The organism is Lysinibacillus sp. F12 (assembly GCF_057773605.1).
The window spans coordinates 1-115,343 of the sequence record NZ_JBYMLP010000005.1 but is presented as its reverse complement, the minus strand read 5'-3'; the positions used below and the strand labels follow the sequence as shown (position 1 = coordinate 115,343).

Annotated in this window: 107 protein-coding genes, 8 tRNA genes, 1 rRNA gene, 1 pseudogene and 1 riboswitch (1 of these 118 running past the window's edge); of the genes and pseudogenes, 96 read left to right on the top strand and 21 right to left on the bottom strand. The window is 36.7% G+C overall.

Annotated features, from left to right (window positions below; genetic code table 11):
* Nucleotides 1–540 carry the 3' portion of a c-type cytochrome gene (locus tag AC3CH7_RS19790; RefSeq protein WP_031416576.1) on the top strand. Its footprint begins 411 nt before the window's first position, so only the last 540 of its 951 coding nucleotides appear in the window; its start codon lies off the left edge, out of view; it ends in the stop codon at nt 538–540.
* Nucleotides 541–578: 38 nt separating this feature from the next.
* Here the strand turns inward: AC3CH7_RS19790 and AC3CH7_RS19785 are convergent.
* Nucleotides 579–2,272 (bottom strand): annotated as a pseudogene (locus AC3CH7_RS19785) (FAD-dependent oxidoreductase).
* Between the two features lie 249 nt (nt 2,273–2,521).
* Here AC3CH7_RS19785 and AC3CH7_RS19780 point away from each other — a divergent pair.
* Both AC3CH7_RS19780 and AC3CH7_RS19775 read left to right on the top strand, forming a co-directional pair.
* Nucleotides 2,522–4,510 (top strand): ABC1 kinase family protein, encoded by a 1,989-nt coding sequence (locus AC3CH7_RS19780; protein WP_036162384.1) that lies wholly within the window; start codon nt 2,522–2,524, stop codon nt 4,508–4,510.
* Between the two features lie 348 nt (nt 4,511–4,858).
* Nucleotides 4,859–5,995 (top strand): C40 family peptidase, encoded by a 1,137-nt coding sequence (locus AC3CH7_RS19775; RefSeq protein WP_012295877.1) that lies wholly within the window; start codon nt 4,859–4,861, stop codon nt 5,993–5,995.
* An 83-nt stretch (nt 5,996–6,078) separates the two neighbouring features.
* Here the strand turns inward: AC3CH7_RS19775 and ytvI are convergent, their stop codons facing one another.
* Nucleotides 6,079–7,137 carry a sporulation integral membrane protein YtvI gene (ytvI, locus tag AC3CH7_RS19770; RefSeq protein ID WP_325882049.1) on the bottom strand — a complete coding sequence of 353 codons (1,059 nt, stop codon included), beginning with the start codon at nt 7,135–7,137 and terminating at the stop codon, nt 6,079–6,081.
* Nucleotides 7,138–7,227: 90 nt separating this feature from the next.
* On the opposite strand from ytvI, the gene AC3CH7_RS19765 reads away from it, so the two are divergent.
* The 20 genes from AC3CH7_RS19765 (at nt 7,228) to AC3CH7_RS19670 (ending at nt 26,683) form a co-directional block, all read left to right on the top strand.
* The gene (locus AC3CH7_RS19765; protein WP_012295875.1) at nt 7,228–7,779 is read left to right on the top strand and encodes a hypothetical protein; all 552 of its coding nucleotides are present in this window, start codon (nt 7,228–7,230) and stop codon (nt 7,777–7,779) included.
* An 86-nt stretch (nt 7,780–7,865) separates the two neighbouring features.
* On the top strand, nt 7,866–8,411 hold the full coding sequence (locus AC3CH7_RS19760; RefSeq protein ID WP_289449846.1) for a glutathione peroxidase: 546 nt from the start codon (nt 7,866–7,868) through the stop codon (nt 8,409–8,411).
* A gap of 102 nt (nt 8,412–8,513) precedes the next feature.
* Nucleotides 8,514–8,713, top strand: a riboswitch (cobalamin riboswitch).
* 164 nt (nt 8,714–8,877) lie between these two features.
* Nucleotides 8,878–9,435 carry a hypothetical protein gene (locus AC3CH7_RS19755; protein ID WP_031416569.1) on the top strand — a complete coding sequence of 186 codons (558 nt, stop codon included), beginning with the start codon at nt 8,878–8,880 and terminating at the stop codon, nt 9,433–9,435.
* Complete coding sequence (locus AC3CH7_RS19750; RefSeq protein ID WP_036217649.1) at nt 9,419–10,369, top strand: ABC transporter substrate-binding protein; 951 nt, start codon at nt 9,419–9,421, stop codon at nt 10,367–10,369. Before AC3CH7_RS19755 ends, AC3CH7_RS19750 begins: the two co-directional genes overlap by 17 nt.
* A gap of 135 nt (nt 10,370–10,504) precedes the next feature.
* Entirely contained in the window at nt 10,505–11,269 is a 765-nt protein-coding gene (locus AC3CH7_RS19745) for a tyrosine-protein phosphatase (RefSeq protein WP_031416567.1), read from the top strand.
* A gap of 149 nt (nt 11,270–11,418) precedes the next feature.
* Nucleotides 11,419–12,774, top strand: coding sequence for an MATE family efflux transporter (locus AC3CH7_RS19740; protein WP_488381858.1), 1,356 nt, complete (start codon nt 11,419–11,421; stop codon nt 12,772–12,774).
* Between the two features lie 2 nt (nt 12,775–12,776).
* On the top strand, nt 12,777–13,610 hold the full coding sequence (locus AC3CH7_RS19735) for a putative RNA methyltransferase (protein ID WP_036164822.1): 834 nt from the start codon (nt 12,777–12,779) through the stop codon (nt 13,608–13,610).
* Between the two features lie 79 nt (nt 13,611–13,689).
* Nucleotides 13,690–14,292: a lysophospholipid acyltransferase family protein gene (locus AC3CH7_RS19730; RefSeq protein WP_031416562.1), complete on the top strand. Its 603-nt coding sequence runs from the start codon at nt 13,690–13,692 to the stop codon at nt 14,290–14,292.
* A 61-nt stretch (nt 14,293–14,353) separates the two neighbouring features.
* Nucleotides 14,354–14,815, top strand: coding sequence for a low molecular weight protein-tyrosine-phosphatase (locus AC3CH7_RS19725; RefSeq protein WP_332291030.1), 462 nt, complete (start codon nt 14,354–14,356; stop codon nt 14,813–14,815).
* Nucleotides 14,816–15,016: 201 nt separating this feature from the next.
* On the top strand, nt 15,017–15,736 hold the full coding sequence (locus tag AC3CH7_RS19720) for a YebC/PmpR family DNA-binding transcriptional regulator (RefSeq protein ID WP_031416559.1): 720 nt from the start codon (nt 15,017–15,019) through the stop codon (nt 15,734–15,736).
* A gap of 71 nt (nt 15,737–15,807) precedes the next feature.
* Nucleotides 15,808–17,103, top strand: coding sequence for an arsenic transporter (locus tag AC3CH7_RS19715; RefSeq protein ID WP_036162377.1), 1,296 nt, complete (start codon nt 15,808–15,810; stop codon nt 17,101–17,103).
* Nucleotides 17,104–17,179: 76 nt separating this feature from the next.
* Nucleotides 17,180–18,928, top strand: a complete 1,749-nt coding sequence (locus tag AC3CH7_RS19710) for a methyl-accepting chemotaxis protein (protein ID WP_099805363.1) — start codon at nt 17,180–17,182, stop codon at nt 18,926–18,928.
* A gap of 207 nt (nt 18,929–19,135) precedes the next feature.
* On the top strand, nt 19,136–20,878 hold the full coding sequence (locus AC3CH7_RS19705; RefSeq protein WP_332291026.1) for a methyl-accepting chemotaxis protein: 1,743 nt from the start codon (nt 19,136–19,138) through the stop codon (nt 20,876–20,878).
* A 77-nt stretch (nt 20,879–20,955) separates the two neighbouring features.
* Nucleotides 20,956–21,531 (top strand): YdcF family protein, encoded by a 576-nt coding sequence (locus AC3CH7_RS19700; protein ID WP_036162374.1) that lies wholly within the window; start codon nt 20,956–20,958, stop codon nt 21,529–21,531.
* Nucleotides 21,532–21,608: 77 nt separating this feature from the next.
* Entirely contained in the window at nt 21,609–23,306 is a 1,698-nt protein-coding gene (locus tag AC3CH7_RS19695) for a M3 family oligoendopeptidase (RefSeq protein ID WP_036162372.1), read from the top strand.
* A 210-nt stretch (nt 23,307–23,516) separates the two neighbouring features.
* Nucleotides 23,517–24,614, top strand: a complete 1,098-nt coding sequence (locus AC3CH7_RS19690) for an AI-2E family transporter (RefSeq protein ID WP_012295859.1) — start codon at nt 23,517–23,519, stop codon at nt 24,612–24,614.
* Between the two features lie 11 nt (nt 24,615–24,625).
* Nucleotides 24,626–25,249 carry an NUDIX hydrolase gene (locus AC3CH7_RS19685; RefSeq protein WP_012295858.1) on the top strand — a complete coding sequence of 208 codons (624 nt, stop codon included), beginning with the start codon at nt 24,626–24,628 and terminating at the stop codon, nt 25,247–25,249.
* A gap of 130 nt (nt 25,250–25,379) precedes the next feature.
* The gene (locus AC3CH7_RS19680; RefSeq protein ID WP_012295857.1) at nt 25,380–25,841 is read left to right on the top strand and encodes a hypothetical protein; all 462 of its coding nucleotides are present in this window, start codon (nt 25,380–25,382) and stop codon (nt 25,839–25,841) included.
* Between the two features lie 23 nt (nt 25,842–25,864).
* Nucleotides 25,865–26,056 (top strand): hypothetical protein, encoded by a 192-nt coding sequence (locus AC3CH7_RS19675; RefSeq protein WP_012295856.1) that lies wholly within the window; start codon nt 25,865–25,867, stop codon nt 26,054–26,056.
* 18 nt (nt 26,057–26,074) lie between these two features.
* On the top strand, nt 26,075–26,683 hold the full coding sequence (locus AC3CH7_RS19670) for an alpha/beta hydrolase (protein WP_036217643.1): 609 nt from the start codon (nt 26,075–26,077) through the stop codon (nt 26,681–26,683).
* Between the two features lie 47 nt (nt 26,684–26,730).
* On the opposite strand, the gene AC3CH7_RS19665 is transcribed toward AC3CH7_RS19670, so the two are convergent.
* From AC3CH7_RS19665 to AC3CH7_RS19655, 3 genes are all read right to left on the bottom strand, one after another.
* On the bottom strand, nt 26,731–28,842 hold the full coding sequence (locus tag AC3CH7_RS19665; protein ID WP_036164811.1) for an MMPL family transporter: 2,112 nt from the start codon (nt 28,840–28,842) through the stop codon (nt 26,731–26,733).
* Between the two features lie 107 nt (nt 28,843–28,949).
* Nucleotides 28,950–29,966, bottom strand: a complete 1,017-nt coding sequence (locus tag AC3CH7_RS19660; protein WP_012295853.1) for an inorganic phosphate transporter — start codon at nt 29,964–29,966, stop codon at nt 28,950–28,952.
* Between the two features lie 21 nt (nt 29,967–29,987).
* Nucleotides 29,988–30,608 (bottom strand): DUF47 domain-containing protein, encoded by a 621-nt coding sequence (locus AC3CH7_RS19655; RefSeq protein ID WP_012295852.1) that lies wholly within the window; start codon nt 30,606–30,608, stop codon nt 29,988–29,990.
* A 423-nt stretch (nt 30,609–31,031) separates the two neighbouring features.
* On the opposite strand from AC3CH7_RS19655, the gene AC3CH7_RS19650 reads away from it, so the two are divergent.
* A complete protein-coding gene (locus tag AC3CH7_RS19650) occupies nt 31,032–31,718 on the top strand; it encodes an ABC transporter ATP-binding protein (RefSeq protein WP_012295851.1) in 687 nt (228 codons plus the stop codon).
* 1 nt (nt 31,719) lies between these two features.
* Nucleotides 31,720–33,039 carry an ABC transporter permease gene (locus tag AC3CH7_RS19645; protein WP_012295850.1) on the top strand — a complete coding sequence of 440 codons (1,320 nt, stop codon included), beginning with the start codon at nt 31,720–31,722 and terminating at the stop codon, nt 33,037–33,039.
* Nucleotides 33,040–33,158: 119 nt separating this feature from the next.
* On the opposite strand, the gene AC3CH7_RS19640 is transcribed toward AC3CH7_RS19645, so the two are convergent.
* Nucleotides 33,159–34,319, bottom strand: a complete 1,161-nt coding sequence (locus AC3CH7_RS19640) for a class I SAM-dependent methyltransferase (RefSeq protein WP_012295849.1) — start codon at nt 34,317–34,319, stop codon at nt 33,159–33,161.
* Nucleotides 34,320–34,508: 189 nt separating this feature from the next.
* Between AC3CH7_RS19640 and putP the strand changes: the two genes are divergently transcribed.
* From putP to AC3CH7_RS19580, 12 genes are all read left to right on the top strand, one after another.
* Nucleotides 34,509–35,996, top strand: coding sequence for a sodium/proline symporter PutP (putP, locus tag AC3CH7_RS19635; RefSeq protein ID WP_012295848.1), 1,488 nt, complete (start codon nt 34,509–34,511; stop codon nt 35,994–35,996).
* 137 nt (nt 35,997–36,133) lie between these two features.
* Nucleotides 36,134–37,420 (top strand): GTPase HflX, encoded by a 1,287-nt coding sequence (gene hflX / locus AC3CH7_RS19630; protein WP_488381841.1) that lies wholly within the window; start codon nt 36,134–36,136, stop codon nt 37,418–37,420.
* 415 nt (nt 37,421–37,835) lie between these two features.
* On the top strand, nt 37,836–39,323 hold the full coding sequence (locus tag AC3CH7_RS19625; protein WP_031416549.1) for a peptide MFS transporter: 1,488 nt from the start codon (nt 37,836–37,838) through the stop codon (nt 39,321–39,323).
* Nucleotides 39,324–39,530: 207 nt separating this feature from the next.
* Nucleotides 39,531–40,676, top strand: a complete 1,146-nt coding sequence (locus AC3CH7_RS19620) for a M20 peptidase aminoacylase family protein (RefSeq protein WP_031416547.1) — start codon at nt 39,531–39,533, stop codon at nt 40,674–40,676.
* Entirely contained in the window at nt 40,676–41,500 is an 825-nt protein-coding gene (locus AC3CH7_RS19615) for a GNAT family N-acetyltransferase (protein WP_012295844.1), read from the top strand. The genes AC3CH7_RS19620 and AC3CH7_RS19615 overlap by 1 nt, the downstream gene beginning before the upstream one ends.
* 21 nt (nt 41,501–41,521) lie before the next feature.
* Nucleotides 41,522–42,628: an o-succinylbenzoate synthase gene (gene menC / locus AC3CH7_RS19610; RefSeq protein ID WP_036162369.1), complete on the top strand. Its 1,107-nt coding sequence runs from the start codon at nt 41,522–41,524 to the stop codon at nt 42,626–42,628.
* 51 nt (nt 42,629–42,679) lie between these two features.
* Nucleotides 42,680–43,732 carry a YkvI family membrane protein gene (locus AC3CH7_RS19605; RefSeq protein WP_031416543.1) on the top strand — a complete coding sequence of 351 codons (1,053 nt, stop codon included), beginning with the start codon at nt 42,680–42,682 and terminating at the stop codon, nt 43,730–43,732.
* 286 nt (nt 43,733–44,018) lie between these two features.
* A complete protein-coding gene (locus AC3CH7_RS19600) occupies nt 44,019–44,969 on the top strand; it encodes an ABC transporter permease (protein ID WP_031416542.1) in 951 nt (316 codons plus the stop codon).
* Entirely contained in the window at nt 44,962–45,915 is a 954-nt protein-coding gene (locus tag AC3CH7_RS19595) for an iron chelate uptake ABC transporter family permease subunit (protein ID WP_031416540.1), read from the top strand. Before AC3CH7_RS19600 ends, AC3CH7_RS19595 begins: the two co-directional genes overlap by 8 nt.
* Complete coding sequence (locus AC3CH7_RS19590) at nt 45,912–46,673, top strand: iron ABC transporter ATP-binding protein (RefSeq protein WP_008175175.1); 762 nt, start codon at nt 45,912–45,914, stop codon at nt 46,671–46,673. Before AC3CH7_RS19595 ends, AC3CH7_RS19590 begins: the two co-directional genes overlap by 4 nt.
* Before the next feature lie 64 nt (nt 46,674–46,737).
* The gene (locus AC3CH7_RS19585) at nt 46,738–47,757 is read left to right on the top strand and encodes a siderophore ABC transporter substrate-binding protein (protein ID WP_488381840.1); all 1,020 of its coding nucleotides are present in this window, start codon (nt 46,738–46,740) and stop codon (nt 47,755–47,757) included.
* 1 nt (nt 47,758) lies between these two features.
* Complete coding sequence (locus AC3CH7_RS19580) at nt 47,759–48,073, top strand: antibiotic biosynthesis monooxygenase family protein (RefSeq protein WP_012295839.1); 315 nt, start codon at nt 47,759–47,761, stop codon at nt 48,071–48,073.
* 104 nt (nt 48,074–48,177) lie between these two features.
* Here the strand turns inward: AC3CH7_RS19580 and AC3CH7_RS19575 are convergent, their stop codons facing one another.
* Nucleotides 48,178–48,717 carry a hypothetical protein gene (locus tag AC3CH7_RS19575; RefSeq protein WP_012295838.1) on the bottom strand — a complete coding sequence of 180 codons (540 nt, stop codon included), beginning with the start codon at nt 48,715–48,717 and terminating at the stop codon, nt 48,178–48,180.
* Nucleotides 48,718–49,056: 339 nt separating this feature from the next.
* Here AC3CH7_RS19575 and AC3CH7_RS19570 point away from each other — a divergent pair, with 339 nt between their 5' ends.
* From AC3CH7_RS19570 to zupT, 7 genes are all read left to right on the top strand, one after another.
* Entirely contained in the window at nt 49,057–49,959 is a 903-nt protein-coding gene (locus tag AC3CH7_RS19570) for a polyprenyl synthetase family protein (protein ID WP_099805356.1), read from the top strand.
* 14 nt (nt 49,960–49,973) lie between these two features.
* Nucleotides 49,974–50,138 carry a competence pheromone ComX gene (gene comX / locus AC3CH7_RS19565; RefSeq protein WP_012295836.1) on the top strand — a complete coding sequence of 55 codons (165 nt, stop codon included), beginning with the start codon at nt 49,974–49,976 and terminating at the stop codon, nt 50,136–50,138.
* Between the two features lie 5 nt (nt 50,139–50,143).
* Complete coding sequence (locus AC3CH7_RS19560; RefSeq protein ID WP_031416533.1) at nt 50,144–52,432, top strand: sensor histidine kinase; 2,289 nt, start codon at nt 50,144–50,146, stop codon at nt 52,430–52,432.
* Nucleotides 52,407–53,027 carry a response regulator transcription factor gene (locus AC3CH7_RS19555; RefSeq protein ID WP_031416532.1) on the top strand — a complete coding sequence of 207 codons (621 nt, stop codon included), beginning with the start codon at nt 52,407–52,409 and terminating at the stop codon, nt 53,025–53,027. Before AC3CH7_RS19560 ends, AC3CH7_RS19555 begins: the two co-directional genes overlap by 26 nt.
* Before the next feature lie 439 nt (nt 53,028–53,466).
* Nucleotides 53,467–54,345 (top strand): hypothetical protein, encoded by an 879-nt coding sequence (locus AC3CH7_RS19550; protein WP_206701010.1) that lies wholly within the window; start codon nt 53,467–53,469, stop codon nt 54,343–54,345.
* A 237-nt stretch (nt 54,346–54,582) separates the two neighbouring features.
* Nucleotides 54,583–55,191 (top strand): phosphatase PAP2 family protein, encoded by a 609-nt coding sequence (locus AC3CH7_RS19545; RefSeq protein ID WP_012295832.1) that lies wholly within the window; start codon nt 54,583–54,585, stop codon nt 55,189–55,191.
* 166 nt (nt 55,192–55,357) lie between these two features.
* The gene (gene zupT, locus AC3CH7_RS19540) at nt 55,358–56,167 is read left to right on the top strand and encodes a zinc transporter ZupT (RefSeq protein WP_031416526.1); all 810 of its coding nucleotides are present in this window, start codon (nt 55,358–55,360) and stop codon (nt 56,165–56,167) included.
* Nucleotides 56,168–56,221: 54 nt separating this feature from the next.
* Here the strand turns inward: zupT and AC3CH7_RS19535 are convergent, their stop codons facing one another.
* The 3 genes from AC3CH7_RS19535 to thrC form a co-directional block, all read right to left on the bottom strand.
* Nucleotides 56,222–56,908: an MtnX-like HAD-IB family phosphatase gene (locus tag AC3CH7_RS19535; RefSeq protein WP_031416525.1), complete on the bottom strand. Its 687-nt coding sequence runs from the start codon at nt 56,906–56,908 to the stop codon at nt 56,222–56,224.
* 114 nt (nt 56,909–57,022) lie between these two features.
* Nucleotides 57,023–57,937 (bottom strand): homoserine kinase, encoded by a 915-nt coding sequence (gene thrB, locus AC3CH7_RS19530; protein ID WP_031416522.1) that lies wholly within the window; start codon nt 57,935–57,937, stop codon nt 57,023–57,025.
* The gene (gene thrC, locus AC3CH7_RS19525) at nt 57,934–58,986 is read right to left on the bottom strand and encodes a threonine synthase (RefSeq protein WP_031416520.1); all 1,053 of its coding nucleotides are present in this window, start codon (nt 58,984–58,986) and stop codon (nt 57,934–57,936) included. The genes thrB and thrC overlap by 4 nt, the downstream gene beginning before the upstream one ends.
* 204 nt (nt 58,987–59,190) lie before the next feature.
* Here thrC and AC3CH7_RS19520 point away from each other — a divergent pair, with 204 nt between their 5' ends.
* Nucleotides 59,191–60,420 (top strand): MFS transporter, encoded by a 1,230-nt coding sequence (locus AC3CH7_RS19520; RefSeq protein ID WP_031416519.1) that lies wholly within the window; start codon nt 59,191–59,193, stop codon nt 60,418–60,420.
* Between the two features lie 317 nt (nt 60,421–60,737).
* Nucleotides 60,738–61,604, top strand: a complete 867-nt coding sequence (locus tag AC3CH7_RS19515; RefSeq protein ID WP_031416518.1) for a MurR/RpiR family transcriptional regulator — start codon at nt 60,738–60,740, stop codon at nt 61,602–61,604.
* Between the two features lie 104 nt (nt 61,605–61,708).
* Here the strand turns inward: AC3CH7_RS19515 and AC3CH7_RS19510 are convergent, their stop codons facing one another.
* A complete protein-coding gene (locus AC3CH7_RS19510) occupies nt 61,709–62,512 on the bottom strand; it encodes a GNAT family N-acetyltransferase (protein ID WP_031416517.1) in 804 nt (267 codons plus the stop codon).
* A 395-nt stretch (nt 62,513–62,907) separates the two neighbouring features.
* On the opposite strand from AC3CH7_RS19510, the gene AC3CH7_RS19505 reads away from it, so the two are divergent.
* Nucleotides 62,908–63,834: a manganese-dependent inorganic pyrophosphatase gene (locus AC3CH7_RS19505; RefSeq protein WP_036164801.1), complete on the top strand. Its 927-nt coding sequence runs from the start codon at nt 62,908–62,910 to the stop codon at nt 63,832–63,834.
* A gap of 35 nt (nt 63,835–63,869) precedes the next feature.
* Here AC3CH7_RS19505 and AC3CH7_RS19500 read toward each other — a convergent pair whose 3' ends face one another.
* Nucleotides 63,870–65,249 (bottom strand): FAD-dependent oxidoreductase, encoded by a 1,380-nt coding sequence (locus tag AC3CH7_RS19500; RefSeq protein ID WP_488381839.1) that lies wholly within the window; start codon nt 65,247–65,249, stop codon nt 63,870–63,872.
* Between the two features lie 125 nt (nt 65,250–65,374).
* Here AC3CH7_RS19500 and AC3CH7_RS19495 point away from each other — a divergent pair, with 125 nt between their 5' ends.
* From AC3CH7_RS19495 to AC3CH7_RS19485, 3 genes are all read left to right on the top strand, one after another.
* On the top strand, nt 65,375–66,082 hold the full coding sequence (locus AC3CH7_RS19495; RefSeq protein WP_031416513.1) for a DsbA family oxidoreductase: 708 nt from the start codon (nt 65,375–65,377) through the stop codon (nt 66,080–66,082).
* Nucleotides 66,083–66,278: 196 nt separating this feature from the next.
* Nucleotides 66,279–66,905 carry an FMN-dependent NADH-azoreductase gene (locus tag AC3CH7_RS19490; RefSeq protein WP_012295821.1) on the top strand — a complete coding sequence of 209 codons (627 nt, stop codon included), beginning with the start codon at nt 66,279–66,281 and terminating at the stop codon, nt 66,903–66,905.
* Nucleotides 66,906–67,209: 304 nt separating this feature from the next.
* The gene (locus AC3CH7_RS19485) at nt 67,210–69,570 is read left to right on the top strand and encodes a bifunctional 2',3'-cyclic-nucleotide 2'-phosphodiesterase/3'-nucleotidase (protein ID WP_036162363.1); all 2,361 of its coding nucleotides are present in this window, start codon (nt 67,210–67,212) and stop codon (nt 69,568–69,570) included.
* 21 nt (nt 69,571–69,591) lie between these two features.
* Here AC3CH7_RS19485 and AC3CH7_RS19480 read toward each other — a convergent pair whose 3' ends face one another.
* Nucleotides 69,592–69,963 carry a DUF2500 domain-containing protein gene (locus AC3CH7_RS19480; protein WP_012295819.1) on the bottom strand — a complete coding sequence of 124 codons (372 nt, stop codon included), beginning with the start codon at nt 69,961–69,963 and terminating at the stop codon, nt 69,592–69,594.
* 35 nt (nt 69,964–69,998) lie between these two features.
* Nucleotides 69,999–70,526, bottom strand: coding sequence for a YceI family protein (locus AC3CH7_RS19475; RefSeq protein ID WP_036162362.1), 528 nt, complete (start codon nt 70,524–70,526; stop codon nt 69,999–70,001).
* A gap of 357 nt (nt 70,527–70,883) precedes the next feature.
* On the opposite strand from AC3CH7_RS19475, the gene AC3CH7_RS19470 reads away from it, so the two are divergent.
* From AC3CH7_RS19470 to AC3CH7_RS19415, 12 genes are all read left to right on the top strand, one after another.
* Nucleotides 70,884–71,189 (top strand): winged helix-turn-helix transcriptional regulator, encoded by a 306-nt coding sequence (locus AC3CH7_RS19470; RefSeq protein WP_012295817.1) that lies wholly within the window; start codon nt 70,884–70,886, stop codon nt 71,187–71,189.
* 208 nt (nt 71,190–71,397) lie between these two features.
* Nucleotides 71,398–72,312: a UDP-N-acetylmuramate dehydrogenase gene (murB, locus tag AC3CH7_RS19465; RefSeq protein ID WP_012295816.1), complete on the top strand. Its 915-nt coding sequence runs from the start codon at nt 71,398–71,400 to the stop codon at nt 72,310–72,312.
* 54 nt (nt 72,313–72,366) lie between these two features.
* A complete protein-coding gene (locus AC3CH7_RS19460; RefSeq protein ID WP_012295815.1) occupies nt 72,367–73,122 on the top strand; it encodes an exodeoxyribonuclease III in 756 nt (251 codons plus the stop codon).
* 315 nt (nt 73,123–73,437) lie between these two features.
* On the top strand, nt 73,438–75,807 hold the full coding sequence (locus tag AC3CH7_RS19455) for a penicillin acylase family protein (RefSeq protein ID WP_012295814.1): 2,370 nt from the start codon (nt 73,438–73,440) through the stop codon (nt 75,805–75,807).
* A gap of 144 nt (nt 75,808–75,951) precedes the next feature.
* The gene (locus tag AC3CH7_RS19450) at nt 75,952–76,323 is read left to right on the top strand and encodes an ArsR/SmtB family transcription factor (protein WP_008177117.1); all 372 of its coding nucleotides are present in this window, start codon (nt 75,952–75,954) and stop codon (nt 76,321–76,323) included.
* Complete coding sequence (locus AC3CH7_RS19445; RefSeq protein WP_488381838.1) at nt 76,304–78,427, top strand: heavy metal translocating P-type ATPase; 2,124 nt, start codon at nt 76,304–76,306, stop codon at nt 78,425–78,427. The genes AC3CH7_RS19450 and AC3CH7_RS19445 overlap by 20 nt, the downstream gene beginning before the upstream one ends.
* Before the next feature lie 164 nt (nt 78,428–78,591).
* Nucleotides 78,592–78,894: a late competence development ComFB family protein gene (locus AC3CH7_RS19440; protein WP_031416504.1), complete on the top strand. Its 303-nt coding sequence runs from the start codon at nt 78,592–78,594 to the stop codon at nt 78,892–78,894.
* 122 nt (nt 78,895–79,016) lie between these two features.
* Nucleotides 79,017–79,436: a transcriptional regulator MntR gene (gene mntR / locus AC3CH7_RS19435; protein ID WP_008177112.1), complete on the top strand. Its 420-nt coding sequence runs from the start codon at nt 79,017–79,019 to the stop codon at nt 79,434–79,436.
* 29 nt (nt 79,437–79,465) lie between these two features.
* Entirely contained in the window at nt 79,466–80,323 is an 858-nt protein-coding gene (locus tag AC3CH7_RS19430; protein ID WP_012295811.1) for a CvfB family protein, read from the top strand.
* 137 nt (nt 80,324–80,460) lie between these two features.
* Nucleotides 80,461–81,375, top strand: a complete 915-nt coding sequence (locus AC3CH7_RS19425; RefSeq protein WP_012295810.1) for a DUF1002 domain-containing protein — start codon at nt 80,461–80,463, stop codon at nt 81,373–81,375.
* A 132-nt stretch (nt 81,376–81,507) separates the two neighbouring features.
* On the top strand, nt 81,508–81,789 hold the full coding sequence (locus AC3CH7_RS19420; RefSeq protein ID WP_012295809.1) for a GNAT family N-acetyltransferase: 282 nt from the start codon (nt 81,508–81,510) through the stop codon (nt 81,787–81,789).
* A gap of 440 nt (nt 81,790–82,229) precedes the next feature.
* The gene (locus AC3CH7_RS19415) at nt 82,230–82,538 is read left to right on the top strand and encodes a hypothetical protein (RefSeq protein ID WP_008177106.1); all 309 of its coding nucleotides are present in this window, start codon (nt 82,230–82,232) and stop codon (nt 82,536–82,538) included.
* Nucleotides 82,539–82,555: 17 nt separating this feature from the next.
* Here AC3CH7_RS19415 and AC3CH7_RS19410 read toward each other — a convergent pair whose 3' ends face one another.
* The 3 genes from AC3CH7_RS19410 to AC3CH7_RS19400 form a co-directional block, all read right to left on the bottom strand.
* Entirely contained in the window at nt 82,556–83,698 is a 1,143-nt protein-coding gene (locus tag AC3CH7_RS19410) for an MFS transporter (RefSeq protein ID WP_031416502.1), read from the bottom strand.
* A gap of 121 nt (nt 83,699–83,819) precedes the next feature.
* On the bottom strand, nt 83,820–85,340 hold the full coding sequence (gene scpC / locus AC3CH7_RS19405) for a succinyl-CoA:acetate CoA-transferase ScpC (RefSeq protein ID WP_031416501.1): 1,521 nt from the start codon (nt 85,338–85,340) through the stop codon (nt 83,820–83,822).
* Nucleotides 85,341–85,689: 349 nt separating this feature from the next.
* Complete coding sequence (locus tag AC3CH7_RS19400; RefSeq protein ID WP_008177095.1) at nt 85,690–86,340, bottom strand: LytTR family DNA-binding domain-containing protein; 651 nt, start codon at nt 86,338–86,340, stop codon at nt 85,690–85,692.
* Nucleotides 86,341–86,845: 505 nt separating this feature from the next.
* Here AC3CH7_RS19400 and AC3CH7_RS19395 point away from each other — a divergent pair.
* The 4 genes from AC3CH7_RS19395 to AC3CH7_RS19380 all read left to right on the top strand — a co-directional run bounded on the left by AC3CH7_RS19395 (nt 86,846) and on the right by AC3CH7_RS19380 (nt 89,808).
* Nucleotides 86,846–87,640 carry a helix-turn-helix transcriptional regulator gene (locus AC3CH7_RS19395; RefSeq protein ID WP_031416499.1) on the top strand — a complete coding sequence of 265 codons (795 nt, stop codon included), beginning with the start codon at nt 86,846–86,848 and terminating at the stop codon, nt 87,638–87,640.
* A gap of 168 nt (nt 87,641–87,808) precedes the next feature.
* Nucleotides 87,809–88,567 (top strand): membrane protein insertase YidC, encoded by a 759-nt coding sequence (yidC, locus tag AC3CH7_RS19390; protein ID WP_012295804.1) that lies wholly within the window; start codon nt 87,809–87,811, stop codon nt 88,565–88,567.
* Between the two features lie 51 nt (nt 88,568–88,618).
* A complete protein-coding gene (locus AC3CH7_RS19385) occupies nt 88,619–88,870 on the top strand; it encodes a hypothetical protein (protein ID WP_012295803.1) in 252 nt (83 codons plus the stop codon).
* A 155-nt stretch (nt 88,871–89,025) separates the two neighbouring features.
* A complete protein-coding gene (locus AC3CH7_RS19380; protein WP_488381837.1) occupies nt 89,026–89,808 on the top strand; it encodes a M15 family metallopeptidase in 783 nt (260 codons plus the stop codon).
* Between the two features lie 50 nt (nt 89,809–89,858).
* On the opposite strand, the gene cls is transcribed toward AC3CH7_RS19380, so the two are convergent.
* Together cls and AC3CH7_RS19370 are read right to left on the bottom strand one after the other, a co-directional pair.
* Entirely contained in the window at nt 89,859–91,316 is a 1,458-nt protein-coding gene (gene cls / locus AC3CH7_RS19375) for a cardiolipin synthase (protein ID WP_031416497.1), read from the bottom strand.
* 167 nt (nt 91,317–91,483) lie between these two features.
* Complete coding sequence (locus AC3CH7_RS19370) at nt 91,484–92,644, bottom strand: MFS transporter (RefSeq protein ID WP_488381836.1); 1,161 nt, start codon at nt 92,642–92,644, stop codon at nt 91,484–91,486.
* Between the two features lie 334 nt (nt 92,645–92,978).
* On the opposite strand from AC3CH7_RS19370, the gene AC3CH7_RS19365 reads away from it, so the two are divergent.
* Complete coding sequence (locus AC3CH7_RS19365) at nt 92,979–93,116, top strand: Lmo0850 family protein (RefSeq protein ID WP_164908744.1); 138 nt, start codon at nt 92,979–92,981, stop codon at nt 93,114–93,116.
* A 57-nt stretch (nt 93,117–93,173) separates the two neighbouring features.
* Here AC3CH7_RS19365 and AC3CH7_RS19360 read toward each other — a convergent pair whose 3' ends face one another.
* Nucleotides 93,174–94,361 carry an FtsW/RodA/SpoVE family cell cycle protein gene (locus tag AC3CH7_RS19360; RefSeq protein ID WP_031416494.1) on the bottom strand — a complete coding sequence of 396 codons (1,188 nt, stop codon included), beginning with the start codon at nt 94,359–94,361 and terminating at the stop codon, nt 93,174–93,176.
* Between the two features lie 341 nt (nt 94,362–94,702).
* Between AC3CH7_RS19360 and AC3CH7_RS19355 the strand changes: the two genes are divergently transcribed.
* The 8 genes from AC3CH7_RS19355 (at nt 94,703) to AC3CH7_RS19320 (ending at nt 103,427) form a co-directional block, all read left to right on the top strand.
* The gene (locus tag AC3CH7_RS19355) at nt 94,703–95,455 is read left to right on the top strand and encodes a hypothetical protein (RefSeq protein WP_036162361.1); all 753 of its coding nucleotides are present in this window, start codon (nt 94,703–94,705) and stop codon (nt 95,453–95,455) included.
* A gap of 114 nt (nt 95,456–95,569) precedes the next feature.
* Nucleotides 95,570–96,649 carry a D-alanine--D-alanine ligase gene (locus tag AC3CH7_RS19350; RefSeq protein WP_031416492.1) on the top strand — a complete coding sequence of 360 codons (1,080 nt, stop codon included), beginning with the start codon at nt 95,570–95,572 and terminating at the stop codon, nt 96,647–96,649.
* Between the two features lie 11 nt (nt 96,650–96,660).
* Nucleotides 96,661–98,028, top strand: coding sequence for a UDP-N-acetylmuramoyl-tripeptide--D-alanyl-D-alanine ligase (locus AC3CH7_RS19345; protein WP_036164789.1), 1,368 nt, complete (start codon nt 96,661–96,663; stop codon nt 98,026–98,028).
* 75 nt (nt 98,029–98,103) lie between these two features.
* Nucleotides 98,104–98,796 carry an alpha/beta hydrolase gene (locus tag AC3CH7_RS19340; protein WP_031416489.1) on the top strand — a complete coding sequence of 231 codons (693 nt, stop codon included), beginning with the start codon at nt 98,104–98,106 and terminating at the stop codon, nt 98,794–98,796.
* Between the two features lie 352 nt (nt 98,797–99,148).
* The gene (gene cshA / locus AC3CH7_RS19335; RefSeq protein ID WP_012295794.1) at nt 99,149–100,675 is read left to right on the top strand and encodes a degradosome RNA helicase CshA; all 1,527 of its coding nucleotides are present in this window, start codon (nt 99,149–99,151) and stop codon (nt 100,673–100,675) included.
* 124 nt (nt 100,676–100,799) lie between these two features.
* On the top strand, nt 100,800–101,279 hold the full coding sequence (locus tag AC3CH7_RS19330; RefSeq protein WP_031416488.1) for a PH domain-containing protein: 480 nt from the start codon (nt 100,800–100,802) through the stop codon (nt 101,277–101,279).
* Complete coding sequence (locus AC3CH7_RS19325) at nt 101,272–102,744, top strand: PH domain-containing protein (protein ID WP_012295792.1); 1,473 nt, start codon at nt 101,272–101,274, stop codon at nt 102,742–102,744. Before AC3CH7_RS19330 ends, AC3CH7_RS19325 begins: the two co-directional genes overlap by 8 nt.
* Before the next feature lie 107 nt (nt 102,745–102,851).
* Complete coding sequence (locus AC3CH7_RS19320) at nt 102,852–103,427, top strand: GNAT family N-acetyltransferase (RefSeq protein ID WP_031416486.1); 576 nt, start codon at nt 102,852–102,854, stop codon at nt 103,425–103,427.
* Between the two features lie 71 nt (nt 103,428–103,498).
* Here AC3CH7_RS19320 and AC3CH7_RS19315 read toward each other — a convergent pair whose 3' ends face one another.
* Nucleotides 103,499–104,122 carry a rhomboid family intramembrane serine protease gene (locus tag AC3CH7_RS19315; RefSeq protein WP_031416485.1) on the bottom strand — a complete coding sequence of 208 codons (624 nt, stop codon included), beginning with the start codon at nt 104,120–104,122 and terminating at the stop codon, nt 103,499–103,501.
* Nucleotides 104,123–104,186: 64 nt separating this feature from the next.
* Here AC3CH7_RS19315 and acpS point away from each other — a divergent pair, with 64 nt between their 5' ends.
* From acpS to AC3CH7_RS19210, 21 genes are all read left to right on the top strand, one after another.
* Complete coding sequence (gene acpS / locus AC3CH7_RS19310) at nt 104,187–104,540, top strand: holo-ACP synthase (RefSeq protein ID WP_031416484.1); 354 nt, start codon at nt 104,187–104,189, stop codon at nt 104,538–104,540.
* A gap of 125 nt (nt 104,541–104,665) precedes the next feature.
* Nucleotides 104,666–105,724, top strand: coding sequence for a LolA family protein (locus AC3CH7_RS19305; protein WP_012295787.1), 1,059 nt, complete (start codon nt 104,666–104,668; stop codon nt 105,722–105,724).
* A gap of 195 nt (nt 105,725–105,919) precedes the next feature.
* On the top strand, nt 105,920–107,041 hold the full coding sequence (alr, locus tag AC3CH7_RS19300) for an alanine racemase (RefSeq protein ID WP_488381835.1): 1,122 nt from the start codon (nt 105,920–105,922) through the stop codon (nt 107,039–107,041).
* Nucleotides 107,042–107,336: 295 nt separating this feature from the next.
* Complete coding sequence (locus AC3CH7_RS19295) at nt 107,337–107,600, top strand: hypothetical protein (protein WP_036162355.1); 264 nt, start codon at nt 107,337–107,339, stop codon at nt 107,598–107,600.
* A 4-nt stretch (nt 107,601–107,604) separates the two neighbouring features.
* Nucleotides 107,605–107,955, top strand: coding sequence for a type II toxin-antitoxin system PemK/MazF family toxin (locus tag AC3CH7_RS19290; RefSeq protein WP_008177055.1), 351 nt, complete (start codon nt 107,605–107,607; stop codon nt 107,953–107,955).
* A gap of 352 nt (nt 107,956–108,307) precedes the next feature.
* On the top strand, nt 108,308–108,709 hold the full coding sequence (locus AC3CH7_RS19285; protein WP_012295785.1) for an anti-sigma regulatory factor: 402 nt from the start codon (nt 108,308–108,310) through the stop codon (nt 108,707–108,709).
* Nucleotides 108,710–108,721: 12 nt separating this feature from the next.
* Nucleotides 108,722–109,720 (top strand): PP2C family protein-serine/threonine phosphatase, encoded by a 999-nt coding sequence (locus AC3CH7_RS19280; protein WP_036164783.1) that lies wholly within the window; start codon nt 108,722–108,724, stop codon nt 109,718–109,720.
* A 69-nt stretch (nt 109,721–109,789) separates the two neighbouring features.
* On the top strand, nt 109,790–110,122 hold the full coding sequence (locus AC3CH7_RS19275; protein WP_031416479.1) for an STAS domain-containing protein: 333 nt from the start codon (nt 109,790–109,792) through the stop codon (nt 110,120–110,122).
* Complete coding sequence (gene rsbW / locus AC3CH7_RS19270; RefSeq protein ID WP_008177047.1) at nt 110,122–110,592, top strand: anti-sigma B factor RsbW; 471 nt, start codon at nt 110,122–110,124, stop codon at nt 110,590–110,592. Before AC3CH7_RS19275 ends, rsbW begins: the two co-directional genes overlap by 1 nt.
* Nucleotides 110,570–111,355 (top strand): RNA polymerase sigma factor SigB, encoded by a 786-nt coding sequence (gene sigB, locus AC3CH7_RS19265; RefSeq protein ID WP_488381834.1) that lies wholly within the window; start codon nt 110,570–110,572, stop codon nt 111,353–111,355. The genes rsbW and sigB overlap by 23 nt, the downstream gene beginning before the upstream one ends.
* A 143-nt stretch (nt 111,356–111,498) precedes the next feature.
* The gene (locus AC3CH7_RS19260; protein WP_488381833.1) at nt 111,499–113,670 is read left to right on the top strand and encodes a Tex family protein; all 2,172 of its coding nucleotides are present in this window, start codon (nt 111,499–111,501) and stop codon (nt 113,668–113,670) included.
* Between the two features lie 67 nt (nt 113,671–113,737).
* Nucleotides 113,738–114,196, top strand: coding sequence for a SprT family protein (locus AC3CH7_RS19255; protein ID WP_012295780.1), 459 nt, complete (start codon nt 113,738–113,740; stop codon nt 114,194–114,196).
* A gap of 90 nt (nt 114,197–114,286) precedes the next feature.
* Nucleotides 114,287–114,363 (top strand) — tRNA-Asn (locus tag AC3CH7_RS19250).
* Between the two features lies 1 nt (nt 114,364).
* Nucleotides 114,365–114,436 (top strand) — tRNA-Glu (locus tag AC3CH7_RS19245).
* 28 nt (nt 114,437–114,464) lie between these two features.
* A tRNA-Asp gene (locus AC3CH7_RS19240) sits at nt 114,465–114,540 on the top strand.
* 5 nt (nt 114,541–114,545) lie between these two features.
* Nucleotides 114,546–114,620, top strand: a tRNA-Gln gene (locus tag AC3CH7_RS19235).
* A gap of 15 nt (nt 114,621–114,635) precedes the next feature.
* Nucleotides 114,636–114,708: transfer RNA gene (locus tag AC3CH7_RS19230), tRNA-Lys, on the top strand.
* Between the two features lie 66 nt (nt 114,709–114,774).
* A tRNA-Leu gene (locus tag AC3CH7_RS19225) sits at nt 114,775–114,860 on the top strand.
* A 30-nt stretch (nt 114,861–114,890) separates the two neighbouring features.
* A tRNA-Arg gene (locus AC3CH7_RS19220) sits at nt 114,891–114,967 on the top strand.
* Between the two features lie 16 nt (nt 114,968–114,983).
* A tRNA-Gly gene (locus tag AC3CH7_RS19215) sits at nt 114,984–115,057 on the top strand.
* A 196-nt stretch (nt 115,058–115,253) separates the two neighbouring features.
* Nucleotides 115,254–115,343, top strand: a 16S ribosomal RNA gene (locus tag AC3CH7_RS19210); the annotation flags it as partial.

Genomic DNA, 115,343 nt, shown 5'->3' with positions numbered 1-115,343 from the left:
AACGGCTGTATGGTTCGTAGTATGAATGGTAAAAAATTTGAAATGAATAGTGATGAGCTAGAGGCTATGGTCGCTTATTTTGCATATATTTCTGAAGGTGTTCCAATTGGAGCAAAACGAGAATGGGCAGGTACTAGTGATATGAAGAATGTACCAATTCCAAATGTTGATAATGGTGAGGAGCTTTATGGTCAGTCCTGTATAGCTTGTCATGCGGCTGATGGCTCTGGAACGGGTGCTAATACTGGTCCAGCATTATGGGGAGATAATTCCTTTAACGACGGTGCGGGCATGGCACGTATGTCAAAAATGGCTGGCTATATTCAAAATAATATGCCAGTAGGTGCAGCAGGGACGTTAACAGATCAAGAAGCAGCTGATTTAGCAGCGTTTATTTTATCTCAAGATCGCCCTGAATGGCCAAATCACGATAAAGACTGGCCAAAAGGCGGAAAACCAAATGATATTATGAGTAAAGAAAAACGTGAGCAAGTTAAAAATGGTACTATTGATTGGGAAAAGGTACTATCTACAAACTAACTTAAAAGGGATGCCGTTTTATGGGCATCCCTTTTAAGTTATTTAAAATTATAAGCAGTAACAATTTTATCTCTGTTTGTTGTGATATCTGTAAAATATTCATATAGGCTAATACCGAGAAATGACCCACTTACGTTAAAGACATTAGAGAAACCGCTATTCTGAAGGGCCATAACAGCATTATAGCTACGTTGACCGGATCGGCAATGTACATACACAGGTTGATCCTGCGGTATCTCATGCATTCTTTCTCGAAGTTCACTTAGAGGAATATTGTGTGCATGAAGGAGATGTCCAGATTCAAATTCATTCTTTTCACGTACGTCTAAGAAGTAGGCTTGATTTTCAATAAGTGGTCTCACTTCATCTACTTTTATTTGTTTGAAGTGTCCGTGTAATAGATTTTGAGCTACAAGAGCTGCCAAATTGACAATATCACGGGCAGTGCTAAACATTGGAGAATAGGATAGCTCTAGCTCCTTCAAATCTTCTAAAGTACCACCCATGGAGATGAGGGTTGCTATCACATCAATCCTTTTATCTGCATTGCCTTTACCTATAGCTTGGGCTCCAAGGATTTTACCTGTGGGTGTTTCATAAACGAGCTTAAAATGAAGAGCATGACTATTTGGCATTAAGCCTACTTTATCTGGAGCTATCAAATAAACGCTTTTAGACTGAAAGCCATTTGCTCGAGCTGTTTTTTCGTTCAAGCCAGTTGATGCACATACGAGGTCGAAAATTTGTACACTTGAAGATCCAATAACCCCTTTATTGTGTTGAGCGATGTTAAACATATGATTAGCTGCAGCACGTGCCTGTCGCTGAGCGGGACCAGCCAAAGCGAGGCGCGTCTGTTTATGGGTAAGTTGATGGAATACTTCAATCGCATCTCCCACAGCGTATATGGAAGGATCAGATGTCACATAATTAGCATCAACCAGAATGCCCCCTAGTTCACCGATAGTTAGCCCAGCCTCTTTAGCTAAGTGGATTTCAGGACGAACGCCAATCGCTAACACTACTGCTTGTGCTGTCAATTGTTTTCCAGAATTTAGCGTCACATAATCTGGAGTAACCTTTGCAAGACCGTCATTGACAATGACTTGAACCCCCTTATCAATCATTTCCTTGTGCAATATTTGAGCCATATCAACATCAAAAGGAGCCATAATTTGTTGGCCGAATTCAACTAAAGAGACATTATAGCCTGCTAGCTTCAAATTTTCTGCTACCTCTACACCAATGAAGCCCCGCCGACCACTGCAATGTCCTGTACATGATCTGTTTGTAGATATCGATTTAAACGCTCAATATCAGTCACGTTTCTAATGGTAAAGACGTGCTCAGAATGAATACCCTCTAAGTCGGGGACGATAGGACTTGCTCCTGGAGATAAAATTAACGTATCGTAACTTTCCTCATACTCTCTATTTATTGTTAAATCCTTAATAGTGATGGTTTTTTGCTCTCGGTTAATACGTACAACTTCTTGCTGAACACGAGCCTCGATATTGTATTTTGCTTGAAAGCCTTGAGGCGTCATTAAAATTAATTTGTCACTATTTTCAACAATCCCGCTTAAATGGAAGGGGAGAGAACAATTAGAGAATGAAACATTTGGCCCTTTTTCAAACATAATTATTTCTGCCCTTTCATCGAGACGACGGATACGAGCAGCAGTGGATGCCCCACCTGCAACGCCACCAACTATTAAAAATTTTTTACTCAATTGTAAACACTCCTTTTAAAATTAATACATAATAGGGTATATAAGTGCTTTTAAATAAAGGTTGAAGTTCTCTAAATAGATAAATTATGCAGTATAAACACTACAATTAAATAATATACCCCTAAAGGTATTTTATCAAGTTAATAACTTAACAAATTTCCTTAGGTGTACCTTGTGACAGCAAGTTGATGTATAAATTTGCTATACTTAAAGTAGTAGGAAATGGAACTGATATGGGAGGTGACGCTGTTGATTTTTTTGAAGTTTTTGTTCCAAATCATGATAGTATCGGGTTTGATTTATATTGTGAGCGGACGATTAATTGGCTCAAATATCAATTTTGTGCGAAGAGTGCTTTCAGTCGTTATTAGTGTGACATTAACCTCTTTTGTTTACTGGTACTCTTATTTGCGTCATACAGATTTTTTGTCTGAAACAATGATGCAAACAGTAACAGAGGTCAGCACATTAATTTGGATAGGGAGTATGCTACTCATTTCTATGTTGCTGTATTTGGTTTTTGAGCTCTTTGATCCAAGTGGCATAACAACGGGAGATCGCAGAAATGGCCAAAAATCTTTGCTATTACGACTGCGTAGCTATTGGCGACAGCAGAAACGATTGCGACAAGTTTTAAAAATTGCTGTTACAAACGGTGTCGTACAAACGATTAAATATGCAAGGCAACGTGAAAACGAAAAAGAGCTGGCGATTGCATTGCGAGCAACATTAGAGCAATGTGGTGGGATATTCATTAAATTTGGACAAGTACTATCTACGCGTAAAGAATTATTTTCACCCATTTTTATAGATGAGCTAGAAAGGCTACAGCATCGTGTGAAGCCTTTACCAGTAGAGCAAGTAACAGATATTTTAGAGGGCTCACTTCCTCAACCTATGGATGAAGTATTTAGTCAATTTCAAATGGAGCCCATTGCAGCGGCCTCAATCGGTCAGGTGCACAAGGCCCGACTAAAAAATTATGAAGATGTTGTCGTCAAGCTTCTGCGTCCTGAAGTAAAAGGGATTATGCGCGATGATCTTGAAATATTAGAGGAATTTGCAAATTGGCTTTCATCTAAATCTACGTGGGCAGAGTCACTAGGCTTTCGTGAGCTTGCTGGTGGATTTGCAGATGGGCTACGTGAGGAGATTCATTTAGATATTGAGGTACGTAATACGCTACAGGTAAAGAACGCATTAGCTAAAAGTGATTATAAGGTCCGGATTCCGAAAATTTATACAGCTTACAGTAATGAAAATATTATTGTGATGGAATATATTCGTGGACATAGTGTGGCGGATGGGGGAGCTGAATTCAATCGTCTGTCCATTGATCGCAGACGATTTGCTAGAACGGTATTATATTCTTTTTTCGAACAGATGCTTTTTTCAGGTATTTTTCATGCTGATCCTCATCCTGGAAATATTCACATTGATGAGAAGGATGGTACACCCGTATTGCTCGATTTTGGAGCAGTTGGAAGATTGGGGGCCACACAACAAGAGGGTTTAAAGCTATTCTTGATGGGTATTCAGCTCAACGACTCCAGCGTTTTGTACGATGGCTTAACACTATTAGTGGAAAATGCGGATCATGCGGAACGCGCAAGAATGGAACAAGCAATTGATCAAATTTTACTAAAAATCTCATATGTAGATCGCATACCAACAGAAGAATTAATACATGCTTTATTTACCGTGGTGCGGGATTTTGGACTTGCCTTTTACCCTGCGGTAGGTTTAGCACTCCGCTCATTGGTGACATTAGATGGAACATTAAGGGTAATTGATCCACGTTTTGATATTTTTACGGAAGCTAAAGATTTTTCTGCTACATATATGCGTGCTTCTTTCCTAAAGCCATTTAAAGAACCTATGGCTACAAAAGAACGGTTGCAAGAGGAATTATCCATGCTGATACCAACTTTGCGTAAAATGCCAAGAAGAGTGGATCAACTAATTCAGCGTGTAGAAAGTGGGAAAATTATTTTACATCACGATATATTTTCTGATGAACATAATGCCCGATTCATCACCCATTTGTTTTCACGATTTGTACTGCTTTTAGTAGGGATTACATTTGGAATTATATCTGTTGCCCTTTTGGCAATCTCACAATTTATTCATGATTCTTATGCAGTGTACCTAAACACTGCTGCTTATTTAGGGTTATTTTTATGTGCAATTTTGTTAGTAAGGTTATCAATACAGGCATTGCGTTCCATGAAACAGTAGGTAGGGATCAATTCCCTGCCTCTTTTTTTTGAAACATTTCTGAGTAATATTACAAAAACATTACAAAGTAGATCGTGGGACTAATGTCGAATTAGCTAAAAACAGATGTATGTAGAATAAATAAGTGCGTTGTAGAATAATTGGTATTTTACGTGAATGTTACAGAAATGTTTCGAGTTTTACTAATGTATTAAATAGATAGGAAATAGTATAAAAGTTATGCTGGAAATGCTAAACTTTAAAAGGCTAAAACAAATATATAAGAACAAATGATTAAATATAGAATCGTTCAACAGATTACATAGAGTATTCAGAGCGAAATTGATAAATGAAGGGAAATGAAGGTACGTGGGTAAGCGCAATAAATGGCGTAAGTCGATGGTGCTAGCTTTAGCACTAGCAGGCGGCTTATTATTTAATACAATTCAACCAACAGAAGTACATGCTGAAGAAACTTCTCAACAAATGATTGAGAAAAAGGCTGAAATAGATGCACAGGTTAAAAAATTACAAGAAGAACTAACGAAATTACAACAAGAGATCGACGAAAAAGTAAAAGTATTTAAACAAGTACAAGCGGAAATTAAAGAAGTGGATGCTAGTATTGTTGAAACAAAAAAACGTATTGAGCAACGTTCTAAAATCTTAAGTGAACGTATGGCTGCATACCAAGCACAAGACAACACAGTCGGTGTTTATTTAAATGTAGTTCTTGAAGCAAAAAGCTTTGCCGATTTAATGGACCGTGTCGTAGCGGTTAAAACATTAATGGATGCGGACCAAGAATTAGTGGATCAACAAGAAGCTGACAAAGCGAGCTTAGAGCAACAAAAAGCTACATTAGATGAAAAACAAAAAGAGCTTCAAAAACAATTCCAAGAGCTTCAACAAAAAGAAAGCGAAATGGAAGTGAAAAAGGCTGAAAATGAAGCAAAATCATTAGCCTTAAAAGCTCAAATTGCTACAAAACAGGAAGAAGAGCGTTTAGAAGCAGAACGTAAGGCAGCAGAAGAGGAAGCGGCTCGTTTACGTGCTCTTCAAGCAGCAACACCAGTAGTACAAGCTACTCAAAATAACGGTGATGGTGAACAACCACAAAAAATTATCGTTGGTTCAGGCGCTGGTACTGCCTCTTCAGGTGATGCAATTTCTACAGCAAAACAATTCCTTGGTCGTCCATATGTATGGGGTGGTAATAATCCAACTTCAGGGTTTGACTGTTCTGGTCTTGTACAATGGTCTTACAAACAAGCAGGCGTTTCTTTACCACGTACTGCATCACAACAATATTTAGCAACACAACGTATTTCTGCTGGTGAAGCACGTGTTGGTGACTTAGTATTCTTTAGCTATGGCTCAGGTGTAGCGCATGTAGGTATCTACTTAGGTAACAACACAATGATTGATGCTCAAAATAATGGTGTTGTCATTGAATCACTTGATTGGTGGAATCAATATTTAGTAGGCTTTGGTCGAATTCAATAAGCCACCATATTATATAGACGATTAACTTGATAAAAAGGTCATCTTTGTAAAGAAAAAATACAAAGATGACCTTTTTATTGGGATTAAATTTTAAAGTTCACTTTAATGATGCCTGTTTCCTTCAAGGCGATAAAGAAAATAATGACAAAGGGTCCAATAAGCAAACCGATAATTCCAAATAACTGTAGACCAATAAACATAGCAATTAATGTTGGTAAAGTTGATAAACCGATATGTTCTCCCATCAGTTTAGGCTCGACTACACGACGAATAATGAGTAAAATAGCAGCTAAGATGAATAATTTTACAGCAATAGCTGTGTTTCCCATTAAAAGGTGATAAAACCCCCACGGTGCTAGAATAATGATGGAGCCTAAAAAAGGGACTATATCTATCAGCCAAATAATAATAGTCATCGTTATGGCGTATTTCGGCTGGATTAATAAAAGTCCAACAAGTGTAACGCCTCCAATAATGAAGCTTACAAATAAATGTGCTTTCATATAGCCTAATGTTGCATCCTTTAAACGGTTTAAAATAATTTTTATTTTCTTTGCTGTATTAGGCTTTAAATACTTATAAGTAATGCGCTTCAATTTTGGCAGATCAAGCATAAATAGGAATAGGGCAATCATATAGACGAGAAGACTGATAAATAGCCTTGGAATCTCTGAAAAGAAGGCTGAAACTTTGCTATAATTAAAGAAACTTAAAAAAGTTTCTTCAATTTTCTTTATGAAATCCATTGTGGTTTTTTGAAGCGAAGTACTAACTTCAGGTGGAAAGTCTTCAGTGTATTTAGAAATATTTTCTTGCATATGAAGCCACATATCTGATAGCTTGGAAATATAATAGGGAGCTTGCTTAGACAATAAAATTATTTGCGTCATGATCTGTGTAATTGAAATATAGCAAATAATAGAAATTATAATGACACTCACTATGTATATAAAGGCAACTGCAATTTTTCGAGACATTTTCCAGCGCCTTTTAAAGAACATGACGATCGGTTCAAGGAAAAATGCGCTAATAGCTGCTAATATTAACGGCATAGATACAGGAATAATAAAATAAGCAGCTATAATTAGGGACAGAATCACTAGCAATCGAAAAATCAATTTCCTAGCATTAAATTTATTCATAAACTCACCTTCTTTGCGAAAAAAATTAAGTTAAGTGTACCATAAATAAAGTTTAATGACGTTCTGAAACAATAAAGGTAGGGATAAATTATGGAAAAAGAGATTTTGCAACTTTTTAATAATCTAACAGAGCGTAATCGAGATATACAATATGAATCTTACGAGGAACTGATGAAAATTCTGCAGGAGCCCGTAGATTGGACATATGCAGTGTGGGAACAGCTTGTACAAGCACTTACATATAAAAATGGCCATGCCCGTGCACTTGCTGCGCAAATTTTATGTGCTTTAGCTGCAAACAGTGATCCCGAAGAAAGAGTATTGGAAGATTTTTTAAAGATTTGGGCTGTGACCTATGATGATAAGCCTGTCACGGCAAGGCATACATTACAAGCTATTTGGAAAATTGGTTTAGCAGGCCAAGTACAAAGCGATTTAGTTGTATCTTTTTTAGCCAAGAGATTTCAAACTTGTTTAGATGAGAAGCATCCTACTCTCATTCGCTATGATATTATTGTATCCTTAAAAAAATTATATGATCATACGAGTGATTCTAAATTATTAGACATAGCACATCGATTAATTAATGAAGAGCAAAATGTTAAATATAAAAAGAAATATAAGTCAGCCATCCGTTCCTAGTAACGAGATGGTGTTTTTTGTGCAAACTCTTTGGTTATTGGAGAATAGTCAATTATAATATATAAAAAAACAAAAGGGGTTAGGGAATGAGCATTTATAATTATTTAGTACGAAAGCCGAATGGTGAAATTTTATCAATGGAAACATTTCGCGGTAAAACATTGCTAATAGTTAATACAGCTAATCAGTGCCGATTTACATATCAATTTGAGGACTTACAAAAAATGTACGATAAATATGTAAAAAATAATTTTGTCGTTCTAGGTTTTCCTTGCGATCAATTTGGCCACCAAAATCCAGAAGATGGAGAGGAAACTGCGCATCTTTGTAAAGTAAACTACGGAGTTACGTTCCCCATTTTTGAGCTTATCCAAGTAAATGGTGAGACGACACATCCTTTATTTAATTATTTAAAACATGAAGTCGATTTCCGTGAATTCGGGAAAGCAAGCATGCAGGAGAAAATGCTGGCTGAGGCGATCGTTCAATTTGCTCCAAGTTTCTTAGATGGTCGAAATATTCGCTGGAATTTTACTAAATTTTTAGTAGATGCAAGCGGAAAAACCGTAGCTCGCTTTGAGCCTACAGACTCACAGCTTGATATTGAGCAAGCAATTGAAAAAGTATTATAGTCGAGTAACTTTAATGCTATGATATCGCCTATAAAACGAGTATCCTTTTTGTACGTAACTATTTTTTCCTATCAATCTATGATAAACTGCATTACAAGTGAATTATTCTTGCAGAATAAAGGTGCTTGCTAGCATAATCGGGAATTCGGTAAAAGCCGAAGCTGTTTCCGCAACTGTAAGTACAGCCATTATAAAGATTAGCCACTGTTTCGTAGGAAATGGGAAGGTTCTTTATAGCTATTATATATTTCATATAATAGCATTGTACAAGCCAGGAGACCGACCTTTATTTGAACGTATAACAACTCTTCGGAAGCTAGGAGGATATACGGCAAATACATAGGCAGTGTCGTGTTTGTATGACAATCATTATGTTATTTTCGTCGTTCCTTTGCGTGAGGAGCGACGTTTTTTTATGTACTGAACAAGCGAGAATTTTCATTTGGAAAAATGGGGGGATAGTAGATTGAAAAAAGATGCACGTTATTCTTGTTATCCTTTTATGCGTGAGAGGGCTTCAACTGTCGATTTTGAGATTCGCACAGATAGTTTAACAACGCATATAGGGGTTGCACTAGCTGTAGTGAAGAAAGAGGATGTCCAGGCTGTTGCAGATGATTTAATGCAGATTTTACCTATGGCTTATCATGTTAATGGCTCTGTTCGTGGAAAGCTAGCAGTTACAGATGAAGATCTATCCTGGTTAAGTGCGCGCTATGATTTTTATGTTCGTCATGTGAAGGATGAGATTCAAAATTTTGTTTTACCTCAAGGAACAGAGGCAGCGGCTGCTCTACATCTTTGCCGTAGTGAGGCGAAAAAATCGTATCGAACTTTACACAAGGTTTCAGAAGAACAAGAGGTGCCGTCTATTCTCTTTGATTATTTAGGCTTATTAGCCAATGTATGTTTTGTAATGGCTGTCTATATGAATCAACAAGCCGGAATAGCTGAAATTCCGTTTATGAGTAAATCCTATCCAATGAAAAAGAAAAAGGTGAATAATAATGAAGAAACTATTTAATTTACACTGGCTATCGGTCTTATTGCTAGCGCTCGTTTTAGCAGGTTGTGGTACCGCGGGAGATACAAAAAATAAGGATGTGTCTCAAGATGAACAAAAGATTGAGCAAACAAGTTATAAAGTAACCGATGATCGTGGTGTGGAAATAGAGTTTAAGGAAGTGCCAAAAACAGTTGTGTCTTTACAACCTAGTAACACAGAAATTCTATTTGCACTAGGGGTTGGCGATAAAATTGTAGGTGCCACTGAATATGATACTTATCCAGAAGCAGCTCAAAAAATCGAACGTGTTTCTGATACTGTGAATTATAACAGTGAGCGAATTATAGCGTTAAAGCCAGATGTTGTGATTGCGTATACGATTGGTAAGAAGGATGCACTTAAGCCACTCGAAGATGCAGGAATTAAAGTGTTTGTTATTCAATCAGCGGCTACATTCGATGATGTATATGGAGATATCGAACAAATTGCTGCCGTTATGGATGTGAAGGAAAAAGGAAAGGCATTAAACGAAGAAATTAAAGCAAAAATCGCTGATGTGAAAACAAAGGTTAAAGAAGTAAAAACACCCAAAAATGTTTATTTAGAGATTAGTCCAAAGCCTGAAATATATACAGCAGGCTCTAGCACTTTCCAACAAGAAATATTAAATACGGCAAATGTAAAGAATGTGTTTGCAGATTTAAATGGCTGGAAGCTAGTATCTGAGGAAGATGTTATTGCGAGAAATCCAGACGTCATTTTAACAACAGTCAACTATACAGAAAATCCAATTGGAGAAATCCTTGCTCGTGATGGGTGGAATACGGTATCAGCTATTCAAAATAAGGCAGTTCAACCCCTTGACACAGATATCTCAAATCGCCCAGGTCCGCGTATCGGTGAAGCAGTTGAGCTAGTTGCTAAAGCTGTGTATCCAGAGTTATATAAATAAGATCGTAGAAAATGCTAGTTGTTTATTACAGCTAGCATTTTTTATTTTATTACCTAGTGTGAAAATTGGTATTCATGTAGTTTGTTCGATAGAATAAAGATAAGAACACTTATTAATATAGGGAGGTGTAGTTCAGTGAAGCAAGTACAAAAAAATATTTCGTTTGAGGCCGTTTATAATTTCCGAGATATGGGGGGGTATCAAACGAGAGATGGGCGTGTTATAAGGGAGGGCTTATTTTATCGCTCCGCCGCACTTGGTAAAATGACATCTACAGATAAAGAATTATTTGAAACATTAGGTATTAAAACAATTTTTGATTATCGTGACACGAATGAAGTACAACATAACCCTAATCCTGTATTTCCACAAACTCGATATATTCAAATCCCGGCGAAGGGAAAGCATGCTTTTGAAATGCCAACAAATACAGGTGGTAGAGAGTTTTATAAAGTAGTTAACGCTGATATGTTCAAGGACTTTTATGCACAAATGCCTTTCCATAATCCCTCTTTTAAGGAATTAATGTTGACGATACAAAACCCTGATAATTTAGGACTAGTCCATCATTGCGCAGTTGGAAAAGACCGAACAGGAATTGGCGGAGCTCTTATTCTATTGGCTTTAGATGTACCTGAGGAAACCATTATGGAAGACTATTTAGATACGAATATCCATTTGCGTCCCATGGTAGAAAGAATGGCTCAAACGATTGAGCACCAATATAACGAACAAGAATTACAGCAATTTTATGCTTTAATGTCTGCTCGTGAAGACTACTTACAGGCAGCACTTGACGCTATGGATCATCGTTATGGCTCAAAGACAGCCTTTTTGGAGCAGGAGTTTGGCCTAACAGCCGATAAGCGTGAGCAATTACAGTCCTTTTGCTTAATTTAAATAAAAACCCTTTCACAAATTTAGTGAGAGGGATTTTTTATGTGGAAGCGCTGTCTTCCTATAAATCTCTTTACAGTCTGAAATTTTATGATAAGATACAATAGATTTTTAAGAAAAGTGTAGGAGAAGTGAAGGTATTGGCAGACACAATGAAAGGAACGAATAAGTTAAGTCTATTCCATTTAACATGGCCTATCTTTTTAGAAGTATTTTTATTTATGTTAATGGGACTAGCCGATACTTTTATGCTTAGTGCTCTATCAGATAATGCTGTATCAGGGGTTGGTGCAGCAAATCAATATATTCATATCGCTATTTTAATTCTTGAGGTAGTCGGCAATGGTGCGTCCATCGTTGTATCACAATATTTAGGTTCAAAACGTTTTTTTGAGGCAGCGAAAATATCCGCTCTAGCAGTCACAATGAATTTGGCAGTTGGACTTATAATGAGTGTTCTATTTTTCTTCTTTGCTAGTCATTTAATGTCGATGATGAACTTGCAAGGTGAAGTACTCCATTATGCTCAAAGTTATTTAGTTATTATTGGGAGTTTTATTTTCCTTCAAGCAATCATTAATGCCCTTGCAGCAATTATTCGTGTTCATGGTTGGACGAAGCAGACGATGTATGTATCACTTGGCATGAATGTACTGCATGTTGTACTTAATTACGGCTTAATCTTTGGAAATTTCGGATTACCAGAGCTTGGTGTAAAAGGTGCAGCCATATCCTCAGTGATTAGTAGAGGATTAGCGATGCTCGTATTTTTCTGGTTGCTTTATCAAGTGATGGAAGTACGAGTAAAGCTACATTACTACTTCGAATATTCTAAGGAATATGTAAGAAAAATTTTAAACATTGGTTTACCGTCTGCCTTTGAGCAGGTTCTTTATCAGTTTTGCCAGATCATATTTTTATATTATGCCACATATTTAGGGGCAGAAACTTTGGCGGCGAGACAATATGCTATGAACATATCTATGTTCACCTATTTATTCGCTATTGCCATTGGGACAGGAACGGCCATCATTATCGGCAGGCATGTAGGTGCTGGAGAAAAGGACGAGGCTTATCATCAACTATGGAAAAGTGTCCGAGCAGCATTTATTTTTACCATTATTATGGTTGGTGTAGTGACCATTTTCCGCAAGCAGCTTATGCATATTTTTACAGATAACCCTGAGGTCATAGCTATCGGAGCATCTGTTTTGGCGTTAAGTATAGTGCTAGAGACTGGTCGAACGATGAATATAGTCGTCATTAACTCCTTACGTGCCTCAGGAGACGCAAGGTTCTCTGTTAAAATCGGTTTTTTGTCGATGGTTTGCATGAGCCTCCCATTAGGTTACTTTTTTGTATTCGTCCTCGATTGGGGTTTGGTAGGTATTTGGTTAGCTATCTCTGCAGATGAATGGGTAAGGGCAATTATTGTATACTTTAGATGGAAAAGCCGAAAATGGGAGCGTTTCGCCCTCATTTCACCGAATGAACAGAAGGAGGAGTAGCAATGGGAGCACTATCTAAACGTGCAATAGGAGCAGCATTGATAGATCAATATATCACACTTTTTGCATGCCCTTTATGTCAGCAATCCATGCACGTCTATGAGCAGGGGAGACTCGTTTGTTCTGCCAATCACTCGTTTGATATTGCCAAGCAGGGCTATATCAACATGCTGACACAGGGCTCTACTTCTAAATATAGTAAGGATCTTTTTGAATCTCGTAAGGCTGTTATTGATAGCGGGGTTTATGATATTGTAGAAGCAAAGATTGGGGAGCTTATTAATTCTGCGAATACAGTGCTCGATACAGGTTGTGGAGAGGGATCGCATTTAGCCCGAATTATGAATGAAAAAAAGAATGGAGTAGGCATTGGTATTGATATAGCTAAAGAGGGAATTTTGGCTGCGGCACGTCATTATCCACAGCAAATTTGGTCTGTTGGCGATTTAGCGAAGAGTCCTTTTTCGCAAGGCAGCTTTGACGCTATTTTAAATATTTTATCGCCAGCAAATTATCAAGAATTTAAAAGGCTTCTTGCGCCTAATGGCTGTATTGTAAAGGTGGTGCCACAAAGCGGCTATTTACAGGAGCTGCGTGCTCAATTATATGCAGATTCGAGCAAGGAAACATATTCTAATGAACAAATTGTTGCTCGTTTCCAAGATAGTTTTGGAGAAGTGAATGTAGAACGTGTCACCTACACGTTGCCACTTGCTAAGGAGCTTGTACCTGCACTACTGGAGATGACACCGATGGGCTGGCATAAAAAAAATGAGACAGATATTGTTTTAAATGAAATTACGATTGATGTAGATCTATTGGTCGGAAGGATGTAAGATGGTCACCTACAATTGCAGTATACGGGTCTTTTCGATTACAATGGGAATAACTATTGAATAAGGTAGGAATGTAACAGTGTATAAATTAGTAGCAAATATTGTTAAAGTAATATTAAAACTAATGGGTTCGAAAGCTCGTGTATATGGAGAAGAAAACTTGCCAAAAGAAGGTGGATATATTATAGCTTGTACGCATACAGGCTATGTAGATATTTTAAACCTCGGCGTTGCCATGTACCCTCAGGAAATTCACTTTATGGCAAAGAAGCAATTATTTGAAATGAAGGGTCTTGGCTGGCTTATTGAACATTTAAATGCTTTCCCAGTGGACCGTGATAATCCTGGTCCAAGTGTTATTAAAATTCCTTCACAGTTATTGAAGGAGGGAAAAGTAGTTGGGATATTCCCATCTGGAACACGAAATGCGGAGGGAACGGACTTAAAGCAAGGAGCCATTACAATCGCTCAACTGGCAAAGGCGCAAATTGTTCCAGCTGCTTACGTTGGTGCACGTAATATAGGAGATGTCATGAAGCGTAATAAAGGCTATTTAATTTATGGCGAGCCGTTTTATGTAACAGGTAAAGGAAAAGAAGGGCGCGAGCAATTCACTCAACACCTGGAACGTGAACTGGTTGCTTTAACAGAAGAATTACAAAATCGTATTGCAGTAAAATAAAATGAAATGGCACTCAGAATCACATTGATTTTGGGTGCTTTGTTGTAGGAGGATAATCGTAATGATACAAGTACTTTTTGTTTGCTTAGGCAATATTTGTCGTTCGCCAATGGCGGAGGCAGTTATGCGAGAGCTAGTGAGGAAAGGATGTTTAGACGATATAATCGTTGTGGACTCTGCGGCTACAAGCTCATGGCATATTGATGAACCTCCTCACCAAGGCACACAGGATAAGCTTAGAGAATACGGTATTTCTACAACGGGAATGCTAGGTAGACAGCTACAAAAGTCTGATTTAGAAAAATTCACATACATTATTGGTATGGATGAAAGTAATATTCATAATATCCGGAAGATATTAGGAAATCCTTCTTCACCAAAGGTTTTTCGTTTTTTAGATTTAACAGAACACCGAAAAGATGTTCCTGATCCTTATTACACAGGGGATTTTCAAGAAACCTATGATTTAGTGCTAGAAGGCTGTACGGCATTGCTAGAAAAAATTAAAGAGGAATTGTTATAGAAGGATGCTAAATAGCGTAAATTTTTACAGCAATTGCTACAGAAAAAATAAGCATAAACATTGGTATATCTAGCTTTGTAAGCATCATTATGTTATTATTTGCAGAGTAAAGATACGATAAGTATTTAATTACCATTTTAAGATGTGCAACTGCATATCTATCATTTTTATAAATCTATCCTTTGAAAGAGAGTGGAAACAATGGGTCGTAAGTGGAATAACATTAAAGAAAAGAAAGCGTCTAAAGATCAAAGCACTAGCCGTATCAATGCTAAATTCGGGCGAGAAATTTATGTGGCAGCTAAATCAGGCGAACCAGATCCAGAGTCAAACCGTGCACTTAAAGTGGTGCTTGAACGTGCAAAAACATATAGTGTTCCTAAACATATTATAGAAAAAGCCATCGATAAAGCAAAAGGTGGCGGTGACGAAAATTTTGATGAATTACGTTATGAAGGTTTTGGTCCAGCCGGCACAATGATTATTGTAGATGCTTTAACAAACAATGTAAATCGTACAGCATCTGATGTACGCGCAGCATTTGGTAAGAATAACGGGAATATGGGTGTTAGTGGATCTGTCGCTTATATGTTTGATTCTACTGCAGTTATCGGTATAGAAGGTAAAACAGCTGATGAAGTACTAGAAATTTTAATGGAAGCAGATGTAGATGCTCGTGATATTCTGGAAGAAGAGGAAGCGGTTATTATTTATGCAGAACCGGACCAATTTTTTGCCACACAAGAAGCATTAAAGGCTGCTGGCATACAAGAATTCACTGTAGCTGAGCTTTCTATGCTACCACAAACGGAAGTAACATTAACTGGCGATGATGTTGCAAAATTTGAAAAATTAATCGATGCATTAGAAGATTTAGAAGATGTACAAAATGTCTTCCATAATGCTGATTTAGGCGAATAATCCAATATATTTATTTATCGAGTAAACCAGTAGCACATAAAGCTACTGGTTTTTATTTAGGGGGTAAAACCATGCAGACTGCATTAGCGATTATTTTGTTTTTAGTGACTTTATTTTTTGTTATTGTACAGCCACGTAAAATATCAATTGGTTGGTCAGCCTGTATAGGAGCTGCCATTGCACTGATAATTGGGGTAGTTACATGGCAGGATGTTCTAGAAGTAACAGGAATTGTTTGGAATGCAACATTATCATTCATTGGTATTATTTTAATTTCACTTATTTTAGATGAAATTGGCTTTTTTGAATGGGCTGCACTTCATATGGCACAACTTGCTAAAGGGAGTGGTTTACGTTTATTTGTTTATATTGCTTGCTTAGGTGCAATAGTATCAGCGCTATTCGCGAACGATGGGGCGGCATTAATATTAACACCCATTGTTTTAGCGATGGTTAGAAAACTGAATTTGACTGAAAAAATGATTTTTCCATTTATTATTGCTAGTGGCTTTATAGCAGATACAACATCCTTACCTTTTGTTATTAGTAATTTAACAAATATTGTATCAGCAGATTTTTTTGAGATAGGCTTTAAGGATTATGCAATTCATATGGTGGTACCTAATTTCATTTCTTTAATAGCAAGTATAGCTGTACTTTATTTAGTTTTTCGTCGTTCTATACCACAGTTCTATTCTCTTGAGGCAGTTGAACAACCAAAACAGGCGATTAGAGACACGAAATTATTTTCGATATCTTGGTATGTAATAGTAATTTTACTAGTGGGATTTGTAATCGGCGAAATGTTCCACGTTCCAGTGTCATTTATTTTATGTAGTGTAGCAGCTGTTTTTTTATGGTTGGCAAACCGTAGTGCTTTTGTAGATACAAAGAGAGTTATCAAAGGGGCGCCGTGGAATATAGTGTTCTTTTCCATTGGCATGTATGTGGTAGTCTATGGCCTGAAAAATGTGGGGATGACAGGTATGCTAGCTAGTTTACTAGAACATGCTGTACAGCAAGGATTTGTACTAGCGACAATTACTATGGGTTTTGTAGCAGCCGTTTTATCAGCAGTCATGAACAATCTTCCAACTGTCATGATTAATGCACTAGCGATTTCTGAAACTAGCGCAACAGGCATGATGAAGGAGGGACTCATTTATGCCAATATAATTGGCACTAATTTAGGCCCAAAGATGACGCCAATCGGCTCACTTGCGACATTAATATGGCTTCATATTTTAGCTCAAAAAGGGATTAAAATTAGCTGGGGGCAGTATTTTAAATTCGGCATGATTCTTACCATTCCAACATTATTCGCTGCTTTAATTGCTTTAGTCATTTGGTTATCGTTATTAGCATAGTTTTATTGTCGAAATAGTGAAAATAATAGTACAATAGTAAATAGATTAACTTAGTAGTATGTTAAAGGAGGTAACTATGCGAGCAACAGGTAAATTAAGTAATAGAATTGTGTTAATGTCATTTGTGATGTTAGTAGCTTTGTTAGCATTTTTTATTGTCACAACAATCTATACAGCGAAATCATCTGTCAATAAAACAATGGGGGCACAGGCTGTCGCAGTAGCAGAAAACATTGCGAAACATTTAAACCCAGAGGAGTACGAACAATTATCTAAGGACCCAAGGGAATCCAAATTATATTGGCAGCTAAGAGAAGAACTAAATGAATTACGTGAAGTAAATGGGGTCCTGTATGCCTATACTTTCGCTGTTCCACAGGAAGATAAAAAAGTTCGATTTTTAGTCGATGGTATGCCAGCGGACGACGAAGAAAATGCGGGGGTTATAGGAGAGGAGTCTGCTTCTACATTATATAAAGATATTGAAAAAGTAATGGATGCAGGGAGTTATTATTCTGATATTTTACATAGCGGTTTTGGGGATTATTTGTCTGGTACAGTACCATTAAAGGATGCATCAGGAAACATTGTGGCGTTTATAGGGGTAGATATAGAGGCTAACGAGGTAAGTGGTGTAGCAAATGCTGTACTGACAGCCATTTTGCCAGCATTAATTATAGTAATTTTAATTTTAACCGGAATTGTCATGCTTATAATGTACCGTTACATAAATCGAGCGCTTAAGCCATTAGCGAAATTAGGAGACGCAGTGACAAGTTTTGCACAAGGAGATATAGCGAAGGCAACAATGGAGGTTGAAAAAATCCAACTCAAAGGGAAAAATGAAATCTCTATTTTTGCCCAAGCCTTTCAGGAGGCCTTGCAAAAATTAAAAGAAACATTCCAAACCATTCAGCAACAAACATTCACCTTACAAAATGTGGTGAAAAAGATTGATGAAACTACACAACATGTTGAAACATCAAATGCTCAAATTGCTGATCGTATTGTTGAAATCGCTGCTGGCAGTGAGCAACAACAGCAAAATAATCAAGAAGTTGTATTAACGATGAATGAAATGTCGATTGGTATACAACGACTGGCCGATACAACTTCTGAGATTGCTGAGTCATCTTCAACAATGACAGGTCTAGTGGAAACAAGCGTGAATCATTCTCAAGAGGTCGTATCTCAAATTCAAAATGTGGAATCCTCTGTTTTACGAACGGCTAAACATGTTGAGGAAATGGGGGATAGATTCGGTTCAATTGAAGAGATGGTAACGATTATTACAAGCATTGCAGACCAAACCAACTTATTGGCATTAAATGCGGCGATAGAAGCGGCAAGAGCTGGAGAAGCGGGTAAGGGGTTTGCAGTTGTTGCAGATGAAGTGCGTAAGCTAGCTGAACTGTCTAAAGCATCTGCGGATGAAATACATACACATTTGAACAGCTTTAAGACCATTACAGAACGAGCATTACATGAAATGTCTGGAAGTTCCATAGATGTACAAGCAGGTAATAGGGCTGTACAACGTATCGGTGAAAGCCTAGAAAAAATATTAAAATCAGTTGTTGAGGTAAACAATAAAATTCAAGATGATTCTGCTGTTATTGAAGAAATGTCGGCAGGCTCTGAAGAAATATTAGCTACTACAGAGCAGATGAATGATATCGCTCAGCATAGTGTGCAAGGAACAAAAGAAGTAGCAATGGCTTCCGACTTACAAGTAACAATGGTTTCCGAACTAAATGAGGTTGTAGCAATGTTAGATCAAACATTTAAAGAGGTTACTAAAACAATTAATACGTTCAAATTATGATTATTATAAACTATTTTTCTATGAGGAAAAGTCTTGTAGATAAATAGTTTTTTTATGGTATTTAATAGAAGAATAAAAAAATATAAAGACGAAATAAACCAAATAACAAGAACTAATTTGCGTTTTATCCATTGCGGAAACTTCCAAATCATAACATAATATAAGTTAATATACTCTTTGGAGGAGAAGAATTTGGGGGTCTAAAGTATGAAGTTTTTACGTTCAATACAGGGGAAACTAGTCGCTATTTCATTGGCACTACTAATTATTCCAAGTTTAATAATTGGCGTTGTTAGTTATAGTAAGGCGAAGAATGGTATGGAGGATATTGGGGAGCAGGTCATTTATAATAGTGTTCAATCTGCTTTGCAAATAATCGAACTCGCCAATGAAAGTGTTGAAAAGGGAGATATACCTTTAGATGTAGCACAGGAACGGGTACGCGAGGCTTTCTTGGGCCCGAAGGATAGTGAAGGGAAGCGGCCCATCAATTATCCAGGTGACTTGGGGGAATATGGTTATATCTATGTATTAGATAATAAGGGAACACTAACAACACACCCTACTCGGGAAGGTGATAATCTGTGGAACGATCAAGATAGTAGTGGAAATTACTTTATTCGAGAAGTAACTGATAGAGCATTGGATGGTGGTGGTTTTACGGAATACGAATTTGAGCTACCAGGTCAGAATGTATTGGCGGATAAAATAATTTATTCAGCAAAAGATCCACATTGGGGATGGATTATTGCATCAGGTACATATATGCAGGATTTTAATGCCGAGGCAAACTCGTTACTATTAGTCATTGGATTGACGTTAGCGGGTGCCGTTATCATAGGTGTCATTGTTGTCATCTTAGTATCTAGGCATTTGGCATTACCAGTCAAAAAATTATCGCAGCGCGTTCGCGAAGTAGCCAAAGGGAATTTAACTGTAGATATTGAACATTTACAGCGTTCGGATGAAATTGGTCAGTTAAATGAGGGCTTCAATGAAATGGTTGATCAACTAAAAACACTAATTTCAGATGTAGAAGAAGCAATAGTAGAAATTCAATCGACATCTGCGAATTTAACAGCAGTTGCTGAAGAAACAAATGCTTATGGCGATGAAATCGTTAAAGCTATTAATGAAGTTTCGATTGGCGCCGTAAAACAAGCATCAGAGGCGGAAGATACAAATCGAACAGCTACTGAGTTTGCTCAGCAAATTGAAGGATTACATGATAAAAATGAATTAATATTAGATGCATCACAACATATGCAAAAGTCAAATGAAGAGGGTATCGTTAATATTGCTAGCTTAAAAGATAAATCACAGGAATCTTCAATGCTTATTCAGAATATTCGATCTGTTTTTGCGAGTTTAATAGTGAAGGTACGAGAAATTGAAGGGATTGTAGGGACCATTACGGAGATTTCTGAACAAACCAATCTACTGGCTTTAAATGCATCTATTGAGGCCGCTCGAGCAGGTGAACATGGCAAAGGATTTGCTGTGGTTGCCGAGGAAGTACGAAAGCTAGCTGATCAAACATCCGTAGCAACAGAGCTAGTTCGTACTACCCTGAAGGGGATTGAAAGTGAAACAAACTTAGTCAATGATGAAATGCAAAAAACTCACGTCATTGTAGGTCAACAAAATGATTCTGTCATGGTAACAGAATCATCCTTCAAAGAAATCAAATTGGCTGTCGAAAAAATCATTTCAATTATTGGAGACATGACTGATGGCGTAGAATATGTAAACAGCGCTAAGAATGATATGATGAAATCCATTGAGAGTATTGCTATGATCAGTGAAAAAAATGCGGCTGCTTCTGAAGAGGTGACAGCGTCGGTAGATGAGCAGCAACGCGCGATTCAGCTTGTTAGTGAATCTTCCAATGATTTAACAGATGAGATTACTGCGCTGCAGGAATCTATTAAACGCTTTATTTTAAGATAAAATTATGGAGGGTGCTTGATATGCGAGCATCCTTTTTTCTGTATTCACGTTAATAAAAGGTAAGGGAGGGTTTATTTGTGAAGAAATGGATAATTAGAGTGAGTGTTGTTCTAATCGTGATAGCCATTGTCCTCTATATTTGGTTGGGGAAAGAAATCGAACGTGGAGTGGAAGCAAATGCAGATGGCTCTGCGAATTATATGATTATACTGGGAGCAAAAGTAAAACCAGGAGGTATACCATCACTTTCATTAAAAAGTAGACTAGAGGTAGCTGTTCAATATTTAACAAAGTATCCGCAAGTGAAGGTCGTTGTGTCAGGGGGACAAGGACCAGATGAAGATCGAACGGAGGCATCTGTTATGAGGGATTATCTCGAGCAAAATGGCATTGATGCTTCGAGAATCATCATGGAGGATCAATCTACTTCCACTTATGAAAATTTAGTATTCTCTAAAGAACTTTTACCAAAGGAAACAAAGAAGATTACGATTGTTTCTAATGACTTCCATTTAAAACGTGCGAAATATCTAGCTGAATCTTTAGATTTTGAGGTAGATGTAGTGTCAGCTAAGACACCAAAGTCAGTAGAAGCTAAACTAAAAATAAGAGAGCGAGCGGCATTGCTAAAAACATATATTATAGGTTATTAAAAAATTGTTTCTTAATAGCTAAGATTTGACATATAATAGAAATATCACGGGGTATATGACAGAAAGAGGGGACTTCAATGAAAACATTTAAAGACTATGAGTACAACCGTCCAAATGTTGCAGGGATGAAAGAGCAACAATTAGCACTCGTCGACCAATTTCAGAAGGCGCAATCGATGGACGAACAAAGTAGCATCATTGAAAAATTAAATGGTATCAGTAATGACTTTGCTACAATGGCTAACCTAGTGTATATTAGGGCATCTATCGATACAAACGATGAATTTTATCAAGCAGAGCGCGACTATTTTGATGAAGTTAGTCCTGAGCTAGAAGAAGTAACAACAGAATATTATAAAGCATTGATTGCCTCACCTTTCCGTGAGCAACTAGAAGACAAATGGGGTCAACAATTATTCGATCTAGCTAACTATCAAATTAAAGGGTTCTCACCAGAAGTCATTGATTTGATGCAAAAGGAAAATAAGCTAGCTTCTGAGTATAATAAGCTTGTAGCATCTGCACAAATTGAATTTAATGGTGAGACTTTAACACTTGCTCAGCTTGGACCATTTGCGGAATCTACTGATAGAGCTACGCGTAAAGAAGCAACAAATGCACGATTTGGTTTCTTTGCCGAGCATGAAGGTGAATTTGATCGCTTATATGATGAACTTGTAAAAGTACGTCATGAAATTGCTGTAAAACTTGGCTATAAAAACTATGTTGAGCTTGGTTATATTCGAATGAATCGTATTGATTACAACGCAGAAATGGTAAAGAAATTCCGTGATCAAGTTCGCGATTTAATTGTTCCTGTTGCGACAAAGCTTTATGAGCGTCAGGCGAAGCGTATTGGGATTGACGATTTAAAATTCTATGATGAAGCGCTGAACTTTTTATCAGGTAATGCAACGCCAAAGGGTGATCCAGAATGGATTGTGGCGAATGGTAAAAAGATGTATGAGGAGCTATCGCCTGAAACGGGAGAGTTTTTCAATTTCATGATCGATCATGACCTTATGGACCTAGTGGCGAAGAAAGGGAAAGAAAGTGGCGGGTATTGTACATTTATCGAAAACTATCATTCACCGTACATTTTCTCGAACTTTAACGGTACTTCAGGAGATATCGATGTGTTAACACATGAGGCTGGACATGCCTTCCAAGTGTATTCAAGCCGTAACATCGGCATTCCTGAATACTTATGGCCAACTTACGAATCTTGTGAAATCCACTCGATGAGTATGGAATTTTTCACATGGCCATGGATGGAGCTATTCTTTAAAGAAGATACAGAAAAATATAAATTTACACATTTAAGTAGTGGTCTTTTATTCTTACCATATGGTGTTGCAGTTGATGAATTCCAACATGTTATTTATGAAAATCCTACAATGACACCAGCAGAGCGTAAGGCAGCATGGAAGAAAATTGAGGAAACATATCTGCCACATCGTGACTATGATCACAATAGCTACCTCGAAGCAGGGGGCATTTGGCAACGTCAGGGTCATATTTATGCTAGTCCGTTCTACTATATTGATTACACGCTAGCACAAATTTGTGCCTTCCAGTTCTGGAAGCGTTCACGTGAAGAGTTTGAAGCGGCTTGGAAAGACTATATTCATCTATGTGGTTTAGGTGGCTCCATGTCATTTACAAAGCTTGTGAAAGAGGCAGGCTTAATTTCACCATTTGAAGATGGCTGTGTTGAATCAGTTATTGGGGAGATTGAGGCATACCTCAATTCTGTAGATGATTCGTCGTTATAACAGATACTGAAATTCGCTACACTTCCACGATTAGTATAGTGGAAGTGAGCGAATTTTTTAGTTTGTCTGAAGGCGGCTTTTTAAATAAACGCAAAAAATCTGATGATAAATTCGCTCAGAGAAAATTGATTGAGTCAAAACATACTAGGATACTTGCGAAATGGTTAATATATCAGTAGTATCTTGAGTAACGGCGATAAAAGGAAGTGAATGAAAGTGACGAGAAAGGTTTGGTTTCAGGTAGGTGTAGGGATACTGCTTACACTATTAATCATTAAATATTTTATAGAGATTCATTGGATTTTTTCACCACTAGTCATCATATTAAAAGCCATTTTTATCCCTTTATTACTGGGAGGGGTCTTTTATTATGTGACTGAACCGATTCAGAGATTTTTAGAAAAACGTAAATTTCCTAGATGGGCAAGTATATTGACAATTGTGTTTGGCCTAATAGGAATTGCAGGGATTTTTGGCTGGATTATTGGCAACCCGATTGCTGAACAGGTCAATAAATTAGTGAAGAATGCCCCGATGATTAGTTCTAGTATTAGTACGAGTATTCAGCAATTAACCGACTATGTACTGCTCAATAAAGATAACTTCCCACAGCAGGTAAATGATGTAATCGAAAAAATGGCGAATTCAGTGCAAGATGTTGCGATGGTGGCGAGTAAAGGGTTTATATCCTTTTTACAATCCATTGTATCAGTATCATTATTAGCTGTTTTAATACCATTCTTCTTTATTTTTATGTTGAAGGACCATGAGAAATTTGCACCATCTATTTATAAATATTTCAGTGGCGAACGTCAGCAATGGGTAAAGAAAACATTAAGTGAAATTGATGATGTATTACGTAGTTATATTCAGGGTCAACTGCAAATTAGCTTTTTATTAGCACTTATTATGTATGTTGGTTATTTAATTATTGGATTAGAGTATTCATTACTATTAGTAATCTTTGCGTTCTTTATGAATATGATTCCATTTATTGGGCCTTGGATTGCATTTACGCCAGCCCTAATCGTAGCGGTTATTCAGGATCCTATTTTAGTTGTTTGGGTATCCGTCGTGACGCTTGTTGCGCAGCAAATTGATAGTAATTTTATTACACCTAATGTTATGGGGAAATCGCTCGATATCCATCCACTAACTGTTATTACAATTATTCTAGCAGCAGGTAATATAGCAGGCTTTATAGGAATTATTATTGCTGTACCATTTTATGCAGTATTGAAAGTTATCGTATCCAATATTTATGATCAACGTAATGCGATTAAGAAAAAAGCAACGAAATCAGTATAGGAGTCGAAACAATGGAACAAGAAATTGTAAAGGTATTTAATGAACGGCATGAGGAAATTGGGACAGCTACAAGGTCGGAGGTGCATGAAAAAGGTCTTTGGCATGAGACATTTCATTGCTGGCTAGTTAACGAGGACTATATTTATTTTCAAGTACGAAGCTCTCAGAAAAAGGATTATCCAGGTTTACTCGATATTACAGCAGCAGGCCATCTTTTAGCTGTTGAAACAGTGGAGTCAGGTATACGGGAAGTAAAAGAAGAATTAGGGCTCCAAATAGATGTTGAAGATGTTGTCAAAATGGGCATGACCTCTTGCAGTATTGTTTCTGAAAATATGATTGATAATGAATTTTGCCATGTCTACATATATCCTTTCGAGCACGATTGGAATTCCTTTACTTTACAATATGAGGAAGTATCAGGTGTAGTGAGAGCAAGACTAAATGAGGCCGAAGCTTTCTTCTTGGGTAAAACGACGACACTTAATATTGAAGGATACGAATATTTCCCTGATGGTCAACGTGTCAAAATCGTCAGACCAGTTGGAACGGCACAATTTGTTCCTTATCGAGAACTATATGTCGCACATGTTATCAAATTTGCACGTGAAAAAATATTTAATCAAACATCCTAATTTGGGTAGGATAAGCTAGAACATAGCTTATCCTATTTTCTTTGTAAAAATGATGAGAATGTACACAATATAACAGGAAAAAATAAGTTATACTGTTAGATAGATTGTAAAGAAAAGGAGCATTTTTTATATGCTAACATTTGAACAAAAACAAGCAATTATTGAATCATTTTCTGAACTAACGAAAAAGGAAATATCATTAAAACGCTTAAATTATCACTTTATGGACAGTCTTTATGAAAAGACAATTGTAGTTGAAAAGCTCCATCCGAATGGCAATGGCTTTATCTTTGTTGGAGATTTATTGCGCTATGAGCAAGAGGCTAACAAAGGATTAGTAAATATCCGTGATTATGATGAGCAACAACTTCGTGAGATTATTGCGGATGCTATTCAATATCTATCTGAAGAGATAGAGACGGAAGAACCGATTATCGAGATTTGGCATAGTCGAGAGGGTGATCAATTACAGCTAGTATTTGAACAACGTTCTTGGAATGTCTACCATGGGGAAAATCTTGAAGAGGCGTTTGGTACGTATGATACAGCAAAAGAATATTTGCTAGAAGAAGGCTTTCGTAAAAAGAAATAATAAATACGGGGGATTATCATAAAATGAACGGGAAAAAACTAGTGGGAATTGTTATTGTTGTTGTGATTGTGGCGTGTTTACTATCAGTTTTTACTATAACTAATTTTTATAAAAACCATGAGGAACAACCAAATCGTGAAAATCGCGAAATTAATAAGTCGAAGAGCTTGAATTTAATTTTGCCACAGGCTACAATTATCTCGAATTCAAGATAATTGAGAGGTGGACTGTTAATGAAGCATATTTTTTATAAAGGTACAGATGAAACTAAACCCACTCTATTGTTGTTACACGGCACGGGCGGTAATGAAGAAAGCTTAATTGGACTTGCCAAGGAAATTGATGATACAGCCAATATATTAAGTGTACGAGGCAATGTACTAGAGCATGGAATGCCAAGGTTTTTCCGCCGATTAGCGGAAGGTGTCTTTGATATAGAGGATTTAATCATTCGTACAAAGGAACTGAACGATTTTTTGCACGAGGCATCACAGCAATATGGCTTTGATCGTCAACGAATTGTAGCTATCGGTTATTCAAATGGTGCTAATATTGCGGCTAGCCTATTATTCCACTACGAGGATGTTTTAGCAGGGGCAATATTACACCATCCAATGGTGCCAAGACGTGGGATTGAGCTACCGAAGCTTTCTGCAACCCCTGTTTTTATAGGGGCAGGTACGAATGATCCGATGTGTACAGCACAAGAATCAGAGGAGTTAGAGGTCCTTTTAAGTTCGGCCGGTGCGATGGTGACGACGAAGTGGTTTGATTTTGGACATCAGCTAACGATTCCTGAAGTACACGCAGCGAAAGAGTGGTATAACAGTATTTATGCATAGTGGAAAAATCCGCTTCCTTAAACAAGGAGGCGGATTTTTTTTATTATTTATTTTTCTTTCTTTGAGAAAGGAAGCCACCAATTCCAATCACCAAATAGTTTCATGAGACTTGGTACAAGCATAAGACGAATGATAGTGGCATCAATAGCAACAGCAATGGCTATACCTACACCAATTTGTTTTACAGGCATAACATCTGTGAAGGCAAAAGCTCCTGTAATAACAATCATAATGAGCGCTGCTGATGTAATAATCCTACTTGTGGATGTCAGTCCTTCTATTGTAGCGTGAGTATTGTTGGCACCTTTTAAATATTCCTCTTGGATACGAGAAATTAAAAATACTTCGTAATCCATACTCAAACCAAAAACAAGACAGAAAACAATAACTGGGATAATCAAGACAATGGATCCTGCTTCAATTCCAAAATGTCCATATTGGAAAATATAGACGAGTATTCCGAAGGCAGAGGAAAGTCCAATAATGTTCATAATAATGGCTTTTAACGGAATTAAAACTGAACGGAATGCCAGCATTAAAATAAAGAATGTAGACACGATGATAATGGCTATCGCTAAAACAATTTTATTAGCGATTTCATCAAATATCTCTTGGTTAAATTTTGCTGGTCCTCCGAGTGCAAAGTTAACACCTAAATCTTTATCCATCCAAGTTCTTGCAAATTTTTGAGCAATAGTGGAAGAGCCTGCTGCATCAATGGTTATGGGGATGAATAGCTTTGTATCTTTTGAAAAAGTTTGAATAACCGGTTTTAATTGTTCTGCCACCTGTGGGATTGCTAAAGAAGCAGAGAGTTCCTTAGGTGTTGGAATGTTTGCGGCTGTGTATATAGTTGAAACATTCGTAACGAGTGGATCCTTTAATAGTTTTTCTTGCATAGTGTAAATCAGTTCTCTAGCCTCAGCATCCTCCCAGCCTTCTTTCCGCTCAGCCAATAAATATAAAGTAGATGTTTCACCGAGTCCAAAGGTGTCATCTAATTTATCGTACGCTACACGTGCATCATATTTTGCTGGTAGGGAATCTACCTGAGGAATTTTTAATTGGATATCCTTTAATGGGAGCATGCCAATACCAAGTAATAATAATGCAGCAATGACGATAGCTACAGGATGTTTCATGACAAAACCTGCAAAGCTGCGCCAGCGATTTGCTCCACCTGGTTTAACGCGTAGTAGACGCCATTTATTGAGTCGATCGCCTAAAAGCATCATGGTAGCAGGGAGTAAGGTTAAGCCGGAAAGAACAGCCAACAGGACTACTATTGTGCCTCCTAGGGCGATATTATGGAATATTTCAACATTAATAACGATCATTGCACCTAAACCAATCATGACACATACGGCAGAAAAAACGATGGAACGTCCTGCTGTCTGGATAGCAATCTGAATAGCTTCTGCAATAGATGTTTGAGCACGCTCTTCACGGTAACGATTAATAAACAATAGTGCAAAATCAATACTTAAAGCAAGACCAAGCATTGGAACAATATTTAAAACGAAAATGGATAAATTTACACTACCGCTGAGTAATGTCATAATACCGAAGGCAGTTACGACTGTAACAACCCCGATGATAATTGGCAAAATAGAAGCAATGACTGTACCAAAAGCCAATAATAGGACGATAATGGCGATAGGTAATCCAATGGCCTCAGCAGATGCCAAATCCTTTTGACTGGCTGTATTAATGTCAGCAGAAATAACTGGGCCACCTGTAATATGAACGCCGTCTTCTTCAATTAATAAACGGACATCCTCAACGATTTCTGATAGGTTATCAGCATCATTTCTTAGATGGACCATCGCATAGGCAATCCCGTCTTTACGCAAAGAAGAGTCATCTAATGGTGACTGGATAGAATGTATGTCTTTGATGTCATTCAGCTTATTTAAAGTTTCTTCAATTTTCTTATCCTGAGCAGGATCGAAAACAACCAAGATTGTATTGGTTGGAATATCGAATGTTTTTGCTAGCTCTTTTGTGACATAATTATGATCAGCTTCAACAAAAAATCCATCTCCCTGAAGTTTATCAGGAAGTTGTAAAGCAAAATAAGCCATTGCTAGAAAAATAATAATCCACAGGGCTACGATTGCTTTTGCATGTGTGGTAATAAAAGTTGAAAAAGTTTTCATAGTTATTTATGTATCCCCCTTTTTCAATTAGTTTAAAGGATGCGTCACATTTTGTCGTGTGACAAAGTAAAGACTCCTGTCCATTTATTAGACAGGAGCCTTTGTTATTAGAAGAATAATGATAGGACAAAATAAATAACGGAAGCCATTACAGCTGAAATAGGCATTGTAATAACCCAAGTAGTAACAATCTTACGGGCCATTCCCCAGTTAACGCCACGTACACGCTGTGCAGAACCAACACCCATAATAGATGAAGAAATAACATGTGTGGTAGATACCGGCAGGTGGATTAGCGTTGCACCAAAAATAACTGTTGCTGACGCTAAATCCGCCGCTACACCATTAACAGGACGGATTTTCATGATCTTACCGCCGACGGTTTTAATAATTTTATAACCACCAATAGATGTACCTAGACCCATAGCTGCGGCTGCTGCAGCACGTACCCAGAAAGGTATGTCATCACCGCTATGCAACCCTCCAGCAATTAATGCCATTGTCATAATCCCCATTGCTTTTTGCGCATCGTTTGTACCATGCGTGAACGATTGAATGGCTGCGGTGAAAATTTGCATCGTACGGAACCCTTTATTGGTACGATATAAATTAAGATTTTTAAACCATAATTTAAAAAGTGTCATCATAATAAAACCAGCACAAATAGCCAATATTGGTGAAAACACTAACGCCATAATGATTTTAGTAAAGCCACCATAATTTAACACATTAAAGCCAGCAGATGCGACAGCAGCACCTGCGATAGAGCCAATCAACGTGTGGGAAGAACTTGATGGAATACCGAAATACCATGTAAGTAAATTCCAAATGATAGCTGAAATAAGTGCGGCCAAAATAACGACTGAGCCAGTTGTGTCTCCTTCAAAAGCATTTAAAGAAAACGGATCTACAATGTCTTTTGTTAAAGCTTTAGCAACCCCTACAAAAGTGATAGCACCGATAAAATTCATGGTTGCGGCCATGATGATCGCTACACGAGGTGGCAATGCTCGAGTGGAAACCGAAGTTGCAATAGCATTTGCTGTATCATGAAAGCCATTGATAAAGTCAAATGTTAGGGCAAAGATGACGACCAGTACGGTTAGTATAATGATTGTATTCATTGTAAAGTGCCCATCTCCTAATTATGCGTTACGCATGATGATTGTTTCCATAGTATTAGCTACGTTTTGACAATGATCAGCGATATCTTCAAGTTGTTCATATATATCTTTAAATTTAATGAGGCGAATCGGATCTTTTTCGTTTAAAAACAGTTGTTTAATGGAAGAACGTTGTACTTCATCACATTCACGTTCATAGTCTTTAATTAGAATGGCATGTGGACGCATACCAATTAGATTCTTTTTCTTTAACTCTTCGGTTGCTTTAACAATTTCATCAGCACTTTTAGAAATATAGCCTAGAAAAGTGCGCATGGATTCATCAATCTCTGTGAGTGAAAACATTTCAAAATGGGCAATACAATGTTCAGTACCATCTAAAATATCATCCATACGAATGGCAAACTCTAAAATATCTTCACGCTCTATAGGTGTCATAAATGATTTGTTTAGCATTACGATCAGTTCGTGAATGAGCTTATCGCCAGCAGTTTCGTAATTTTTCATTGTAATGCTAATCTCTTTCAGGTCAGCTACACTGTTAATACGAAAATCATTTGCGTAATGCACAGCCTCTCTCATATTTTCAGCAATTTTATGCAATGCAATAAAGAAAGGGTCTTGTTTTTTTGAGTTAAGCATGTAAATCGAATCCTCCTGGATATAAATAAATTAATCGACCTCTAAACTTTACTATCATAACAAAATCTTTAATTTATCTACATAAAAATTTTATATTCGACATAAAAATTTACATTGCTGTAATATACAATTCGTTCACAAAATAAAGGGAGAACAAACTGTATTTGTTTTTAATAGTACAGATAAATTCCTTTATTCCTCAATTTATGTCATATCGTTAACAGTGTTTAGCACAGATATACGTGTGATTTACAATGAAAATGAGTAATAAAGCTACTTGAATTGTAAAGGGAATGTAAATTCAAATTGTTTGAGCAGGAGTCTCTCCTTATTCTTAAGAATATCTTCATTTTTATCCTTCCTCTTTATTAAGAATTGTTTTCTATAATGGGCAATGAGTGAGAAAGGAGTGTTTATTATCAAATGATTCAAGTTGAAAACTTACAACATACATTTTTAATCGGAAAAAAAGGGAAGGAAAAGAAGGTTCCTGTTTTAAAAGGTGTGAACTTTGAGGTTAATAAAGGAGAAATCGTTGCCATTGTCGGAAAAAGTGGCTCTGGAAAGTCAACTTTATTACAAGTTTTAGCTGGATTTATGAAGGTTGAGCATGGATCTATTAGGGTGAATGGTAAAGAAACGGCACAACTAAATGAAACAGAAAGTGCAGCATTTCGTTTGAGACAATTCGGTTTTATCTTTCAAAACTTTCAACTAATGCCTGGCTTGACAGCATTCGAAAATATTGAATTACCTTTAAAGCTACAGGGGTTGCGCAAAGCAATGAGAAAAGAAAAAGTAAAAAAAATAATGGACAAGGTTGGTCTAACAGAAGTGGCCGATCACTATCCAAATGAATTATCAGGTGGGCAGCAACAGCGTGTCAGTATTGCACGAGCGCTCATCACGAATCCTCCTATTTTGCTGGCAGATGAGCCTACAGGAAGTTTGGATTCAGAAACAGAGCAAGATATTTTGATGCTTATTCAAAGTTTAAACCGTGAGTTTGGGTTAACCTTTGTCATTATTACTCATGATGAAGAAGTGGCGACAATCGCACATAGGCGCTTCCGTATGTATGATGGCGAACTGGTAAAGGAGGAAGCTTAATATGTTATTTAAGGATCAATTAGACTTTGTCACACAGCACATAAAGAAAAATAAATTGCGTGTTTTTATGACGGTTCTAGCTGCTACAATGGGTTGTGCTTTCCTCATCGTACTAGCATCCGTAGGTTTTGGATTACAGGAATCATTACGTAATGAAATCCTTTCCAATGAAACAGTTACGAAAATTCAAGTATATGGGGATAAACAATTTACAGAGGATCAGATTCAAGAAATTAAAAAGATAGATCATGTGGAAACAGTACTTGAAACGGTAAGCGTGAATGCCTCTGCACATTCTTTTTTAGGTGATCGAGATACAACTTCTAGTTTAGTTTTAAATGATATGAAGGATTTTGAACAGGTGAATGGCAAGCTTGCAGAAGGTGCTTATCCAGCAAAGCCAAATGAAATAGTGGTAGGCTATCATTTTGCACAAACACTATTGAATGAGGCCGACCGCAATGTAATTAAAGAAAAAAGTAAAAAGGCTGAGGCAGAAGGCACCTATTATAATGGAAGCGATGAAGGCTATAAAAAATCATTAATAGGACAAACCATTGACATGTCACTATTGCCTAACACTGGTAACAATGAAGAATCGGCAAAAATGACCTATACAATTGTTGGCGTAATGGAGAAACCATCGTATGATTGGATGATTGATAATACGATTCATATGGATACAGCACAAAAACCAGCATTAGTTGAGAATCTGTCCGCTCTCGAAGATACAACCGCAGAGGAAATGTTTTACTCAGAATTTAATATTTTTGCTGATACATTGGAAAACGTAAAGCCCATTTTAGAGAAACTAAAAGATAGTGGCTACAGTGTCTATTCGGTGACGGAGCAATTAGATCAAATGAATGTATTTTTCTTAGTCTTAAAGATTGGCTTGATTTTTGTTGGTACAATTGCTGTGCTCATTGCTTCCATCGGTATTTTCAATACGATGACAATGGCTGTGACAGAACGAACTCGTGAAATAGGTGTCTTAAAAGCGATTGGTGCAAGTCCAAAATTAATCCAACGCTTATTTTTAATGGAAAGTACGTTTATTGGGCTTTTAGGTACCTTCATTGCGGTAATCATTTCATACGCCATTAGTTTTGCTGCCAATGCAGTGCTGCCTCTGATTCTAAAAGCAGCCACGGGAGAAGATGCATTTGCAACAAATGATATTACATTTTCTCTTATTCCATGGCAGTTAGTCGTTATTGCAGCAGCTATTAGTATTGGAGTAGCGATGATCTCCGGTTATCGTCCTGCTCGTAAGGCGACGAAAATTGATGTCATCCATGCTTTACGACAAGAGCTATAATGAAAGAGATTCAATAAGGATTGAATCGTCTTTGACTGTAGACAAAACCATCGAGACGTTTTCGCGCTCGATGGTTTATTGTATTGTAAAGAGATGGTTCGGATTGCCTTTTTAGTCTGTTATAAATACTCGTTTAACTCTGTTTGTAAAAATGGTGTTGCATGTAATAAATTTAAGAAAGCATCATAGTTGGCACGTTGCTCTGTACTTGCTTTTTTGCCTGTTCGGTATGCTCGAATTAAAATATTTTTGGGCGTATTTTCCATATCAATAAATTCAAGAAGCTGTGCCTCATAGCCAACAAGGGACAAGATTTCAGCCCGAATGGAATCTGTAGCAAGGGCGGCGAAACGCTCTCGTACAAGACCGTGTTGTAACATTATATCCAATGATGGCGTATTTAGTTGACGATTTAATTCATGTTGACAACAAGGAACACTTAATATGACGCTTGCGCCCCATTTCACGGCACGCGCTAAAGCCATATCTGTGGCAACATCGCAAGCATGCAGTGTTACGACCATATCTACAGAGGTTTCCTCATTATAATCATTAATATCTCCTACAAGAAATTCAAGCTGGTCATAGCCTAAATCTTGTGCTATTCTTGAACACTCTTCAATAATCTCCTTTTTCAAATCTAAGCCTGTTACACGTATATCTAAACCTTTTTCAATTTTTAAATAGTGGTATAAAGCAAAAGTTAAATAGGATTTGCCTGATCCAAAATCTAATATACGAACTTGCCGGTTTTTAGGTAAGTAGGATAAAGCATCATCAATAAATTCAATAAAGCGGTTAATTTGCTTAAATTTATCGTATTTTTGTTTTTTAACTTTTCCATCCTCTGTTTGCACCCCAAGTCGGATTAAAAATGGGTAAGGTTGATCGTCCGAGAGTAAATAATTTTTTTTACGATTATGTGCTAGATTTACCTGCTTTGGTGTAGACGATTGATCGGATTTCCAAAGTACTTTATTCTTTTTTGATAATTGCACTTGTACTTTTTCATCAATAAAATCAACATGGGCTTGACGATAATCTTCGAAAATATCCTCCAGCTTAGCGGGAAATTCGGTCAATTGAATATTTTCATGTTTTAAAATTCGCTCATATTGGTATTCAATTTGTATATGATAACTATTCTTTAACATTAATGGCTTTAACTTAATGCGTTTAACTTCATTAGATTTCATGCGGGGTTGACTGATTGTAGCAGTAACTAGCTGTTGCTGTAAAATTCTTTCAATGAGATGAGCTTTCATTTCTTCAAATATCATACATTTTCGCCTACTTTGTTGTGTAATAGATGGCACTAGTTTAACACATTTTATAACGAACAATGTTTTTGAAAAAATTTTCACAAAAATTCTGAGTAATTATAGGTGGAGTTGTATATTCATGGTATCTTTATGTATAGTAATTCTTTATGAATTGGTGATACTAAAGACTGAATAGGAGGAAAAAGTATGTCAGATAATATGTATCAATTATTAGCAATTATTATTTATATGGTCGCCATGCTGGTGATCGGCTGGTATGCATTCGTTAAAACTTCCAATTTAACGGACTATATGCTTGGTGGTCGTTCCTTAGGTCCGGCTGTAACGGCACTAAGTGCGGGTGCGGCGGATATGTCTGGCTGGCTTTTAATGGGCTTACCTGGTGCTATTTTTTTATCAGGTCTTGTGGAAGCCTGGATTGCCATTGGGTTAACGGTAGGCGCATATTTAAACTGGTTATTGGTAGCTCCACGGTTACGTGTTTATACACAGGTTACCAATGATTCCATTACTATACCGAGTTATTTGGATAATCGATTACGTGATCATACGAAGTTAATCAGAATTGCTTCAGGTATTATTATTTTAATATTTTTTACATTTTATGTATCTTCTGGGATGGTAGCAGGAGGAAAATTTTTCGATAGTTCGTTTGGTTATGAGTATCATACAGGTTTGTTAATCGTTTCGGCAGTAGTGGTAGCCTATACATTGTTCGGCGGATTTTTAGCAGTAAGTTATACTGATTTTTTACAAGGACTTATCATGTTTCTAGCACTTATTGCTGTACCACTATTTGGTCTTTTTGTAACAGGTGGAATAGGGGAAACAATTACTTCTATTAAAGCGGTTAGCCCAGATCTTTTAAACATGTTACCTGCCACTGCAACAGCAGCCGGTATTATCTCCTCACTTGCCTGGGGATTAGGCTATTTTGGGCAGCCACATATTATTGTGCGCTTTATGGCCATCAGCTCTGTAAAAGAAACAAAGCAGGCCCGTCGTATTGGTATTGGGTGGATGATGTTAAGTTTATTTGGTGCAATTGGGACGGCGTTGGTAGGGGTAGCCTATTATGAACAAAATGCAGGTGAGCTAAAAGACGCTGAAACAGTATTTATTGTTCTGGGACAAATTTTATTCCATCCATTTATAGCTGGAGTTATGCTAGCAGCAATTTTAGCTGCTGTAATGAGTACTATTTCATCGCAATTAATCGTTACCTCTTCGGCGCTTGTAGAGGATATTTATAAAGCGTTGTTTAACAAAACAGCAACTGATAAACATTATGTTTTTGTAGGACGTATCGCTGTTCTAGTTGTTGCGATTATTGCAGCGGTTTTAGCTTGGAATCCAGATAGCTCCATCTTAAGTCTAGTTGGTTTTGCATGGGCAGGATTTGGTGCAGCATTTGGACCAGTCATTTTGCTTTCTTTATATTGGAGGAAGTTAACGAATTACGGTGCTTTAAGCGGAATGGTAACTGGTGCTGCAACAGCATTTATTTGGGGGAAAGTTGAATCGTTATCAAGTGCCTTATATGAAATTGTGCCAGGCTTCTTTGTATGTTTAATTGTTGCGGTTGTCGTTAGTATATTGACGTATAGACCTAATGAAGAAATTGAAGAAGAGTTTAGCCGTTCGGAAGAATTATTAAAAGAAGAAAGAAAATAAGGGAAATGCGCCTTTACAGAGAGGCGCATTTTTTGAAATGTTTTTCGTAAAGTTCTGAACATACGTAAAGCTGTAATTTATGGTAAGATGAAGAAAATTTGTCGTAGGGACACCGAGGTTTTGGTGGGAGGTTTCTAATGGATAGAATTAAGGAAGTTGATGTATTAATTGAAAAGGCCATACTCGTTGGCGTAAATTTACGTAATGATGCGCACTTTAATTACTCGATGGAAGAGCTTCGAAATTTAGCAGAGGCACTAAATGTGGAGGTCGTAGGGGTAGTTACGCAAAATTTAGAGCGTGTGACACCTTCCCATTATGTTGGTACAGGTAAAATAGAAGAAATCAAAAATTTCTATGAAGAAGCACAAGCAAATCTCATCATTTTTAATGATGAGCTGTCTCCTTCGCAAATCCGTAATTTAGAGCGTGATCTAGCAACGAAAGTTATTGATCGAACAATGCTTATTTTGGATATTTTTGGCAGAAGGGCAAAAACACGAGAGGCGCAAATGCAGGTAGAATTAGCACAGCTACAATATATGCTCCCGCGCTTAGTGGGCTTACATGCTTCTTTAAGCCGTCAGGGTGGAGGGACAGGCGGTGGCTTCAAAAACCGAGGTGCTGGGGAAACAAAGCTTGAATTGGATCGTCGGAAAATAGAAGATCAAATAGCGAAAATCAAAAAGGATCTAGAGCAGGTCAAGGATCAACGTGAAACGCAGCGTAAACAGCGTCGAAAAAATGCCCTTCCGGTAGTGTCTATAGTTGGCTACACTAATGCTGGCAAGTCAACGATTATGAATCAATTGTTGGCTGAGATAGGCCAAGAAGAGCATAAACAAGTCTTTGAGAAGGATATGCTTTTTGCTACACTTGAAACATCAGTTCGACAGATTGAGCTACCTGATAACAAGACATTTTTATTAACAGATACAGTTGGGTTTGTCAGCAAATTGCCCCACCATTTAGTAAAGGCGTTCCGCTCCACATTGGAAGAAGCAAGAGATGCAGATCTTTTATTACACGTCGTAGATGTTTCCAATTCAGAGCATGGTTTTATGATGGATGTTACAAATGAAACGTTAAAAGCGGTTGGTGTTGAAGGTATTCCAACCATTTATGTTTACAATAAAGCTGATCTTGCTCAAGTGCCTTACCCTGTTGTAAGTGGCGATAATATATGGGTATCAGCAAAGGAAGCGGTAGGGCTAGAAGAGTTAATTCAATTAATTCGTCAACATATTTTCTCCAATTATGTGACATGTGAAATGCTCATACCTTATGACCAAGGAAATATTGTTTCTTATTTAAATGAACATGCCTCTGTTTCTAATACAGCATACGAAGAGGGTGGTACATTATTATCCCTTGAAGCTAAAGAAGCGGATTATGCAAAATATCAGCAATACGTCGTAAATTAAAAAATGAAAAAATAACCCGAAGCATGCCAAAAGATTTTGGCATGCTTTTTGTGATTAAGGGGAATATAGAATCTAGATCAACAGCCTGTAGCATTTTAATAATTGTTAGAAAAAATAGTTTAAAATTGTATAAAAAGTTATAAATCTGAATTATAAATATTTTAGAATAATTTAATGTTCAGAAAACAAGTGTGGGCTATTGAAGTGTGAGAAAACTTAGATATATCAAAGGATTTAATAATTATCAAAATAAACAATCAGAATTTAAAGAAAAATGATAAATTTTCAACATTTTTTAAAACTCTTGCTAAAGTTAAAAAAACGCTTTAGTATGATGAAACACAGTTTTTTAATCCTTATTTTAGGGTAATAATGTTTTTTAAAGAGAATATTTTTAATTGGGAGAGGGTATTGTATGTCTAGTAAAGATGAAGTTGTAAAATCTGTCCCTCAAAATGGTTTTGTTGGACACCCTAAAGGGCTCTTTACTTTGTTTTTCACAGAATTTTGGGAACGTTTCTCATATTATGGTATGCGAGCAATTCTCATTTTCTTTATGTATTACGAATTGAATCAGGGTGGATTAGGTCTAGACCGCGGAACAGCGAACTCTATTATGGCCATTTATGGTTCACTCGTTTATATGTCAGGTATTATAGGTGGATGGATTGCTGACCGAGTATTAGGAACACGTAGAACTATTTTTTACGGTGGCGTGTTAATAATGATTGGCCATTTATTACTAGCACTGCCTGGCGGTGTAACGATGCTATTTGCTTCAATGGCATTTATCGTAATGGGAACTGGGTTATTAAAACCAAACGTTTCAAGTATTGTTGGGGATATTTATGCTGAAACAGATAGCCGCCGTGATGCAGGCTTCTCTATTTTCTATATGGGTATTAATATGGGGGCATTCATTGCACCATTTATTGTCGGAACAATTGGACAAAAGTATAGCTTCCACTTAGGCTTTGGTTTAGCCGGTTTAGGGATGCTTGTTGGGTTAATTGTTTATAAATTGACGGAGAAAAAATACTTAGGCCTAGCGGGTTTACAAGTTAATAACCCATTAAAGCCTGAAGAACGCAAAAAAGTCTTTGCGCAATTTGGTATTGTTGCTTTACTTATTATCATTCTAGGTGCCATTGGTATTAAAACTGGTACTTTAACGATGAATGTATTCAGTTTAATCATTACAGCTCTTGGTGTATTAATTCCAACAGTCTTCTTTATTTATATGTATCGTAGTAAAAAGACAACAAAAGATGAAAAATCTCGACTTCTTGCATATATTCCATTATTTTTGTCAGCCGTTATGTTCTGGGCAATTCAAGAACAAGGGGCAACAATTCTGGCTACGTATGCAGATGAGCGTACACAATTAAGTATTGGTAGCATTCAGCTTCAATCTTCTTGGTTCCAGTCATTAAACCCGTTATTTGTTATAACAATGGCACCATTATTTGCGATGTTATGGCTTAAATGGGGAGACAAGCAGCCTACTACACCACGTAAATTTTCATACGCCTTATTCTTTGCAGGTTTATCATTCCTTGTCATGATGATTCCAGCACACTTATCTGGCGGAGAAACATTAGTTAGTCCTTGGTGGTTAGTACTGTCATTCTTTTTAGTAGTTGTAGGTGAATTATTATTATCACCTGTTGGTTTATCGGCTACGACGAAATTGGCACCACAAGCATTTGCGGCACAAACCATGTCTTTATGGTTTTTAACAAGTGCGGCAGCACAAGCAATTAATGCACAGTTAGTAAAGGTTTATGAAGTTGTAAGCGAATTCACATACTTCGGCTTCTTGGGGTCGCTTTCAATCGTCATTGGTATATTATTGTTAATTTTATCGCCGATTATTTCAAAGGCAATGAAAGGTATTAACTAATTGGAAGATGTAAGTACAGTCCGGCTAATGGGCTGTATTTACATCTTTTTTTGTTATCTAAATAAATGTCTATTTATGAAGTCTAGCGCGAAATATATTATCTTAAGTAGTAATTTTATGGAGCAAGAGTATAAGTTTCTATGTGGAAGATCATTATTTTCGCTATAATAATCATAATTATAAGAAAATTTTAAGGGGTTGGATGGTATGAAAGAAGAATTGGACCGTTTGAGGTCAAGATTAATGGAGATTTTTACGTATTTACACGCCAATCCAGAAATTAGCTGGCATGAGATAGAAACAACTAATTATATAGTAGATTTATTAACGGAAGAAGGGTTTTCGCCAATTCGCTTTAAAAATTCTACAGGTCTTTATGTTGATGTGGGTCATGGTAGTCCTAAAGTGGGTTTACGAACAGATATAGACGCATTATGGCAGGAGGTTGATGGCCATTTCCGTGCAAACCACTCCTGTGGGCATGATGGACATATGACAATGGCTATTGGTACTCTCTTACTATTAAAAGAACAACAGCCATCATTTAATGGTACAATCCGTGTTATTTTCCAACCTGCTGAAGAAAAAGGGACGGGAGCATTAGCAGTCTTAGAAGAAGGTGTAATTGATGAGCTTGACTATTTATTTGGTGTGCATGTAAGACCCGTTCATGAGCTAGAGGATGGTACATACTGTGCAGCCTTGTATCACGGAGCCTCTCGTTTACTAGAAGGGGAGATTATTGGAGAGGATGCCCATGCTGCAAGGCCACATCTTGGCGTTAATGCAATCGAAGTAGGGGCTACCATCATTGAAGATTTACGAACCATTCATACCGATCCAATGGTACCTGTATCAGTTAAGATGACAAAGTTCCATGCAGGGGGAGAATCAGGCAATATCATACCTGGTAATGCCTCATTTACGATAGACATTCGTGCTCAGCAAAATAATGTTATGGATGATTTAGCGCAAGGGGTCAAACGTGTTATTGATTCCACTAAGCTATTGCATAAGGTGCAGATTGAATTACGTACTGTTGCCAATATTGTAGCTGCGGAAGTTGATACAAGTGCACAATATATTATGGAACAAGCAATTATACAGGCTGCCGGATTATCAAATTTAAGAAAGCCGGTACACACACCTGGTGGAGAGGATTTTCATCATTATGCGGTAAAAAGGCCACACTTAAAAACAACCATGTTGGGCTTAGGATGTGGATTAACACCAGGATTACACCATCCGAAAATGAAGTTTAAACAAGCACGACTTGTTACTGGCGTGGAGATTCTTACGAGAGCAGTCTTATTAGCATTGGAGTCAACAGATACAAAGGAGGCGTCAGCATAATGTTAGAGCAAGTGCAAATTCACAAAGTCATGACACCTATAGAACTGGCAGAGGTCCAAAAGTTGAATGCTGAAATATGGGGAAGCCAAGCAATTCCCACTCACCAATTACTAGCAGTTGTACAAAATGGCGGATTAGTTTTAGGTGCTTATTTAGAAGAAAGGCTAATTGGCTTTAACTATTGCTTTGTGGGCTATCATGATAGAGAAATATACTTACATTCACACATGATTGGCGTAAAGAAAGCATATCGTGAACAAGGTGTAGGTGAGTTATTAAAGCACGCTCAGCAAGAATATGCGAAAGAAAATGGGTTTCAACTGGTTCGTTGGTTATTTGAACCTCTGGAGGTGAGCTTAGCTAATTTGGCATTTTTAAAGCTAAATGCTATTAGTTATCGATACGAAAATGATTATTACGGCGCTCTTGAAGATGACTTTAATGAAGGATTACCTTCAGACAGGCTGATTGTTGAGTGGTGGATAGAACGTGAACAAATGGCTGATAGCATTGATGAACTAGAAGAAATCGCACAGGAAATCGTACCATGGACATTAACTGTCGATGGCTTGCCTGTCCTAGACGTAGATAATACATTTCAAATGGAACATTCCTTTCATCAGGAGGCCTATCTATTACCGATTCCTCAATATTTGCAGAAAGTGAAAGTTGAAAGTCCTAAACTTGCAGAGGACTGGCGCTATAAAATTAGAAAGATCTTAACAGCATTATTCAATCAAGGCTATGCAATTGTACGTGTCAAGAAGCACCCAGAATATGTCCATAGCTATCTGTTAGTCAGACGCTCCTTATTAGCCTTATAATAATTAGAGGGAGTGAAGTTTGTGAAAGTAGAAAAGATTACTTTAAGACATATTAAAATGCCGATGAAAGCACCGTTTTCAACGAGCTTTGGTACAGTCGACGAAAAAGAACTGTTATTAATAGAAGCAAAAGATGAATCTGGGATTACTGGATGGGGAGAGACGGTTGCTTTTGTAGCGCCTTGGTATACAGAGGAAACTTTAAAGACGACATGGCATATGCTGAAAGATTTTCTAATACCCATCTTGCTAAATAAAGAGATCGGGCATCCTGATGAGGTGACTACATTGTTTGCTTCTATTCGCAGAAATTGCATGGCGAAAGCTTCGATAGAAGGTGCTATATGGGATATTTATTCCCAACAAACAAAACAATCTCTCGCACGGGCTTTAGGTGGGCAAAAAACATGTATTGAAGTTGGGGTCAGTGTAGGTATTCAAGCTACAATAGCTCAATTAATAGAAGTAATAAAAAGCCATTTGGAAAAGGGTTACAAAAGGGTAAAAGTGAAAATTAAGCCTGGTTATGATGTAGAAGTGGTACGTGCAATCCGTGCAGAGCTACCAAATTTACCTTTAATGGTCGATGCGAACTCAGCTTATACATTAAATGATATCGCCATATTACAGCAGCTTGATGATTACAACTTACTAATGATCGAACAACCTTTGGCTCCTGATGATATTGTGGATCATGCAACCTTGCAGAAAAACATAAAAACGCCAATATGTTTAGATGAAAGTATCACATCGTATGAAGATGCTCGAAAAGCAATTGAGCTAGGAAGCTGTGGTGTAATCAATATTAAAATTGGACGAGTTGGCGGTCTAACCGAAGCTAAACGAATTCATGACCTCTGCAAGGAGAATCAAATTCCTGTTTGGTGTGGAGGAATGTTAGAGGCAGGAATCGGACGAGCACATAATATTGCCTTAACCTCGCTTAGTCATTTTGTATTGCCTGGAGATACCGCGGGCTCTAGTCATTATTGGTATGAGGATATTATTAATCCAGAAGTCATCGTCAAAGATGGATATATTGATGTACCACAAGAAATCGGTATTGGCTATACACCGAATATGGCAGTTATCGATAAGCTGACAATAAGCAAAGAGGTCTATCAATAAAAATGGAATGAAAATCATTTGCTCTAAAGGAAAAAACGAGGAGAGAACTGATTGAAAAAGAGCTTGCAAATCGGCGGTGCCTATGTAGGAATTATCGTTGGTGCAGGATTTGCATCTGGACAGGAAATTGTCCTCTATTTTACAAGCTATGGCTTTAAAGGGGTTTATGGTGCCCTCTTAGCTATGGTTGGTTTTTCTATTGTTGGTATGTGTGTAGCCCAGGTTAGCTCAAGATTACGCACTGCATCCCACAAGGATTTGATTTATCAGATTTCTGGTCATTCTGTCGGTCTTGTATTGGATTATTTATTATCGCTGTTTTTATTTGGCGTGGCTGTTATTATGTTTGCGGGTGCAGGTGCAACATTACAGCAAATGTTTGGGCTACCTATTTGGCTAGGGAGTATATGTATGATTCTGCTAACCATAGCCACTGTGATGATGGATGTTAAAAGCATTATTAATATTATTGCATTAGCAACTCCTTACTTATTAGCAATTGTTTCTATTATTGCTATCTATGCCATTGCAACAATGGATCTTACCTTTGTTGAACAAGCAGTAATTGCGCAGCAGGCACAAATAAGCTCAAAAAGCTGGTGGTTGACTGCATTGTTGTATATGTCATTCAATATTGGGGTAAGTTTCTCATTATTAACGGTGATGTGCGGCTCGGTGCGCAATGATAAAGTAGCTGGAATGGGGGGCATTATTGGCGGAATTCTATTAGGTGCTTTAATTTTGCTTATTAATTTTTCTCTTCTTGCAAAAATGAACGTTGTAATAGGACTAGATATTCCTATGCTAGCATTAGCAAATGAAATTCATCCATTGATCGGGCTATTAATGACATTCTCTTTATTAGGGATGATTTATAATACTGCAGTAGGGATGCTTTATTCTTTTATGGTAAGATTCTTTAAGCCTGATAGACCTAGCTTTAAGGTAGCGGTTGTTTTTATAGGAAGCTTAGGCTTTTTAGCCAGTCTAGCTGGATTTACGACGCTTGTAGCTAAGCTCTATGCAGTAATGGGATATGTAGGTTTAGTCTTAATCATATTTATTATTTCAGCATGGTTAAGAAAAGTAAGACGAATAATATAATGAATAAGAATGGTAATTGAGACGAAGGGATGTTCTCAATTACCATTTTGTTTGGATAAAAAAGTTGTAGAAATAGTGAATTATGTAAGGTAGAAAGTTTGGCGAAAATACTAATATTTCGTTAATTAGACACGTTTTTTAGTTCCTTTTAAATAAAACGAGAATAATTCTCATTTACAGGTTGACTGAGAATAAAAACATGACTATAATGGAAATCGTGAGTAATGATAATCATTTTCACTAAACGTAACATTACACACAAAATTGAAATCTACCGGGGATTACTATGAAAATAAGATATCTTTTAACAGCAACTGTTGTGTTGTCTATAGTATCGCTATTTATCGGAGTAGTAGATATTAAACCAAGTGATCTATTAGACTTCCAATCAGAAGAAACTAGACTATTTTTAATTAGTCGTGTACCCAGACTTGTTGCCATTTTGCTAGCAGGCGCAGGTATGAGTATTGCTGGTTTAATTATGCAAAGCTTAAGTAGGAATAAGTTCGTATCACCAACGACAGCAGGTACTTTAGATGCCACTCGACTGGGTATATTGATTTCCATGATGTTTTTCACAAATGTCACGTATTTCCAAAAAATTTCCTTCGCTTTCATATTTGCTCTAGCCGGCACATTATTATTTATGCAAATATTAAATCGAATTAAGTTTAAAGATGCGATTTTTATACCGCTTATTGGCTTAATGTATGGTAATATCTTGTCTTCCGTGACAACGTTCTTTGCCTATAAGGCAAATATTATCCAAAACATTTCTGCATGGTTACAAGGAGATTTCTCGTTAATCATGAAAGGCCGTTATGAACTGTTATACATAAGTGTACCAGTACTTATCTTAGCTTATATTTATGCCAATCGTTTTACAGTAGCAGGTATGGGTGAGGATTTTGCTAAAAATCTTGGCCTATCCTATAAGTTTGTGGTGAATTTAGGCTTAGTATTGGTGGCTCTTATCTCCACAACAGTGGTGCTAACAGTAGGTGTCATTCCATTCCTTGGTTTGATTATACCGAATATTATTTCACTGTTTAAAGGTGATAATTTGGCAAAAACATTGCCACATACAGCATTACTTGGTATGTCCTTCTTATTATTCTGCGATATTTTAGGACGCGTACTGATATTCCCTTATGAGATACCAATTAGTATGACTGTTGGTGTAATTGGAAGTGCTATCTTCCTAGTTATGTTGTTTAGGGGGAGAGCATATGCGTAATCGTACAAGAATGTTCATTTTACTAGGACTTGCCGTGTTAGCTATCTTATTGTATCTATTTTGGGGATTAAATGGTAATTATCATTATGCTTTTCCGAGACGTGTCATAAAAGTTATAGCGATGGCATTAACGGGTATAGCTATTGCCTATTCAACAGTTGTTTTCCAAACCATTACCCATAATCGGATTTTAACGCCAAGTGTTATGGGGTTAGATGCTTTGTATATGTTGATTCAAACATTCATCTACTTTTTCTTTGGCTCTACATCTATTTTAGTTATCAATATTTACTATAATTTTACTCTTGCTATCGTATCAATGATTGTTTTCGCTTTAGTTTTTTATCGAGTATTGTTTAAAGAAGGAAAGCGACCTATTTATTTTTTACTACTAGTGGGTATGATTGTTGGTACGTTTTTAGGGAGCATTACAACATTCTTCCAAGTATTAATCGATCCTAATGAATTTTTAGGTTTACAAAGTAAAATGTTTGCAAGTTTTAATAATGTTAATTCAGATTTAGTTTGGCTAGCTGGTGTAATCATTTTGATAACATTTATATATGGTTGGCGTCATATGAATCAATTAGACGTCATGTCGTTAGGACGTGATACAGCAATTAATTTAGGTGTACCATACGATAAGCTGGTACAACGTATGTTAATTTTAGCTTCTATCTTGATTTCCATTTCAACAGCATTAGTTGGGCCTATTACATTCTTTGGTTTAATTGTTGCGAATTTATCGTATCAGTATTTTAAAACATACAAGCATTCCATCTTAATTGCTGGTTCTTGTGTAATGAGTATTATTGCTTTAATCGGTGGGCAGTGGATGGTTGAGCGAGTATTCACTTTCAGTACTACACTAAGTGTCATTATTAATTTTGTGGGTGGGGTATACTTCATCTACTTATTATTAAGAGAAAGTAGGTCAGCAGGATGATACAAGTGAAAGAAATTACGAAGTTTTTCGGAAAAAAACCTGTCGTTCAAGATGTAAGTGTCGATATTGTTTCAGGGAAAATTACGTCTTTTATTGGACCAAATGGTGCAGGGAAGTCCACGCTACTTTCAATGGTAAGCCGTTTACTGAATGCAGATACTGGAGAAGTTCTACTCGATAAAGCAGATGTAAGGCGCTGGAAATCGGATGATTTTGCCAAGCGAGTATCCATATTAAAACAGTCTAACTTTATGAATGTCCGCTTAACGATTCGTGAGCTTGTATCCTTTGGACGTTTCCCTTATTCAAAAGGAAATTTAAAACCAGAAGATGAAGAAAAAGTGGATGAAGCTATTCAATATATGAATTTAGAAGATATTCAACATAATTACTTAGATGAATTATCAGGTGGTCAACGTCAGCGTGCTTTTATCGCAATGGTTATTGCTCAGGATACAGAATATATCCTATTGGACGAGCCATTGAATAATCTAGATATGAAACATTCTGTTCAGATTATGAAGATTTTGCGTAAGCTAGTGGATGAGTTAGGGAAAACAGTTGTAATTGTACTACATGACATTAATTTTGCTTCCGTTTACTCAGATAATATTGTTGCATTAAAAGATGGTCGTGTTGTGAAAAATGGTTCTACCAACGATATCATTAACTCAGACGCACTCAAGGAAATCTATGATATGGATATTCCTGTTCAAGAGCAGGATGGCTGCAGAATTTGTGTTTATTTTAATTCTTAGAAATAGTAGCAGATGGTTTAACCATCCATTAACTATAAAATAAATTTAAAGGAGAAATTTCAAAATGAAAAAATGGAAATTACTAACAATATTAATGGCGATGATGCTATTAGTTTTAGCTGCTTGCGGTTCAAAAGACGAAGCAAAAGAAGAAGATAAAGGTACGTCAACTGACAAACCAGCAGAAGAACAAAACGAGGCATCTGCAGCATACCCAATAACAATTCCAGGTAGCACAATCGAAGGTCGCGATGGTAAGACTACATTTGAAGAAGTAAAGCTTGATAAGATCCCAGAAAAGGTTGTTGTTTTTGATAATGGTTTCCTAGATACTTTAGATGCATTAGGGGTTAATCCTACTGCAGTAGTACAAGATTCATTACCATCTTACTTAAGCAAATATAAAGATAGCACTTATGTAAATGCTGGTACTTTATTTGAGCCTGATTATGAAAAATTATCTGAAATCAACCCAGATATTATTTTCATCTCTGGTCGTGCGTCAGCAGCTTATGCTGAGTTATCTAAAATTGCTCCAACAGTTTACATTGGAGTAGATAATAAAAACTTCCTAGAGTCATTCAAAGCTAATACAGAATTAGCTGGTAAAATTTTCGGTAAAGAAAAAGAAGCGGCAGATGCAATCGCTGCATATGAAGCTAAAGTTGAAGAAGTAAAAGGCAAAGCAACAGCATCAGAAGAGAAAGCTTTGATCGTATTAGGTAGTGAAGGCGCATTATCAGCGTATGGTTCAGGTTCACGTTTCGGTGTTATCCACGATGTATTTGGTGTGAAAGCTGCTGATAAGAATGTTAAAGTTGGAACACATGGTGATAATGTAAGTTTTGAATATGTACGTGATACAAATCCTGATATTCTATTTGTAGTTGACCGTGACGCAGTTGTAAACGAAAACGGCGAGTCTGGTACTAAAGGCGCGATTGAAAACGAAATCGTAAGTGCAACGAATGCTGTGAAGAACGGTAAAGTGTTCTACTTAGACCCAGAAGTTTGGTATCTTTCAGGTGGCGGTTTACAATCTGAAACACTAAAAGTTGAAGATGTATTAAAGGCGTTTAACTAATATGTTTGTACAAATTAAACGTATCGTTGTGACGGAAGGGAATTCGGATAAAGTGGTGGAACGTTTTGGCGCAAAGCCAAACAGTCCATCATTACTTGAACAACAACCTGGTTTCATTGATAAGCAGGTGCTGGTCAAGAAAGTTCGCCGTGGTGATGAGGAAGTGCTAGTGATGGTTCGTTGGGAATCAGAAGAAGCATGGAAAAATTGGGAGAAGAGCCCTGAGCATATTGCCGGTCATAAGGCAAGTGCAGGTAAGCCAAAGCCTGAGCATATCGTTGAAAGCGGACAAGAAGTTTATTATGTAAAAGGTTAATAGCCTAGAGGTGTCTCAAGCGATTGAGGCACCTTTTTGTTGTATATAAAAGCAGATAACGATGGAATCAGAGAAGGGACACCAATGCTATCTGCTTATTTATATTAATGGGTAATCGGTGTTTTTATGGAACTACAAAATGTAGCATCCATATTAAAGGAAATAGTGCTTTCATTAATGGACAATCCCGAGATATTTATATTTTCATCTAATTTATGAGTAATAGATGAGTCTGTCACTGCTGCTAGCCCTCTAGCATTAATAATCGTGTAATTCGCTGTCATGTAAGTGGTAGGTGATTCTATATTTAATCCAAAGGTTAATGGATTGACGGATGGCATACTAAATAAATTGTCATTCGGTACTTTTATAATGCCATATTGCTGAATATAGTAATCTCTTTTTTGCTGAAAAGAATCTTCAAATCCAGGAACATCACTAATTAAGTTTGAGAAGGTTGAAAGCTTTTTATAGACCGTTAAAGTTTCTTGATAAGCTTTTAATTCAGATTGAGTAATAATCCTTTCAATTCGTAGTTGCTCCTCTGTAGGCTTTTTAATTATAATCTCTTCAGCTGAGACAGAGATATTACATGAAAAAGTAGCCGTAAGTATGAAAACAGTTTCGTTAAATCCATTTTTCATTTTTAAAACACTCCCAGTACATAAAAATTCATGTTCATCAATCTATCAGGACAATGAGAAAATCAAATGTTATTACTATAAGCGTAACATCTGTCATAACGCCATTTCAATGGTGAGTTTACGCCAATTTTATGGCGGTACATCGTTCTCTACCGCCATTTTATCCTTATCAATTAGGTAAAAAATGGCGTGGTTTAAGTAATTAACGCCACTTTTTGGCGCTCTTCAACTTTATATAGTGATTTATGGAATTATATGTATATATTATTGGTGCTGCTAGTATTAATTCCCACTAATCTATATAATATCTATTAATATATCGGAGAGGAGAGAGGACTATTGAACGGGTTGGATGAGTGTATTAATAAATCATTGGACATTCTCATTGAAAGTGAAACATTTCTTAGTCATGAGCTAAAACATTTGTTTAAAAGCTTTAAAGAAGAAAAAATAGATGCAGGTTTTTCTTTTGGTAAATTATGCTGTTTGCATTTTGAGGCGTTTTCAAATAGTAGAAATAACGACATATACAAAATTGCTGCAGCAGTTGAACTCTTAATATTGTCATTTGATATTATCGATGATCTTCAAGATAAGGATTCAGATAATAGTTGGAGCAGGACACCAGAGCTTTCTTTAAATGTTGCTCTAGCTATGCTGATTATGGCTTCAAAAACAATTGATGAAACGTCTTTTGAGCATAAAAGAGCTGCTATAAAAATACTTGAAGAATGCGCATTAAAAAGTATAAGTGGTCAACAATTAGACTTATTAAATAATTGCCGCGATGAAGATTCTTATGTACAAATGATTACGCTTAAATCAGGTTCCTTAACAGCGATGAGTTGCTTAATTGGAGAGGTTCTTGCCAAAGGGGAAGTATCCCAAGAAGTAGAGGCTTATGGAAAGTACATAGGCATTATTCAGCAAATTAAAAACGATATCCAAAGTTTGAAAGCATGGGGACCGAAAAATGACCTACTAAACAAAAGATTCTCCCTGCCGATTATTTATCTTTTATCCCAGAAAAATGATGTTTCAAAATCTGTAGCTGACTATTATAATGATGATATAGTTACAATTTTGGATCATAAAGAAGCAGAAAATGAGTTGACAAATGGCGGGGCAATACGCTATGCACTTACTGTGAAAAATGTCTATAAATTGAAGGCAATAAGTTATCTTGAAAATGTAGAATTAAATGATTTAGCTAAAGACTACCTACAAAAATTAATAAAATGATGAGGAGCGATAGGATGATTAATGTAATTCAGTACTTAGAACAAAACCCAAGCCTAGTTGCATTATTAAAAGAACAGAGAGCCTCATTAATTGGAATTTCATCTATAGAACAAGTAGCAATTTTAGAAGCTTTTATTGATGAAATGCAAATGCCTATAGAAAGTGATATTTGGAACTAAATACGTTGCGTTCAAATTTTTTTTGGCCCGCTATAGTCCTTTATTTAGCGTTAGGTTTATATTTAAATTTTGTGAATTATAGCGCGCCATATATTCAAATTGGGGTAGAAGAAAAAGATGGTAAATGGCTAGTATCTCAACTATATTATAAAGATTGGGCTAAGGGGCAGAATATAACCATTGGTGATGCAGTTTTAAACGTAGATAATGGCCCGATTGCCGAGCTAAATCAATTGAAATATAAATCAAAAATATTATCTGCCAATGATCTTACAATTATGAAGCCAGATGGAAAAATAATAAATATACATATTAAACATTTAGATATTCCTCAGCAGTTCTTTTATGTATTAATTGTTCCGGCTTGCTATTATTTATTAACGTTATTTGTTGCTTTTTATTTATATTACAAACAAAGAAATACTAGGTTAACAGATTTACTAATTCTTTTTATATTAACTGTTTCGCTAGCTTATGTAAGTAGTGGAGTCTCCGGTAGGCTGGATGGGATAGGAATTATTGTAAATCGTACTACTATGTTATTATGTTTAGTGATTTTATTACATTTTTTAAGAAATTATTTTTCATTTATGAAAACAACATGGATGTTTACGAATAATATCCGGTTCTTTTATTTAATGCCTTTCATTGGTTTTGTATTGGCTTGTATTGGAACTGCTTTCCCTGCTTCAAATGATGGACTTTCAAATATTGTATTATTGTTATTTCTTATTCTGCTTATAATTATCTTAGGTATTTTATTAGTAAGCTATTTCAAATATAACTCACCTCAGTTGAAGATTTTATTGAGTAGTATAATGATTCCATTTTTACCATTTCTATTTTTGTATGTACTTCCAAAAATCCTTTTTCATACGTATATCCTTTCATCTGAGATTAGCTCCTTATTTTTATTACTGATACCTTTTAGCTTTATCTTTACACAATTAGCAGAACGACTATTTGACATCGAGTATCATATTACTAGATTGCGCTACTATATTATTTTTTCTTTAATATTTACCCTATGGTTCACAGTTGGATTGTACTTCATTGCGGGTCAATATTTAAAAATCAGTGTTATGTCAGGTGTGTCCTTCTTTACATTTTCTTCGTTAGTCATACTCTTTTATGTAAAAGAAAAAGTTGATTATCGTAAGCGGAAAATACTATTTTCAACAAAAGGTGATTATATTCATCAGCTGTACACGGCTGTAGATAAAATTGGGAAAACCGTTAAAATTGATGAGCTTTTAGAGAAATTCGCTTATGAGGTTTCTGTTCATCTGGAGCTAGAGGATGTTTTTGTCTTAACGTATAGCTATGGTACGAATGAATTCCTTACAAATAGTGGGGAAAGAATTTTGTTACAAGCTGACACAATGGATGATATTAGATTAGGAGAAATACGTAAGATTGATAAAATTTATTTAGCATTTCTCCATCAGGATGCACATTATAAAAGAGCTTTAGTGCTGGGACATAACAATACCATTCATTTAAAAGACGAGGAGCTACTATGGCTCGAATTGCTCCTATTGTATGTAAATAATTTTATTGAAAATACAAAGATGGTGGAAGAACTATTAGATGAATTAAAGCATATGAAACAAGCTGACGACGGTCAATTGCCGTGGCTTAATAAGCTATTATGGTTGAGATTTGAAGAAGAAAAATATCAGTTAGCTCAAGAGTTACACGACACTAATTTGCAGGAACAACTTCATATTGCCAGAGAGGTAGATGTCCTTGTTAACGCAAAGGATACATCAGACATGCAGGAGAAGCTTGCTCAAATTCATAAGCAAATGGTTGACTCTCTATATGAATTACGAGCATACTGTGAGAATTTAAAGCCTCCATTACTGGATACATTAGGTTTAAATGCGGCATTAGAAAAGTTAATTAGGAAGGTTCAAGAGAGAGCTAACTTTGTGTTAATCTATTCAATAGACCGTTTATATTTAGAAGATGAGCGTATGAATTTAATGATTTATCGATTATTCCAAGAGCTATTGAATAATGCCTTAAAACATTCCTATGCAACAGCTGTTGAAATCCATCTAAAGGAAATGAATGATGGTTTTGAAATTATTTATTATGACGATGGTGTAGGGTGTAATGTAGAGGATATTATCGTAGCAGAGTCAATGGGTATCCGAGGTATGCAGGAGCGAGTAAAAGCCTTTAATGGTTATTTTTATGTTGACTCACAACTAAACCAAGGGATGTCTATTAGAATAGCAGTTAAAGAAGGGAGTGAAACACATGATTACCATGCTCATAGTGGATGATCACCCTATAGTTTTAGAGGGAACTAAAAACTTATTTCAAGAAAATGAAGATATCATTATTGATACGGAAAGTGATGCCACTTGTGTCATTCAAAGAATAAAAAATAAGCCATATGCTATTTACTTGATTGATATTAACATGCCGTTGGAAAATGGCATTAATTTAGCCCGTAATATTAAAGCCATTCAGTCGGATGCTTCCGTTATCCTTTATACAGGAGACGATATAACAGATTATTATCCCCTAATTTTAGAGAGAAAAATAGAAGGTATTTTAGCAAAAACAGCCTCTAAGGAGCAGATCATACGAACAGTTAGGGCGATTGCAAATGGTGAATTTGTTTTACCGAAAAATTTCTTAGATTTTCTCGATGATAAATTTAAACTTCAAAATGCTAAAGATATTCATTTAAATGAAAAAGAAAAGAAAATTTTAAGACTTATTGCAGAAGGTCATACAAATAAAGCAATTGCGATTGAACTCAATATTCCTCAGCGAACTACTGAGAGATATTTAACACAGCTGTTTTCTTTGCTAAATGTAGATTCAAGAACAGAGGCTGTCAATCTTGCTGAAAGAATGAATTTACTCTAAGGAATTTCCATGTTATACTTTTGATGTATTTTCCTACAAAAGGTACTTTCTTACAAAAATTCTTCTCTTATAATACTGTGTAAAAAAATACCTTATTTATATGCTGAAGTTACTATAATCTTTTTAAAACACCGCCAAAAAAATGGCGGTGTTTTTTGAGAACCGCCAAATCACGCCATAATTTTGCATGAATCACGCCAAAAAATTGGCGTAAACCCGAAGTTGAAATATCGGTATAAGTACTGGTACGCTTAAATTACCGTGGTTAAGTAGATTTGCTATAGTGAGTAGTAATACAAATGATTTTCTTCAACAAAAAGTAACCCTAACTATGTATGTAAACGGTAGATTATAGAATGGTAACTAGCAGTCAATATACTTCACCATAAAACTTTATAAAGGTAGGCGTGTATTGTGAAAGAAAGTAGAACTCGAAAATTTGTTTTCTATAGATGAATCTAGTCAAGATCAAGTGATTAACGTTTATAATCGTCATGGTATTGCTATTGGTGCGCCTGAAATTAGAAAGAGAAATTTAAAAACAAAATTTAATCCTATTTTTACATTAAACGAAGATGTAACATACGAGAAAGTAGCTGCTTTATATGAGTCATTAGAACGTGAATTTGGTATTGTCTCAATTGGAGAACGATTCTACTTTGAATTTTCTGATTTGGAGTATGAACGAGCACCGTTGTTTACTTTAAATTCAACAGGAAATTCACCTGAAATGTTTCTAGAGGATAAAGGGACATTATTTACTTTGAGTACTCATTGTAAGAATTGCGGACTTATGGATAAAGAGCAATTATCTCCTATAGTTATTGACACTTCACACATGAATGGACGTCATTTAGTGCATGTAAGTGGATATTGGGTAGCTTCTGAGGAACTGGTAGCACTACTGAAAAGGGAAAAACTAGAAGGGTTTGAATTTTTAGAGGTAATCCATCAGGGACCTGAGCAAGGAAAACAGCCAGCTTATCAAATTATTCCTACACAAATCCTACCCGCATGTAGTCATGATAGAGTAAAATTATACTTTGCAACTGAACAACCTCCATGTAGCTGTGGTTTGAATGGAGTTATCAAAGGGCCAGATATGTATTATCAGGAAGATTTAGCAGCGTTGAAAGGCGACGTCTTTTACTCAGCTGAATGGAGTCATGATGGAAGATATCTTTATAAAAAAACCTTATTTAGTAAAAGGTTTAGAGAAGTTATTATCAAACATGGAATCTCCCGTGAAGTAAGAGGAGAAAAAGATCCAAACTTTGGTCCAACGGATTGGCTATTTGATCCAGTGCTCATCAAATAATAGCTGTAGAACAGGAGTGTGTGGATGATATTTAGAAAAATACTACCTATCGTGGCTATTTTATTCATTGTTGCATTGGTTGTCTCTAATTACTTTAACAAACCTAATGAACAGTCCACGATGATCACTCAAGAATGCAACGATGTATTTAATAAAATTAATGCTTCTCTCCCTCTAGTTCGGACATAATTATGTTATGATGTGAAGATCATAGCAATATGTTTTTGAGGTGAAAGTATGAAAAAATGGGCCTATCCTTTGGCAATCATTACACTAATTATATTTATTTTTTTAAGTTTAACTTTTCAAAGTGATTGGATGAATAAGTTTGATACAAAAATGGCACATGTCTTTTTTGGGAATCAATTTCTTGAAGTCTTTCATTATATAGGAGAACCTATATTTGTTGTTATTGTAGCAGTAATTTTGATTGTGTATTTAGCGTGGAAGACAAAAAATTATCGAGGTATGCTATTTATTGTTTTAACATTTGCGGCAGGGAATGTGTTAAATCAAGTATTAAAAAAATGGATTCAACGAGCACGACCTGAAATTGAAGATCAATTAACATCTTATAGCTTTCCATCTGGACATGCGATGACCGGTATTCTGTATTTATTTGCAACCGCATATATATTAGCTGAAAATAATAGTAAAGGTCGTAAAATCCTATTGTGGCTTGGAGCTACGATCCTGATGGTGCTTATAGGATTATCCCGTATAGCTGGCGCAAGACATTTTGCTACTGATGTACTCGCAGGCTGGAGTATGGGATATACTTGGTTCATTATTTGTGTCATCTGGTATGAACGTCGTAAAAGAATATTCCAATCGGATCATAAATAGATAGTGAGAGCAGTATCAAAATTCATATGAATTGATACTGCTTTTTTGTGCGCAAACGGATGAAGCAAGGTCAATGGACCAAATTTACCTTGTAAAAAAGAATTGCTCTTAGGAAACTTCTGCGTTAAGATGAGTACAATAAAAAAAAGGGAAAAGGAAGAAGGGTATGGACGGAAACGTTTTACTAGCATTTGGACTGACTCTATTTGCAGGGCTTGCAACTGGAGTAGGTAGTTTAATAGCTTTTTTTACATCAAGAACAAATACAAAATTTCTATCGCTAGCATTGGGTTTTTCAGCAGGCGTTATGATTTATGTCTCACTTGTTGAGATTTTCGTTAAGGCTAAAGATGCTTTAACGAATGCATTAGGTAATACGAATGGTTATTGGATGACAATTGCCGGATTTTTCGGTGGTATGTTATTCATTGCCTTAATCGATAAATTCATTCCAAAATCAACAAATCCTCATGAAGTAAAGCTAGTAGAAGATGTGAATGCAATAAAGCCACAGGTGAATGAAGATCATTTGATGAAGATGGGTATTTTTACAGCTATGGCTATTGGAATCCATAACTTTCCTGAGGGTATCGCTACGTTTATGTCAGCTATTAACGATCCCAATGTAGGAATTGCCATTGCCATAGCAGTAGCGATTCATAATATTCCTGAGGGGATAGCAGTGTCTGTTCCAATTTTCTTTGCAACGGGCAACCGTCGAAAGGCTTTTAAATTATCATTTTTATCAGGGTTAGCAGAGCCAGTTGGTGCATTAGTTGCCTTCTTGCTCCTTATGCCATTTTTAACAGACGTTATGTTTGGCATCATTTTTGCTGGAGTTGCAGGTATAATGGTCTTTATTTCATTGGACGAATTATTACCGGCAGCGCAGAGGTATGATGAAACCCATTTATCAATGTATGGCTTGGTAGGGGGAATGGCTGTTATGGCCATCAGCCTAGTATTATTAGTATAAGTCAATATGAAAAGGGAGCCATTTATAAAATGGTTCCCTTTTTTTAGGCATGCATTAAGTTGTTGGTACAGCATGGTTGGTTTCCATAAGTTCTTGCACAATTTTTAGACAGTCATGGAATGTGATAAATGGTTTATATGAAACATGAAGCTCTTCACAGCGCTGAATGAGATGGTCTCTAGCCAGAACAATATCAGCTTGTTTAGCAGCTTCAAAATCTGAAAGAGAATCACCGATAACAATTTTAAAATGCTCTTCTTTTGCGACTTTCCGCATAACGCTAGGCTTACAGCAGCCGCATCCTTGAGTACTATATTTTGCACATTCCTCATCACAGCTATTTGAATAAATTAGTTTAATTTGTTCACCAGAAAAATCCGCTTTATTGCAGTAGATACCTGAGAAAGGGCCGTATTTTTCTACTAAAGGCTCAATAAAAAAATCGACTCCTCCACTTACAATATAAAACGGAATGTCATGATTTTGGGCATATCGAACAAAATCTTCGAATCCTTCACGTATGACGGCTGTATCCATAAGATATTGAATGACTTCATCTTTTTGTTCAGTAGAAAGTAAATGAAACATAGCAGAGAGTCCATCTTTAAATGAAATTGTTTGCTCCATCATAGCTTTCGCAATCTTCTCAGATTCTTGCGGAACAAATTCTGTCATCAGGGAAAAAATATTATCAGTTTCTGTTATCGTGCCATCGAAATCACAGAATATAATTGGCTTCAAGATAGTTCCTCCTTAGAAAAGCGCGTATCTCAATAATAGGTGTTTCAGGTCATACCCTATACTTCTATAATATTAGTTTTATCCTCCCTTGCTTTCAAGAAAAAACGCCTACTATTAAAGTAGACGTTTCATATATTCACGTACTTGTATACCTTGCTCATCAGCTTTTGTTACAATCACTTGATGTTCAGGAAATTGTTTTTTCATAGTTTGAACAAAATCACCAGCAATAGTAGAAGGAATAATAGAAATCAATGTAGGACCAGCCCCGCTTAAAGCAGTCCCGTAAGCACCATTCCTCTTAGCGGCTGTACGAATTTCACTATACTCGGGAATTAACTTTGCACGAAACGGTTCATGAAATAAATCTTCTTCCATATAACGACCCGCACGCTGGAAATCACGTGCCATTAGTGAAGCAGCTAGCATATTAGCATTTGCTGAAGCATGAACAGCATAAGCTCTGTCAAATTGCTCTGGTAATACAGATCGAGATTCGCTCGTTTTTAATTCAATATTCGGTATATATACCACAAAGGAAGCATCAATTTTATTGATATGGAAAGTATCAACATTCCCTTTTTCATCCATAGATGAAATGGTTAACCCCCCTAAGACTGACGCGGTTGCGTTATCTGGGTGTCCTTCAATTTGAGATGATAAGTTGAGTTTATCTTGTACCGATAAGCCAAGCCCACATACTTGATTGGCTAGTTCAATACCTGCAACTATCACAGCCGCACTGCTTCCAAGCCCACGTGCTAATGGTAGCTCACTAGCCATTTCCACACGACATGCAGGTAATTGTTGCCCATATTGCTCAGCAACTTTTTTTGCAATGACGTATAGTAAATGTTCTTCAAGCTCAAACTCTTTAGGACCGTTATCATCAAGATGGATGATAGCCCATGTATCCTGTAAAGTAACTGTTAATTGTAAGTATAGAGACAAGCCGAGTCCTATGGAATCAAAGCCAGGCCCTAGATTGGCTGTGCTTCCTGGAACTGAGATTTGCCACGTTTTATTCATAGTATTCCCTCGATATATTCTCGAATTTCATTTTCATCATTTTTAAGGGATACTACTTCTACTGTGGATACATCCATGGCTGTATCAGGATCTTTTAGTCCATTACCTGTGAAGATTGTCACTACTTTTGAACCCATTGGAATTTTTCCGCTTTCCACCGATTTAATAACACCTGCTAATGATGCAGCAGACCCTGGTTCAACGAAAATACCTTCTGTATTTGCGATTAACTTATAAGCTGCAATAATTTCTTGATCCGTTACGGAGTCAATTATACCTCCAGATTCATCTCGAGCTGCTTCTGCCAATTTCCAGCTAGCTGGATTACCAATTCGAATAGCAGTGGCAACTGTCTCTGGATTGGCAATAGGCTCTCCTTTGACGATTGCTGCTGCACCTTCAGCTTCAAAGCCATACATCTTGGGTAGACCAGAATCTTTAGCAGCATGATATTCTTTAAAGCCCTTCCAGTAAGCAGTAATATTCCCTGCATTTCCAACTGGGATGCATAGATAATCAGGAGCTGAGCCTAAGGCATCTACAATCTCAAATGATGCAGTTTTTTGACCTTCAATGCGGTATGGATTGACGGAGTTGACAAGAGCGACAGGAGTTGTTTCACTTACTTGGCGAACAATACTTAAAGCATCATCAAAGTTACCGTCAATCTCAATGATTTTTGCACCATACATAGTTGCTTGTGCAAGCTTACCAAGGGCAACTTTTCCTTTAGGAATTACAACGATGGATTGAATACCAGCTCTTGTAGCATAAGCAGCTGCAGCAGCAGATGTATTTCCTGTTGAGGCACAAATAACACATTTACTACCATCTTCAATAGCTTTGGCCACTGCAAATACCATACCACGGTCTTTAAAAGAGCCGGTTGGGTTTGCACCCTCAATTTTACCGTAAAGCTCAATGCCTAATTTCTTGGATAAATTCACTAAATGTATAAGAGGCGTATTGCCTTCGTTTAAAGTTAATGCAGGTGTATTTTCTGTTACAGGTAAAAATTGTTTATATTCTTCAATAAGGCCTTTCCACATAAAGATATGATCTCCTTTTGTTCTCATAGAAAGAACAGTTGTTTTTGTATAAAAGACATTTTAACGCAAATCACACTATTATTTCAATAGCATTTCATAAATTGTCGAAACAATTCGGTAATTTGAATTTTGCTTGTCACTTTCTTGAAACAACTGTATAGTAATCTTGTAATGTAAAGTCAAGTGTAAAGACAGGTGGTTGAAATGACGACAAATACTGTAGGAACAAATAAATCGAAGCAAACAATTTCTAGAAATAGACTGTTGGGTATTGCGGGTATTGGGTGGCTTTTTGATGCAATGGATGTTGGGATATTATCGTTTGTCATTGCAGCATTGGCAGCAGATTGGGGACTGACACCAAGTCAATCTGGTTGGATTGGTAGTATTAATTCAATTGGAATGGCTGTAGGAGCCCTTGTATTTGGTGTTTTTGCCGACAAGGTAGGGCGAAAGCAAATTTTTATGTGGACACTTGTCCTATTTTCCATTGCGAGCGGTTTGTCTGCTTTTACGACTACATTAACAGCATTTTTAATGCTACGATTTTTAGTAGGAATGGGCCTGGGCGGAGAATTACCTGTTGCATCCACATTAGTGTCTGAAAGTGTGGCAGCAAAAGAAAGAGGGCGCGTAGTTGTTTTATTGGAAAGCTTTTGGGCAGCGGGATGGCTAATTGCCGCATTAATATCCTATTTTGTTATTCCAACGTGGGGATGGCGAGTAGCGTTAGTCTTAACAGCACTCCCTGCATTTTATGCTATTTATCTTCGATGGCATCTCCCAGATTCACCGCAGTTTATGGTGAAAAAAGAGGCCAAAGCGCGTAGTATCCTTCAAAATATAAAAGAAGTTTGGTCAAAAAAATATGCACGTTCCACATTGATGCTTTGGGTGCTGTGGTTTACAGTTGTATTTTCGTATTACGGTATGTTCCTATGGCTTCCAAGTGTCATGGTTGGTAAGGGCTTTGATATGATTACAAGTTTTAAGTACGTTCTCATTATGACATTAGCTCAATTACCTGGTTATTTTACTGCCGCATGGTTTATTGAAAAATTTGGGCGGAAATTTGTGCTTGTTTCCTATCTAATTGGTACAGCAGTGAGTGCTTTCATTTTTGGGAATGCTGATACACTTGTCGTACTAGTATTATCTGGCATGTTTTTATCTTTCTTTAACTTAGGTGCATGGGGGGCGTTATATGCTTATACACCTGAGCAATACCCTTCTATTATTCGTGGTACTGGTGCAGGAATGGCAGCTGCTGCAGGGCGAATTGGTGGGATTTTTGGGCCCTTACTAGTAGGTTCTTTATTAACAGCTGGCTATGATATAGGCTTCATTTTTGCCATTTTCTGTGGAGCAATAATTATAGGTGTTGTGGGCGTCATATTTCTTGGGAAGGAAACCAAGCAGCTAGAATTAGAATAATAAATAAAATAATGTCCTGGATAAGAGTAATCGATCCAGGACATTTTTGTCTTTATTCGCTAGTGTAATACATAATAATTAGGAATTATTAATTTTTATTCAAAGCAATTAATAATTTTGATAAAATGAGAAGTCATCATTGAAAAGGAAAAAAGTATAAAAAATCGACATATTAGCAGGTTAATGCGCTGAAGATTTTTCAGAAAAGTCATTGTATTCAAATTGCAATCGTGATACTGTATTTTTAATCGAATTTTGAGTAAGTAGGAAACAATCTCCCATTCGTGATAAGGTCATTGAAAGAAAGGTTGTTAGGAATGAGCATTCGTGAGGATATAAAGAAAAGGTTTGTAAGACTCTCAAAGGGGCAGCGTAAAGTAGCACAATTTGTAATGGATAATCCCAATACAGTGATTGCTAATGGAGCAGCAGAAGTAGGCAGACTGGCTAATGTAAGTGAATCAACGGTTATTCGCTTTTGCTATGCCATGGATTTATCGGGATATGTGGAGCTGCAAGAAGAAATAAGAGGCTATATTATGTCCCAAGATGTAGGAACAAATCTACAATCTACCTATACGGGTAATAAGCTAGTTAATTCTAGCTTTGGGAAGGTAATGCAGCGGGATAGCCGAAACATTCAGGAAACAATTCAATTAATTAATGATCAGCAAATTCAAACAAGTTCAAAATGGATGCATGAAGCAGAAAATATCTATATTCTAGGGACTCGTGAGGCTGTATCTATAGCAAATTGGTTATCCAACACATTAAAAACACTACGTTCTAATATTAAGCAGCTTCGAATAGATTCGGATGAAATTATGAATCAAATTAATAACATGGGAGAGCGTACAACATTAATAGTTTTATCGTTTGATCAACAGTTAAAGGATATTCAAACGATTGTTGAAATTGCAAAGATGAAGAAAGTAAAAATTATTGCGATTACCGGAACTGCATTTTCACCGGTTCGTGAATATGCTAATATTTTGTTTGCACTTGGAACCAACAAGCATTCCTCGTTAGATATAGTGCCCGTTTTGTTTTCTTTCTTACACGCTTTATTAGAGGAAATGATTAACCAAGACAAGGGGCAGTATGAAAAATATCAAAAATCCAATGAGCAAGTAGATAGTAATATATTATTCCTGAATGCTGCTAGAGAGAAAAAGGTATTTTAATGTTATGCATAGAAAAGTATTATTTTACTTTTCTATGCGTTTTTTTATAGGGAACATATATAAAAAGATGTCCAAATACGCTTTAGACATCTAGGTAAAGTGAATTATAAAATTTTACTCAAGTTGTACTCGTTAATGTAAGTATCATTTAATTTAATAGCATTTTGTCGAATGCCCTCTTGTTTAAATCCTAATTTTGTAAAGAGATGTAAAGCAACATTGTTATGTTCCATGACTGATAATTCTAAACGAGATATGTCACGTTGTTTTGACCAACCTTCCACAGCCTTCATTAGGGCGGAGCCGATGCCTTTTTGTTGGTACTCTTCCTTCACAGCTAAGCGAACAGAGGCAACATGTCTAGCTTTCGTTTGTTTATACCCATGTATAACTGCATAGCCTGCAAAAATACCATTTAATACGCAAAGTAATATAGTACGATTTTTAAGCTGCTTCCAATAGGTTAAATTTTTACGAAGTTGTTGGACAGTTAGATCTAATTCATTTTGAACATTGTACATGAAGTCGGTTTGTTGAAAAATTTCCTCCTGTAAAAGAATAAATGATCTAGCATCAGATGCTTCAATCCCTCGAATTATGTATGCAGAAGGGTCCTCTTCCCTTTTTGAAAGATTGTTTTCAGTTGTCTTTGTTTGCGTGCATGAGAAAGTTACACTAGTACCTAGTCTAATATCAATGACATGATAACCTGCATTTGTCCATGACAAATAGTGCGATAGAGGGGGCTTTGTTTTTTTCCACCAGCTCTTATTTAAGTAGGCGGCATTCGGTAAGGCTTGTCCCATAATGTTTTCTAATTCACTAAAGGATAAAGTGATTTCTTGTTGTAAAGCTACTTCAAAATAATTAGCTAAAGGAATATACTTTTTTTCCATCTTCTTTGTCATTGTAATCCCCATTTCCTAAAATCCAAAAATATAGACTATCTGATAATAGCATAAAATTATGCTTACATAAATATGAAAATACGACTAAATATCTATATAAAATAAATAATATTAGAAAAAGATGCACTTTTACTATAGAATGTTAAAAAAAGGATGGTAAAAAAAGAAAATAGAAATGAAGAGGGTAGGTGTACAAAATATATGTATATGACAGCTTGAAGGTCTTATATACTTAATTCATATTTGTAAAGTTGGTTATTGGTAGTGGAAAATTATTATTGTATATTAAATGAATGAGCTTAGTTTACTTAATGTTTCAATTTATCATTTGTTAGTCCATAAGATATGATAAAATAAAAGATAAATGTAAGGTCATTTTAGGAGGAATAAATTCAATGAGTAAAGTATTAGTTTTTGGACATAAAAACCCAGATACAGACACGATCACATCTGCAATCGTATATGCTTATTTAAAACAACAAATTGGAGAAGAAGCAGAGGCAGTACGTCTAGGAGATGTTAATAATGAAACTCAATTTGCTTTAGATAAATTTGGCTTTGAAGCGCCACGTTTAATCTCTTCTGTTGTTGATGAAGCGGACAAAGTTATTCTAGTAGACCACAATGAATTCCAACAATCGGCTGACGGTATTGAGGAAGTGCAAATTGCAGAGGTAATTGATCACCACCGCATCGCCAACTTCCAAACAGCTGATCCACTATATTATCGTGCAGAACCAGTAGGCTGTACGGCTACTATTCTTAAGAAAATTTTTAACGAAAACGGTTTAGACATACCTGCGAACATTGCTGGTTTAATGTTATCTGCAATTGTTTCAGATACATTATTATTCAAATCACCGACTTGCACAGAGCAAGATGTAAAAGCGGGCGAAGAGCTAGCTAAAATTGCTAATGTGGACGTTGCAGAATATGGTTTAGCTATGCTAAAAGCAGGTGCAGACCTATCTGATAAATCTTTAGAGGATTTATTATCATTAGATGCTAAGGAATTCCAATTTGGTGAGTACAAATCTGTTGTTGCACAGGTTAATGCTGTGGATATTAATGATGTACTTAATCGTCAAGAGGAATTAGAGATTTTATTAAATAAAAATGTTGCTGAAAATGGTTTAGATTTATTCTTCTTCGTTGTGACAGATATTTTAAACAACGATTCTACAGCTGTAGCAATTGGACAAGTAGCACAAGCTGCAGCAAAAGGATTCAGTGCTGAGCTTATCAACAACCGTGTTGTGTTACCAGGTGTTGTTTCTCGTAAAAAACAAATTGTGCCAGTATTAACAGAAGCTCTAAAATAATTTAAAAGAGGCTGTCTATGAGGACAGCCTCTTTTTTAATCTAGTTTCAAAGGTTGTACGGCAGGTCCTTCTAGTACTTCTCCTTGAGCGTTGAAGCGGGAGCCATGGCAAGGACAATCCCAAGTTTCATCAGCCTCATTCCATTTCGTCTTACAGCCTAAGTGCGTGCATGTTGGGGCACTGGCATGTCTCATATACCCAGTAATAAACTCTTTTGCGACAAAGCCGCCAACTTTAAGCATTTGCATAAATTGTGCACCGAATTTTGTACGTGAGGGTGAATAGAGTGCAATGGCACCATCTTCACTTCTCGATCCAGTGATTAGGCTGGATAAAATGTCACCAGCAACAAAGGAATTAGAAATGCCCCACTTTCTATAGCCAGTAGCAATGAATACGTTCGGCAATGAGTTTGTAATTCTTCCTACATAAGGAACGATGTCAGGAGTCTCGATATCCTGAGCTGACCATCGATAAATGGGCTCTTGCTCAAAATGTTCTTTCATTTCATTTGAAATGGCATCATAGTACGGTTCTGTATTGACTGTTTCCCCAGCGATATGATTCGCTCCACCAAGTACTAAAAAATGCTCGTTCTTAATTGTAGCTGTGCGAATGGAACGGGATGGGAAATCAACGGATAAATATTGACCCTGCATAGTTTCAGCAATTTTACTAGCCACCATATAAGAACGACTATTTGATAGTTTGAACAGCTTTAGTCCCTTAAAAGCCTCAATGGGATAATGTGAGCACAAAATAAGCTTCTTATATTGAACCGACATATTCTTTTCGGTATGTAAGTTATTTTGAGCTATGTTTAATTGTTGAACCCGTGTATTTGTATAAAGCTTTGCACCCATCGCCTGTGCTTCTTTGGCAAGAAAATTACTTACCTCTACAGGGTTTATTTGAGCTTGCTGGGACATGCATAAGGCCTTTTTAATGGGGAAGGGAAGCTCCGTTTCTGTGGTGATTTTTGATTGGATATTTAAAACTTTATAAGCATTCCATTCTTTTAATAATTGCGCATACCCATCCTTTGTTTGAGCATACAATAGTGAATCTACTTGCTTAACACTGCCTTTTGGAAGTAATTGTGTTACCTTTTCAATGGCTTGTTGATTGAGTTGGTAGTAAAGCTGTGCTTCATCAACAGATAGTTTTTCTAAAAGGTTTGCATAAACGATATTATGCTGGGCAGTTAATTTACCTGTGGAGTGGCCCGTGGTACCATGACCAAAATGGGTGTTCGCCTCAAGTAAAAGGACATCAACACCTGCTTTTGCCAAGACATAGGCTGTATAAAGACCGGTTAAGCCTCCTCCGACTATACATACATCACAAGTTGTCGATGAAGTAAGTGAAGATAGTGAGACAGATTCGGACGTAGCGAGCCAAAGAGATTGAATCATAGATAAACCTCACAATGTTTTTATGTTCAGTATGTAGATGTACTGGTGAATTTATGCAATGAAGCATAAAAATTGCCTTGTTATTTAGTCTATCGCTACAATGTAGCAAAAGGAGAGTGTAAGTAATGAAAATTGAAATTTGGTCTGACTATGTATGTCCGTTTTGTTATATTGGTAAAAAACAATTAGAGCAAGCTATTGAAGATACTGGCCTTGGTGGGCAAGTGGAGCTGGTTTATAAAAGTTATCAACTTGATCCAAATACCCCAGTAGATTCGAATATTACGGTGTATGAATCATTAGCAAAAAAATATGGCATGTCTTTAGAAAAGGCCAAAGAAATGACATTGGGCGTTACTGCGCGTGCGAAAGAAGTAGGATTAAACTATGATTTTAGCAATCTAATGGAGGAGAATACGTTAAAGGCACATCGACTTGTTAAATGGGCAGAGCAGCAGGGAGATGTTACGGCATTAGTGGAAGCACTATTGCATAGTCATTTTATTGAAGGAAAACGTATTGGACAAGAGGAAGTATTATTAGATATAGCAGAACAAGTAGGGTTACAACGCGAGCAAGTGGCTAAAATTCTTGCTGTGGATGAATTTAAAAATGAGGTAGAAGCGGATATTCAAGAAGGGTTGCAGCTTGGAGTTCGTGGGGTTCCATTCTTTGTCTTAAACCGCAAATATGGTATTTCTGGAGCACAGCCACAAGAAGTATTCGAAGATACATTACGTAAAGTGGCTGAGGAAGAGGGCTTACAACCTGGTCTGAAAATGGCTGGTACAGGTAACGCTGGTGTTTGTACAGATGATAACTGTAAATTATAGCGCTAAAATTACTATTATGACTGAGAGGCTTGACATATCAAGCCTCTCTTATTCGTTTAGTGAAAAATCTTATCTAATTATTTCAGTCAAAAGTCTGAGGAAAGTATCGTTGACTTTTTAAAAGAATTTTTTTAAGATAAGTATATATCTTGAATTCGAGATAATAGACTATGTGATTTAAGGGAGATTTTATATAATGAACGTTTTAGTAGTAAAAGCAAACAACCGTCCAGACGGTATTTCAACAAAAATGTACGATACATTTATGGAAAACGTACAAGGTGTAAACGTTACAACTTTTGACGTATTTGCAGAAGATATGCCATACTTTGGGCAAGATCTTTTCAATGCGTTTGGTAAAGTACAAAATGGTGGAGAGTTAACAGACATCGAATCACGTCTTTTAGCTGCTAAACAAAAAGCGATGGATGCATTAACAGCAGCTGATTTAGTCGTATTTGCGTTCCCACTTTGGAATTTAACTATTCCAGCACCTTTACAAACATTTATTGACTATGTATACCAAGCAGGTTTCACATTCAAATACGGTGAAGATGGCCAAATGGTTAGCCTAATGACTGATAAAAAAGCGATTATCTTAAATGCTCGTGGTGGCTACTACTCACTACCAGAAACACAGCCTATGGAAATGTCCGTAAACTACATTAAAAATGTAGCAGGCGGTGTATTCGGTATGGAAATTATCGAAGAAGTAATTATTGAAGGTCACAATGCATCACCTGATAAAGCACAAGAAATTATTGCAAATGGCCTAGAAGAAGTGAAAAAAGTAGCTCAATCACTTCAAGCGGTAAACGCGTAAAAAATATTTTTTAATAAAAGACCTTTCAAATTTGAGAGGTCTTTTTTTATTTTGTGAACAGAGGTATGGTGTGGCACTGAGGTCGGATATATTGGTATTAACTATATATTCGGAATTTACATTTCCTAACATTCTATTGGATGTGCGAAAATAAAAATGATAGAAAAATGCGATTTTATAGGAAAGTAATAATCCATTCTTTTAAAAATACATATAATTAGGACTAATTATTCAGTAAAAAATACAGTTAGTTTAATATAATAGTATTTGTAGGAAAATACTAGATGAATAAGGAGGTTGTTGTATGAACAAGAAATTAATAACTAAATTCTTAGCCATGCTACTAGTTTTATTCGCGTTGATACCATTTGGATGGACTGCTAATGCTGCTTCCAATGAAGTTACACGCGCTGATTATGTAAAAGAATTAGTAGAAAGCTTAGATGTCGAGATAGGTGATGGTTCTTCCCTTACTTTTACTGATGTCTCTAAGGATTTAGCGCCATATGTAGAAAAAGCTGTACAGTTAAAACTTATAAAAGGAAAAACGGCAACTACATTTGGTCCAAACGATAAATTAACACGTCAACAAGCATTTGTTATATCTGCTCGTGGACTTGTTAGTGAAAATGCTTCCCTTACGGTCTTAGATCAATTTAAGGATGCTGATCAAATTGCTGAAGCTTATAAACAAGATTTAGCTAATGCTGTTGTAGCAAATATTCTTCAAGCGTTCGAGGATAATACGATTCGTCCTCGTGACTATGTAACACATGAGCAAATGGGAAGTATTGTGGAGCGCTTTGTAGCTGAATACAAGGCACCATCTCATGGAGTCTCAGTAGATCTTCAAATTTTAGGAACTACAGATATTCATACAAATTTAGCTAATTATAATTACTATTTAGATGCTCCGTCATCTGAGGTAGGTTTAGCTAATACAGCTACATTAATTGAACAAGCTCGTGCGAAAAATCCTAACACACTATTATTCGATAATGGGGATTTAATTCAAGGTACGCCACTTGGCTCTTATAAAGCGTTAGAAAGTGTATTAAAGCCAGGGGAAGTACACCCAGCTATTGCAGCGCTTAACGCTTTAAAATACGATGGCGGAACTTTAGGGAATCATGAATTCAACTATGGTCTAGACTTCTTAGATGAAGTATTAAATGATGCAAAATATCCAGTCGTAAATGCTAATACTTACGATGCCAAAACAAAAAAGCGTATGTTTACACCTTATGTCATTCTTGATAAAGAAGTAGTGGACAATGCAGGTAAGAAACATACACTGAAAGTTGGTGTGACTGGAATTGTACCAACGAAAATTGTTGAATGGGATGCCATTCATTTAGCTGGTAAAGTTAACATGCAAGAGCCTGTTGAAGCCGTAAAAGAAGTAGTACCTGAAATGCAGAAGGCTGGAGCAGACGTAATAGTTGTTCTTTCCCATTCAGGTATTGGTGAGGATACTTATGTGAAAGGCGCTGAAAATGTTGGTTATCAACTAGCTGGAATTGATGGAATTGATGCTTTGATTACAGGGCACTCTCACTTAACATTCCCAGGTGACTACAAAGATTTGAAAGATGTAGATCAAGAGAAGGGAACTATTCATGGTGTTCCAACTGTTATGGCAGGTAGCTATGGTAGCCATCTTGGTGTCATTGACCTAAAAATTGAACAACAAGGATCAGAGTGGGTTGTAGTTGATGGTAGTGGGTCATTACAATCAATCAAGCAAGAAGGTTTACAACCTTCCACTACGGTGTTAAAGGCTGTGAAACAAGCACATGAAGGCACTTTAACATATATTCGTCAGCCTGTTGGTGAAACAACTGCGCCAATCCATAGTTATTTCTCAATGGTGCAAGATGATTCTTCTATTCAAATCGTAACACAAGCACAAAAATGGTTTATTGAACAAGAATTAAAGGGAACGAAGGATGAGAAAACGCCGCTTCTTTCTGCTGGGGCTCCTTTTAAAGCGGGTTCACGAAATAATCCATTAGATTATACAAACATTCCAGTTGGTCCACTTGCCATTAAAAATATGGCGGATATTTATCATTACGATAATACTGTAGCAACCATTAAAGTGACAGGTGCACAAGCAGTAGAGTGGTTAGAGATGGCTGCAGGTATTTTTGCAACAATTGATCCGAATAAGTCAGAAGAGCAAAATATCATTGATCCAGAAGCACGCTCTTATAATTTTGATGTGTTAGATGGCTTAACCTATCAAATTGATGTAACATCTCCATCTAAATATGACCGTCGTGGTAATCTTGTTGATGAAAAGGCAAACCGTATTAAAAATGTACAGTATAATGGTAAACCAATTGATTTAAATCAAGAATTTATTATCATTACAAATAATTACCGTGTTGGTGGTTCGTATGGAGCGACATTTAAAAATACGGACGGCTCCAATATAACAAACTATGCTTATGAAAATCGTCAAGCTGTAGTTGATTATATTATGGCAAATAAAACAATTAACCCTGCTGCGGATAATAACTGGTCATTTGTACCATTCCCAGCTAAGACAAAAGTTGTTTATCTATCTGCAAAAGATGCACAAAAATTTATCTCAGCAAATAGTGGCATTGAATATTTAGAGGATACAGAGGCAGGATTTGCTAAATATTTAATTAAATAAAACAAAAAGAGAGAGTGCGATTTAATCGCTACTCTCCCTTTTTTGTCTTTCAAATGTATGAAAGCGAGTGCCCTGATATGTTAAAAGGCCAGTGTCACCCTCAACTAGCTGTCCAAAATCGCGACCATTCACTTTTAATTCCTGACGCTCCCCATTTCGTTCTTCAAACGTGATGAAATAAGAAGTATATGCCGCAGAATGATTGGAACCTCCCCGAATATTCGTACGTTTTGTCACAACCTTAACGGGTATAGTAAAGGTTTGTGATTGATTATTGGTAGACCAGGTGACAGTAGCTTTAATAAGGCTGAAAGCGATGCTACCAAAAACGATAAAAAAGACGATTGTAATAAAGCTCGATTCAAATGTAATCCCGTTATGAAACCATAGCATTTATAGTTCCCTCTTTCCTTAAGGTAAATCTATAACTAAAGGGGGCTTAACTCGACATCTACCACTATGTCAATCTCATCACTGATTAATATGCCGCCTGTTTCTAAAATCGTATTATAGACTAAATTAAAATCACGGCGATCAATTTGTGCCTTTGCCTGAAAGCCATATACTTCTTGTGCCCAAGGATTAACACCGTTTCCTGTATATACTGTTGTAAATACGATAGGCCTTGTTATATTTTTAATCGTTAAATCCCCATGTATTAAAAAATTATTATCATTTTGTTTATCAATATATGTAGAGGTAAAGACTATTTTTGGATAAACGTCTGCATCAAAAAAGTCTGGAGACACAAGGTGTATATCACGGTCATGATTTTTTGTGGAGACACTAGCCACTGCAATGGTAATAGAAATACTTGCATCCTGCATTTTCTCAATATTGACTGCAGCAATTTCAGCGTTGTACGATTCGAATGTACCGTGAATTTTAGATATCATCATATGTCGTACAGAAAAGCTAAGTGTGGAATGACTGACATCAATAGTGTATTTTTTCATATAAAAACCCCCTAAAACAGCATTCTACAACGAATAATAAAGTAAACAAATACCATATTCAATGTATTTTTCATAAATAGGAAAGGATAACCTTCCATAAAAGTGTAAACTGTGAACATTTACAATACGTAAATAAATAGTTAGTCACATTACTGATATCTATGGCATTTTATGATTAGGAGGACAGATGTTTTAACGATGGTAAGTTCCGCCGTGATTATGAAAAGACGAAAATTCAAAAGTTACTTTTTGTAATTAAGTATATAAAAGTGTATAAATTATGTTATGTAAATAAGTTACTCTAAATTTACATTTCCTTTAATAATCGTTACAATAGGTACATAGAGGTGAAGAAATATGAATGAGACAACTTTATGTCCTCGTTTAGCTAAAGCAATGGATTTAATTGGAAAACGATGGACGGGTTTAATATTATATCAATTATTAGATGGATCGCAGCGTTTTAATGAAATAGAGTCAGCATTACCTGTTAGTGGGCGTTTATTATCAGAACGCTTAAAGGAACTGGAAAAAGAAGGGCTTGTTGAACGTAAAGTGTATTCTGAGGTTCCAGTACGAGTTGAATATTCATTAACAGATAAAGGGCAAGCATTAGAAGGGGCTATCCGCAATATTGAAACATGGGCAAGTAGCTGGCTCTAAAATAAGTCCTTTGTCCTTTAGGTAATATTGTGCCAAAAACGACACTTGGAATGACTGTCAATTTTCTTTATAATATTCATCATCTCTGCACAAGACCTACCTGTCTTTTTATGTGAGATAAAAATACCCTTCATTTTACTTGTCAAATTGGGGTTCTAAATCCATACTGGTGTAGAGTAAGAAGGACGTTAGAAAGGAATTAGCTCTCATGACAAAACAACAATGGGCAAAGGATTTAGCGAAGAGCATTAGTCCTGCCAATATTAAGTTAGATGAATCTTTACAACAATATACAATGACAAAATTAGGTGGCAAAGCAGATGTTTTTGTTCTTCCTGATACAGAAGAAGAAGCAGCATTTGTAATTCGCTATGCATATATAAATAATATTCCTTTATTAATGTTAGGTAACGGATCTAATATGGTTGTTCGTGATGGTGGTCATAGAGGAATCGTTGTTACATTTTCAAATTTAGATGAAATTCGGATTAATGGTGAACATGTTTATGCCCAAAGTGGTGCGCTGATTAAAGATGTGTCAAAACTATCCGCAAAAGCAACCTTAACAGGCTTTGAATTTGCCTGCGGTATCCCTGGATCAATAGGCGGTGCAATGGCTATGAACGCAGGAGCTTATGGCGGTGAGATTAAAGATATTATTGTTTCATCTAAGGTGTTAACAAAAGAGGGAGAAGTTTTAACCTTGTCAAAGGAAGAGCTTGAACTTGGCTATCGTAAAAGCATTATTGCGAAGAAAGGCTATTATGTGTTATCCTCAGAGTTCCAATTAGCTACTGGCAAACAAGATGAAATTGATGCGAAGATTGCCGACTTAACATTTCAGCGAGAATCAAAGCAACCATTAGAATATCCATCTGCTGGAAGTGTTTTTAAACGTCCACCAGGTCATTTTGCAGGTAAGCTTATTCAAGATAGTGGCTTACAAGGCAAAGGGGTAGGCGGTGCAGAAGTCTCTACAAAGCATGCAGGTTTTATTGTCAATAAAGGCAATGCTACTGCTTCTGATTATATAGCAACTATTCAAATGGTACAGCGTATTGTGAAGGAAAAATTTGGTGTCGAATTAGAAACAGAAGTTAAAATTGTTGGTGATGATCTATAATGGGACGCTCTTCGCTTGAGTCGAAGGGCGTTTTTTTTAAGGAGTGAGGATAAGATGAAATTTATTTCATGGAATGTCAATGGGATTAGGGCTTGTCTGGGGAAAGGCTTTCTAGATTTCTTTCATCAAATAGAGGCAGATTTTTTTTGTATCCAAGAAACTAAATGTCAGGCTGGACAAGTGGAGCTTGCGCTAGATGGATATGAGCAATATTGGAACTATGCTCAAAAGAAAGGCTACTCTGGTACGGCTATATTTACAAAGCATACACCGTTGTCCGTTAAGTATGGAGTTGGAGATGAAGATTCTCAGGATGAGGGTAGGATTATTACTTTAGAATATGAAGATTTTTATTTAGTAAATGTTTATACACCCAATGCACAGCGTGATTTAGCGAGATTACCACTTCGCCTAACTTGGGAAGAGCATTTAGCGAGCTATTTACAAGACCTGAATAGCAAGAAGCCAGTTGTCTATTGCGGAGACCTAAATGTTGCACACACTGAAATAGATTTGAAAAATGCTAAATCGAATATAGGTAATTCAGGATTTACATATGAGGAGCGTGCAAAATTTTCGGAGCTTTTAGCAAGCGGTTTTGTAGATTCTTTCAGATACAAGCATCCAAATGAAACTGACCATTTTACATGGTGGTCCTATATGAATAAAGTACGTGAACGAAATATCGGTTGGCGCATCGACTACTTTATTGTTTCGGAGCAATTAAAAAACCAAATAAACCAAGCAACTATTCACCCGCACATCATGGGCAGCGATCATTGTCCCATTGAATTACAACTACATGTCTAGCATTTAAAATCGTATTTTCTATATGGAAATACGGTTTTTCTTTGTAAGAATAATAGAATTATAGTAGTTCATTCAAAAAAAGAGACTAATGAAAGGAAGCTAATATACAGATAGATATGTTTTTTAACAATGCTCTGTAGCCTAGGTATATCCAATTGTTTATACTAGTCTAATAGTGGGTGTTGACAGAAAATTGTATTTATAGAGTGAATTACTTACATGAAAAACAAATATCCACCTGCTATAATCTTTTGGACATTATTTTAAGGATTTTGAGAGGTAGTAAGGAATATAGTGCACAGAGGGGGTAATAAGGTGGAAAAGAGAAAGTTCAAATGGAGAAAGTGGCTCATCGTCATTGCAGGAATCGTAGCGACTTTAGCAATCGTAGCTTTTATCGGATTTACATGGTTTATGAATAAATCTAAGCCGATAATTGATGGTGAGTTAGCAGTCAATATTTTAGATCAGGATGTGAAGGTTACAAGGGATGACAAAGGGATTCCTCATATTTTTGCAAAGACAGATGCTGATTTGTATCGCGCGCAAGGTTATGTTCAAGCACAAGATCGATTGTTTCAAATGGATTTAGCAAGAAGACAGGCGAGTGGCCGATTATCAGAGATTATTGGAGAAGCGACGATAAATACGGACAAACATTTTCGTACTTTTAGCTTACGCAATGCCGCTGAGAAATCACTCGCGGCTTATGATGAGGAAAGCAAGCAAGTATTAAAGTGGTATGCAGAAGGGGTAAATGCATTTATTGAACAGGCTAAGGAAAATAAAACTTTAAGCTATGAATTTTCTTTATTGGGCTACGAGCCAGAGGAATGGTCCGTCGTGGATTCTTTAACGATTGGGAAGTATATGGCTTATGATCTGGGGGGGAATTGGAATACACTTGCCTTCCGACACTGGGCTTTACAAAATTTTGATGAAGATAAGGCGAAAGAATTATTTATTAAATATCCTGAGAATGCCTCATCTATTATTGAGGCAAATATTCAAAATCCTGTTGCGGTAGTAGGGCAATTTAATCCAAATCTATTGCCTAATGAATTTAATGGCAGTAATAACTGGGTTGTTTCTGGAGAGAAAACTAAATCTGGCACACCTATTTTGGCGGATGACCCTCACCTAGGTTTAAGTACTCCATCTATTTGGTATCAGATGCATCTGCAGTCCCCGCAACAAAATGTTAGTGGTGTCATTTTTGCAGGAATTCCAGGTATTATTTTAGGTCATAACGATGATATAGCATGGGGTGTAACAAATGTTGGCCCAGATGTGCAGGATTTATATATTGAAATACCAAATCCTAATAATTCCACACAATTCCGCTACGATGGGAAGTGGGAGCAGGCCGAGATACGTGATGAATCTATTAAAGTGAAGGAAGGAGAAACTGTAGACTTTGAAGTGGTTGTGACACGCCATGGTCCAATTATGACGGATCTGGCATTCAAAGATACCAAGCCAACTGCACAATTTTCAATGCAGTGGACAGCACTTCAGCCGACTGCGGAATTACGTGCAGTAATTGGTTTTAATAAAGCGAAATCCTGGGATGACTTTGAAAAAGCTTTAGAAGACTTTAAGGCCCCTGCGCAGAACTTCGTTTTTGCCTCGAAGGATGGCACAATTGCTTATAAAGCAAATGGTCAAATCCCTATTCGTAAGATAGGCGATGGTCAATTGCCAGTTCCAGGTGATTCTAGTGACTATGGTTGGGAGGGTTTTATTCCATGGGATGAGCTGCCAACAGTAGTGAATCCAAAGGAAGGCTTTATTGCGACCGCTAATAATCAAGTGGTAGGAGAGGAATATCCTTATCACATTACAGATTTCTGGGCTCAGCCTTACCGTTTTGAACGGATTAAAGAAGTACTTGAGGCGAATGATTCGATAACGGTTGAGGATATGATGAACTTGCAAATGGATCAACATAATCTCTATGCAAGGGAATTCCTTCCTAGTTTATTAACATCGATAAAAGCGCAAGATCAGGATGGTAAGTACGCAGAGGTTATCGCTATGCTAGAGGATTGGGATATGGTTGATGCTAAGGAATCAGGAGCACCACTCGTATTCCATACACTGATGACCAAATTACAGGAAGTATTGTTTAAAGATCAAATGCCTGTAGATATGTACAACATCATGCATGGGAAATTTAATATTACAGATCAGCTTTTACGGACGGCCTATGCAGGTGGTAAGAGTATTTGGATAGAGGAGCAAGGTGGGGTTGATGCAACCGTTTACAAGGCACTTGAGCTTACTATTACACAATTAGAAGATCAATTTGGTAAAAATGTTTCTAAGTGGACATGGGGCGATTTTCACCAGCTCACTTTTAATCATACTTTAGGAGGTGCTTCGCCAATTTTAGCTGCCTATTTTAATGCTAAAAAGGTGCCAATTGGCGGCTCCAAGGTGACGGTACAGGCTGCAGATAATGATCTTTCTGGTAATGTGGATCATGGTGCTTCTTGGCGTTTTGTTGTGGATGTGGGTGATTTAGGCTCAGCCTATCATATTGTTGGACCTGGTCAAAGTGGTCATATAAAGTCGGATTGGTACCAAGACCAAGTAATTGATTGGGCAAATGGTGATTATCATCAAACTTTTGTAAAACAGGAAGATATTAAAGGTAAAACATTAAATTTAAAAGCGCAGTAACAAAAAAGATTAGCGTACTTATAAAGTACGTTAATTTTTTTTACTAGGATATAAATCACAACATTCAAACATTCATTTGAATAAGATGGAATAATATGTTACATTGAATACAATCAAACGAATATTTGAATGAGGTGAAAGACTATGCCGAAAGAAATTTGTGAGGTGACGCAAGTACATGAAGAAGCTGTCACCAAGGTACAACAACAAATGCCTGATTTATCAGGGGTAGCAAAGTTTCTAAAAGCATTATCTGATGAAACAAGACTTAAAATTGCCTTTGCTTTAACGGTGGAGGATGAATTATGTGTTTGTGATGTAGCATCGATTATTGGCTCGTCAGTCGCAACAGCATCACATCATTTACGTTATTTAAAAGATAATAATTTAGCAAAGTCACACCGCAAAGGGAAGCAAATGTATTACTCTTTAGCGGATGAGCATGTATTTCAAATTGTAACAATTGCCTATGAACATGCGAAAGAGGGGATTGCGAATGGTAGCGACGCCAACTAAACAAGAATACAGATTGCAAAATCTTTCCTGTGCCAGCTGTGCTGCGAAGTTTGAGAAAAATGTAAAGGCCATACCAGAAGTGGAGGATGCACAAGTCAATTTCGGTGCTTCTAAAATAACAGTAGTCGGTAACATTAGTGTGAATCAAATTGAAGAAGCAGGTGCTTTTGATGGGATCAAGGTGTCCCAATCAGCAGTGAGAGCAGTTGAAAAATCTATACCTTTTTACCGTAAGAAAGAAAATATTTTGGCAGGGGTATCTTTGTTCTTTGTCATACTAGGATATTTATTTGTTTCTATTCAGGGAGAGACCAACCCAATCCCGATAGCCATGTTCATCATAGCGATTCTTGTAGGGGGAATGGGTATTTTTAAAACGGGCTTCCGTAATTTAGCTCGCTTTGAATTTGATATGAAGACCCTTATGACTATCGCTATTATTGGCGCTGCTATTATTGGGGAGTGGGAAGAGGCGGCAGTTGTAGTCTTTCTATTTGCTGTAAGTGAAGCACTTGAAGCCTATTCCATGGATAAGGCAAGACAATCTATACGAGGGTTGATGGATATCGCTCCACCAACAGCTATCATCAAAAGAGCACATGGTGAACATTTTCATGAGCTTGAACTGCGGACGGAAGACATTGAGATAGGAGATATTTTAATTGTAAAGCCTGGGAAAAAGATTGCGATGGATGGTATTGTCATTAGCGGGTTATCTGCAGTGAATCAAGCAGCTATAACAGGTGAGTCTATTCCGGTGAATAAAACAGTGAATGATGAAGTATTCGCAGGTACATTAAATGAAGAGGGCGCGCTTGAGGTTCGTGTGACAAAGCGAGTAGAAGACACAACAATTGCTAAGATTATTCATCTTGTAGAAGAGGCACAGGCAGAGAAAGCCCCTTCTCAGCAATTTGTTGATCGATTTGCCAAGTATTATACACCAGCTATTATAATTATTGCTTTTTTAGTAGCTATCATTCCACCTTTATTTATGGGTGATTGGCAGCACTGGATTTACCAAGGTTTAGCGGTGTTAGTAGTAGGATGTCCTTGTGCACTCGTTGTTTCTACACCTGTGGCTATTGTCACTGCGATTGGCAACGCAGCAAGACAGGGTGTCCTTATTAAGGGCGGTATTCATTTAGAACAATTAGGACATATTGAAGCGGTAGCCTTTGATAAAACAGGTACATTAACCGAAGGACAGCCAGCAGTCACAGATATAGTGACAATGGAAGGTTGGTCAGAGGACTATGTACTACAGCTTGTAGCTGCAGTAGAAAAACAATCTCAACACCCTTTGGCAAAAGCCATATTAAATAGATTACATGATAAGAATTTATCTGAGCTAGTGCCTACTGATTTCCAATCAGTCACAGGCAAAGGAGCCTTTGCAACGGTTGATCAGCAGATTATTTATGTAGGTAGCATGAAATGGGCTTCGACACTAGGTTCTATCGATAAAAATATAGAAAATCAGGTTAAAAAACTGCAGGAACAGGGTAAGACAGTAGTAGCAGCGGTTTCGAAAAGCCAACTCATTGGATTAATTGGGATTGCTGATCAATTACGTCATGAAAGTAAGGATGTATTGCTAAAATTAAAAGCCCTAAAAGTTAAGCATATGGTGATGCTAACAGGTGATGCAGAGCCTACTGCCCAAGCTATTGCTACATCATTACAGGTAACAGATGTGCGTGCTGGTTTATTACCAGAGGAAAAATTAATGGCGATTAAAGATTTACGTGCACAGTTTGGAGCCGTAGCAATGGTTGGAGATGGTGTAAATGATGCGCCAGCATTGGCAACTGCAAATGTAGGAATTGCAATGGGGGGAGCAGGTACAGATGCAGCTCTCGAGACAGCGGATATTGCCTTAATGGGTGACGATTTAACAAAGCTCCCATACACCATTGGCTTAAGCAGAAAAACACTACGTATTATCAAAGAAAATATTATTTTTGCCCTAGCCTTAAAATTAATTGCGTTGCTGCTAGTTATCCCCGGATGGCTAACGTTATGGATTGCAATTTTTGCAGATATGGGCGCAACCTTATTAGTTGTTTTTAATTCATTAAGACTAATAAAAGCAAAAAAGTAGTAGGTAAGATGTGATTTAACAGGAAAAAGCAGGAGATTAATCTTACTTTGACACTACTAATTTTGTGCGAATAGATGCTACTAGTGATTCTTGAAAAAGAACTTTTTAAAGGCTATTATAGTTTCAGGAGTAATGTAAGCATTCAATATAAATGAGGCGAAAGTTTGAATAAGTCAGATCCTATTTTAGTAAATGTTACAGAAGAGATTGTGCGTGGTTTAGTAAGCTTTTTACTACGAGGACCGGAATATCAAACATTTTGTAAATGCGAAACCTGTGAACTCGACACGGTGGCACTTACACTAAATGCATTGCCGAGTAAGTATGTTACATCAATGGAAGCTAGAGACGAGGCATTTAAGGAAATGAATACTCCTGAAAGTATTGAGCGCATTAACAAAGAGATTATTCACGCGTTACATGTGGTAAATAAGTATCCTCGACACAAAGTGGAGCCTACTTCTTAAATGAAGAGGCTCTTTTTAAGTTGTACAGGTAGTGATTTTCTGGCATATGTATTTTCAGTTAACTTTTAAGCCAAGCTTGTAGTAAACTAGAGAGTAAGAAAAGGAAAGAGAGGGAAAAAGATATGCCAACACCTAGTATGGAGGACCATATCGAACAAATTTATTTACTCATCGCTAACAAAGGATATGCGCGAGTGTCTGACATTGCTGAAGCATTATCTGTTCTTCCTTCTTCTGTTACAAAAATGGTTCAAAAATTAGATAAAGATGGTTATTTAGTTTATGAAAAATACCGTGGACTGACATTGACGCCGAAAGGTGAAAAGCTTGGTAAGCGTCTTGTGCAGCGTCATGAATTGCTCGAGCAGTTCTTACGAATGATTGGTGTGGATGAAGAGCGTATATATAATGATGTTGAAGGAATAGAGCATCATTTAAGTTGGAATTCAATCGATCGTATAGCAGATCTTGTGCAAGTAATGGAAGAGAATCCAGACATCGTGAAAAAATTAGAGGCATCAAAGACACAGCACAATCTATAAAAAGATGGTGTGAGGGAAAGGGAGACAATATGGACGCATTAAAATCAGGTGAAGTCGTTACATTAACGGTATTAGAGCAACAAACATCCAAATGGATTTTAACAAATGGAGTTGAAGAACTACCTTTAAATGCTTCAGAGGTAACAGAGCCGCTAACAGTAGGTGATCGCCTTGAAGTATTTTTATTTGTAGATCGACGAGGAGACCTAGCCGCTACAACAGCTATTCCAGCTTTTACACAAGGGGAATATGGTTGGGCAAGAGTGCTAAAAGTAGTAGAACGTGAAGGGGCTTATGTAGATATTGGTTCCTCCCGTGAAGTATTAGTAAAAGCAGAGGATTTACCACCATTAAAAGAGGTGTGGCCGGTTCCAGGTGATCATTTATTTATGACACTACGAACAGACCGGAACGGTGATTTATTTGGGCGATTAGCAACGGAAGAGAAGATTTCTGAGCTATATGAAGGTGCATTTGAAGATTTGCATAATAAAAACATTCAGGCACGTCCATATCGTTTGTTACCAGTTGGCTCGTTTTTACTAGGTGTAGAACATCCATATCGTATTTTTGTACATGAATCAGAGCGCAGTGCGGAGCCACGCTTGGGACAAGATGTAGTAGTTCGAATTATTGATGTAAAAGAAGATGGCTCCATGAACGGTTCTCTTTTGCCACGAAAACATGAGCGTCTTTCCGATGATGCACAGCAAATTTTGAGCTATCTACAGGATGTTGGGGGCAAAATGCCATTTGGTGATAAGTCTTCTCCTGAAGAAATTCAAGAAATGTTTCATATGAGTAAGGGTGCCTTTAAACGTGCATTAGGAACATTGATGAAAGCTGGTAAAGTGAAGCAACAGGACGGCTGGACGGAAGAAGCCTAGTGGACGATTGATAAACCAAAGACAAGCGATAAGAGACATCCTTGAAACCTTCTCTTCTTTTTTACGTACTAATAACTGTATAGTGGTATACATTATACGGGCTAATTATGAGGTTTTATCGAAAGGGGTCACACGATTTGAAAAAAGCTTGGATTAAAATTCTAACAGCTACTATGTTAGTATTCGGTGTGATGGCACCAGCAACAGGGTTTGCAGCTGATAATACGCCTCCGAAAGCAATTGATGAAAAGTTAGGCGTACCGATCGTTGTATATGGGGCAAATTTATCTGAAGCTGAAAAAGAATCAGTAAAGAAATCATTAAAAGTAAGTGAAGAGCCTGAAATCGAAGAAATAACGGTATCAGGTCAGGATTTAGTTAAATACATTAAAGATAGTAATTCAAGTTCCCGCATGTATTCTTCTGCTAAAATTACGCGTAGAGATGCAGGGGACGGTCTAGTAATAGAAATTGTCACACCCACAAATATTACACAGGTGACATCTGAAATGTACGCGAATGCCATGTTAACGGCGGGGATTGAAGATGCCACAGTACAGGTGGCTGCACCTAAGGCGGTAACAGGGCATTCAGCGTTAGTAGGTATTTACAAGGCCTACGAGGTCACTACAGGTGAAACGCTTGATATTGAACGAACAGATGTAGCAAATGAAGAGTTATCAGTTGCAACATCTATTGCTGAATCTGCAGGTGTGGATGATGCAAAGGTTGCTGAATTACTAACCGAAATTAAAAAGCAAATTGCTGAAACAAAGCCAGCTACACGTGAAGACGTTGAAAAGATCGTTCAAGAACAATTAAACAAGCTGGAAATTAATTTAAGTGAAAAGGACCGTCAATTGCTCGTAGATTTGATGGATAAAATCAGTAAACTGGATATTGATTTTAGTAAATGGTCTGAACAGTTAAACGATATTAGTAATACGATTCAGGAGAAGTTTGGCTCTCTCATGGAGGATAAAGGATTCTGGGAAAGTGTGAAAACCTTCTTTGCTAATCTAAAAGATACTATATCTTCTTGGTTTAACTAACAATGAAAAATAAAAGAATCTGTCATACTCATTTACTAGAATGAGTGGACAGATTCTTTTTATTTAGAAGAGTCGCAAGCTTTGTGAAAAAACAAAAAGCTATGGTACTATGAATAAAAGGAGTGGTGAGAAATGGAATTCCAATTACAGCAATTAGCAGGAAATAAATTTGCATTTTTGAATGAGCAAGCAGGGGAAAGGCTTGCCGAAATTACTTGGCAGCAAAATGGGCAAGTAATGGTAATGGATCACACATATGTATCAGATAAGCTCCGCGGTCAAGGGGTGGCCAAACAATTGCTTGATCAGGCAGCCCAATATGCACGTCAACACGACTACAAGATGGAAGCTGTTTGTTCCTATGTAGTAGCTGCCTTTGCCAAATCAGATGCATATAATGATGTAAAACGATAAAATAAAGGCAATCTGCTTATAGGTAAGCGGATTGCCTTTTAATTACTAAAGTAAATCATTTAAGCAGCTCCTTACAAAAGAATGACACCATAAATTAGTATGGTTAAAAGGCCTGCCCCACCTACTAATGAAGCCATATCTACCCAATCGTACGCTAAATCGAATTCCTTCATTATAATCACGCTCCTATTTTAAGTATTAATTCATTAATTCCCATTACTTGCTTTTTGTAATCATAAATAATTATATAATTATGATAAATGTCGAAAATTATACTGAATTTTAATAGAAGAATGATAAGTACGGCGGATATTAAGCAAGTATACTTCTTATTTATATATATATGCAGATAGAGATAAAAAAATAAATGTTTATTCTTCTAAGAATAGGGAAAAACTATAGTACAGAGCTAGTTTCTATATTTTTAGGAGGTAATAAATATGGCTAAACGAAAAGGAACAGGTGTTGTCATTGCAGGATTAGCGGGATTAGCAGCATCTTATTTAAGTAAAAAAGAGAACCGTGATAAAGCACTATCGATGTTTAATAATATGAAATCAAGATTAGAATCTTATCTGACAACAGGGCCGGATATGCATGACAATATTGCAGAACGCGTATCAACAGAGGTGGCAACAGAGGCTGGTACTTCTCCAACGAAGATTGCCTCAAATGAGATGGTAGCTGAAGGTGGAGGACATACTGGTGTCCACTTCTATAATGAGGAAATTCAAGACAAGGAAAAATAACCAAAAAACCTTCTCATCTATGTATGAGAAGGTCTTTTGTGTGGGAGTAGGATTGCTATTGCAAATATTAATAATATAATTCCCGTAAAGATAAAGCCGCTAATCACTCCAAGTGATAGCCATCCTAACAAGGAAGACCCTATTACTACACCAAGAGAGAAAAATGCATAGAAATAACCATATGCTTTTCCTCGTATTTCAGCGGTTGTGGAATCTATTAAGAGTGAATTTATGGAAGGGAAAAGGAATCCAAACCCTACTCCATAACATGCCATTGCTAAGTAAAGTAAAGAGCTAGAATCCGCTTGGCTAATTAATAATTGGCTTAATCCCATTAATCCAATACCAAGTGACAATGTTTTTAGGGGATTTACTTTATCAAAAATACGATTAGTTGGTAATAGAAAAACGAGTACAGCGATAATACCAAATGTGCTCATCAATGTGCCACTTAAACGGGAGTCAAAGCCTAAAGATTGGACTTTGAGCGGTAGAAGATAGGCGATTACACCTTGTGAAAACATTAAGAAGAAGGCTCCTGAAAATGCCTTTAATGTTCCTGGATTATTAAAGAATACACTTATCGGAATATATGTACTTGGTGCCGATTTCTCTTTTTTTACTTGATTTGCTCTTAGTAAAAAGAAAGAAAGGATCCCTAATATAAGCATAAAGCTTGCAGTGATGTTAAAAACGAATGGGACACTTGTTCGGCTTGCTAGAATGCCACTAAAAGCAGGGCCAATAATGGCAGCAATACCAACAAATGCGCCAGATATAGCACTGCCCTTACCTCTTTTTTCGTGTTCGGTAGCGTTTGCTAGAAAGGTAAAGGCGGCAGGTACAATGAAGCCTGCAACAAGTCCATGAATAAATCGGACTCCTAAAAGCGCAATAGGCTCCTCTATTAAGTTATAAAGTGTTAACGATAAACCTGTTGTTAAGAGACCAACAATGAGTATGATAAAAGGTCCTTTGCGATCCGTTAAAAAGCCTGAAATGATATTACCAAATGTATTGGATAACGAATACATACCTACTGCAAGGCCTGTAAGGAATGCTGATGCTCCTAAAGACTCTGCATATGTACTCATAACAGGTAGCTGGGTAAATAGGTCGAAAAAAGAAAAGAAAATAATGACATAAATAAATTTTTTCATAGCTCCTCCCATGAATTAGAACAAATTAGTAAGTTAGTTGCATATATTCCTATTATAACATTTCCAATAAAAAAGAACGCCCAATAAGTTTTCACTTAGTAGGCGTCCTGAAAATTGAAGATTAAGCTTTTGAAACTTCTTTTTTCATTGTTTTGTTTTTAGCAAGGTTTACATGCCAAGAAAGTGCTTCCTCTAAAAGGTGAGGTGTTTGATGGCTACCAGTTGCTTCGACAGCACGGTTGTAGTAATCCCATAATTGCTCTTTATAATCTGGGTGTGCACAGTTTTCAATAATTAAAGGTACACGTTCTTTTGGTGCAAGACCACGTAAGTCAGCGATACCTTGTTCTGTTACGATAACATCTACATCATGCTCAGTATGGTCAACGTGAGATACCATTGGTACGATAGAAGAAATTGCTCCACCTTTTGCGTATGATTTTGTAACAAAAATACCAAGGCGTGCGTTACGAGCGAAGTCTCCTGAACCACCGATACCGTTCATCATACGAGTACCAGAGACATGCGTTGAGTTTACGTTACCATAGATATCTAACTCAAGAGCTGTGTTGATTGAGATTAGACCCAAACGACGGATAAGCTCAGGGTGGTTAGAAATTTCTTGTGGACGTAAGCAAATTTTATCAGCATATTTTTCTAAATTGCCATATACTTTTTGCTGTAATTCTTCAGTCAGTGTAATTGAAGTGGCAGCGGCAAATTTAACTTTACCTGCATCGATTAAGTTAAATACTGCATCTTGAAGTACTTCTGATGCCACGATTAAATCTTCAAATTCTGAATCTGCAAAGCCATCAAGTACAGCGTTTGCAACAGAACCAACACCAGATTGTAATGGCATTAATTGTTTTGTTAAACGACCTGCTTTAATTTCATCGCTGAAGAAGTCTAATAAAATGTTTGCCATAGTTTGTGTTTCTTCATCTGGAGGTACGATTAATGAAGGAGCATCTGGCTCTTCAGAAATAACAATTGCTTTAATTTTAGCTGGATCCACTTTAATACCGATATCACCAATGCGTTGCATAGCGTCTGTCATTGGAATAGCTTCACGCTTACCTTGTTCACCAGGTACATAAATATCATGGATGCCGATTAAGGCTTCTGGGTGTGAAATGTTTAACTCGATAATAATATTTTCTGCATATTCTGCAAAGATAGGTGAGTTACCTACAGAGTTTGTTGGAATAATTAATCCATCTTCAGTAATAGCAACCGCTTCAAGAATTAAATACTTGATTGGTCCGATAATTCCTTGGCGCACTAGCTCAGCATTATGAGAAAGGTGAGCATCTACATATAAAACATCCCCAGAGTTAATTAAATTACGGATACCAGCGTCTCCTTGGAATGGTCCACGTTTACGAATGGCACCAGCTTCTGCTAAGTACTTATCCACTTCTGGTCCTAATGATGCACCTGTATATACATCAATTTTGAATTCTTCATTTTTAGCTCGCTCAACTAAAGCCATTGGCACAACTTTTGCGTCCCCAGCACGAGTAAAACCACTCATCCCAACTACATCACCGTTAGAAATAAGTGCTGCTGCTTCTTCAGCAGTGACAATTTTACTCTCAAGTTCTTTTAAACCTAGGCGTTTTTGAACATTTGCATCCATAAAAAAATCCTCCCCTAAATAATTTTGATGGAAACCGATTACAAAACTAGAAAAAACATTTGAGAATTTTCTGTTTATTCAGTTGTAGTATGACTCCAACCATTTGAATAATACTATCACCAAATTGTCACAATTACTTTATGAATAGCATTAAATTGAGTAAAAAAAGGAAAATCGAGCATTAAGATGATTTTTCGACAGAGAAAACGTTTTATTGTAGAGCTGTATAAATATAGGTGATTTACACATTAAAACTATGCGAAAATTGTTAATAGGGGACAAAAGGAGGTTTCATAGGCATCAAAAAATACAGCGAACAATCCACATACATTGCTCGCTGTACTTATAATTAGAAACCTAAAGAACGACGGAAGTAGCTTGCATAGCGTTGGCTAACAGGGATACGAGTACCATCTTTCATAATTAATAAAAACGTTGAGTGAGAATCTGGTTGAATTTCATCGATGTAGTCAATGTTAACGATGTAAGAGCGGTGACAACGAATAAATGAATCAGGTGCTAAAAATAGCTCTAGATCACTTAGGTTTAAACGGTGATAACCTTCACGAGACATTGTTTTAACAAATGTTTTACGGAGCTGTGTTTCTAAATAAATTACTTGATCGTGCTTAATTGGGTACCAGCAGTCATCGATTTTAATTGTAATGTAGTTTGTTAAGAATGCTGATGGTTTTTGCGGGAAGATAGCAGTAATAGCTCCTTTAGTTTCGCCTTCCTCCATTAAAGGAATACTCATACCGTAATAGGCTACACCGAAAACATCAGGTTCGATGTAAGAGCTAATTTTTTGACCATAGCTTAGGGCTTTGTGAGCCGCTGAACCTTCTTTAATAGGATCGCCTGGTTTAATCTTTAAATCAACTTTTTTACTTGGCTGGTAATACAAATACTCATTGGTATCAGAGATAGCAATGGAAGTATTCTCTGGGAAGAATTCCTTAATGATCTCCATAATTTCTTCTATTTGTTTTGGTTCCACTTTAAACACCTCGTCTAAACTTTTAAAAATAGTATTATCATCTATTTTACTACATAATCGTATAAATTATATAGAGAAGATTTAGGAATAAAATAGAAAAATGTCGATTGACTCATTATAATGGTGTAATTTGTCTTGTATAATTTGTAAATAAATTTATATAATGACTAATTTATTTTGATAGGTATATGGTAAAATTTAATTGTTAGGATTAAGTTTACAAGGTTTCTACTATGTCTATGTGATAAATTAGAACTAGAGTAGCAATTAAAATGTGGTTGAAAGGAAATCGCAGAATATGGTAAAATTCACTGTATAGTCTATTTTCTTGTGTTCTGGTGTTTAAGTTAGGTTATTTATAAGGTTGTTTTTTTGAAAAAATGTGAAATAGGACTCAGTTCTTAAGATAAATTAATAAATACTATTTTCTTATTTTTATTCAATTGGGATTGATGTCAAATATTGTAATGCAGTTCGTGCACTCTGAGGAAAGATGGGGAAGATTATGCAACTACATCAACATTCTATGTCAGAAACGATTTCCAAAAGATACTTCCAAGAAATCGATAATATAAATCAATATATCGGCGTCGAAGAATTTTTTAATATTGAGTCGAAATTAATTTTTGAAATTTACCATTTAGAATCCGCCAAAGCGAAGAAATCTTTACATGAGTTAATTGATATTCTTTCAATTCGTTTTGGTAAACAGGTCATAAAAATTGTTCGAGGTTATTTTTCTGTTTTGTCTTCGATTGTTGCTCGAAAATTGCTAGACAATCAAGTACCTTCGAAAAAGGCATTTGCTTTCAATATTGCTTGTAATGACATGATTGAAAACCAAATGAAAGACGCAGAATTTTTGCAATTTGCCGATGATTTAATTGATTTCTTTGTTTATTTTATTGCAGATCGCAAACAACCGACTTTCCGACATCAAACTGTCAACAAGGTGATCATGTTTATAAATGATGAATTGGAGAATGATTTAACCGTGGAAAGTATAGCTAACAACTTCCATATAAGTACTAGTCATTTATCGCGTATTTTTAGAGAACATGTAGGTATTACACTAGTTGAATACTTAAATGTTCGACGTGTAGAAGAGTCACAATATTATTTACGACATACAAACAAAAGTATTACATCTATATCTGATCAATTCCATTTCTGTAACCAAAGTTATTTTACACGAATCTTCAAAAAATATACGGGTGTTACGCCAAAGCATTTTAGAGATGAACTTCATCATGAATTTTATCGATTTGAAATGGCTGAGACAGAATTACAAAATGCATAGCTTTTGAATAAAAAAATAAGAGGTGCGGAGATGTTTAGTCATATTGCTAAAGCTCGCACCTTTTTTTTATGAAAATAACAAACATAAATAGTAGCACTTGCTATTTGATAAAGACAGACCCTATAAGGTATACTTCACAGTAGTTGATAAATTATAGTAGGTGGAAAAATGAAAAATTTGAAACTATTTTCAATGCTTGGGCTAGCTGTTTTTGTTCTTAGTGGCTGTCAAGCAGTGCAAAACAAAGAAGGTATTTTCTATAGTATTTTTGTAAAACCTATGGAATTTTTACTGGAATTTTTCGGGAACGATATCTTTGCAGGTAGTTATGGTTTAGCAATCATTGCGATTACCGTACTCATCCGTTTAGTCTTAATGCCGATTATGTTGAAAAATTATCGTCAACAACAATTGATGAAAACAAAAATGGATGCGTTTAAGCCTGAGATGGAAGCAGTTCAGAAAAAAATGAAAGAAGCTAAGACAAAAGAAGAGCAAACGCAATATCAACAAGAAATGATGGCTCTCTATCAAAAGCATGGCATTAATCCATTAAATATGGGATGCTTACCAATGTTAATCCAAATGCCAATTATTATGGGTCTTTATTTCTCGATTTTATATTCAACAGATGTGAAGTCACATGAATTTTTATGGTTTAGCTTAGGGTCACCTGATATCGTCATGACGATTGTAGCGGGTGTTGTATATCTCGTTCAGGCACGAGTATCATTATGGACTGTACCTGAGCAGCAAAAAGCCCAAATGAAAATGTTTATTTATATTTCACCAATTATGATTGTCTTTATTTCAATGTCATCAATGGCAGCATTACCTTTATATTGGTCAGTCAGTGGTGCGTTGTTAATTCTTCAAACATATATTGGCCGTAAATATTATTCGCAACATCCAGAAAAAGCAAAATAATTCATTCATGTCGAGGCGCCTTTGTTGCCTCGATTTTTTTAGGGGGACAACATGATGAACAGAAAATGGCTATCATCAATTTTAGTCGCTATATTTAGTATTGCGGCACTTGTATTTATTATTATAGGGAAATTTAATTTCGCTGTACTTGCAATGACGATTATGTTTGCCTTGTCCAATGGCTTTAGAGCAAAAAGTTTTGAAGAACAAGGTTATGGAAAAGAAGCAAAATGGATGAAATATATGGCGATCTTTTTTGCGGTAGCTTCAATCATCGTATTCATCATTATTCTTACAGACTAATATTGACAAAATATCAAAAGAATTTCACACCTGAAAATGTGAACAGTGCTAAAATGAGATTATATCAATCAAGTAATAAAATAAGATAAGATAAGTATTTACAGAGGGAGGACTTACTCTTTTCGTATGTGCTATTTTTAAAAGGGGCATAAATAGTGAAAAACAATCGTCTTTTGCTCATCATGGGTGCTTTGATTTCTGTGGCGTTAATCGTATCTATTTTTGTAGTTTACAACTATAAAAATAATCAAGTAAATAATGCATCTGATGAGCAACCAACATCTACTGAAACAAACAAATCAACAGAGCAAGATTCTTCTAAAACAGAGAAGACAGACATTACACCGGGAAAACCTGAAAAGCCAGAGCAGCAACCAGACGAAAATGGCTATCTACCTAATCAAACTTTACCTACCGAACCAACTTATATAAAAGGCATTCTGCTAGCAAATAAAATTTATCCGCTTCCATCTACCTTTGCACCTGAGGAAAATCCAGAAGCAAGACAAGCACTAAATCAAATGCTAGAGGCTGCCAAGCAACAAGGGTTTGATTTAGTTGCTTTTAGCGGTTATCGTTCTTTCGAATATCAAACAACACTGTATAACAACTATGTTAATCGTGATGGACAAGCAGCTGCAGATCGATACAGTGCTCGTCCAGGCTATTCTGAGCATCAAACAGGCTTAGCGTTTGATATAGGAGAGCGTGGAAAAGAAGATGTATGGCTGACAGAGGAATTTGGTGAAACACCAGCTGGGCAGTGGCTATTTGCGCACGCTCAAGAGTATGGGTTTATACTGCGATTCCCTCAAAACAAAGAGGAAATTACCGGCTATATGTATGAGTCTTGGCATTATCGTTATGTTGGTAAGGATATAGCTCAAGAAATTGCTACGCAAAGCATTACACTAGAAGAATATTTAGGTGTGAAATAAAGAAAGGAAGAGAGGCGGTTCTGCGCGAACAAGCTCTCTTCCTTTTTAGTTTATAGGATAGGGGTTAATAAACGAGATATTGATTCTTTAAATTTGATTAATGATGAACGGTTTTGGTACATCTCCCACGTCAATTCTGTACAATCAAAAATATCCTTTTCAAACAGCTCTGCCAGCTGATGTGAAATATTGGCATCATAAATAAAGGCATTGACCTCGAAATTTAAGCTAAAGCTTCGTACATCGATATTAGCTGTACCAACAGAGGAAGCTTCATCATCGATAATAATTGCTTTGGCATGAATAAAGCCCTTTTCATAGATATACACTTTTGCTCCTGCTCGAAGTAATTGCCCAACATAGGAATATGTAGCCCAATAAACAAACATGTGATCTGGCTTGTTAGGGATCATAATTCGTACATCGATACCTGACAATGTTGCAATTTTTATGGCATCTAAAAAGCTTACATCCGGAATAAAATAAGGCGTTTGAATATAGATATACTTTTGGGCCATGTTGATCAACTTTAAGTAACCAATCTTAATTTGCTCCCAATCTGAGTCTGGTCCGCTTGATACAATTTGTAAACCAACATCACCTTTTTTGGGGATAGCAGGGAAGTAGCGATCTGAGTAACCCATTTTTTGCTGGGAGCTTGCTTGATTCCAATCTAATAAAAAGCGTGTTTGGAGTGGATGTACAGCACTACCTTCAATGCGTAAGTGTGTATCTCTCCAATACCCAAACTTTTTTTGTAAGCCTAAATATTCATCCCCAACATTAAAACCTCCGATATAGCCAATGCGGCCATCAATGACAACAATTTTCCGGTGATTTCTAAAATTTAAACGGGGATTAAGGAGTGGGAAGATGGAAGGAAAGAACACTTCTACCTCGCCTCCGGCATTAAGCAATTCTTTAAAATGACGCTTCTTCACATTACGTGAGCCCATCTCATCATAGAGGAGGCGTACCTTGACACCTTGCTGCGCCTTTTTAATTAGCGCATGAACGATTCGTGTTCCTAAATCATCAAGGCGGAAGATATAGTATTGAATATGGATATGGTCCTTAGCTGCTTCAATATCTTTAAGGAGCTGTTCAAATTTATTGGCCCCATCATCAAAAATATCTAGATGGTTGTCCTGGGTTAAAACGGCATTGTTTGTTCTAAGGTGCATGTAAATCATCTCTTGATAATTTTCGGCATTTGAAATGCGAAACTCAAATGTTTCATCACGAATGGCATTCATTTGATAACTGATGAGCGTATCAATACCGATATCTTTACGCCCTTCCCAACGGAATAAATGTTTTTTTCGTAACTGTCTTCCAAGTAATAGATACAAAATAAATCCAACTAATGGTATGAAAAATAGCACGAGAATCCATGCCCATGTAGATGTAGCATCTTTACGTTCTAAAAAAATGATAGTCATGGCTAATAAAATATTAAAAAATAAAGTTAAAGGAACTAAATATTCTATATCTGTAAAAATGCTCATTCCTACACCTGCCTTTACTATTGATAATAACATACTTAGTATAGCCTACTTCAAATGAGGAAAGAAGATTTTAAGTAGCTAGTTAGCATAGAAAAGGATTATCTCTATGACTTTTTAGAGATAATCCGAATTGCTTGTTAATAATTCTCTCGAACCATTTATGAATGTTAATCAAAACGCAATGATTTTTTAGAGGCTTTAAAGATGAAAATTAAGCTAATAGAAAGAATGGCGATTACTGCTGATGTATAGTAACCGAGACTTCCATGCATTGTAAATAACCAGGTAAAAAATAGCGGGCCAAGTATGCGCCCTAGATTATCCATGGAATATGACAGTCCAGCAGCTGTTCCATATTGCCCGCCAGATTCTTTAGAGGACAGTGATACAACACATGTTCTAGCAAGTGCATTTCCTGCTGTAAAGACACATAGTGCTAGCCCTGCGATAAATAAGTTAGCGGTTAATGTGAATAAAAGCATCCCCACGGCTGTTACAATTTGTGCACCGATTAACCAAGTTGTCTCACTGCCATTTTTGATACGGCGAACGACACCACCCTGTATCGCGGCATCAACAAAGCCACTAAACATAAATAAATAACCAATTTGTAATGGTGTAATTTGAATTTTTTCGATTTGGAACAATTGGAATGTTGCTTCTACACCGGCCAACATAAAAGTTACTAAAAATGAAAACATAAATAAGTAACGCACACGATATTGAAGCATTTTCCCAGCGCCTTTTGGCACAATAGCACGTTTATTTGAATCTTTTCGTTTTTCAGGTTCTTTTAAGACGAAACTTGCATAAATAAATAATAGTCCAATTAATATAGCTGATGCGATAAACGGTAATTGCAAGCTAATATGCCCTAACATTCCACCAATTGCTGGACCAAAAATAAAACCTAGACCGATGGACATACCCATAAAGCCCATATATTTATTACGTGTCTCCTCGCTAGACATATCTGCAATAAATCCTGTTACAGCCGTATATAATGCTCCTGAAAATAATCCTCCTACGATACGGGAAACATATAAAATAGCTAAGTTATCAATAAATAATGAAAAAATAACAAAGCTTAGGCTAAAACCAATTAGTCCCGTTAAGATTAGCTGTTTACGTCCTACCTTATCTGATAACATGCCCCAAAGGGGTGCAGTGAAAAAGCTAGCTAACGAATAGACGGTCAGTAAGCCACCGACGTGGAGATTATCCCAATTTTGCTGCACAATAACCTCTGGTAAGACAGGAATAATAATGCCAAAACCTAGGTAAACGAGGAATTGAACAGACATTAATAATAAAATTGCCTTTTTCATAAAGTTCCCTGCTTTCATACAATATTTCAATATGTATATTCTAACCCCGTTGTTCTTGCTATTACAAGAAAACGGAAGGAGAAACATGGATAGACGACATTTCTGTTGTTGAGAAAAAAAGTAAATGAATAAAATAAGAGGGTTTAGGTTAGTTTATAAATGTTTGGTGGTGCATAGGGCAGGGTATAAAAAATTACACTGTCACAAAAAAGAAAAATTTTAAAGTAAAGTTAAATGGTATGATAAACTTGTCAGACATCATACTCATAGAAAAATGAAACTTTTTTGGCAATTAAACGTTATATAAAATCGAGGAAAGATTGAGGTGGAATGTATGAGGAAAGAAGTAGATTTGAAAAAGATTGTTTCGAATTTATCTAAGTTGGGTGTAACAGCCACTGTAACAAAGTCTCGACTAGAACTTTTAAAAGTGCTAACACCACCAACGCAGACACCGCAAGTTCAAGCTTAACTCGTTTAAAATAGAAAAAGGGAAGTCTCCGTAATAGAGGCTTCCCTTTTTCTATTTTTAATCATCTTCATCATGTGTAGTAAACATGTACGTCCGATAGTGGAACCTCATACTAAAGACTAGTCCAATAGCTAAAGCATTCCCCATTAATGAACTACCACCATAGCTTATGAATGGAAGTGGAATACCCGTAATCGGTAATAGTTGAATCGTCATTCCTATATTCTCGAACACATGGAATGTAATCATAGCAATAATACCAGCACAAACATATGTTGAGAATGGATCTTTCAATAAGAGAGTAGTTTTTGTTAAATGATAAATTAACAGGAAGAAAATGCAAATAACAATACTTGCCCCAATAAAGCCCCATTCCTCACCGATTACAGTGAAAATGAAATCGGTATGGTTCTCTGCAACATAAACTTCTCGATTTCGAAAGCCCTTACCGAAAATTTCACCTGATCCAATAGCGTTGAGTGATGTGATTAAATGGTATCCATCACTGGAAGAATAGGAGTAGGGATCTAACCAAGAATATATTCGAGCAAACTGATACGTTTTAAAACCGAATGTTTTCTCTAAGAAATCTTGCATATAGAGAGCCATCCATAGTAATGAACCACCTGCTACAACGCCACCTAAAAATGTAGGTAATATTATTTTCCATGAAATACCTGCTACAATAATAAGGGCAGCGGTAATGGCGAAAAATACAAGTGCTGATCCAAGGTCTGGTTGTTTCATAATAATAGCTAATGGCACGAAAAGGGTTAAAGCAATTTTTCCTAATAATAAGAAATCTGTTTTTAATGATTTTAGTGAATAGACTTCGTGGTGCTTACTAATTAATCGTGCCAATGCTAAGATGTAAAATGTTTTCATAAACTCAGAAGGTTGAATATTTCCAAGCGGTGTATGGTACCAGCTTTTTGCACCATTAACCGGTGCGCCAATTTGACCTTCTCCTTCAGGCATAAAAATAAGCAGTACCAATAAGGCAATCCCTGCTCCATACATATACCATGACATTTTTTTATATTGATCTGGCTCAAAAAACATCACTATACCAATAATTACTGCACCAATTACATACCATTGCATTTGTTTTGGAACGTAGTTAATGCCATATTGACCGGATGTTTGGGCAGATGCAATAGCTAACAAACTAATGACTAGAAACGTGAAAAGAATAAAAGCAAGGGTCCAGTCAAAACGATTTGCGAAATTTCGTTTATTTTCCATAAAATCCACCTAAATTAAAATAGTATCTCAATATGAGTAAATATAATGCGTTTCTTCCATTTTCGTTTATAATGTTGAAAGAATAGAACAAATTCAAAATCAGAAAAAACTAACGTCTACTGATTAAGCTTGCAATTTGCTTCGAACGTTGTCAATGGAACTTTTAAGCAAATATTTTAACTCATTGAGTAATCGAAAACCTGTATGCAAATGCATGTTTAACATTCCTATTATAACGCAAAAAACACTTTTATGCCTGCGTATATAGTTGTGACGACAATTAACATAAAATGTTTCAAAAAAACCGAGTTTAGTCTTATAATGTAGTGAAGAATGGGGTGATGGTTGTGGCTAAAAAATTAAAGTCAGCTGATGATTTTATGTATCATATTTATGTTCATATGAATGACGTTGATAAATTTGTCATTTTTAGCGGGTTGAAATTCTCGCAATTTGCGGCTGCGCTTGAACCACTGCATCACTTACTTTTATTAAAACATTCCTATGAAGAAGGTTCTTTTAATATGCATACGCAATTTGAATATGTATTGGATGAAGAGGTACCCCATTTTGTAAAGAAATCGGCTGAGTCCAAGGAATTATGTTGGATCGATTTTATGGATGAGAAGAGGCTAGACCATCTAACACCCATGGAACAAGGGGAATTGCTTTACATAAGTCATAAAAAAGAACCGATTACATCTGCATTTTTTAACAAATTGCAAAATAGATTCGTCTATTACTCTTCAGATTTAGAAAAAATGACAAAAATTTACTTCCGACATTTAAGTGATTCGGATTTATTGGTAGCAAATGTTTTTAATAGTTTAATTCGAGAAAAGGAACGTAGCTCTGGATTTTGGCGTCGAAAAGTAAAATCGAGTATCCCTACTATTTCACCTGATTTCTTGCGTTCTTATCGATCATTTGCTAAAGACGGTGCATTATTATCGTTGTACCGTATTGAAAAACCAAAAGTTGCATATGGGATAGAAGTTCGCAACCTGTCAGAATATTCTTTTCCTGATGAAGTTTGGGACGATTTAAATACCATTTTGAAAACAGAGCACGATGAATTGATTTATATTATTTAACGAAATATACACTCAAATCTCACCGTCGAACATTACGGTGGGATTTTTATGTCATTTGTCAAGACGTTTCGTGATAAACTAATAGTACTCAAGAAGTATGTGGAGGGCACAAAAATGAAAAAAAGAATCGGTTTATTATACGGCGGAAAGTCAGCTGAGCATGAGGTATCATTATCAACAGCTCGTGCAGTCACTGGTGCTTTGAATTTCGAGGAGTATGAAGTATATCCGATTTTCATAACATCTGAAGGAGAATGGCGACGCGGAAATCGTTTAGAAAAGCCTGTAAGTACTATCGAAGAACTACAATTCGGTGATAATACTACAATTTTAGAAAATAATATTACTGATTTTTTAATCGATGAACATGGCAATGCAGTGCAGTTCGATGTTGTTTTCCCATTACTACATGGAACAAATGGTGAGGATGGAACTGTGCAAGGTTTATTAGAAGTTCTAAATCTACCCTATGTAGGAAATGGGGTTTTAGCATCTTCTGCTGGAATGGATAAAGTAGTTATGAAGCAATTATTCGAGATTGCTGGTTTACCACAAGTGCCCTATACGTACTTTATTCGCAGTGAGTGGAAGAATGAACAACAGACTATCATTGAACGCTGTGAAAAAAGATTGACTTGGCCAATGTTTGTGAAACCTGCAAATTTAGGGTCAAGTGTTGGGATTAGCAGAGCAACAAACCGTGATGAATTAATAAAAGCAATTGAGGTTGCCTTACAATACGATCGTAAAATTGTGGTCGAGCAAGGTATCATCGCTCGTGAAATAGAACTTGCCGTATTAGGAAATGATTATCCGGAAGTTTCGGTACCAGGTGAAATTAAACCGGTTACAGAATTTTATGATTATGATTCTAAGTACAAGGATGGCTCCACAGCACTTATTATTCCAGCTGAGTTACCAGAGGAAACTGAATCGAGCTTAAAAGAACTGGCAAAACGGGCTTTTAAGGCGATTGATGGTAGCGGTTTAGTGCGTGCCGACTTCTTTGTAACAGCTGATAATAGTGTTTACATTAATGAAGTAAATACATTGCCTGGTTTCACGCCAGTAAGTATGTATCCATTACTTTGGCAACATACAAATGTAAGCTACCCAGAGCTGATTAATCGTTTGATTACATTAGCCATTGAACGTTTTGAAGAAAAACAACAGCTTCACTATAAAAAAGACTGAGTGGGATTATTGTGAAAAAAACATTAAAACAATTAGCTGCATGGTTAAATGAGGATATGTCGGCTTACGATGATACTGTTGTATCAGGAATTTCCATTGATACAAGAACAATTCAACAGGGAGATTTATTTGTACCATTTCGTGGTGAGCATACGAATGGACACCGGTACGTGACTCAGGCATTTGAAAAAGGTGCGGGTGCTTCACTTTGGCAAAAAGATGAACCTAATCCGCCAGACGGTATACCTTTATTGTTTGTGGATGACCCAGAGATAGCCTTGCAGGAAATGGCACGAGCTTATCGACTTGAACATAAAGCTAAATTTATTGGTATTACTGGCTCTAACGGTAAAACATCAACAAAAGATATTTTAGCGGGTACGCTCGCACCATTTTTTAAAGTTCAAAAGACCATTGGTAATTTTAATAATCAACTAGGTTTACCGATTACCATTTTACAGCTTGATGAAGATACAGAGGTAGCAGTCCTTGAAATGGGAATGAGTGGATTTGGCGAAATTGAATTTTTAACGAAGCTTGCTCAGCCGCATATGACGGTTATTACAAATATTGGTGAGGCGCATATGCAGGACTTAGGCTCCCGCGCGGGTATCGCACAGGCAAAGTTTGAGATTATTCAAGGAATGCAGCCAGAGGGTCTATTATTCTATGATGGAGATGAACCATTGCTACAGGAGTTAGTGGCTAAAGAACAGCATTTAAATGCAGTAGCGTTTGGACTAGAGCCAGATAACCTTTTATATGCGGATCATATTCATGCTAATGCTAATGGTAGTAGCTTTACTACCCACGGAATGATAGAGGGTGATTTCTTTATTTCTGTACTTGGAAAGCATCAAGTAAAAAATACTTTGATAGCGATGTTAATTTCTAACCAACTAGGTTTAAATAATGAGCAAATTCGTACATCCTTAGAGCATGTCGTATTAACAGATATGAGGATGCAACAAGTCCAAGGAACAAATGGTGCGTTATTTATTAACGATGCTTATAATGCTGCCCCAACCTCTGTAAAAGCAGCAATTCAATTTATCGCTACATCAACAATTCGACCTGAGAAATGGCTTGTATTAGGGGATATGTTAGAACTTGGGCCAGATGAACAGCGTTTCCATGAAGGGCTAGCGGAGTATATAAATGAGCAAGAAATCGATTACGTTTGTCTATTTGGAGCTCGAATGACTCATCTTTATGAAGTATTAAAAGAGGACTTTGAAGCAGATCGATTGTTATATACCGAAGATGATTACACAGCTATTATTGAAAAACTAGAACTTGCTAATGAGTCATCTATCGTTTTACTAAAGGGTTCTCGTGGTATGAAATTAGAGAAAATTTTACAAGCTTTTACGTCATAGTTTTTATTGAATCGGTGGGATAAAATGCTCACCGATTCATTCGTGAAAGAGGTTTTTGTTAAACGAGGTGAGGATTTGTCAATAGGTGTACTATGCATACATGGGTTTTCAGGTGGTCCCTATGAGATAGAGCCGTTTACAACATACTTACGGACACATACAGATTGGCTCATAGTAGAACCAACATTATCGGGGCATGGTGAAGCTTTGCACATGGATGGATTTACGGCAAAGCACTGGTTAATGGATGCAGAGCTAGCCATACGGTCATTAGCTAAAAAGGTAGAAGAGATCATCGTTGTAGGATTTTCAATGGGGGGCATCATAGCTTTATACTTAGCAAAACGTTATAAGGTAAAAAAGCTAGTATTATTAAGTGCTGCTGCAAAATATGTCAGCCCTAAGCAACTGGTAAAGGATTTCAAACTGCTTGCTACAGATGCTTATCATCATAATTTAACGAATAATGAGCTGTTCTTACGTTATCGGCATAAGTTTAATAATGTCCCATTAGCTTCAACAATTGAATTTATGAAATTGGTTAAAATAGTGGAACCGTATTATCAGCATATCCAAATTCCAGTGTTTATTGTGCAAGGGAAACAGGATGGAATTGTACCATTTAACACAGCGCAATTTCTTTATGATGAATTAGCGTCTAATCATAAAATTTTGTATTTTTCTGATAATGGAAGGCATCATATATGTCTTGAGGAAGATTGCTCAGAATGGTTTCCGCGGGTTTTGCTATTTTTAAAAGGCACATGAAGTAGTCAGATTATTACGACTCATGCGTTATCGTTGCATACGTATTAAAGCCATGTTAGACTAGTGTAAGCAATGGATACATTTTGTGCGAAGACTCTTCATATTTGGTTGAAGAGTACTTTTTTTTGAACACAACGGTTTTATTCTAAAGTGAATAATTACGACAGAATCGAACCGCTCGGTAAAGACCGGGCTTTCCTTTTCATATAAGAGAGCTCTATATGAACAATCATGTAGAGAGAATTTTTAAGTAACGGAAACGTTCCACTACACAGGCTCGAATTTGCCGACAACTTCATCTGAAAATGTAACCATTTGTCAACTTAAAAGGAAAAAAAGGAGATTGAGAAGTTTGACAAATTTTTCAGAATTAAATATTAGCGAATCTACATTACGCTCTGTAAAGCGTATGGGATTTGAAGAAGCAACACCAATCCAAGAAGGTACTATTCGTTTTGCAATTGAAGGCCGCGATGTATTAGGTCAAGCGCAAACGGGTACTGGTAAAACTGCCGCTTTCGGGATTCCACTAATTGAAAAAATTGACCCAAAAAACCCTAATATCCAAGCATTGGTTATTGCTCCAACTCGTGAACTAGCTATTCAAGTATCTGAAGAGCTTTACAAGATTGGCTATGATAAACGTGTGAAATTATTATCAGTTTACGGTGGGCAAGAAATTGGCCGTCAAATCCGTGCACTGAAAAATAGACCTCAAATCATTGTTGGTACGCCAGGACGTATTATTGACCATATTAATCGTCGTACGTTAAAATTAGAAGATGTGCAAACATTAGTACTGGATGAAGCTGATGAAATGTTAAATATGGGCTTTATCGATGATATTAATGCCATCCTAGAAAACGTTCCTTCAGAGCGTCAAACATTACTGTTCTCAGCAACAATGCCGCCAGCAATCCGTAAAATTGCTGAAACATTTATGCGTGATCCAGAAATCGTAAAAATTAAAGCAAAAGAATTAACTGTTGATAATATTGATCAATATTTCGTTAAATCGGCTGAACGTGAAAAATTCGATGTTTTATCTCGTTTATTAAATGTTCACCAACCAGAACTTGCTATTATCTTTGGTCGTACAAAACGTCGTGTAGATGAGCTAGCACAAGCTTTATCAATTCGTGGCTACCTTGCTGAAGGGATTCATGGTGATTTAAGCCAAGCTAAGCGAATTTCTGTATTGCGTCAATTTAAAGAAAATAAAATTGATATCCTTGTTGCAACGGATGTAGCGGCACGTGGTCTTGATATTTCTGGTGTCACACACGTATACAACTTCGATATTCCACAAGACCCTGAATCTTATGTTCACCGTATTGGTCGTACTGGTCGTGCAGGTAAGTCAGGTCTTGCTGTTACGTTTGTAACGCCACGTGAAATGGGTTACTTACGTATCGTAGAAGAAACTACGAAGAAACGTATGACTCCACTTCGTCCGCCAACATCAGATGAAGCATTAGTAGGTCAACAACGATTAGCTCTAGATACTCTTGAGGGTCTTATTGCTAATAACAACTTAGGTGATTACCGTACACTTGCGTCAGAAATACTTGAAAATCATGATGCAATTGATGTTGTAGCAGCTGCTCTTCGCTCATTAACAAAAGAGCCAGATGATACACCGGTAACAATTTCAGAAGAACGTCCATTACCAATGCGTCGTGAACGCTCTAGCAGTAATCGCGGCGGTGGAGATCGTGGTCGCGGTGGTAATCGTAACTACGGAGGACGTCGTGACTCTCGTGGTGGAGATCGCCGTAATAGTAGTAGCAGTAGCCGTCGTGAAGGTGGTCGCCGTGAAGGAGGCCGTCGTGAAGGTGGACAAGGTCGTTCTCGTTCTCCTCGACGCCACGAAGATTAATTCTCGTAAGTGGATATTTAAACCTTGCAGTCATACTGGCTGTAAGGTTTTTTTTCGTATATAGTTGAAACAAAACAGTTATTTATTCCGTATAACCTAATATAGAAAAAGAGGAGGAACGACAATGAGAGCTCAACCAGTGCATCAAATTTCCCGTAAAGGGTTAACTGTATGGCGTTTATATGGGGTCATACAAACAGTGGTGCTATTAATAGCAGCAGGGATCGTGGGCTATGGTACTTATTATTTTGAATGGCCGACGTTTATTTACTACATAGCTGGGGCAATTGTAATATTAAGTGCCATACTGTCAATATTTATTTTTCCTAAAATTAGATGGGAACGTTGGAGATATGAGGTGAGGGAACATGAAATTGAAGTTCAACATGGCTTATTTGTAGTAAAACGTACACTCATACCAATGGTTCGCGTCCAACATGTTGATACGACACAGGGACCGATTTTAAAGAAATATGATTTAGGTAACATATCAATATCAACGGCAGCAACCGTACATACAATTCCTGCACTTATCATGGACGAAGCAGATTCACTTCGTGCTCGTATCTCTGAATTAGCAAGGGTGGCGGAAGATGATGTCTAAGGAGATTAATCGTTTACACCCTATATCAGCAGTAATTACGAGCGTCAAAGCATTAAAAAGTATGATTTTACCTATTGCAATCATTATCATAACTAACGGTTTTAATTTCTCGCTAAATTTCCGTAGTGATCATTTTTTTGATACCATTTTACTCTTCGGTGTTTGGGGTGTAGCCGCACTCCTTGCATTGATTGGAGGCATTATAAAATGGCGGACATTTGTTTATTGGTTTGAGGATGGAGAACTCCGCATCAAATATGGATTGTTTGTTAAAAAGAAGCGTTATATTCCCTTTGAACGTATTCAAAGTTTGAACTACAATGAAGGGATTTTCCACCGCATTTTTGGGTTGGTCAAAGTTCAAGTTGAAACAGCGGGTAGTAAAGGTGGCAAGCCTGAAGTAGAGCTTACCGCAATTCGTAAAGAAGCAGCAGATGTTATTGAATTAGAAATGCGTCGTGCCAAAAATGAAATAGTAAATCAACAACATGAAGAACAGACGGAGGTCGTAGATCATTCGATTTCTACGCCAGCTATTTACCATATGTCCATGCGAGACTTACTAGTGTTGGCCACAACCTCTGGTGGGATTGGTGTTGTGTTATCTGGTCTTGCTGCTATCGCCTCGCAGTTTTCAGATATTATTCCTTATGAAACTGTTTTCCATGAGTTGGCTGATTTTATCAAAGTCGGGGCCTTTTTAGTAGCGATATCGATTATGTTAATTTTAATAGTTGCCTGGGTTGTTTCTGTCCTCATTACCCTTATTAATTACTTTGACTATACAGTCCGTATCGAAGAAGATAAGCTGATTATTACTAAAGGACTTTTAGAGAAAAAGCGTATAACTTTGCCTTTAAATCGTATTCAAGCTATTCGTATTGTTGAGAATCCATTACGCCAATTAACAGGCTTTGCAACGGTTGTTGTTGAGAGTGCGGGGGGGAACGGTGAAGAAGGGAAGGATAAAAAAATTACCTTGTTCCCACTCATTAAGAAACATGATTGTATGCAGACATTAGAGGATCTTTTCCCAGATATGAATTGGAATCCTTCCTTCATTCGATCACCTAAAAAGGCAAGACCTTTCTTTTATCGCATAGATTTTATTTGGCTTGTCCCTATTATTGGAGCTTGTAGTTATTTCTTCTATCCGTATGGTCTATTGTCATTGTTACTGATTCCATTAACGATAGTACTCGGGATTTGGCAGCATAAAACGGCAGGCTATCAAATCGATGGAAAGCAGCTGGCTTTACAATATAGAGTATTCAGTCGAATAACATTGATAGTGGAGAAAAAACGTATACAATCTATGGGGAGTACACAATCGTATTTTCAAAAGAGAAAAAATGTTATGTCTATAAAAGCGACAGTCATGTCGGGAGCATCAGGTACAACTGGCAGTGTTTCAAGCCTGGAACAACAAGATGCTGAAACGATATTATCGTGGTATGAACATTAAATGGAAAGCTAATCCTTTTAAATTTTATAAAGGATTAGCTTTTTTACATACAAATATTTGGAAATAGTGTTTATAATAAAATAAATAGAACAAAAGGGGTGGGGACTATGTTTAAATATGATTTGAATGAAGACGCTTATTTGAAATTATTGGATTTAAGTGATGTTCATGATTTATTTGCATTGACTGATCGTTCAAGAGATACATTACGCGAATGGTTACCTTTTGTAGATAGTGTTCAAACAATTAAAGATACAGAGGTGTTTGTAAAAAAGGCTATGCGACAATATGCTGATAACAATGGTATACAGGCTGGAATTTATTATAATGGACAGCTGGCGGGTGTCATTGGTTATCATCAGATCAATTGGCAGCATAAATGGACAAGCATTGGTTATTGGTTAGGGAATGAGTTTGTTGGCAAAGGGCTCGTAACAAATTCAATGAAAGCATTCATTGACTATGCCTTTCATTATTTGAGGCTACATCGTATTGAAGTAAGGGTAGCGGTTGGGAACATTCGTAGCCGTACGATTCCAAAAGTGTTGGGTTTTCATGAAGAAGGTCGATTGAGGGATGCGGAGTGGCTGTATGATCATCATGTAGACCAAGTCGTTTATGGTTTAACGGCAGCTGAATGGAAGAAAATTAAGATGACCAATGAAGCTACGGTTGTCCTATAAAAGGGGATTCATATCAAAAGGAGCAGTACCATGGAATCTAATGATCGTTCATGGTGCTGCTCCTCTTTTCATTATGATCTACCAGCCATTTTTTGTTTGCGCCAGCTTAAAATTCTTTTTGGGTGCAAATAGATAAGCCCTAGAATAAATCCAGTGACTAGCCCACCTAAATGTGCAAAAACGTTTACATTCGGTTGAAGAAAAGTCATAATGACACTGATGATGATGATTGGTAAAATAAGCTTACGAAGCATTGGCATTGTTTTACGAGTATAATACACTAATGCTCCAAAAGCACCGAAAATTCCAAAAATAGCCCCACTTGCACCAAGACTCGCATAGCTACTATCGTAGAATATGTAGGTTGCCATGTTGCCTACAATACCCGATACTAAATAAATTGTAATAAAACGGGCTTTACCTGCAATTTTTTCAAGCTCTGGTCCAAAGAGATATAAGGAAAACATATTAAAAAACATATGCATAAATCCTGCATGTAAAAACATAGCAGAGAATACACGCCACCACTCACCTTTTTGAATCAGGAAATTCGCTTGAATTCCGTAATTCCACAAAAGAGTTCCTACACCGGGTAAAAGAGACAATACATAAAGAATTAAATTGATTGCTATTAACGTTGACACAACAGGGTAATACTTTGTATATTGCTTAAAATTTTCTGTTCTACTAAACATGGCTCCACCTCAATTTACAATTATTATACATGCCTTGTTGGAAATAGGTAAAGGAGAAGGTCACATGATTAAGGGAATTGGTCTTGATATTGTAGAAATAGACCGTATTGAAAAAGCGATGAAGCGTACAGATAAATTTAAAGACCGCATTTTAACAACAAGGGAAAAAATTTTATTTGATAGTTACTCAGAAACTCGTAAGGTAGAATTTTTAGCAGGGCGATTTGCTGCCAAAGAAGCGTTTTCGAAAGCGATGGGTACTGGGATAGGGGAACAATGTAAACTACATGATATGGAAATATTACGCGGAGAGGCTGGAAATCCTGTTTTATATTTTAAGGAAGAGCTTGCCCATGGTTTTGTTAGTATTACGCATTCCAAGCAATATGCAGCTGCTCAAGTAATCTTATTAGAATAGGGATGAAGTTGTCTAAAAAGGTTGGTCAGTAAATTTAAATATATTGCCTTTTCTACAAATGACATAACTGACAAATATGGTTCATATATTGTCGTAGTGGATTTGAAAGAAGAAAGGGTGAAAGCGTGGGCAACCGAATAGTTAAATGGCTCGTCTTATTTTGTACAATATTACTTCTGTCGGCATGTGGTACAGCCTCACAGGAAAAAGTGTTGAAGAAAGTGAATGGTAAATGGGGAGAGACAAATGGCTATGAATTAAATGCTACGATGGAGATTAAATCTGGTGGTGAGCCTAGAAATTATAATGTAACAGTTTGGCATACTAAACCTGATTTCTATCGAGTAGAAGTCATGGAAAGTGGAAAAGATGTTTCTCAAATGATTGTGCGTAATGCGGATGGCGTATTTGTTGTGACACCAACATTAAACAAAATGTATAAATTCCAAAGTGATTGGCCTAAGAAAAATAGTCAAGCTTATCTGATAGGAGCTCTAGCAGAAGATTTAGCAGAAGATAAAAATCTTGTCATGAAAGAGGAAGAAAAAGCATATATATTTGAAGCGGCTACTAGAAATAGCTATAAAAATAGTATGCCTCATCAGGTCATTACAGTAGATAAGAAAACATTATTACCAACTTCTGTTGTTATTATGAATGATGTGAAAGAAGAACAAATTCGAATTACATTTAAGAAAATCAAATTAGGTGTGCAACATGCTGCCAAAGAGTATGCAGTTGAGCAATTTACAGATAAAGATAACACGAAAGGTGAACAAGCTACACCAGCTGAAAAAGATGGTAAAGAAGAAAAAGAAGACAAAGAAGCAGTTGGTGCAGATGTAGAGTACCAAGAGTTCCAAACTAGCTACCCAGTATTGAATTGGGCCCAATTGGCGAATGAAAAAGTGGTTCAAGAAAGTGGGATGGAACGCGTTATCTTAACATTTGAGGGTGAAAAAGCCTTTACAGTTATGCAGCAGCCAGTGACAAAGGAAAACTCTATGCTACCAGTATCTTCACCAGGTGATCCAGTTGATTTAGGTTTTACAATAGGTGCGATCACAGATACTTCAATTAGTTGGGAAAAAGATGGTGTTGAATTCTTTGTAGCGTCCAGTAAATTAACGCGTGAAGAAATGATTGAAGTTGCTACATCCATGACGATAAGTAGTATGAAGTAACTTTACTAGCTACAGCTTTCTAGTTGAAGAAAGCTGTAGCTTATTGACAATATAAAAGTTTGTGGTTTAGAAAATGTTAAGTGATTGCCTTTAAAGTAAAAGTCTCACGACTAATAAACGTAAAATTGTACAAGCTATATAAAAAATATGTATGTAATACATAATGTTTTAATAAAAAATAAAGAGGGTATTCTTATGAAGACACAGCAATATTTTCGACCAACGAAAGCAATGATTGATTTACAAGCAATCCAACAAAACATTAAAAACTTAAAAAAATTTATACGACCTAATGTTCAAATAATTGCAGTAGTAAAGGCGAATGCATATGGTCATGGAGATGTAGCCGTAGCACAGGCAGCTCTTGAGGCTGGTGCCACAATACTTGCAGTGGCCACGCCTGATGAAGCATTACATATTCGAGCACATTTTGAAGAACCAGACATACTAATATTAGGTGCATCTCCAGTTTCCTTTGCTCCTATCGCAGCTCAACAGCGTATTATGCTTACTGTATATGCAAGTGAGTGGGTACAGCAAGCAGCACCACTATTAGCAAAGGAAGCGGAACCTTTGCAACTACATATAAAAGTAGATAGTGGTATGGGTAGAATTGGCATTCGCTCTGAGCAGGATTTGTTAGCATTGTATCAAACAATTGAGTCTATTGATAATGTAGAGCTAAATGGAATATTTACGCATTTTGCAACAGCGGATGAGAAAGATTCAACTTATTTTGATGAACAAGTACAATTTTTTGAAAGTTGTTTAGCGGTGATGCCGAAAAAGCCACTACTTGTGCATGCATCTAATACAGCAGCTTCATTAGTTAAGGATTCTAACTTGCAGTACGATGCTGTTAGATACGGGATTTCAATGTATGGTTTATCACCTTCCTCCTATGTAGAAAGTATCCTACCCTTTGCCTTACAACCTGCATTTTCACTTGAAAGTGAACTTGTTCATGTAAAGGAAATAAAAAAAGGTGAATCTGTAGGCTATGGTGCAACATATGTTGCGCCATCAAATATGTGGATTGGAACTATTCCAATAGGCTATGCAGACGGTGTTATCCGTAAGTTAGGAGGACAAGAAGTTTTAATTGATGGACAGAGAATGCCGATTGTTGGACGAATTTGTATGGACCAATGTATGGTTGCCCTTCCAAAAGCATATGCTATAGGTGAGAAGGTAACACTTATTGGCCAACAAGGACAGAACAGGATTTCGATCGATGAATGGGCAACTAAGCTTGAAACCATTAACTATGAAATACCATGCATTATCACAGCAAGAGTTCCTAGAATATACTTTTAATGAACACACTTATGCCAATATATTATAGCTTTCAATTTTTGCCAGTATGAAGAATTTGGTTAATTAATGAGCACTGGAGATTTTATTTCTTTTCCAAATGTTAGATAGATGGATCATAACTGGTAATAAGTTGCAATAATAATTATTCGTCATATACCTTCGACAGCCAACATATTTTTACAATTTGTACTTCAAATTGTCAGATATTTTGTCATTTCATGTCTTTTCAACAATATCTTTCAATGATAGAATGGGAAGTAATGAAAAGTGTATGGTTCCGTTGGAGGTGCTTGCTGTGTACGATAAAAAGTTAAGAGAAGCTACAATTGCTGTTCAAGACAGATTATTTCTACAAACAAAGGAAGTAATTGAAGGTGAATCTTTTGTGCGTTCTTTAGCGCGCAAAAATTTAATGCAGGAGCAACCAAATCAAATACGGGAAGCTATGATTAAAGGATATGTTGAAATGTCTCATATTAATTTAATGATCGCGAGTGAATGCTTGCATGCAGAATATGAAGCACAACATATGGTGGAGCGTCTCGTAAGCGGGGGATGACACTTTGAATGTAAAACGTGGTGACGTTTTTTTTGCAGATTTATCACCGGTAGTAGGCTCTGAACAAGGGGGTACTAGGCCGGTGCTGATTATTCAAAATGATATTGGCAATCGATTTAGTCCGACTGTCATCATCGCGGCTATCACTGCACAGATTCAAAAGGCAAAGTTACCGACACACGTTGAAATCAATGCTGAAAAGTATGGTTTTGAACGTGATTCGGTTATTTTGCTAGAACAAGTGCGGACAATTGATAAGTCAAGATTGACAGATCGTATTACACAACTTGATCATGCAGTAATGGAAAAAGTTGATGGTGCGTTGATGATCAGTTTAGGTCTAGTTAAATTTTGATATACATATGTGTATAGAAAGCATTGGGATAAGTGATATCTCGATGCTTTTTTTATTTATTTATTCATCAGATTTTGAAACACCTATTTCATTAGAACGTAGGAAGAGGGTTGAAATGTTTGATGTGGGAAAAAAATCTCACCGTCAGTATGCTAGGACGTATTTGATAAATGGTAGAAAAAGAATTAAGATATACACAAGATTTTTAATAAAAATAGATTATTGAAAAAATTCTTAAAGGTATATGAAAATATACATAGAATATTCCATTTATAAATTCGATATAGTTTGTGTGTAATATGTCGAATAAAAGTATAAGGGTATTACTCCGTAAGGAAATGGAGGGACAGCAGTGACAAGTAAGTCTTCGGTTGAAATTATTACAGAGTGGGATATTATTGCAGCAAGACAACTGGGGCGTAATGAGGCAAAGGCACTTGGATTTGGCACTGTTGATCAAGCTCGTATAACCACAGCTATTAGTGAATTGGCAAGGAATATCTATTTATATGCCAGAATAGGTATAATTGAAATTGAAAGAATTGAGACAGAAACTGAAAAGAAAATAGTAATTGTTGCAACTGATCAAGGACCTGGAATTAAGGATATCCGTAAAGTAACAGAAGATGGTTATTCTACTTCGGGGGGCCTCGGTGCTGGCCTTCCAGGCGTTAAGAGATTGATGGATAGCTTACACATCCAATCTGTCATGGGAGAGGGTACAACAATAAGAACCGAAAAATGGCTGCGTTAGGACGTGAAGAAATTGAAACAATTAGAAGCTCAGTATAAAAATATATTGTCAGATTATATGATGAATCAAACAGAAAATAATTTATATATTGCTCAAAATTTCACACGTCAATTAATTCAAAAAAGCATAGCCCCTGAGGATGTTGTTAGTATTCATAAAAATGCTGTGGAAGCATTATTTCCTAATCGAAATGATGAATCTCAGCCAGCATATGATTTTCTTATTGAAGTTATGGTGCACTATGGTATGGCACATCGAGAGCATCAAAGCTTACTTCAAAAACAGGCCGAATATGAATTGGAAATGAGGATTGCGACTAACATTCAAAAGACCCTATTAAAATCAGATGTGCCCGAGCTACAAAGTATTGATATAGGAATGATTTCTGTTCCTATTCGTAAAATGAATGGTGATTATGTTCATTTTTTTCATGATGGAGAAGAATATTTAAGTATGGCAGTAACTGATGTTGTAGGCAAGGGAGTACCTGCCGCTTTATGTATGTCTATGGTGAAATATGGACTTGAGACATTGGGTTATGCCTATAAAGATCCTTCATATGTTTTAGAAGTCATTAATAGGGTAATAGAAAAAGGTGTTGATGATAGTATGTTTGTTTCTATGTTCTATGGCTGCTTAGATATTCGCCAAAACATATTTTCCTATGCTTCTGCAGGACACGAACCGGCTTTACATTATAGGGCTAAGCAAGATGAATTTGTTCCATTAGAAGCTAAAGGCTTATTACTAGGTGTGTTGTCAGAAACCAAATATACATTTCATGAAATTGTCTTAGAGGAAGAGGATTTAATCATCATGATGACCGATGGCGTAACAGAATTTAGAGGGCAGGATGACTTAAATTCAAGAGATATTATTGCTACAGTCATAAAAGAAAATAAGTATTTATCAGCTCAACAATTATGTCTGCTTCTATATAGAGAGATAGAGAAAGTACAGAATTTTAAACTGAGTGATGATTTTACTGTAGTTATTTTAAAAAAAATTTAAAAATAGGTTTACGTTTTAATGAAACAGGGAACAGAAAATAGTCTAACAAATATGGTGGAGGTGTGCTATATGGACGTGACAATACATTTTAAAGAAATTGATCATAAATTATTTGGCTTTGTTGAAGGTGAAATTGATACGTTTACGGCATCTGGATTACGTGAAGAATTGGAAGCTGTGAAGATTACAGAAGGAATGGAAATTGAACTTGATTTATCCAAGGTAAATTACATGGATAGTACAGGACTCGGGATTTTTGTTGCCTTTTACAAAAGAACATTACGTGAAAATGGCAAAGTGAAGCTCGTTGGTTTATCAACTAGATTACAAAGATTGTTTGAAATTACAGGACTAAGTGATTTGATGGATATCGAAACTGATAAAAAGGTGGAATTAAGATAATGAAGGAATTTGACTATATTGAAATTAGAGTTCCTGCTAAACCGCAATTTGTCAGTGTTATTCGGTTAACTGTCTCGGGCTTAGCAAGCAGGATTGGCTTTAATTATGATGATATCGAAGACTTAAAAATTGCTGCAAGTGAGGCTGTCACTAATGTCGTCCATCACGCTTATAAAGAAGATGAAGAAGGTGAAATCGTCATCGGATGTGCGTTATACGACAATAAAATGGAATTGATGATTGCTGACTACGGCAATAGTTTTAATTTCGAGGAAATTAAGACTAAGATTGGACCGTACCATCCTGAGGAAAATATTGCTGGGCTAAGAGAAGGTGGGTTAGGACTTTATTTAATGGAAACTTTGATGGATGAGGTGATGATCAATAACGATGGTGGCGTAACTGTCTTTATGACAAAGTATGTCACTAGGGAGCAGGTGGAAAAAAATGTCGAAAGAATCACTACATAAATCTTCATCCAAGGAAGATGTATTAAAGTGGATTGAATTGTACCAATCAACGGAGGATGATGAAGCGCAAACGGATTTAGTGATTCATTATCGATATCTAGTTGAGTCAATAGCACGTAAATATTCGAATGGTAAATCTTATTATGATGATATTGTTCAAGTAGGGATGCTGGGTTTATTAGGTGCAATCAGACGTTTTGATCCAAATGTTGGCCGGAGTTTTGAGGCATTTGCTGTCCCAACAATTGTTGGGGAAATCAAGCGCTTTTTACGTGATAAAACATGGGATGTTCATGTGCCTAGACGCATAAAAGAGATAGGGCCGAGAATCAAAACAACAGTGGAGGCGCTGACTATTGAATTGCAGCGTTCTCCGTCCATTCAAGAAATTGCCGAGCGTTTAGAGGTAGCGGAGGAAGAAGTATTAGAGGCTATGGAAATGAGTCGTAGCTATCAAGCTCTTTCTATGGATCATTCAATAGAGTCAGACTCAGATGGTAGTACAGTTACACTTTTCGATATTTTGGGTAGGGAAGACGATGGTTATGAAATGACTGATAAACGAATGATTGTTTCCGAGGCAATGGTTGTTTTGAATGAAAGAGAAAAACAAATCATTCAGCTTACATATTTAGAGCAATTAAGTCAAAAAGAAGCTGGAGAACAATTAGGAATTTCTCAAATGCATGTTTCTAGAATACAAAGAAAAGCAATCAAGAAATTACAAGAGGCTATTCTAGCAAGTGGCGGTGTATCGCTCTAATCCATCAATGGGTGTGCTGTGAATCATACTAAACACCTTTTAAATGTTTCAAAATAGTCTACTCCTTTTCGTTTGGGTAGACTATTTTTTTGCATTTTTAGTAATGTGTAATGGTAAAATGAAAAGAAAAAGGTAGTGATGATGTGGAACAAAAGCAAATGTTACAGCTCATTGCAAAAGATGTAGCGGTTAAACCAGGGCAAGTTGATGCTGTTATTAAATTATTAGAAGAGGGAAATACAGTTCCGTTTATTGCGCGTTATCGAAAAGAAGTAACGGGCTCTCTTGATGAGGTGCAAATTAAAGCTGTAGAGGATCGTTATCACTACATACAGCAGCTCGAACAACGGAAAGAAGAGGTTATCCGATTAATCCAAGAGCAAGAAAAGCTTACGCCAGAATTAGAAAAATCTATTCTTTCAGCAACAGTTCTACAACGTGTAGAGGATTTATATAGACCGTACAAGCAAAAGCGACGTACGAAGGCAACCATTGCAAAAGAAAAGGGATTAGAACCACTGGCCGATCTTTTATTAGCTTTTAGTCACGATACGTTAGAGCAACTAGCCATTAAATTTGTCGATCATGATCAAGTAGCCAATGCTGAAGACGCGCTTGCAGGGGCGAGAGATATTTTGGCAGAACGCTTTGCTGATGATGCTACTATTCGAGAGAAAATTCGTACGTATTCTTTGAAAGATGGCGTACTTGTAACAAGTGTGAAAAATACAGAAATAGACGAGAAAAATGTATTTGAAATGTACTACGAATATGAGGAGCCTGTTAATCGAATTGTTCCGCATCGTATTTTAGCAATAAATCGTGGAGAAAAAGAGGATGTGTTAAAAGTTTCGATTCATGTTCCAGTGGATCGAGTATTGATGATTATGTGGAAGGAATGGATACCAGCAACGGGTTCATCCCCAGCTATTGCTGAAGTGAAGCTGGCTATCGAAGATTCATACAAGCGTTTGATTCAACCTTCTATAGAAAGAGAAATACGTAATGAGCTTACTGAAAAAGCAGAAACACAGGCGATTCATATTTTCTCAGCAAACTTACGGAATCTATTATTACAGCCGCCTATGAAAGGCAAATATGTCTTGGGCGTCGACCCAGCCTATCGTACAGGTTGTAAATTAGCTGTTGTCGACGAAACCGGGAAAATGCTAGAGGTTACCGCTATCTATCCACATCCCCCTAAACCAGATGTGGCAAAATCGAAAGCTGTTGTAAAAGCAATTTTAGCAAAATATCCAATAAGTATAATTGCTATTGGTAATGGAACAGCTTCCCGTGAAACAGAACAATTTATTGTTGATGTATTAAACGAGCTAACTACTGAAGTAGCCTACGTTATTGTGAATGAAGCGGGAGCATCTGTGTACTCAGCATCGGATATTGCTCGGGCGGAATTCCCTGATTTACAGGTTGAGCAACGAAGTGCCGTGTCTATTGCCCGACGTTTACAAGACCCTTTATCAGAGCTAGTAAAGATTGAACCAAAAGCAGTTGGAGTGGGTCAGTATCAGCATGATGTTTCTCAAAAGAAATTAAATGAATCACTAACATTTATAGTAGAAACAGCTGTTAACCAAGTGGGAGTTGATGTAAACACGGCCTCTTCATCACTTTTGCAATACGTTTCTGGATTATCAAAAACTGTTGCAGAGAATATTGTGAAGGTTCGAGAAGAAAATGGTCAATTCACTACCCGCGTGCAATTAAAAAAAATTCCAAGATTAGGTGCTAAAACCTATGAACAAGCCATTGGTTTCTTACGTATCTCCGAGGCGAAAAATCCATTTGACGCTACTGGCATCCACCCTGAAAGCTATCATCTTGCAGAACAGATTTTATCAGAGGCCAAAATCGATAAAAAAGAACTTGGAACGAAAAAAGCGGAAGAAGCAATTGCTGCTTTGGATATTCATCAATTAAGTGAAGTACTAGAGATTGGTGTTGTAACAATTCAAGATATAGTAGATACTTTAATGAAGCCAAGCCGTGATCCACGTGACGCGTTCCCGCAGCCATTGCTGAAAACAGATGTATTGAAAATGGAAGATTTAAAGGTTGGTATGGAGCTACAGGGGACTGTGCGGAATGTAGTAGACTTTGGAGCTTTTGTTGATATTGGTGTGAAGCAAGATGGACTTGTACACATATCTAAACTTCAAAATAAACGCATTAAACATCCATTAGAAGTTGTGGCGTTAGGAGATATTGTAACCGTTTGGGTAGAACAGATTGATGTTAGTAAAGGGCGAATTTCTTTAACAATGCTCCCTCCTAAAAATCAATTAATAGATTGAGTAATAAATTTTTACCACGCTGTGCATACTACACAGTGTGGTATTCTTGTTGTTGGAGGTGATCAAGTTGGACAATGAGGAACTACAACAGCTTGTATGTCGAATTTCTTTGGAAAGTTTTCAAAAGCCATTTATACACCAGGCTTACTTTAATGGAAGATTACGTTCAACAGGCGGTCGATATCTTTTACAATCACACAATATTGAAATCAATCCTAAAGCCTTTGAGTTATATGGTATTAAAGAAATCCAAGGCATTGTACTTCATGAACTATGTCATTACCACTTGCATATCGAAGGTAAAGGATATCAGCATCGAGATAAAGAATTCAGAGAACTATTAAAGAAAGTAAAGGCACCTCGTTTTTGTTCAGCGTTACATACTTCTAAACCATCAATTAAAAAGCAACGACGCTACACATATACCTGTGTTAATTGCCAGCAATTATATATAAGGAAAATTAAAATGAATGTTGAAAAGTATTGTTGTAGCAAGTGTTTGGGCAAGCTTGAATTATTAAAGTAAAAAAAATAAAAAAAAGATTGACGTATTGTTTAGTTATCCCTATAATAGTAAAAGTCGACAAGATAACGACGACAATATAACACTTATTATTCCGAAGTAGCTCAGTTGGTAGTAGCACCTGACTGTTAATCAGGTTGTCGCAGGTTCGAGTCCTGCCTTCGGAGCCATGGCCCCTTGGTCAAGTGGTTAAGACACCGCCCTTTCACGGCGGTAACACGGGTTCGAATCCCGTAGGGGTCATTTTCATCATTTACTTTACAATAATATTGGTCCCGTGGTGTAGCGGTTAACATGCCTGCCTGTCACGCAGGAGATCGCCGGTTCGATCCCGGTCGGGACCGCCACTTATTGGGGTATAGCCAAGCGGTAAGGCAACGGATTTTGATTCCGTCATGCCTAGGTTCGAATCCTAGTACCCCAGCCATTCATTTCTTAATTTGAGCCATTAGCTCAGTTGGTAGAGCATCTGACTTTTAATCAGAGGGTCGAAGGTTCGAGTCCTTCATGGCTCATCTTTTATAAGAAAAAGGTTGACTTTCTATTATTATATAGTACAATGAGAAAGTTACTAATTGAATGCGGTCGTGGCGGAACGGCAGACGCGCTAGGTTGAGGGCCTAGTGGGGGCAACCCCGTGGAGGTTCAAGTCCTCTCGGCCGCACCAAAGTCACTTACAAAATCAATTAATTTATATGCGCCCGTAGCTCAATTGGATAGAGCGTCTGACTACGGATCAGAAGGTTGTGGGTTCGACTCCTGCCGGGCGCGCCATATTTTATTAAATAATGCGGGTGTAGTTTAATGGTAAAACCTCAGCCTTCCAAGCTGATGTCGTGAGTTCGATTCTCATCACCCGCTCCAAAAAAAGCATTGACAACCTCTTGGTTGTTTGATAAGATTAAATAGTTGTCTGATTTGACAATGCTATGAACCTTGAAAACTGAACAAGCAAAACGTAATCAATAAAGTTTTAAGTAGCTAGCCTAGCTAGTGAACAAAACAAAATTTTGGACATCAAAATGATGCCAGCAAAACAATTTGAGCTAATCAAATTTCTTTTATGGAGAGTTTGATCCTGGCTCAGGACGAACGCTGGCGGCGTGCCTAATACATGCAAGTCGAGCGAACAGAGAAGGAGCTTGCTCCT

Bases quoted from the DNA above. Each gene is read 5' to 3' on its own strand.
- AC3CH7_RS19680 (WP_012295857.1), top strand. From the start codon at position 25,380: ATGCTAACATTTGAACAAAAACAAGCAATTATTGAATCATTTTCTGAA.
- AC3CH7_RS19655 (WP_012295852.1), bottom strand. From the start codon at position 30,608: ATGCTTAACTCAAAAAAACAAGACCCTTTCTTTATTGCATTGCATAAA.
- AC3CH7_RS19320 (WP_031416486.1), top strand. From the start codon at position 102,852: ATGTTTAAATATGATTTGAATGAAGACGCTTATTTGAAATTATTGGAT.
- AC3CH7_RS19490 (WP_012295821.1), top strand. From the start codon at position 66,279: ATGAACGTTTTAGTAGTAAAAGCAAACAACCGTCCAGACGGTATTTCA.
- AC3CH7_RS19750 (WP_036217649.1), top strand. From the start codon at position 9,419: ATGAAGAAACTATTTAATTTACACTGGCTATCGGTCTTATTGCTAGCG.
- AC3CH7_RS19765 (WP_012295875.1), top strand. From the start codon at position 7,228: ATGGAAAAAGAGATTTTGCAACTTTTTAATAATCTAACAGAGCGTAAT.
- AC3CH7_RS19475 (WP_036162362.1), bottom strand. From the start codon at position 70,526: ATGAAAAAATACACTATTGATGTCAGTCATTCCACACTTAGCTTTTCT.
- scpC (WP_031416501.1), bottom strand. From the start codon at position 85,340: ATGGATGCAAATGTTCAAAAACGCCTAGGTTTAAAAGAACTTGAGAGT.
- AC3CH7_RS19460 (WP_012295815.1), top strand. From the start codon at position 72,367: ATGAAATTTATTTCATGGAATGTCAATGGGATTAGGGCTTGTCTGGGG.
- AC3CH7_RS19705 (WP_332291026.1), top strand. From the start codon at position 19,136: ATGAAGTTTTTACGTTCAATACAGGGGAAACTAGTCGCTATTTCATTG.
- AC3CH7_RS19710 (WP_099805363.1), top strand. From the start codon at position 17,180: ATGCGAGCAACAGGTAAATTAAGTAATAGAATTGTGTTAATGTCATTT.
- putP (WP_012295848.1), top strand. From the start codon at position 34,509: ATGTCAGATAATATGTATCAATTATTAGCAATTATTATTTATATGGTC.
- thrB (WP_031416522.1), bottom strand. From the start codon at position 57,937: ATGAATAAAACGTGGCAAATCTCAGTTCCAGGAAGCACAGCCAATCTA.
- murB (WP_012295816.1), top strand. From the start codon at position 71,398: ATGACAAAACAACAATGGGCAAAGGATTTAGCGAAGAGCATTAGTCCT.
- AC3CH7_RS19480 (WP_012295819.1), bottom strand. From the start codon at position 69,963: ATGCTATGGTTTCATAACGGGATTACATTTGAATCGAGCTTTATTACA.
- alr (WP_488381835.1), top strand. From the start codon at position 105,920: ATGAAGACACAGCAATATTTTCGACCAACGAAAGCAATGATTGATTTA.
- AC3CH7_RS19495 (WP_031416513.1), top strand. From the start codon at position 65,375: ATGAAAATTGAAATTTGGTCTGACTATGTATGTCCGTTTTGTTATATT.
- acpS (WP_031416484.1), top strand. From the start codon at position 104,187: ATGATTAAGGGAATTGGTCTTGATATTGTAGAAATAGACCGTATTGAA.
- zupT (WP_031416526.1), top strand. From the start codon at position 55,358: ATGGACGGAAACGTTTTACTAGCATTTGGACTGACTCTATTTGCAGGG.
- AC3CH7_RS19545 (WP_012295832.1), top strand. From the start codon at position 54,583: ATGAAAAAATGGGCCTATCCTTTGGCAATCATTACACTAATTATATTT.
- cls (WP_031416497.1), bottom strand. From the start codon at position 91,316: ATGAGCATTTTTACAGATATAGAATATTTAGTTCCTTTAACTTTATTT.
- AC3CH7_RS19620 (WP_031416547.1), top strand. From the start codon at position 39,531: ATGAAAGAAGAATTGGACCGTTTGAGGTCAAGATTAATGGAGATTTTT.
- AC3CH7_RS19725 (WP_332291030.1), top strand. From the start codon at position 14,354: ATGATACAAGTACTTTTTGTTTGCTTAGGCAATATTTGTCGTTCGCCA.
- thrC (WP_031416520.1), bottom strand. From the start codon at position 58,986: ATGTGGAAAGGCCTTATTGAAGAATATAAACAATTTTTACCTGTAACA.
- AC3CH7_RS19615 (WP_012295844.1), top strand. From the start codon at position 40,676: ATGTTAGAGCAAGTGCAAATTCACAAAGTCATGACACCTATAGAACTG.
- AC3CH7_RS19450 (WP_008177117.1), top strand. From the start codon at position 75,952: ATGCCGAAAGAAATTTGTGAGGTGACGCAAGTACATGAAGAAGCTGTC.
- ytvI (WP_325882049.1), bottom strand. From the start codon at position 7,137: ATGAATAAATTTAATGCTAGGAAATTGATTTTTCGATTGCTAGTGATT.
- AC3CH7_RS19325 (WP_012295792.1), top strand. From the start codon at position 101,272: ATGTCTAAGGAGATTAATCGTTTACACCCTATATCAGCAGTAATTACG.
- AC3CH7_RS19600 (WP_031416542.1), top strand. From the start codon at position 44,019: ATGAAAATAAGATATCTTTTAACAGCAACTGTTGTGTTGTCTATAGTA.
- AC3CH7_RS19420 (WP_012295809.1), top strand. From the start codon at position 81,508: ATGGAATTCCAATTACAGCAATTAGCAGGAAATAAATTTGCATTTTTG.
- AC3CH7_RS19670 (WP_036217643.1), top strand. From the start codon at position 26,075: ATGAAGCATATTTTTTATAAAGGTACAGATGAAACTAAACCCACTCTA.
- AC3CH7_RS19505 (WP_036164801.1), top strand. From the start codon at position 62,908: ATGAGTAAAGTATTAGTTTTTGGACATAAAAACCCAGATACAGACACG.
- AC3CH7_RS19740 (WP_488381858.1), top strand. From the start codon at position 11,419: ATGAAAGGAACGAATAAGTTAAGTCTATTCCATTTAACATGGCCTATC.
- AC3CH7_RS19575 (WP_012295838.1), bottom strand. From the start codon at position 48,717: ATGAAAAATGGATTTAACGAAACTGTTTTCATACTTACGGCTACTTTT.
- hflX (WP_488381841.1), top strand. From the start codon at position 36,134: ATGGATAGAATTAAGGAAGTTGATGTATTAATTGAAAAGGCCATACTC.
- AC3CH7_RS19695 (WP_036162372.1), top strand. From the start codon at position 21,609: ATGAAAACATTTAAAGACTATGAGTACAACCGTCCAAATGTTGCAGGG.
- comX (WP_012295836.1), top strand. From the start codon at position 49,974: ATGATTAATGTAATTCAGTACTTAGAACAAAACCCAAGCCTAGTTGCA.
- AC3CH7_RS19595 (WP_031416540.1), top strand. From the start codon at position 44,962: ATGCGTAATCGTACAAGAATGTTCATTTTACTAGGACTTGCCGTGTTA.
- AC3CH7_RS19625 (WP_031416549.1), top strand. From the start codon at position 37,836: ATGTCTAGTAAAGATGAAGTTGTAAAATCTGTCCCTCAAAATGGTTTT.
- AC3CH7_RS19590 (WP_008175175.1), top strand. From the start codon at position 45,912: ATGATACAAGTGAAAGAAATTACGAAGTTTTTCGGAAAAAAACCTGTC.
- AC3CH7_RS19555 (WP_031416532.1), top strand. From the start codon at position 52,407: ATGATTACCATGCTCATAGTGGATGATCACCCTATAGTTTTAGAGGGA.
- AC3CH7_RS19715 (WP_036162377.1), top strand. From the start codon at position 15,808: ATGCAGACTGCATTAGCGATTATTTTGTTTTTAGTGACTTTATTTTTT.
- AC3CH7_RS19520 (WP_031416519.1), top strand. From the start codon at position 59,191: ATGACGACAAATACTGTAGGAACAAATAAATCGAAGCAAACAATTTCT.
- AC3CH7_RS19430 (WP_012295811.1), top strand. From the start codon at position 79,466: ATGGACGCATTAAAATCAGGTGAAGTCGTTACATTAACGGTATTAGAG.
- mntR (WP_008177112.1), top strand. From the start codon at position 79,017: ATGCCAACACCTAGTATGGAGGACCATATCGAACAAATTTATTTACTC.
- AC3CH7_RS19660 (WP_012295853.1), bottom strand. From the start codon at position 29,966: ATGAATACAATCATTATACTAACCGTACTGGTCGTCATCTTTGCCCTA.
- AC3CH7_RS19355 (WP_036162361.1), top strand. From the start codon at position 94,703: ATGGTTGTGGCTAAAAAATTAAAGTCAGCTGATGATTTTATGTATCAT.
- yidC (WP_012295804.1), top strand. From the start codon at position 87,809: ATGAAAAATTTGAAACTATTTTCAATGCTTGGGCTAGCTGTTTTTGTT.
- AC3CH7_RS19385 (WP_012295803.1), top strand. From the start codon at position 88,619: ATGATGAACAGAAAATGGCTATCATCAATTTTAGTCGCTATATTTAGT.
- AC3CH7_RS19760 (WP_289449846.1), top strand. From the start codon at position 7,866: ATGAGCATTTATAATTATTTAGTACGAAAGCCGAATGGTGAAATTTTA.
- AC3CH7_RS19370 (WP_488381836.1), bottom strand. From the start codon at position 92,644: ATGAAAAAGGCAATTTTATTATTAATGTCTGTTCAATTCCTCGTTTAC.
- AC3CH7_RS19645 (WP_012295850.1), top strand. From the start codon at position 31,720: ATGTTATTTAAGGATCAATTAGACTTTGTCACACAGCACATAAAGAAA.
- AC3CH7_RS19690 (WP_012295859.1), top strand. From the start codon at position 23,517: ATGAAAGTGACGAGAAAGGTTTGGTTTCAGGTAGGTGTAGGGATACTG.
- AC3CH7_RS19500 (WP_488381839.1), bottom strand. From the start codon at position 65,249: ATGATTCAATCTCTTTGGCTCGCTACGTCCGAATCTGTCTCACTATCT.
- AC3CH7_RS19415 (WP_008177106.1), top strand. From the start codon at position 82,230: ATGGCTAAACGAAAAGGAACAGGTGTTGTCATTGCAGGATTAGCGGGA.
- AC3CH7_RS19275 (WP_031416479.1), top strand. From the start codon at position 109,790: ATGGACGTGACAATACATTTTAAAGAAATTGATCATAAATTATTTGGC.
- AC3CH7_RS19735 (WP_036164822.1), top strand. From the start codon at position 12,777: ATGGGAGCACTATCTAAACGTGCAATAGGAGCAGCATTGATAGATCAA.
- AC3CH7_RS19485 (WP_036162363.1), top strand. From the start codon at position 67,210: ATGAACAAGAAATTAATAACTAAATTCTTAGCCATGCTACTAGTTTTA.
- AC3CH7_RS19395 (WP_031416499.1), top strand. From the start codon at position 86,846: ATGCAACTACATCAACATTCTATGTCAGAAACGATTTCCAAAAGATAC.
- AC3CH7_RS19665 (WP_036164811.1), bottom strand. From the start codon at position 28,842: ATGAAAACTTTTTCAACTTTTATTACCACACATGCAAAAGCAATCGTA.
- AC3CH7_RS19685 (WP_012295858.1), top strand. From the start codon at position 24,626: ATGGAACAAGAAATTGTAAAGGTATTTAATGAACGGCATGAGGAAATT.
- sigB (WP_488381834.1), top strand. From the start codon at position 110,570: ATGTCGAAAGAATCACTACATAAATCTTCATCCAAGGAAGATGTATTA.
- AC3CH7_RS19365 (WP_164908744.1), top strand. From the start codon at position 92,979: ATGAGGAAAGAAGTAGATTTGAAAAAGATTGTTTCGAATTTATCTAAG.
- AC3CH7_RS19585 (WP_488381840.1), top strand. From the start codon at position 46,738: ATGAAAAAATGGAAATTACTAACAATATTAATGGCGATGATGCTATTA.
- AC3CH7_RS19650 (WP_012295851.1), top strand. From the start codon at position 31,032: ATGATTCAAGTTGAAAACTTACAACATACATTTTTAATCGGAAAAAAA.
- AC3CH7_RS19675 (WP_012295856.1), top strand. From the start codon at position 25,865: ATGAACGGGAAAAAACTAGTGGGAATTGTTATTGTTGTTGTGATTGTG.
- AC3CH7_RS19470 (WP_012295817.1), top strand. From the start codon at position 70,884: ATGAATGAGACAACTTTATGTCCTCGTTTAGCTAAAGCAATGGATTTA.
- AC3CH7_RS19445 (WP_488381838.1), top strand. From the start codon at position 76,304: ATGGTAGCGACGCCAACTAAACAAGAATACAGATTGCAAAATCTTTCC.
- AC3CH7_RS19350 (WP_031416492.1), top strand. From the start codon at position 95,570: ATGAAAAAAAGAATCGGTTTATTATACGGCGGAAAGTCAGCTGAGCAT.
- AC3CH7_RS19510 (WP_031416517.1), bottom strand. From the start codon at position 62,512: ATGACAAAGAAGATGGAAAAAAAGTATATTCCTTTAGCTAATTATTTT.
- AC3CH7_RS19315 (WP_031416485.1), bottom strand. From the start codon at position 104,122: ATGTTTAGTAGAACAGAAAATTTTAAGCAATATACAAAGTATTACCCT.
- AC3CH7_RS19360 (WP_031416494.1), bottom strand. From the start codon at position 94,361: ATGGAAAATAAACGAAATTTCGCAAATCGTTTTGACTGGACCCTTGCT.
- rsbW (WP_008177047.1), top strand. From the start codon at position 110,122: ATGAAGGAATTTGACTATATTGAAATTAGAGTTCCTGCTAAACCGCAA.
- AC3CH7_RS19410 (WP_031416502.1), bottom strand. From the start codon at position 83,698: ATGAAAAAATTTATTTATGTCATTATTTTCTTTTCTTTTTTCGACCTA.
- AC3CH7_RS19330 (WP_031416488.1), top strand. From the start codon at position 100,800: ATGAGAGCTCAACCAGTGCATCAAATTTCCCGTAAAGGGTTAACTGTA.
- AC3CH7_RS19515 (WP_031416518.1), top strand. From the start codon at position 60,738: ATGAGCATTCGTGAGGATATAAAGAAAAGGTTTGTAAGACTCTCAAAG.
- AC3CH7_RS19640 (WP_012295849.1), bottom strand. From the start codon at position 34,319: ATGATATTTGAAGAAATGAAAGCTCATCTCATTGAAAGAATTTTACAG.
- AC3CH7_RS19580 (WP_012295839.1), top strand. From the start codon at position 47,759: ATGTTTGTACAAATTAAACGTATCGTTGTGACGGAAGGGAATTCGGAT.
- AC3CH7_RS19720 (WP_031416559.1), top strand. From the start codon at position 15,017: ATGGGTCGTAAGTGGAATAACATTAAAGAAAAGAAAGCGTCTAAAGAT.